The 115,343-nt window shown below is 71.0% G+C and carries 91 protein-coding genes, 2 pseudogenes and 1 riboswitch (2 of these 94 running past the window's edge); of the genes and pseudogenes, 58 read left to right on the top strand and 35 right to left on the bottom strand.

The annotated features are described in order from the left end of the window. Both G4Z16_RS32455 and G4Z16_RS11780 read left to right on the top strand, forming a co-directional pair. Positions 1-30 (top strand): annotated as a pseudogene (locus G4Z16_RS32455) (Uma2 family endonuclease) (its annotated part extends 102 nt beyond the left edge of the window); the annotation flags it as partial. Positions 31-217: 187 nt separating this feature from the next. After that, positions 218-1,360, top strand: a complete 1,143-nt coding sequence (locus tag G4Z16_RS11780) for a hypothetical protein (RefSeq protein WP_197350768.1) — start codon at positions 218-220, stop codon at positions 1,358-1,360. 71 nt (positions 1,361-1,431) lie between these two features. Here the strand turns inward: G4Z16_RS11780 and G4Z16_RS11775 are convergent, their stop codons facing one another. Then, positions 1,432-1,959 carry a DinB family protein gene (locus G4Z16_RS11775; RefSeq protein ID WP_197350767.1) on the bottom strand — a complete coding sequence of 176 codons (528 nt, stop codon included), beginning with the start codon at positions 1,957-1,959 and terminating at the stop codon, positions 1,432-1,434. A 144-nt stretch (positions 1,960-2,103) separates the two neighbouring features. Here G4Z16_RS11775 and G4Z16_RS11770 point away from each other — a divergent pair, with 144 nt between their 5' ends. Further along, the gene (locus G4Z16_RS11770) at positions 2,104-2,448 is read left to right on the top strand and encodes a nuclear transport factor 2 family protein (protein WP_343070801.1); all 345 of its coding nucleotides are present in this window, start codon (positions 2,104-2,106) and stop codon (positions 2,446-2,448) included. A gap of 8 nt (positions 2,449-2,456) precedes the next feature. On the opposite strand, the gene G4Z16_RS11765 is transcribed toward G4Z16_RS11770, so the two are convergent. Continuing rightward, complete coding sequence (locus tag G4Z16_RS11765) at positions 2,457-3,107, bottom strand: hypothetical protein (RefSeq protein WP_197350766.1); 651 nt, start codon at positions 3,105-3,107, stop codon at positions 2,457-2,459. A 187-nt stretch (positions 3,108-3,294) separates the two neighbouring features. Between G4Z16_RS11765 and G4Z16_RS11760 the strand changes: the two genes are divergently transcribed. Further along, positions 3,295-4,305 carry an aldo/keto reductase gene (locus tag G4Z16_RS11760; RefSeq protein ID WP_197350765.1) on the top strand — a complete coding sequence of 337 codons (1,011 nt, stop codon included), beginning with the start codon at positions 3,295-3,297 and terminating at the stop codon, positions 4,303-4,305. Between the two features lie 220 nt (positions 4,306-4,525). Then, positions 4,526-6,460 carry a LamG domain-containing protein gene (locus G4Z16_RS11755; RefSeq protein ID WP_197350764.1) on the top strand — a complete coding sequence of 645 codons (1,935 nt, stop codon included), beginning with the start codon at positions 4,526-4,528 and terminating at the stop codon, positions 6,458-6,460. A 163-nt stretch (positions 6,461-6,623) separates the two neighbouring features. Here G4Z16_RS11755 and G4Z16_RS11750 read toward each other — a convergent pair whose 3' ends face one another. The 3 genes from G4Z16_RS11750 to G4Z16_RS11740 form a co-directional block, all read right to left on the bottom strand. Next, the gene (locus G4Z16_RS11750) at positions 6,624-7,499 is read right to left on the bottom strand and encodes a hypothetical protein (protein WP_197350763.1); all 876 of its coding nucleotides are present in this window, start codon (positions 7,497-7,499) and stop codon (positions 6,624-6,626) included. A gap of 286 nt (positions 7,500-7,785) precedes the next feature. Beyond that, on the bottom strand, positions 7,786-8,496 hold the full coding sequence (locus G4Z16_RS11745) for a LuxR C-terminal-related transcriptional regulator (RefSeq protein WP_197350762.1): 711 nt from the start codon (positions 8,494-8,496) through the stop codon (positions 7,786-7,788). Next, complete coding sequence (locus tag G4Z16_RS11740) at positions 8,493-9,893, bottom strand: PspC domain-containing protein (protein WP_425508070.1); 1,401 nt, start codon at positions 9,891-9,893, stop codon at positions 8,493-8,495. The genes G4Z16_RS11745 and G4Z16_RS11740 overlap by 4 nt, the downstream gene beginning before the upstream one ends. Before the next feature lie 165 nt (positions 9,894-10,058). On the opposite strand from G4Z16_RS11740, the gene G4Z16_RS11735 reads away from it, so the two are divergent. Then, entirely contained in the window at positions 10,059-11,678 is a 1,620-nt protein-coding gene (locus G4Z16_RS11735; RefSeq protein WP_197350760.1) for a PspC domain-containing protein, read from the top strand. Then, the gene (locus G4Z16_RS11730; RefSeq protein WP_197350759.1) at positions 11,675-12,076 is read left to right on the top strand and encodes a hypothetical protein; all 402 of its coding nucleotides are present in this window, start codon (positions 11,675-11,677) and stop codon (positions 12,074-12,076) included. Before G4Z16_RS11735 ends, G4Z16_RS11730 begins: the two co-directional genes overlap by 4 nt. An 82-nt stretch (positions 12,077-12,158) precedes the next feature. Here the strand turns inward: G4Z16_RS11730 and G4Z16_RS11725 are convergent, their stop codons facing one another. After that, a complete protein-coding gene (locus tag G4Z16_RS11725) occupies positions 12,159-12,695 on the bottom strand; it encodes a DoxX family membrane protein (protein WP_197350758.1) in 537 nt (178 codons plus the stop codon). Positions 12,696-13,009: 314 nt separating this feature from the next. Then, the gene (locus G4Z16_RS11720; protein ID WP_197350757.1) at positions 13,010-14,350 is read right to left on the bottom strand and encodes a hypothetical protein; all 1,341 of its coding nucleotides are present in this window, start codon (positions 14,348-14,350) and stop codon (positions 13,010-13,012) included. A 242-nt stretch (positions 14,351-14,592) separates the two neighbouring features. On the opposite strand from G4Z16_RS11720, the gene G4Z16_RS11715 reads away from it, so the two are divergent. Together G4Z16_RS11715 and G4Z16_RS11710 are read left to right on the top strand one after the other, a co-directional pair. Next, on the top strand, positions 14,593-15,798 hold the full coding sequence (locus tag G4Z16_RS11715; protein WP_197350756.1) for a cytochrome P450 family protein: 1,206 nt from the start codon (positions 14,593-14,595) through the stop codon (positions 15,796-15,798). A gap of 66 nt (positions 15,799-15,864) precedes the next feature. Then, positions 15,865-16,218: a hypothetical protein gene (locus tag G4Z16_RS11710; RefSeq protein WP_197350755.1), complete on the top strand. Its 354-nt coding sequence runs from the start codon at positions 15,865-15,867 to the stop codon at positions 16,216-16,218. A 140-nt stretch (positions 16,219-16,358) separates the two neighbouring features. Here G4Z16_RS11710 and G4Z16_RS11705 read toward each other — a convergent pair whose 3' ends face one another. Continuing rightward, a complete protein-coding gene (locus G4Z16_RS11705) occupies positions 16,359-17,441 on the bottom strand; it encodes a C40 family peptidase (RefSeq protein WP_197350754.1) in 1,083 nt (360 codons plus the stop codon). Between the two features lie 7 nt (positions 17,442-17,448). Continuing rightward, a riboswitch (cyclic di-AMP (ydaO/yuaA leader) is annotated at positions 17,449-17,621 on the bottom strand. 207 nt (positions 17,622-17,828) lie between these two features. On the opposite strand from G4Z16_RS11705, the gene pcrA reads away from it, so the two are divergent. Continuing rightward, on the top strand, positions 17,829-20,399 hold the full coding sequence (pcrA, locus tag G4Z16_RS11700; RefSeq protein ID WP_197350753.1) for a DNA helicase PcrA: 2,571 nt from the start codon (positions 17,829-17,831) through the stop codon (positions 20,397-20,399). Positions 20,400-20,601: 202 nt separating this feature from the next. Here pcrA and G4Z16_RS11695 read toward each other — a convergent pair whose 3' ends face one another. Continuing rightward, positions 20,602-22,242 (bottom strand): M23 family metallopeptidase, encoded by a 1,641-nt coding sequence (locus G4Z16_RS11695; RefSeq protein ID WP_425508157.1) that lies wholly within the window; start codon positions 22,240-22,242, stop codon positions 20,602-20,604. A gap of 904 nt (positions 22,243-23,146) precedes the next feature. On the opposite strand from G4Z16_RS11695, the gene icmB reads away from it, so the two are divergent. Beyond that, positions 23,147-23,557: a coenzyme B12-dependent isobutyryl CoA mutase small subunit gene (gene icmB, locus G4Z16_RS11690; protein ID WP_028433932.1), complete on the top strand. Its 411-nt coding sequence runs from the start codon at positions 23,147-23,149 to the stop codon at positions 23,555-23,557. Positions 23,558-23,586: 29 nt separating this feature from the next. Here icmB and G4Z16_RS11685 read toward each other — a convergent pair whose 3' ends face one another. Beyond that, the gene (locus G4Z16_RS11685; protein WP_246530806.1) at positions 23,587-25,338 is read right to left on the bottom strand and encodes a DUF5691 domain-containing protein; all 1,752 of its coding nucleotides are present in this window, start codon (positions 25,336-25,338) and stop codon (positions 23,587-23,589) included. A gap of 73 nt (positions 25,339-25,411) precedes the next feature. Beyond that, positions 25,412-26,974, bottom strand: coding sequence for an SWIM zinc finger family protein (locus G4Z16_RS11680; RefSeq protein ID WP_197350751.1), 1,563 nt, complete (start codon positions 26,972-26,974; stop codon positions 25,412-25,414). Positions 26,975-27,106: 132 nt separating this feature from the next. Between G4Z16_RS11680 and G4Z16_RS11675 the strand changes: the two genes are divergently transcribed. The 8 genes from G4Z16_RS11675 (at position 27,107) to sucD (ending at position 37,916) form a co-directional block, all read left to right on the top strand. After that, a complete protein-coding gene (locus tag G4Z16_RS11675) occupies positions 27,107-28,264 on the top strand; it encodes an ATP-binding protein (RefSeq protein ID WP_197350750.1) in 1,158 nt (385 codons plus the stop codon). Further along, positions 28,261-30,804 carry a DUF5682 family protein gene (locus G4Z16_RS11670; RefSeq protein ID WP_246530805.1) on the top strand — a complete coding sequence of 848 codons (2,544 nt, stop codon included), beginning with the start codon at positions 28,261-28,263 and terminating at the stop codon, positions 30,802-30,804. The genes G4Z16_RS11675 and G4Z16_RS11670 overlap by 4 nt, the downstream gene beginning before the upstream one ends. Further along, positions 30,801-32,141: a vWA domain-containing protein gene (locus G4Z16_RS11665; RefSeq protein WP_246530804.1), complete on the top strand. Its 1,341-nt coding sequence runs from the start codon at positions 30,801-30,803 to the stop codon at positions 32,139-32,141. Before G4Z16_RS11670 ends, G4Z16_RS11665 begins: the two co-directional genes overlap by 4 nt. A gap of 237 nt (positions 32,142-32,378) precedes the next feature. Beyond that, the gene (locus G4Z16_RS11660) at positions 32,379-33,263 is read left to right on the top strand and encodes a hypothetical protein (protein ID WP_197350749.1); all 885 of its coding nucleotides are present in this window, start codon (positions 32,379-32,381) and stop codon (positions 33,261-33,263) included. 172 nt (positions 33,264-33,435) lie between these two features. Next, positions 33,436-34,737 (top strand): hypothetical protein, encoded by a 1,302-nt coding sequence (locus tag G4Z16_RS32195; protein WP_216865963.1) that lies wholly within the window; start codon positions 33,436-33,438, stop codon positions 34,735-34,737. A gap of 114 nt (positions 34,738-34,851) precedes the next feature. Further along, complete coding sequence (locus G4Z16_RS11645) at positions 34,852-35,328, top strand: hypothetical protein (RefSeq protein ID WP_197350746.1); 477 nt, start codon at positions 34,852-34,854, stop codon at positions 35,326-35,328. Positions 35,329-35,820: 492 nt separating this feature from the next. Further along, positions 35,821-36,993, top strand: coding sequence for an ADP-forming succinate--CoA ligase subunit beta (gene sucC, locus G4Z16_RS11640; protein WP_197350745.1), 1,173 nt, complete (start codon positions 35,821-35,823; stop codon positions 36,991-36,993). A gap of 38 nt (positions 36,994-37,031) precedes the next feature. Further along, complete coding sequence (sucD, locus tag G4Z16_RS11635; RefSeq protein ID WP_197350744.1) at positions 37,032-37,916, top strand: succinate--CoA ligase subunit alpha; 885 nt, start codon at positions 37,032-37,034, stop codon at positions 37,914-37,916. Between the two features lie 152 nt (positions 37,917-38,068). Here sucD and G4Z16_RS11630 read toward each other — a convergent pair whose 3' ends face one another. Beyond that, positions 38,069-39,007 (bottom strand): RNA polymerase sigma factor, encoded by a 939-nt coding sequence (locus G4Z16_RS11630; protein WP_197350743.1) that lies wholly within the window; start codon positions 39,005-39,007, stop codon positions 38,069-38,071. Between the two features lie 146 nt (positions 39,008-39,153). Here G4Z16_RS11630 and G4Z16_RS11625 point away from each other — a divergent pair, with 146 nt between their 5' ends. After that, complete coding sequence (locus tag G4Z16_RS11625; protein WP_197350742.1) at positions 39,154-40,647, top strand: cell division protein PerM; 1,494 nt, start codon at positions 39,154-39,156, stop codon at positions 40,645-40,647. A gap of 167 nt (positions 40,648-40,814) precedes the next feature. Here G4Z16_RS11625 and G4Z16_RS11620 read toward each other — a convergent pair whose 3' ends face one another. Then, positions 40,815-41,741: a hypothetical protein gene (locus tag G4Z16_RS11620; protein ID WP_197350741.1), complete on the bottom strand. Its 927-nt coding sequence runs from the start codon at positions 41,739-41,741 to the stop codon at positions 40,815-40,817. A 424-nt stretch (positions 41,742-42,165) separates the two neighbouring features. Between G4Z16_RS11620 and purN the strand changes: the two genes are divergently transcribed. After that, positions 42,166-42,816 carry a phosphoribosylglycinamide formyltransferase gene (gene purN / locus G4Z16_RS11615; RefSeq protein ID WP_197354395.1) on the top strand — a complete coding sequence of 217 codons (651 nt, stop codon included), beginning with the start codon at positions 42,166-42,168 and terminating at the stop codon, positions 42,814-42,816. 7 nt (positions 42,817-42,823) lie between these two features. Further along, positions 42,824-44,455 (top strand): bifunctional phosphoribosylaminoimidazolecarboxamide formyltransferase/IMP cyclohydrolase, encoded by a 1,632-nt coding sequence (purH, locus tag G4Z16_RS11610; protein WP_197350740.1) that lies wholly within the window; start codon positions 42,824-42,826, stop codon positions 44,453-44,455. A 118-nt stretch (positions 44,456-44,573) separates the two neighbouring features. Here purH and G4Z16_RS11605 read toward each other — a convergent pair whose 3' ends face one another. Further along, positions 44,574-45,185 carry a hypothetical protein gene (locus tag G4Z16_RS11605; protein ID WP_197350739.1) on the bottom strand — a complete coding sequence of 204 codons (612 nt, stop codon included), beginning with the start codon at positions 45,183-45,185 and terminating at the stop codon, positions 44,574-44,576. Between the two features lie 291 nt (positions 45,186-45,476). Here G4Z16_RS11605 and G4Z16_RS11600 point away from each other — a divergent pair, with 291 nt between their 5' ends. Further along, positions 45,477-45,986 carry a hypothetical protein gene (locus tag G4Z16_RS11600; protein WP_197350738.1) on the top strand — a complete coding sequence of 170 codons (510 nt, stop codon included), beginning with the start codon at positions 45,477-45,479 and terminating at the stop codon, positions 45,984-45,986. 109 nt (positions 45,987-46,095) lie between these two features. Here G4Z16_RS11600 and G4Z16_RS11595 read toward each other — a convergent pair whose 3' ends face one another. Both G4Z16_RS11595 and G4Z16_RS11590 read right to left on the bottom strand, forming a co-directional pair. After that, a complete protein-coding gene (locus G4Z16_RS11595) occupies positions 46,096-46,836 on the bottom strand; it encodes a hypothetical protein (protein WP_197350737.1) in 741 nt (246 codons plus the stop codon). A 170-nt stretch (positions 46,837-47,006) separates the two neighbouring features. Beyond that, positions 47,007-47,768: an RDD family protein gene (locus tag G4Z16_RS11590; protein WP_246530803.1), complete on the bottom strand. Its 762-nt coding sequence runs from the start codon at positions 47,766-47,768 to the stop codon at positions 47,007-47,009. Between the two features lie 342 nt (positions 47,769-48,110). On the opposite strand from G4Z16_RS11590, the gene G4Z16_RS11585 reads away from it, so the two are divergent. The 12 genes from G4Z16_RS11585 to G4Z16_RS11530 all read left to right on the top strand — a co-directional run bounded on the left by G4Z16_RS11585 (position 48,111) and on the right by G4Z16_RS11530 (position 64,240). Beyond that, positions 48,111-48,968, top strand: a complete 858-nt coding sequence (locus G4Z16_RS11585; protein ID WP_197350735.1) for a bifunctional methylenetetrahydrofolate dehydrogenase/methenyltetrahydrofolate cyclohydrolase — start codon at positions 48,111-48,113, stop codon at positions 48,966-48,968. A 5-nt stretch (positions 48,969-48,973) separates the two neighbouring features. After that, on the top strand, positions 48,974-49,381 hold the full coding sequence (locus G4Z16_RS11580) for a DUF3017 domain-containing protein (RefSeq protein ID WP_197350734.1): 408 nt from the start codon (positions 48,974-48,976) through the stop codon (positions 49,379-49,381). Between the two features lie 329 nt (positions 49,382-49,710). Next, a complete protein-coding gene (locus tag G4Z16_RS11575; RefSeq protein WP_246530802.1) occupies positions 49,711-51,288 on the top strand; it encodes a DUF2690 domain-containing protein in 1,578 nt (525 codons plus the stop codon). A gap of 526 nt (positions 51,289-51,814) precedes the next feature. After that, positions 51,815-52,804 carry a malate dehydrogenase gene (locus G4Z16_RS11570; RefSeq protein WP_197350733.1) on the top strand — a complete coding sequence of 330 codons (990 nt, stop codon included), beginning with the start codon at positions 51,815-51,817 and terminating at the stop codon, positions 52,802-52,804. A gap of 440 nt (positions 52,805-53,244) precedes the next feature. Next, positions 53,245-55,098 carry a hypothetical protein gene (locus tag G4Z16_RS11565; protein WP_197350732.1) on the top strand — a complete coding sequence of 618 codons (1,854 nt, stop codon included), beginning with the start codon at positions 53,245-53,247 and terminating at the stop codon, positions 55,096-55,098. Continuing rightward, positions 55,098-55,538 carry a hypothetical protein gene (locus G4Z16_RS11560; RefSeq protein ID WP_197350731.1) on the top strand — a complete coding sequence of 147 codons (441 nt, stop codon included), beginning with the start codon at positions 55,098-55,100 and terminating at the stop codon, positions 55,536-55,538. The genes G4Z16_RS11565 and G4Z16_RS11560 overlap by 1 nt, the downstream gene beginning before the upstream one ends. Before the next feature lie 22 nt (positions 55,539-55,560). Then, positions 55,561-56,379 (top strand): hypothetical protein, encoded by an 819-nt coding sequence (locus G4Z16_RS11555; RefSeq protein ID WP_197350730.1) that lies wholly within the window; start codon positions 55,561-55,563, stop codon positions 56,377-56,379. A 462-nt stretch (positions 56,380-56,841) separates the two neighbouring features. Beyond that, positions 56,842-58,344 carry an aldehyde dehydrogenase family protein gene (locus tag G4Z16_RS11550; RefSeq protein ID WP_197350729.1) on the top strand — a complete coding sequence of 501 codons (1,503 nt, stop codon included), beginning with the start codon at positions 56,842-56,844 and terminating at the stop codon, positions 58,342-58,344. 72 nt (positions 58,345-58,416) lie between these two features. Next, positions 58,417-59,988, top strand: a complete 1,572-nt coding sequence (locus G4Z16_RS11545; RefSeq protein ID WP_197350728.1) for a GMC family oxidoreductase — start codon at positions 58,417-58,419, stop codon at positions 59,986-59,988. Further along, entirely contained in the window at positions 59,988-61,094 is a 1,107-nt protein-coding gene (locus tag G4Z16_RS11540) for a quaternary amine ABC transporter ATP-binding protein (protein ID WP_197350727.1), read from the top strand. The genes G4Z16_RS11545 and G4Z16_RS11540 overlap by 1 nt, the downstream gene beginning before the upstream one ends. A gap of 70 nt (positions 61,095-61,164) precedes the next feature. Next, positions 61,165-63,207, top strand: coding sequence for an ABC transporter permease (locus G4Z16_RS11535; protein WP_197350726.1), 2,043 nt, complete (start codon positions 61,165-61,167; stop codon positions 63,205-63,207). 70 nt (positions 63,208-63,277) lie between these two features. Continuing rightward, the gene (locus G4Z16_RS11530; RefSeq protein ID WP_197350725.1) at positions 63,278-64,240 is read left to right on the top strand and encodes an ABC transporter substrate-binding protein; all 963 of its coding nucleotides are present in this window, start codon (positions 63,278-63,280) and stop codon (positions 64,238-64,240) included. A 157-nt stretch (positions 64,241-64,397) separates the two neighbouring features. On the opposite strand, the gene G4Z16_RS11525 is transcribed toward G4Z16_RS11530, so the two are convergent. From G4Z16_RS11525 to G4Z16_RS11515, 3 genes are all read right to left on the bottom strand, one after another. Then, positions 64,398-65,144 carry an isocitrate lyase/PEP mutase family protein gene (locus tag G4Z16_RS11525; RefSeq protein ID WP_197350724.1) on the bottom strand — a complete coding sequence of 249 codons (747 nt, stop codon included), beginning with the start codon at positions 65,142-65,144 and terminating at the stop codon, positions 64,398-64,400. 251 nt (positions 65,145-65,395) lie between these two features. Continuing rightward, on the bottom strand, positions 65,396-66,754 hold the full coding sequence (locus G4Z16_RS11520) for a metallophosphoesterase (RefSeq protein ID WP_197350723.1): 1,359 nt from the start codon (positions 66,752-66,754) through the stop codon (positions 65,396-65,398). 14 nt (positions 66,755-66,768) lie between these two features. Further along, the gene (locus G4Z16_RS11515; RefSeq protein WP_197350722.1) at positions 66,769-67,065 is read right to left on the bottom strand and encodes an SCO4848 family membrane protein; all 297 of its coding nucleotides are present in this window, start codon (positions 67,063-67,065) and stop codon (positions 66,769-66,771) included. Between the two features lie 141 nt (positions 67,066-67,206). Between G4Z16_RS11515 and G4Z16_RS11510 the strand changes: the two genes are divergently transcribed. Continuing rightward, positions 67,207-68,640, top strand: a complete 1,434-nt coding sequence (locus G4Z16_RS11510; RefSeq protein WP_197354392.1) for a D-alanyl-D-alanine carboxypeptidase family protein — start codon at positions 67,207-67,209, stop codon at positions 68,638-68,640. A gap of 169 nt (positions 68,641-68,809) precedes the next feature. Here the strand turns inward: G4Z16_RS11510 and G4Z16_RS11505 are convergent. The 3 genes and pseudogenes from G4Z16_RS11505 to trpS form a co-directional block, all read right to left on the bottom strand. Further along, positions 68,810-69,589: pseudogene (locus tag G4Z16_RS11505) on the bottom strand (YihY/virulence factor BrkB family protein); the annotation flags it as partial. Between the two features lie 68 nt (positions 69,590-69,657). After that, positions 69,658-70,281 carry a 2'-5' RNA ligase family protein gene (locus G4Z16_RS11500; RefSeq protein WP_197350721.1) on the bottom strand — a complete coding sequence of 208 codons (624 nt, stop codon included), beginning with the start codon at positions 70,279-70,281 and terminating at the stop codon, positions 69,658-69,660. Positions 70,282-70,398: 117 nt separating this feature from the next. Continuing rightward, complete coding sequence (gene trpS / locus G4Z16_RS11495) at positions 70,399-71,412, bottom strand: tryptophan--tRNA ligase (RefSeq protein WP_197350720.1); 1,014 nt, start codon at positions 71,410-71,412, stop codon at positions 70,399-70,401. 335 nt (positions 71,413-71,747) lie between these two features. On the opposite strand from trpS, the gene rocD reads away from it, so the two are divergent. Beyond that, on the top strand, positions 71,748-72,953 hold the full coding sequence (gene rocD, locus G4Z16_RS11490) for an ornithine--oxo-acid transaminase (protein ID WP_197350719.1): 1,206 nt from the start codon (positions 71,748-71,750) through the stop codon (positions 72,951-72,953). Between the two features lie 97 nt (positions 72,954-73,050). Here the strand turns inward: rocD and G4Z16_RS11485 are convergent, their stop codons facing one another. Then, positions 73,051-74,349 (bottom strand): acyl-CoA thioesterase/bile acid-CoA:amino acid N-acyltransferase family protein, encoded by a 1,299-nt coding sequence (locus G4Z16_RS11485; protein WP_246530801.1) that lies wholly within the window; start codon positions 74,347-74,349, stop codon positions 73,051-73,053. Positions 74,350-74,561: 212 nt separating this feature from the next. Here G4Z16_RS11485 and G4Z16_RS11480 point away from each other — a divergent pair, with 212 nt between their 5' ends. Then, positions 74,562-75,359 carry a transglutaminase domain-containing protein gene (locus G4Z16_RS11480; RefSeq protein ID WP_246530800.1) on the top strand — a complete coding sequence of 266 codons (798 nt, stop codon included), beginning with the start codon at positions 74,562-74,564 and terminating at the stop codon, positions 75,357-75,359. 77 nt (positions 75,360-75,436) lie between these two features. Here the strand turns inward: G4Z16_RS11480 and G4Z16_RS11475 are convergent, their stop codons facing one another. The 6 genes from G4Z16_RS11475 to G4Z16_RS11450 all read right to left on the bottom strand — a co-directional run bounded on the left by G4Z16_RS11475 (position 75,437) and on the right by G4Z16_RS11450 (position 80,962). Further along, complete coding sequence (locus G4Z16_RS11475; protein ID WP_197354388.1) at positions 75,437-76,408, bottom strand: trypsin-like serine peptidase; 972 nt, start codon at positions 76,406-76,408, stop codon at positions 75,437-75,439. A 246-nt stretch (positions 76,409-76,654) separates the two neighbouring features. Further along, positions 76,655-77,446: a succinate dehydrogenase iron-sulfur subunit gene (locus G4Z16_RS11470; RefSeq protein WP_197350717.1), complete on the bottom strand. Its 792-nt coding sequence runs from the start codon at positions 77,444-77,446 to the stop codon at positions 76,655-76,657. Then, positions 77,446-79,200, bottom strand: coding sequence for a succinate dehydrogenase flavoprotein subunit (sdhA, locus tag G4Z16_RS11465; protein ID WP_197350716.1), 1,755 nt, complete (start codon positions 79,198-79,200; stop codon positions 77,446-77,448). Before sdhA ends, G4Z16_RS11470 begins: the two co-directional genes overlap by 1 nt. A 26-nt stretch (positions 79,201-79,226) precedes the next feature. After that, the gene (locus G4Z16_RS11460; RefSeq protein WP_197350715.1) at positions 79,227-79,709 is read right to left on the bottom strand and encodes a succinate dehydrogenase hydrophobic membrane anchor subunit; all 483 of its coding nucleotides are present in this window, start codon (positions 79,707-79,709) and stop codon (positions 79,227-79,229) included. 6 nt (positions 79,710-79,715) lie between these two features. Beyond that, positions 79,716-80,096, bottom strand: a complete 381-nt coding sequence (gene sdhC, locus G4Z16_RS11455) for a succinate dehydrogenase, cytochrome b556 subunit (protein ID WP_197350714.1) — start codon at positions 80,094-80,096, stop codon at positions 79,716-79,718. Positions 80,097-80,437: 341 nt separating this feature from the next. Further along, positions 80,438-80,962, bottom strand: coding sequence for a 2-oxo-4-hydroxy-4-carboxy-5-ureidoimidazoline decarboxylase (locus tag G4Z16_RS11450; RefSeq protein WP_246531272.1), 525 nt, complete (start codon positions 80,960-80,962; stop codon positions 80,438-80,440). 469 nt (positions 80,963-81,431) lie between these two features. Between G4Z16_RS11450 and G4Z16_RS11445 the strand changes: the two genes are divergently transcribed. The 3 genes from G4Z16_RS11445 (at position 81,432) to G4Z16_RS11435 (ending at position 85,366) form a co-directional block, all read left to right on the top strand. Beyond that, a complete protein-coding gene (locus G4Z16_RS11445) occupies positions 81,432-83,045 on the top strand; it encodes a beta-N-acetylhexosaminidase (protein WP_197350713.1) in 1,614 nt (537 codons plus the stop codon). A gap of 339 nt (positions 83,046-83,384) precedes the next feature. Next, positions 83,385-84,038: an RNA polymerase sigma factor gene (locus tag G4Z16_RS11440; RefSeq protein WP_197354385.1), complete on the top strand. Its 654-nt coding sequence runs from the start codon at positions 83,385-83,387 to the stop codon at positions 84,036-84,038. After that, positions 84,038-85,366, top strand: coding sequence for a hypothetical protein (locus tag G4Z16_RS11435; RefSeq protein WP_197350712.1), 1,329 nt, complete (start codon positions 84,038-84,040; stop codon positions 85,364-85,366). The genes G4Z16_RS11440 and G4Z16_RS11435 overlap by 1 nt, the downstream gene beginning before the upstream one ends. Before the next feature lie 525 nt (positions 85,367-85,891). On the opposite strand, the gene G4Z16_RS11430 is transcribed toward G4Z16_RS11435, so the two are convergent. Continuing rightward, on the bottom strand, positions 85,892-86,791 hold the full coding sequence (locus G4Z16_RS11430; protein ID WP_197350711.1) for a L,D-transpeptidase family protein: 900 nt from the start codon (positions 86,789-86,791) through the stop codon (positions 85,892-85,894). A 296-nt stretch (positions 86,792-87,087) separates the two neighbouring features. Here G4Z16_RS11430 and G4Z16_RS11425 point away from each other — a divergent pair, with 296 nt between their 5' ends. Next, positions 87,088-88,686, top strand: coding sequence for an acyl-CoA mutase large subunit family protein (locus tag G4Z16_RS11425; protein WP_197350710.1), 1,599 nt, complete (start codon positions 87,088-87,090; stop codon positions 88,684-88,686). A 779-nt stretch (positions 88,687-89,465) separates the two neighbouring features. Here the strand turns inward: G4Z16_RS11425 and G4Z16_RS11420 are convergent. Then, complete coding sequence (locus G4Z16_RS11420) at positions 89,466-90,179, bottom strand: HAD family hydrolase (RefSeq protein ID WP_197350709.1); 714 nt, start codon at positions 90,177-90,179, stop codon at positions 89,466-89,468. A 90-nt stretch (positions 90,180-90,269) separates the two neighbouring features. Between G4Z16_RS11420 and G4Z16_RS11415 the strand changes: the two genes are divergently transcribed. Beyond that, positions 90,270-91,709: an amidase gene (locus tag G4Z16_RS11415; RefSeq protein ID WP_197350708.1), complete on the top strand. Its 1,440-nt coding sequence runs from the start codon at positions 90,270-90,272 to the stop codon at positions 91,707-91,709. 28 nt (positions 91,710-91,737) lie between these two features. On the opposite strand, the gene G4Z16_RS11410 is transcribed toward G4Z16_RS11415, so the two are convergent. Then, positions 91,738-93,225 (bottom strand): FAD-dependent monooxygenase, encoded by a 1,488-nt coding sequence (locus G4Z16_RS11410; protein WP_197350707.1) that lies wholly within the window; start codon positions 93,223-93,225, stop codon positions 91,738-91,740. A 40-nt stretch (positions 93,226-93,265) separates the two neighbouring features. Between G4Z16_RS11410 and G4Z16_RS11405 the strand changes: the two genes are divergently transcribed. Continuing rightward, positions 93,266-93,952 carry a TetR/AcrR family transcriptional regulator C-terminal domain-containing protein gene (locus G4Z16_RS11405; RefSeq protein WP_197354384.1) on the top strand — a complete coding sequence of 229 codons (687 nt, stop codon included), beginning with the start codon at positions 93,266-93,268 and terminating at the stop codon, positions 93,950-93,952. A gap of 158 nt (positions 93,953-94,110) precedes the next feature. Continuing rightward, a complete protein-coding gene (locus tag G4Z16_RS11400; protein ID WP_197350706.1) occupies positions 94,111-96,108 on the top strand; it encodes an elongation factor G in 1,998 nt (665 codons plus the stop codon). 63 nt (positions 96,109-96,171) lie between these two features. On the opposite strand, the gene G4Z16_RS11395 is transcribed toward G4Z16_RS11400, so the two are convergent. Next, positions 96,172-96,888 carry a FadR/GntR family transcriptional regulator gene (locus tag G4Z16_RS11395; protein WP_197350705.1) on the bottom strand — a complete coding sequence of 239 codons (717 nt, stop codon included), beginning with the start codon at positions 96,886-96,888 and terminating at the stop codon, positions 96,172-96,174. Between the two features lie 329 nt (positions 96,889-97,217). Between G4Z16_RS11395 and G4Z16_RS11390 the strand changes: the two genes are divergently transcribed. Continuing rightward, positions 97,218-97,730, top strand: coding sequence for a gluconokinase (locus tag G4Z16_RS11390; RefSeq protein ID WP_197354382.1), 513 nt, complete (start codon positions 97,218-97,220; stop codon positions 97,728-97,730). Between the two features lie 142 nt (positions 97,731-97,872). Further along, entirely contained in the window at positions 97,873-99,276 is a 1,404-nt protein-coding gene (locus G4Z16_RS11385) for a GntP family permease (protein WP_197350704.1), read from the top strand. A 68-nt stretch (positions 99,277-99,344) separates the two neighbouring features. Here G4Z16_RS11385 and G4Z16_RS11380 read toward each other — a convergent pair whose 3' ends face one another. Both G4Z16_RS11380 and G4Z16_RS11375 read right to left on the bottom strand, forming a co-directional pair. Next, positions 99,345-100,742, bottom strand: coding sequence for a polysialyltransferase family glycosyltransferase (locus G4Z16_RS11380; protein ID WP_197354380.1), 1,398 nt, complete (start codon positions 100,740-100,742; stop codon positions 99,345-99,347). Positions 100,743-100,774: 32 nt separating this feature from the next. Next, positions 100,775-101,761, bottom strand: a complete 987-nt coding sequence (locus G4Z16_RS11375) for a glycosyltransferase family 2 protein (protein WP_197350703.1) — start codon at positions 101,759-101,761, stop codon at positions 100,775-100,777. 255 nt (positions 101,762-102,016) lie between these two features. Between G4Z16_RS11375 and G4Z16_RS11370 the strand changes: the two genes are divergently transcribed. The 11 genes from G4Z16_RS11370 to G4Z16_RS11320 form a co-directional block, all read left to right on the top strand. Further along, entirely contained in the window at positions 102,017-103,396 is a 1,380-nt protein-coding gene (locus G4Z16_RS11370; RefSeq protein ID WP_197354378.1) for a DUF6716 putative glycosyltransferase, read from the top strand. A 78-nt stretch (positions 103,397-103,474) separates the two neighbouring features. Then, positions 103,475-104,767 carry an acylneuraminate cytidylyltransferase gene (locus G4Z16_RS11365; protein ID WP_197350702.1) on the top strand — a complete coding sequence of 431 codons (1,293 nt, stop codon included), beginning with the start codon at positions 103,475-103,477 and terminating at the stop codon, positions 104,765-104,767. Between the two features lie 40 nt (positions 104,768-104,807). Then, complete coding sequence (locus G4Z16_RS11360; RefSeq protein WP_197350701.1) at positions 104,808-105,752, top strand: N-acetylneuraminate synthase family protein; 945 nt, start codon at positions 104,808-104,810, stop codon at positions 105,750-105,752. Between the two features lie 20 nt (positions 105,753-105,772). Beyond that, entirely contained in the window at positions 105,773-107,137 is a 1,365-nt protein-coding gene (locus G4Z16_RS11355) for a hypothetical protein (protein ID WP_246530797.1), read from the top strand. A 116-nt stretch (positions 107,138-107,253) separates the two neighbouring features. After that, a complete protein-coding gene (locus G4Z16_RS11350) occupies positions 107,254-108,537 on the top strand; it encodes an amidohydrolase (RefSeq protein WP_197350700.1) in 1,284 nt (427 codons plus the stop codon). A 917-nt stretch (positions 108,538-109,454) separates the two neighbouring features. After that, positions 109,455-110,486, top strand: coding sequence for a BMP family lipoprotein (locus G4Z16_RS11345; RefSeq protein WP_197350699.1), 1,032 nt, complete (start codon positions 109,455-109,457; stop codon positions 110,484-110,486). A gap of 278 nt (positions 110,487-110,764) precedes the next feature. Next, the gene (locus G4Z16_RS11340) at positions 110,765-112,345 is read left to right on the top strand and encodes an ABC transporter ATP-binding protein (RefSeq protein WP_246531271.1); all 1,581 of its coding nucleotides are present in this window, start codon (positions 110,765-110,767) and stop codon (positions 112,343-112,345) included. Beyond that, positions 112,342-113,454: an ABC transporter permease gene (locus tag G4Z16_RS11335; protein WP_197350698.1), complete on the top strand. Its 1,113-nt coding sequence runs from the start codon at positions 112,342-112,344 to the stop codon at positions 113,452-113,454. Before G4Z16_RS11340 ends, G4Z16_RS11335 begins: the two co-directional genes overlap by 4 nt. Continuing rightward, entirely contained in the window at positions 113,451-114,821 is a 1,371-nt protein-coding gene (locus tag G4Z16_RS11330; RefSeq protein ID WP_246530796.1) for an ABC transporter permease, read from the top strand. The genes G4Z16_RS11335 and G4Z16_RS11330 overlap by 4 nt, the downstream gene beginning before the upstream one ends. Next, positions 114,818-115,231, top strand: coding sequence for a cytidine deaminase (locus tag G4Z16_RS11325; RefSeq protein ID WP_197350697.1), 414 nt, complete (start codon positions 114,818-114,820; stop codon positions 115,229-115,231). Before G4Z16_RS11330 ends, G4Z16_RS11325 begins: the two co-directional genes overlap by 4 nt. A gap of 93 nt (positions 115,232-115,324) precedes the next feature. After that, positions 115,325-115,343 carry the start of a thymidine phosphorylase gene (locus G4Z16_RS11320; RefSeq protein ID WP_197354372.1) on the top strand. 1,262 nt of this gene lie beyond the right edge of the window, so only the first 19 of its 1,281 coding nucleotides appear in the window; the start codon lies at positions 115,325-115,327; its stop codon lies beyond the right edge, outside the window.

Here is a 115,343-nt window from a genome sequence, read left to right as displayed (position 1 = left end):
GACCTGTTCACTCTGCCGAACCTCCCGCCGGTGCCGGGGCTGAGCACCACCGCCATCTCTCGCCGCACGCGCAAGTTCTCAGGACCACCTGTAGGCGGCAGGACGCACGGGGCTCGATGAGTTCCCGGAGGCGGGCCCGCAGGGGCACGGGGCGACTCCGGCCCGGCCGGGCCCGGCGATCTCGGATGTCCGGCGCCCACGGCGGTAGTTTGCCGGGGTGACCGATATCGGGGGCCGGACCCGCCGACTGAACCGGCGGAAGCGGATCGTTGGGGCCGCTGCCGCGGGAGTGGTGCTGCTCGGGGTGGTCGCCGCGGTCGTCGAGCCGTACGTGAACGACTGGTGGGTCACCCGAAACGCCTGCAGCGGAGCGCTGCCCAAGGGTGTCCTCGACGACATGGGCACGAAGCCGATGGACGACGACAGGCATCTCTACGGACACGAGGAGACCGTCGACGCTCCCCTCGGCAGATACCGCTGCGAGGTGAACGACGGCGAGAGCGGCCGCGGCTACCGCTTCCGCGCCTCGGCCTACACCGCCCGCGACGACATCGACGGCCACCTCTCCGAGGACTTCTCCGGCCATGAGCCGGCCCGGCTGGCGCTCCCGGCGGGGCTGCCGGGCTACGAGACGCCGCGCGGCGATCTCGTCATGACGGTCGTCTGCCCACGGCTCGGCAGGGACGGCTCGGGGAAGCCGCGGCAGCTGCACACCAGGGCTCAGATCCCCGGCTACTTCGGTGACGGCGAGTCGGGGGACGAGCCCGCTGCCGGAGTCTCGTACGACGCCGGTGCGCGTGCCACCGTCTCCTTCGCCAACAAGGCGTCGGAGAAGCTGCGTTGCGGAGCGAAGCCGTTGGCCGTCCCGGAGAAGGTTCCCCGGCCGGAGCCGGTGCCGCTGGGACGGACGGACGGGACGCCGTGCTCGGTGCTCGCCCACGCGCCCCTCGGCCCGACGAAGGCCTGGAGCGTGGAGGTGCGGATGTCGCGGCGCGCCCCGGTCGGCAGCTGCCTGCTGGAACGCAACGGCGACGGCACCGGATCAGGTCAGGCGGCCCAGGGCAAGGAGGCACTCGACCTGACGGCCTTCCACGGCGACTTCTCCCGCCATCTGTGGAAGGCCCTCGGCCGGAGGAAGCCGTGGGTGAGCGCCACGCAGGGCTGGGCGACCGCGCGGTGCGAGGGGACGGACGCCGTCTTCCGGATCCGCGCGCTCGGCGGGGACGGGGAGACCCCGGTGCTGAGCGCGGAGGAGATGCGCTCGATCCTGACTGCCTTCGCCGAGCGGCAGGCCGACCGCCGTGGCTGCACGAAGCCGCGCGTACCGTCCCGGGTCTCGGCCGACCCGCCCCGGGCCTGACGGAGTGCGAGCGAGCGGGCCGGCGCCGGGTGTCCGGGCGGTACCGGCCGTCGGCGCCCTGCCGCCGCGGCTCACGTGCCCGACGTGCCGTCGATGCGCTCGCGGAGCAGATCCGCGTGCCCGTTGTGCCGCGCGTACTCCTCGACCATGTGGATCAGGATCCAGCGAAGGGACACGCTGTCGTCGCCCATGATCGCTGCCGATTCCTCCGGGAGGCGGCCGGAGTCGTCGAGGGACGCGGTGGCGGTCAGTTCGCGGCCACGCTCGACCTCGCGCTGCCACACGGCCATCGCCTCGTCCATGCCGCGCCCGGGAACGAGCGTGAACCCGTCCTCCCCCTCCTCGTACAGCCTCGGGACGTCCTGACCGGCGAACACCCGCTGGAACCAGTTGCGTTCGACTTCTGCCAGGTGCTGCACGAGCCCGAGCAGCGTCATCGAGGACGGCTCCGCCGACTGCTCGCGCACCTGACTGTCGTCGAGATCCGCGCACTTGAGGGTCAGGGTGGCCCGGTGGAAGTCCAACCAGCCCTCCAGCATGGTGCGTTCGTCCGCGTGCGGGGCGGGGACGGGGCGTCCGTCCGGTGTCGTCCTGGTCATGGAGCCAGCCTTCCACGGCCCGGCCGCCGGTGCGTCCCGGTCGCCGTCAGGCAGTGGCGGCGGCCTTTGCCCGCTCCGATGAGTCCGGGCGCCGGCGGTGGTCTGCACTGCGGCAGGGACATCACGCACGGAGGGAGAGCCGCTGTGGCCGGCACCGATGGGACCGAGGTCGTCAGGGCCTGCATGGAGAGCTACGTCGCGCAGGACCGCGAGCGAGCGGAAGCGCTGATCGCCGACGACTACAGCTTCACCAGCCCGCAGGACGACCACATCGACAGGGCCGCGTTCTTCGAGCGCTGCTTCCCCACGGCTGAACGCCTCAGGTCGCAGAAGATCCTGTCGGTCGTGCCGGCCGGGGGCGACGACGTCTTCCTGCTCTACGAGTACGAACTGCAGACGGGCGAGCGCCACCGCAACGTCGAGGTCGCGACGGTCCGCGACGGGCGCCTCACCGAGACCCAGGTCTTCTTCGGGGGTCGCGTCCGCTAGGCCCTGGCTCAGGTCCGGTGGCTCGGTCCGGTGGTCGCCCGGTGGGACGTACCGTCCCTCGCCGGCCCTGCCGCCGCCCATACGAGCAGGGCGAAGCCGAGCGCGAAGCCCAGCATCGTCACCACTCCTCGCGGGTTGAAGATGTGGCTGTCGAAGAAGGACCCGCAGCACGCCAGCAGCACCACCGTGCCGGGCAGCACGCGCGCCCCGTACCTCAGACACAGCGCGACCGACACCGCGACCACCGCGACGGTCAGGCACCACACGCCCGCCTGCCCGAGCGCGTCACCGGTGTGGAAGAGCGGGTTGACGACCCGGCGGCGCTGCTCGCCGCCGTGCTCCTCGGCGATGCCCGCCCCGATGCCGGCGACGGCGTCCAGGCCCGTGTAGAAGCAGGCGTACCCGAAGGCGCCCACCCACGCGACGACGGTGGCCACGCCGGGCACGTCACGCCGCGGCCTGCCCCACAGGGGCACGATCAGGCCCAGCGCCAGCAGCGGCCAGACGGGCAGCAGCCAGATGTGCATCTCGGCCCACATCGCGGCGTTGTGCGGCCGCAGCCCGCCGGGATGCCCGAGCCCGAATCCGGCCAGCACGAGGGGCGCCGCGACGACGAGGACGATGTCGCGGACGAGGCTCTTCCATCGGGGTGCGGGCATGTCCGTGATGGTAGGGGCGCGGCGGGCCGGTGCGAGGGGTGCCGGCGACACCGTCACAGAAGCGAAAGATCCGGCGGCCCCCGCCCGGTGGAACGGGGTCCGTTTCGCCGCCCCGCACCTAGAATGCGCCGACCGCGGACGGGACGCAGTCCTGCCCCCCGATCACCGGCCGGAGGTCGAGAAACACATGCGTATCAAGCTGCTGGGCGGCTCCGGGCTTCGCGTCAGCGAGCTGTGCCTGGGCACCATGACCTTCGGCCGCGAGACCGACGAGGAGACGAGCGGCGCCATCCTGGACGCCTTCGTCGAGGCGGGCGGCAACTTCATCGACACCGCCGACGTGTACTCGCGGGGCGGGTCGGAGGAGATCCTCGGGCGCTGGCTGAGCAGGCAGCGGCGTGACGATCTCGTCGTCGCGACGAAGGTCAGGTTCCCGATGGGCGACAGCCCCAACGACCAGGGGCTGGGCCGCAAGCACATCGTCCAGGGCGTGGAGGCGAGCCTGCGGCGGCTCCGCACCGACCACATCGACCTGTACCAGGTGCACGCCTGGGATCCGCACACGCCGCTGGAGCAGACGCTCTCCACCCTCGACTCGCTCGTACGGGCCGGAAAGGTCCGGGCGGTGGGCGCGAGCAACTTCACCGGATGGCAGCTGCAGAAGGCCGTGGACATCGCCCGCGCCCGCGGCTGGGAGCCCTTCTCCTCCCTCCAGCCGCTGTACAACCTGCTCGACCGCGAAGCCGAGTGGGAGCTCCTCCCCGTCTGCCGCAACGAGGGCCTCGGCGTGATCCCGTGGAGCCCGCTGCGCGGTGGCTGGCTCAGCGGTGCGATCCGCCGGGGAATGCAGGAGCCGCCGAGCGGAAGCCGCGTGAGGACCGCGGAGAGTCAGGGCTGGAGCGAGTCGTGGAGCGCCTACGCGGAGGACGAGCGGACATGGCGCGTACTCGACGAACTCTTCGCCGTCGCCGAGGAGTCGGGACGGCCTCCGGCCCAGGTCGCGGTCAACTGGCTGCTCCGGCAGGACGGTGTCACGTCCCCGATCGTCGGCGCGCGCACGATGGAGCAGTTCGCCTCCCATCTGGCCGTCGTGGACTGGGAGTTGGAGTCTTCGCAGGTGAAGCGGCTCACGGCCGCCGCGAGCCGGCGGCTGCCCTACCCGTACGGCTTCCAGAAGGGCAGTGACAGCGACGACTGACGGGTGCGCTCCGGGCGCCGGTCGCCGACTTGTCCCGTCCTGTTCGGTTGGATCCGTAAATCCGTTATGCCTGCGGCCTTTTCGGGCGTCTTCCCCGGACCCTCGCGATGGAGCCGATTCGGCCGCCGGTACGTCGTATCCTCGTACTGTTATCGGCTATGCACTCTGAGCATTCGTCCTGTGATCGGGACGCCGTCAACTATGGGGATTGAACGAACGGATGGAATGCGCGCGACTGTCTGACGCGGAACTCCTCCCGCTGGTGCGGGAGGAGGGCGAGTCGTTCCGCGACGCGCTCCGTGAGCTGGAGCGGCGCCACTTTCATGCCGTGAGGGCCTTCGCCGCCGTGTGCACCGTCAGTTCGTCGGCGGCCGAGGAACTGGCCGACAACGCATGGCGCCGCGCGACGGCGTTACGGACGGAGATACCCGTCGGCGCCGTACGTCCGTATGCGCTGTGCTCGGTGCTGCGTACGACGGCCGACTGGGCCGGCACCGCCAAACGCGGGGAACTGCACGAAGAGTTGGTCAGCTGGATCCAGAGCTACGTCACCGAGGGCCGCGGGGACTCCTCGGCGGACGACTTCCCCTGCACATCCATGGCGGCCCGCGCCTTCGCATCCCTTCCCGGCCACACCCAGACGGTGCTGTGGCACTACGCGGTCGAGTACGACGGCGTCGCGAGGATCGACCAGCTCCTCGGCGGCGGTACCGACGAGGTATCGGTGCTGGGCAGGCGTGCGCGCAGGGACTTCTACAACGCCTACGTGCGCATACACCAGGACGAGATACGTGAGGACGAGTGCGCCCGCCTCCAGCGGACGGTGCTCGCCTACGCGGACCAGAAGTCGATCGAGACCGCTGCCGATCTGATGCCGCACCTGGAGCGGTGCGCACACTGCTCGCAGGCGGTCGACGACCTCGGGCTGATGCACGTCCACTGCGGCGCGCTGCTCGCGGAGGCACTGCTCCCCTGGGGCGGCCCGGAGTACGCCGCCTCCAGCCTTCCCTCGTCATCGGGCGGAGTCCGCGCCGCGCACGGGACGGAGGACGACACCGCTGACAGGGCCGCCGGGGCCGGTGCGGGCGGCGGGGAGCGCTCGTACGAGGGGCGGCTGGCGGGCTTACTCCGTGGCCTGGTCTCCCGCTGGTCCGGCCGGTTCGCCGGGGGCCGGTTACTGGGAGGAATCCTCGGCCGCAACGGCGCGGATCCGCGTCCCGGCGACGGCAGGAGACGGCACCAGAGGAAGCGCGCGCTCCAGAGCGCGGCACTGGTCGGCCTGTGTTCGCTCGTCGTCGCGGTCGCCTACACCGGGGTGTTCGGTCCCGGCTCTCCGCAGAGCACCGAATCGCCTCCCGCCCAGGGCGCTTCGCAGGTGCCGGCCCAGCCGCCGCGGTCCTCCCCGACCACGGCGACGGCCACCGCCACCTCGACCGTCACGGCGACGGAGACCGCACCGCCCCGTGGGAACGGCGGCGGACGCGCCGGCGGCAGCGCCGGCGAACCGGCCGGAGGTCTGCCGGCCGTCGACACGGCGCTGGAGTGGCTCTTCGACACGGTCCAGGGTGCGACGACGTCGGACACCTCGGCCAACGGCATCCTCGGAACACTCTTCGGTGACCCGCTGCCGGCGCTGGTGAACGGCGCCCTGCAGTTCAACGGGACGCAGGACGTCTCCTCCGAAGGTGCCGTGCTCGACACCGAGTCCAGCTTCTCCGTCACCGCCCGCGTGAAGCTGCAGGACAAGGGCGGCACCCAGACCGTGGTCAGCCAGGACGGCTACGACGTGAGCGGGTTCTCGCTCCAGTACGACGCGGCGAAGGACAGGTGGTCGATGGCCCTGCGCCGTGACGACTCCTCGGACGTCGTGGCGGACGTGGCCCTGTCCGACTCGATTCCGAGGGCGGGCAGATGGACCCGGCTCACCGGTGTCTACGACGACCCTGGCAACGAGGTCCGGCTCTACGTCGACGGCAGGCTCGAGGACACGGCCAGGCATGACGGGGACTGGCCGGCTGACGGCGACTTCACGGTCGGCAGGGGGCTGCTCGACGGCGCACCCTTCCAAGGTCTCAGGGGGACCGTCGACGAGGTGCGTGCCTTCGACTCGGCGCTCTCGGGGCAGCAGGCGCTCGCCCTGGCCGGCCGCTCCTGACCAGTCCTGGCTGAACCGGCCGCTTGAGACCAGTCCTGGCTGAACCGGCCGCTCCTGACGGGCCGCGTCCCGGCGGCTCGCGGCGAGCCCGGTCCCGCGGCACCGGACTGTCCTGACTGCCGCGTCCGCGGGCAGCGCCGGCCGGTGCCGGCGCGCCCCTCCCTCATCCGCTGTTGCGCCCGCTGCGCCGCTGGAAGGTGTCCTTGCTGCCGCCGTCCCATTCGACGGTGAGCTTGTCACCGGACCGGACGGCGTCGCCCGTGAGGGCGCTCTTCACATTGCCGTTGACGCACTTGAGTGCCAGCCGGAACGCCGCGCCGGACTTGCGCGCCTCGCCGACGCCGGGGCAGGTGGACAGGCGGCCGGGACGGTTGTAGGCCACGGCGTTCTTTCCGGCGGACCTGCCCGACTCCGCCTCACGGCCCACCGTCAGCGTCGCCCCGCCGCGCGACTGCCATGTGCCGGTGAAGCCCTTCGCCCCACCGTTCTTCCCGCCGCTTCCGGCGTCCTCGTCCTGAGCCCCGCCCTGGTTCCCGCCGTCGGGCCGCTCGCCGGCAGATCCCGAGTCGGGCTGTTCGCCGCTCTCCGAGCTCGCGCCGGTGCCCCCTCCGCCTCCGCTGTCCGTCATGTAGTACACGCCGCCGCCCGCGAGCAGCACCGCGATGATGGTGCCCGCGAAAAGGGCCACGAGCTTCCTCTTCGAATGGGCGGCCCACCGCGGCCCCGCCGGAGGGTAGCCGTAGTCGGGCGGCGGCTCCTCGTACCTCTCGTCGAAGAGGTACTCGTAGTCGTACGGCGGCGGCGGTGGTGGCGGCGACTCCCACTGCGGCTGCGGAGGCAGCGCCGGCTGCGGCGGGGGCTGGGGCGGGAGTTGCTGCGCCGGTGAATCCCAGTATCCGAACCCGGCGGTCGGGGGCTGCGGCGGAGGCTGGCGCGGCTGAAGTTGCTGCGGCGGAGGCTGCCGAGGGACGGGCGGCGGGGGAGGCCGCTGCCTCCTGTACCGCGGACCGCCGTAACCGTCCTGCGGTGGCTGAGTCATAGCGAACACCTCTGCACACGTGCCCGCAGCCGCCAAGACCCCCAGCTCACCCAGGTGGCCCGAGATTCCCCGGGGTCGGCCTCGGCCGGTTACGAGCCCGCCGCTGCTACACGACAAATGAGCGGGCCACGCGACCATCCTGCGTCATGGTGACGACGGGCCGCAGCCGAAACCAGAGCATGTGTGCGGTACATGAGCACGGATCCGGACCCGGGCCCCTCCGGGGAGCGCGGCGTGTGCCGTGCGAAGGCGCGCACGGCCTCCGCACCCCGGGCGCCGGAGCGCCTCAGACCAGGCGGCGCGCGGCTGCCCAGCGGGTCAGTTCGTGGCGGTTGGACAGCTGGAGCTTGCGCAGGACCGCCGAGACATGGGACTCGACCGTCTTCACAGAGATGAAGAGCTGCTTGGCCACTTCCTTGTACGCGTAGCCGCGCGCGATCAGGCGTAGGACCTCGCGTTCGCGCTGCGTGAGCCGGTCGAGATCCTCGTCGGCGGGCGGGGCGTCCGTGGATGCGAAGGCGTCCAGGACGAAGCCCGCCAGGCGCGGCGAGAAGACGGCATCCCCGTCGGCGACGCGGAAGATCGCGTCGACGAGGTCGCTACCGGTGATGGTCTTGGTGACGTAGCCGCGCGCACCGCCACGGATGACGCCGATGACGTCCTCGGCCGCGTCGGACACGGAAAGGGCGAGGAAACGCACCGGGGATTCGGCGGCGCCCATCATCGAGGCGCTGCGGCGCAGGACTTCGACGCCGCCTCCGCCGGGGAGATGGACGTCCAGCAGTACGACGTCGGGGCGGGTGGCGGTGATGACGGAGACGGCCTGTTCCACGTCGCCGGCCTCCCCGACGACGTCGACGCCCGTGTCGTCGGTGCGGCCGATCTCCGCCTGCACGCCCGCGCGGAACATGCGGTGGTCGTCGACGAGGACCACGCTGACCTGGCGGGACGTGCCCGAGCCGGTGCCTTCCGCGGTGCCTGGTGTCTCGTTGGTCACGACTGGGCCGCCCTCTCCATTTCGAGCTCCACCTCTGTCCCCTCGCCGGACGCCGACCGCAGCCGTGCCGTGCCGCCGTGGCGTCGCATGCGGCCGATGATGGACTCGCGCACACCCATCCTGTCCTCCGGCACGGCGTCCGGGTCGAAACCGGGTCCGCGGTCGCGTACGGAGATGAAGACCGTGCGTCCCTCCACCTCCGTGAAGACCTGGACCGCCCCTGCCCCATGGCCTCCGGCAGGGGTGGCTCCCCCAGGGACACCGTACTTGGCGGCGTTCACCATCGCCTCGCGCGCGGCCTGGATCTGTGCGTCCAGCCCTTCGTCGAGCGGGCAGTCGCCGACGCAGACGACCTCGATCGGCACCCCGTGATGGTCCTCGACCTCGGCCGCCGTGGCCTTGACGGACTCGGAGACCGTCTGCGGTTTCTCGTCCTCGTCCTTGGCCCTGCCGCGGGGCTTGTACAGCCAGTTGCGCAGCTCGCGCTCCTGGGCGCGGGCGAGGCGGGCCACTTCGCGGGGATCGTCGGCACTGCGCTGGATCAGGGTGAGGGTGTGCAGCACGGAGTCGTGGACGTGCGCGGCGACCTCGGCCCGCTCCTGCGCGCGGATGCGCATCAGCCGCTCCTCTGACAGGTCCTGCATCATCCGCACCAGATACGGACCGGCGAGCAGCGCGACGCCGACGAGGACGGCGAGGGCGGCCTGCAGGACCGGGCCGAGATGCCTGGCCGACCCCTGCACGACGACGATTCCGCTCACTCCCACGGCCACCAGCACCACACCCGCGGCGCTGCGCGCGAGCGGCACCAGCCCGCGGCGGCGGCTGACTTCGGCCCAGTGTGCGCGGCGGGCGTCGTCGGCCTGGCGCCAGACCAGGACGACGCCGAGGCCTATCAGAAGCACCGGCCACAGATAGGTGTTGACCCGTCCGAACTGCCAGTTGTCGGCGATCACGACAGCGCCGACGAGCAGTGCCAGTACGGCGAAGAGCTGACCCTTGTCGGGCTTGCGCAGGCGCAGTCGCGGCCAGGTGCTCTCGCCCTGCCGGCGGCTCCGCGGGGCGGAACCCACGTCGGCGGCCGGTCCGGCGGCCGTCACCTGGCGGCCCGAGCCGACGCCTCCCGTGCCGAGCGGCACGACGAACCAGAAGGCGGCGTAGAGCAGCACGCCGAGCCCCTGGGTCACGGTCAGGGCGATGAAGACGATGCGGACCCAGGAGACCGGCAGCCCCAAGTGACCGGCCAGGCCCCGGGCGACGCCGCCGAGCATGCGGCCCTCGGCGCTGCGGTAGAGCTTGCGCAGCGGGGGCGGCGGGGCGGCGTCGTCGGCGGGCGGCCCGCTGCCGGCCGCTCCGGCGGAGCCGACGCCGCCGGCGGTCGACGAGGCGGGGGTCATGCACCGATCGTCACACGTTTGTGCGGTGTGAGGCATCAGGGTGGTCCCTGATCCCTGCCCGTACGTGGCCTTCCGGGGCGGCGGTGAATGCGGCGCCGGAATCAGGGTCGCGTGGGGGACGGGCCCCGATGTGCCGGGCGGGAGGCAGGGGACACCATTGGGCTCATGACGGAGGACGACGAGCACTCGCCGCGGCAGCACCCGCCGGCGGCCGGGCCGGTGCGCGGCGACGGTGGCGGTGGCGGTGGCGGTGGCGGCGAGGCCGACCGGGGCGGCGATGCCGGCCGGGGCGGCGACCACGGCGACGGGCGGGGTGGCGGCGGAAGTCCCGGCAGCGACGCCGGTACGGACGCGGCCGCAGGCGCCGCTCGAACCACAGCCGCCGCCGATGGGGGAGCAGGCGACGGCCAGGACGGCACGGGCCCTCCCGCGCGCAGGCTCACGCGGAGCCGCCGCCCCAAGGCGGTCGCCGGGGTGTGCTCCGGTCTCGGCCGCTACTTCGACCTCGACCCCGTCATCTTCCGCGTGCCGCTCGTCGTGCTCTCCGTCATCGGCGGGCTCGGCCTCGTCTTCTACGGGGCCGCATGGCTGCTGATCCCCGCGGAGGACGAGCAGCAGAACGAGGCACGGTGGCTGCTCTCCGGTCGCGTGGAAGGAACCACGCTCTCCGCCATCCTCGTCGCGCTCGTCGGATGCGGGCTCTTCCTCGCGTCGCTGGGCAGTCTCAGCACGCCCTTCTCCGTGCTGCTCGCGGGTGCGGTAGCCGGTGCCGCGTACTGGTCGCAGCACCGGCGGGAGGCCGAGGCCGCGGAGGCCGTCGGCGCCCCCATCGATCCGACGACGGCGCACGCGGTCGCAGACGCGCCTCCGGAAGCGCAGGCTCCGCCGGTGCCGGGGATGCCGTCGTGGTGGCGTGAGCCACTGACCAAGGACGGCGCCGGCGACACCGGGTACCTGTGGGGCCCCGAGGAGGCGGAGACGCAAGCGGGCCGGGGGCACCTCCCGCACGGGCGTCCCTGGGGGCGCGGTGGCGGTGGCCCACGCCCGGGCCGTCGCCGCGAGGGCGCCTTTGGCGGGCTGCTGGCGATGCTGGCCGCGGCCGCGGCGGTCGCGGGGACCGCCGCCGGCTGGGATCCGCAGGCGCTCGGCACGGGCCTCACGATCGGACTGGCCTGCGCGCTCGCGGTGTACGGAATCGGGTTCGCCGTCAGCGCGTTCGCGGGCCGGGTGGGCCTGGGAACCCTGTTCCTGGCGGTCGTCACGGCCGTGATGCTGGCGGGCGTCTCCCTGATCCCGAAGAGCATCGGCACGGACTGGCGCGAGGTCACCTGGGCCCCGGCCTCCGCCTCCGACATCGCGGGCACCTACGAACTCGACGGCGGCGCGGGCGAACTCGACCTGGGCGACATCCGGTTCACCGGTGACCACAAGACCGTACGGACGCATGCCCGGCTCGGTGCCGGAGCGCTGAAGGTGATCGTGCCCAGCGGCACACGCGTGGAACTCGACGCGAAGGTCGGCGCGGGGGAGATCCGCCTGCCCTCGCGGACCGAGCGCGAGGGGGAGCACTTCGTGGTGGAGAGCATCGGCGGCGTCGACAGGCACGAGCGGCTGACGCTGTCGCCCGGCGGCAGCGGAAAGGACGAGGAGGGGACGCTGAAGCTGTCGGTGGACCTCACGGTCGGGCAGCTGGAGATCGTGCGGGTGCTCTCCTCCGGTGCACGGACCGACCACCTGCCCGCGCGCAGCGTGCCCGGGGACGGGCGGAGCGAGGAGCGCCGATGAACCGGCACCGTTTCGAACCGGCGCGGCTGCTGCTCGGTCTGATGCTGATGGGCGCCGCGGTGGTCTACGCGCTGGACGCGCTCGGGCAGTGGCGGGTCCCGGTGTGGGCGCTGCTGGTGCTGGTACCGGCGTCGCTGGTGGCGGCGGCGTTCACGGCGGTGGCGACCTTCGCGGTGCGGCGCCTTCTGCGACGGCGGAGGACGCAGGGGCCGGGCGTGCCGGGCCGGATGCCGATGGACGAACTGCGCGGCGGGTACGGGGCGTCGGCGACCGGCGGGCTTCAGCGGGACGACGGGCAGAAGGACGACCGGGAGCACGGCGGCGAGCAGCACGGTGGCCAGCAGCACGGCGGCACCCGGCCGTTCGGCGGCAGCGGCGGAGGAACCGGAACGGACTGAGGCGGGAGCCGAGCCCCCGAGGCTGTGCCTCCGGAGCGGGGCCCCCGCCTCGTCCCACATCTGCCGTGCCCGGTCCTCGGCCCTAGCCGAAGATGTGCCTGCCTTTTCGGCGTCGTCGCCGCGAGAAGGCCATGTCGAGCGACCACACCGAAGCTCCGGCGAAGATCAGCGGCACCCAGGCCATCATGTACGGGAGGTCGTTGCCGTAGTAGTACGGGTCGCTCTGCCAGCTGACCGTCAGCCACAAGCTGAGCGATATGAGCATGCCGCCGAAGGCGGCCAGGCGGGTCCACAGTCCCACCAACGCGCCCAGCCCGGCGGCGATTTCGCCAGCGGCGATGGCGATGCCGAATGCCTTGGGGTCGTTCTGCGCGAGGTCGATCATTGCGGGGATCGCAGCGGCGTCGTGCGAGGACTCCAGAACCTGGGCCAGCGAGTCGCCGCCCTTGCCGTTGAGGAACTCCTTGTTGATGACGAGCTTGTCCAGTCCCGCGTAGATGAAGGTGGCTCCGAGGAAGAGACGGAGCGGGACCAGTGCGTACTTGGACGCTCTTGCCCGCACACTGCCCGGGGAGCCGCTGACAGGCGCATCAGTCCTGGTTTGATCCGCCAGAGACATGACAGTCCCACCTTCCGTAGTCGCCCCTGTGCCGCATGCGTGTTCGGCTCGGGCTGAAGTCGAGTCGCTACGGTACGCGGCTGTGGCCCGCGTTACACCCTCTCTGAACGATCTCAGTCAGCTACCGCGGCCGAAGACCTCGCGGGTGCGGGTGCATTCGCGACAAACCGGCCAATCGGATGCGGTTCAGTGCGCCGGGCCACCGCTCCCTCGCGGTGCATGTCCTCGGGACAATGACCGGTCATCGCCGGTTTGCCGGCGGTCGCACCCGGCATAGCGCGGACGCCCGGACCGCGCGCCAGGGGCGCTCCGCCTCAGTCGGCGACGTCGATGGGGTAGCGGTTGGTCTCCACGCCCGCCGCGGTGACGACCTGGATCTCGACCCGGCCCGGTTCGACCTCCACGGGCACAGGGACGGTGAGCGTCGCATCGGCCGGGTTGGAGAATCCGTTGCCGGACGGGATCAGCGGGACCGGCACATGCACCGCCCCGACACGGACCACCATCCGCGACAGCCGGTCCGGCTCACCCGCACCCGGCGGGACGAAGCCCGCGCCGCGGATCTCGATGTCGTCGCCCGTACGGATGGGCGCGTGCAGGTCCCCGACCTCGCGGGCCCGTACGACGGAGAGCACCACGGGACGGCCGCCCTCGGCGTACTTGCCCGTCAGATACGTCGCCGCCGAGACCACGACCAGCAGGGCCAGGCTCCAGGGCAGGTCCGGCAGCTGGTCCGGCTGCCGCGCGAGGCGGACGCCGGCGAACACCACGGCGACGCCGCTGATCAGGACGTACTGCACGTCGCAGAAGGAGCCCCGGCCTGCATCGTCGGTGAGAAGGTCACCGGCGCGGGGCCGGTCGGCACGCACCTTCTGGAGCCGCTGGTGCTGCACGCGGACCGAGACGGTGCGGCGGACGAAGACCGCGACGGCGCAGCTCAGCGCGAGCACTGTCAACAGCCCCGCGCCACGGGAGAGTTCGAGTCCCTCGATGAGGGCGCGACGCTCGGACTTCCCGGAGCGGCCCGCCAGTTCGAGCGCCAGGACGAGGACGGTGTACACGGCGAGGAGCACCCACGCCGCCGCCACCGTGCGCGAGGTGGACAGCCTGTTGTCCTCGCCGATGAGCGGGGCCAGCGCCCCGCCGCGCGCCCGGTGCAGGTACGCGGCGAGCGAGACGACGCCGGCGGCGATCACCGCGGCGATCAGGGACGCGGTGCGCCCGGCGGTCCAGCCGGCGGACAGTGCGGTGAGCAACTGCCCGATCAGCAGCACACCGACGGCTGCCCAGATGGCGATGACGGTCTGCCGCCACAGCGACTCCAGCCGCATCGCACCCTCTTCGCGTGCGCGCTCGGCGACCGTACGGGCGGACCGCGTCAACTCGTCGGAGACCCACTGACGGGAGGCTCCCGGGGAGTGCGCGAGAGCGGCCGGAAGGCCCTTGCCGGCGGCGAGTTCGTCGCGGCGGCGGCGGAAGTCCTCACGTGCGTGCCGGTGGCCCTCGCGGGCACCGTGCGGGCAGTCGCCGCAGGTGCAGGAGGTGGAGTGGGCCCCCGAAGGGGCGCCCGACGGGGCGGACTTCTGAAGCGGGACGGACTCTTCGCGTGCGCCGCTGCCGCCGCCCGTCCCGTCGCGTGCCGTGTCCACGGCCACTGTGCAACCCCGCCTCTCAAACACGTTCGTGAAAGGCGCATTGTGCCCTACGAATCACAGGCCCCTGTCGGCAGGGCGCGCTTCATCACCCGGCTGTGTGAGAGGAGAAGCCGGACGGTGGACACATGATGTCCTCGCCCGGCCCACAAGGCGTAGCCTGTGGATAATTGTCCGAAATTCACGTTCTTACGCAGGAGTTGTCGCCGTTAGCGTGCCCCTCGACTCGTCAACAGGGGGAACACATGACGGCCGACGCCATCGTCGAACTGGCGCGACTCAGCCCGGACTTCAACCGCGACCCTTACCCCGTCTACGCTGCGCTCCGCGCGAAGGCCCCGGTGCACCACGTACGCACCCCGGACGGTGCCGAGTTCTGGCTCGTCGTCGGGCACGAAGCCTCGCGCAGGGCCTTCACCGACCCGCGGCTGAGCCGGGACTGGATCAACCACGGCAGCATCGAGCAGATCCACAACACCGACAGCTCCCAGCCCGCCCTCGCGCACATGCTGATGAAGGACCCGCCCGACCACACACGCCTGCGCAGGCTGGTGGCGGGGGAGTTCACACCGCGCCGCATGGCCCTGCTGGCGCCGCGCATCCAGGAGATCACCGACGAACTGCTCGACGCGATGGTGGCGGGTGAGGAGCGGCGCGCGGATCTGATCGCGTGCCTCGCGTTCCCGCTGCCGATGACCGTCATCTGCGAACTGCTCGGGGTGCCCGAACTCGACCGCGCCGCCTTCCGCGTCTGGTCCAACGAGATGGTCGCGCGCACCAGCAACGAGGCGGAGCGGCGTGCCTACGAGGAGATGCCCCCATATCTGGCGGGGCTGATCGAGGCCAAGCGTGCCGACCCGGGCGACGACGTGCTCAGCAGGATGATCCACGCCGTGGACGACGGCGGTGACCGGCTGTCGTCCGACGAACTCATCGGGATGTCCGTGCTGTTGCTCATCGCCGGCCACGAGACCACGGTCAATCTCATCGGCAACGGCATGCGCGCCCTCTTTGCGCACCCGGACCAACTCGCCGCGCTGCGTGCCGACTTCGGCCTGCTGGACGGCGCCGTCGAGGAGATGCTCCGCTACGACGGCCCGGTGGAGACGTGCACGGAGCGGCTCTCGCTGGAGGACGTGGAGATGGGCGGGGTGACCATTCCCGCAGGCTCGACCGTCCTGATCGCCATGGCCGACGCGGACCGCGACCCGGAACGCTTCAAGGACCCGGACCGCTTCGACATCCGCCGCGACGCCCGCGGCCACATCGCCTTCGGCCACGGCCTGCACTACTGCCTGGGGGCTCCGCTGGCCCGCCTCGAGGGCCGGATCGCCATCCGCTCGCTGCTGGAGCGCTGCCCGGAGATCGCGGCGGACGCGGACGAGTCGACCCTGCCGTGGCTGCCGGGGATGCTGATGAGGGGAGTGCGGCGGCTGCCCGTCCGCTGGTGACGGGTGCGGCGGCGGAGCCCGGCCCGGGGCGCGGGTGTGAGCGGCGCCTCGCTAGGCTCCCAGGCCATGGACGTACTCATACATGTCTTCGTCGGCCTCCACATCATCGGAATCGCGGCCCTGCTGGGCGGCTTCTTCTTCCAGATGAAGGCGATGCGTGCGGACGAGGCCCGCTTCGTGCCCGGCATGCTGCACGGCGCGCTCACCATGCTGGTGACCGGGATGGTCCTCGTGGGCCTCAACCAGGCGGGCGACGACCCCGTGAACAACGTCAAGATCGGCATCAAGCTCGCGCTGCTCGTGGTGATCCTGGGCCTGGTGTATGTGAAGAGGGACGAGGAGAAGGTGCCCTCGTCCCTCTTCGGCACGGTCGGCGCGCTGACTGTGGCGAACATCTTCATCGCCGTCCTGTGGACCTGACGGACGAGACGAAGGCCCTGAAGTCGCCTTCATCGGCGGAGGGTTGAGCCGCCGCACCTCCCCGTGCGCTCCCCGGTGTCCCGAGGGGTGCGCCCGGTCGCGTTGCCGCGGACCGGGCGCACGGACGGGGTGGCCCGCCGTCAGCCGGGGCGTACCGCCGAGTGGAACGGCATGTAGCTGACGTCCTCGTAGGTCACGTCCGCGCCGGGCTTCGGTGCGTGGATCATCTGACCGCCGCCGACGTAGATGCCGACGTGGCTGATGTCGTCGTAGAAGAAGACCAGGTCGCCCGCCTTCATCTCGGACTTGGCGACCTTCGTGCCGACCTTGACCTGGTCCCACGTCGTGCGGGGCAGCGAGATGCCGGCGGCCTTCCACGCTCCCTGTGTGAGACCGGAGCAGTCGAAGGAGGCGGGGCCCGTCGCGCCCCACACGTACGGCTTGCCCAGCTGCGCCTTGGCGTAGGCGAGGACCTTCTCGGTCTGCGACGACTGCGAGCCGCCGCCGCTTCCCGCATCCTGGCGCGCCTCCTCGGCGCGCTCCGCCGCCTTGCGGGCCGCTTCCTGCTTCTTCTTCTCGATCGCGGCCAGGCGTGCCTTCTCCTCGGCCGTCAGTTTCGACAGCAGCTTCCGTGCCTCGGAGAGCTTGTCCTGCACTTCCTGCTTGTTCTCCTTGAGCGCCTTCTGAGAAGCGTTGAGGGCGGCAAGTTCCTCGGTGGCGTGCTCCCGCTTGCTCTGCGCCGCCTTCTGCTGCTTCTCGAAGTCGGCGACGGCTTCCTTCTGACGGCCGCTCATCCGGTCCAGCACGTGCGTCTGCTGGAAGAACTGCTGCGGGTCCTCGGTGAGCAGGAGGGTCGCGGTCTGGGACATGCCGCCGGAACGGTACTGCGCCGTCGCGTAGTTGCCGAGGGTGCGGCGCGCGTCGTTGAGCTTCGCGGTGCGCTCGGCCGCCTCGTCGAGGGATCTGTCGGCCTTCTTGCGCTGGGCGTCCGTCTTCTCCTTGGCCTCGTTGTACTTCTGCGTCGAGGTCTCGGCCTGCTGGTAGAGCTTGTCGACCTTCTTCTTGACCTCGGAGATCGACGGCTTGCCGTCGTCCGGTGCGGCCTGCGCGCTCTGGGAGAGCAGGGAGACGGAGGCGAGTGCCGCCGTGGTGATGCCGAGGACTCCGCGCTTCGTCGAGGCGGTCTTCAGTATTCGGGTGCGCGGCTTGCGATGTGACGCCAAGACCGGCAGCTCCTTCCGTGAACCGCCTACCGGGTTAGCTGACGGGTTCGGGCTTTCGGAAGGCTGCCCTACGGGTCGTGCGCGGTGCTTCCGCGGTGCGCGCTTCCCGATTCACCCCGGGTGCGTACGCCGGACTGCGCGTACGCGGTGGGTCCCCGGCTCCGTGGGCATTGCTCGTCGGTTGCCCTTCGGATGACCGTCGGATTCGGCGGAGGCGGCCCGTGCCGACGCTTTCGCCGGCGATTGGTGCGGACCGCCTGGCACGGCACGGTAGCGAGATGTGGGGCGTCTGTGAAGGCCGTTAGGTGATACGTCCGATATCTGTTCGTTATCCCGTGAGGGGAGTGGCGGTGCGGTGTCGGCGCGGCAATCTAGACTTCTACGACGATGAGCAGCCTCTTCGACGACAGCTTTCTGGCGGACCTCGCACCCGTGCGCGCGCAGGACAGTGCCTCTCCCGGGCAGGACGGCCCGAGCAGTTCCGACGGGCCTTCGGGCGGCCCCGGAAACGGCTCCGGCGAAGGGCCCGGCGGCCGTTACGGAGGCGGCACGGGAGGCTCGTCCTCGTACCACAGGGGCGGCTCACCCCGTACGGTCGTCGACCCGGAAGCGCTGCTGGCGGAGCTGAACGAGTCGCAGCGCGCGGCCGTCGTGCACTCCGGTACGCCGCTGCTGATCGTCGCGGGCGCCGGCTCCGGCAAGACCCGTGTGCTCACGCACCGCATCGCGCACCTCCTCTCGGCACGCCATGTCCATCCCGGGCAGATTCTCGCCATCACCTTCACCAACAAGGCGGCAGGCGAGATGAAGGAGCGCGTCGAGGAACTCATCGGCCCCCGCGCCCAGTCGATGTGGGTGTCCACCTTCCACAGCGCGTGCGTACGCATCCTGCGCCGTGAGAGCAAGAAGCTCGGCTTCACCTCGTCCTTCTCGATCTACGACGCGGCCGACTCCAAGCGGCTGATGGCGCTGGTGTGCCGGGACCTCGACCTGGACCCGAAGCGGTATCCGCCGAAGGCGTTCAGCGCGAAGATCTCCAACCTCAAGAACGAGCTGATCGACGACGAGGAGTTCTCCGGGCAGGCGTCCGACAACTATGAGAAAACTCTCGCCGAGGCGTACACGATGTACCAGGCGCGGCTGCGCGAGGCCAACGCGCTGGACTTCGACGACATCATCATGACGACCGTCCATCTGCTCCAGGCGTTCCCGGACGTCGCCGAGCACTACCGGCGCCGCTTCCGCCACGTCCTCGTCGACGAGTACCAGGACACCAACCACGCCCAGTACATGCTGGTGCGCGAGCTCGTCGGCACCGGCGAACCGGCCGAACAGCAGCCCCGCGCCGGGGACGAGGAAGGCGGCGAGGAGCAGGAGGAGCGGCCGGCGCCTCCGATGGCCGAGCTGTGCGTGGTCGGCGACGCCGACCAGTCCATCTACGCCTTCCGCGGTGCCACGATCCGCAACATCCTCCAATTCGAGGAGGACTATCCGGACGCCACGACGATCCTCCTCGAGCAGAACTACCGCTCCACGCAGACGATCCTCAGCGCCGCAAACGCCGTGATCGAGCGGAACGAGAACCGCCGCCCCAAGAACCTGTGGACGGAGTCCGGCGCGGGTGCCCGCATCACCGGCTACGTGTCGGACACGGAGCACGACGAGGCGCAGTTCGTCGCCGACGAGATCGACAGGCTCACCGACGCGGGCGAGGCCAGGGCCGGCGACGTGGCGGTCTTCTACCGCACGAACGCACAGTCGCGTGTCTTCGAAGAGGTCTTCATCCGCGTCGGGCTGCCGTACAAGGTCGTCGGCGGTGTCCGCTTCTACGAGCGCCGTGAGGTCCGGGACGTGCTGGCCTATCTGCGGGTGCTGGCCAACCCGGAGGACACGGTGCCGCTGCGCCGCATCCTGAACGTGCCCAAGCGCGGCATCGGCGACCGCGCCGAGGCAATGATCGAAGCGCTCGCGCTCCGCGAGAAGATCACCTTCCCGCAGGCGCTCGCCCGCGTCGACGAGGCCTACGGGATGGCCGCCCGTTCGGCCAACGCCGTGCGCCGCTTCAACGTACTGATGGAGGAGCTGCGCACGGTCGTCGAGTCCGGAGCGGGGCCCGCCACCGTGCTCGAGGCGGTTCTGGAGCAGACCGGCTATCTCGCCGAGTTGCAGTCCTCCACCGATCCGCAGGACGAGACGCGCATCGAGAACCTCCAGGAACTGGCCGCCGTGGCCCTGGAATTCGAGCAGGAGCGGGGCGAGGACGAGCCGGGCACGCTCGCCGACTTCCTGGAACAGGTGGCCCTCGTCGCGGACTCCGACCAGATCCCGGACGAGGAGGCAGGGGAGGAGAGCGGCGTCATCACCCTCATGACGCTGCACACGGCCAAGGGGCTGGAGTTCCCCGTGGTCTTCCTCACGGGCATGGAGGACGGCGTCTTCCCGCACATGCGGGCCCTGGGGCAGACGAAGGAACTGGAGGAGGAGCGGCGGCTGGCGTACGTGGGCATCACGCGTGCGCGCAAGCGGCTCTATCTGACGCGGTCGGTGCTGCGGAGCGTGTGGGGGCAGCCCTCGTACAACCCGCCGTCGCGCTTCCTGGAGGAGATCCCGGACCACTACGTGGACTGGAAGCGCACGGGAGCCGCGGCCGGAGGCGGCGCGAGCGGTGGCGGCGGCATCGGCTCGGGGCTGGGCGCCGGGGCGTCCCTGGCCGCCCGCGCGGGCGCCTTGGGTGGCGGGGAGCGGCGTGGCGGGCCCAGCGGCTTCGCGACGCGGCGCACGTCGGACCGTCCCGTCGTCTCGCTGGCGGTCGGCGACAGGGTCACGCACGACACCTTCGGGCTCGGCAGGGTCGTCGCGGTGAAGGGCAGCGGCGACAACGCGGAAGCGACGATCGACTTCGGCGGCGAGAAGCCCAAGCGGCTGCTGCTGCGTTACGCGCCGGTGCAGAAGCTGTAGGGGGCGCGGGCGCTCACGACGAGTGCCGGCGCGCACGAGAACCGCAGCCGTCACGAGGAGCGCGGGTTCGCACGGGGACGACGGTACTCACGGACGGGCCGGTGCGCACACAGCGCCCGCACCGGGAGCCTGCTCGGCGGCCGCGCGGGACCGGCTCACGGCTCAGAGGCCGGAAGGATCGCGTCAGGCTTGCCCAGGGCCCCTACTGGGGGTCCAGGCCCTTGCCGCGCAGCCACGGGAGCGGGTCTATGGCGTCGCCGCCGCCGGGGTGGACCTCGAAGTGCAGGTGCGGTCCGGTGGAGTTGCCCGAGGTGCCCGAGTAGCCGATGGTGTCGCCGGCCTTGACCTGACCGCCACGGATCTTGGTGCTGCTGAGGTGGCAGTACCAGGTCTCGGTGCCGTCGGGCGCCGTCACGACGGCCATGTTGCCGAAGGACACGTCGTACTTGGTGGTGACGGTGCCGTCGGTCGCCGCCATGACCGGGGTGCCCTCGCTGACAGGGAAGTCGATTCCCGAGTGCACGGACATCCAGTTGAGACCGGCCTGCCCGTAAGTGGCGCTCAGGCCGTGCTCCTTGACGGGAAGCGCGAACTTGGGACGCAGCGCCTCCTTGCGGGCGGCCTCCCTGGCCTTGCGCTTGCGCTCCGCCTCCTGGCGGGCCTGGAGGTCCAGACGCTCCTGCGTGCGGCTGGCCCGGTCCGCGAAGTCGTCGGCGTCGGCAGAGAGTCCGGCGAGCTGGGTGTCGAGCTTCTTGTTGACCGGCTGGACGGGGGCGGATGCCTGCGTCGTCGTGTCGTCCTGCGGGGCGTTGCCCGCGACGGACGCCGCCGCGGCAGCGGCCACGCCCATCACAGCGACGGACGGGACGGCGACAGTGAGGAGTGCGGAGCGCCTGGGCCTGGGAGAGCGGCGCCTGCCAGGCAGGTTCGCGACCCTCAAGTCCCGCTCAGGGCGGACGTCGGGAGTCCCGAGGTCTCCGTGACCCTCCGATGCGTGGCCGTGTACGTCGTCGTGCTGCCCGCCGGACTCAGCGAACTGCGCCGGGGAGTCCGTGCCGTAGGCGTCGTAGCCGTCGTAGTTCTCGTAGCCGCCGTCGAAGGCGGGGAAGGCGGTGGTGGCGTCGGGTTCCCCGTCATGGGCGAACGCCGCGTCGTCGTACGACGGTTGCTGCTGCTCCTGGACGGCGTAGCTCTCGGCCGCTCCGGGCTCGTACGCGTCGTAGGACTCGTAGGCGTCGAAGGAGTCGTACGCCTCGAAGGCCTCTCCCGTCGCGCCCTCGGGGCTCTGGGCGGCCGTCTGGTCGTAAGCGTGGGCGTCCCAGCCGCCGTTGGCGTCGGCGGAACCCCACTCGCTGCCCGTCTCCCACTGGCCGTTCCACTGCGAGGCGTCCCACTGGCCGCCGCTCCAGCCGGAGTCGAAGTCCATCTGGCCCGGGCCGGGTTGGACGGGGACGTCGGCGGTGTGCGGGAATCCGGCGTCCGCCCAGGCCCCGTTGGCGTCGTACGTGCCGGTGTCGTAGCTCCCGGCGTCGTACATGCCGTGGCCCGGATAGGCGTCGTGGCCCGAGTAGGCGTCGTAGGTGCCCGACATCCATGCGCCGCCGTCGTTGCCCGTGCCGGAGCCGGACATCGAACCGTAGAGCGGATCCTCGTCGTAGAAGGCGCCGTGGTTGTCGAAACCGCCCGAAGGGTAGGCATCGTACGAAGCCGGCTGGCCGTGGCCCTGCTGTGCGTAGGTGCCGAAGGCCGCCTGCTCGTACTGGCCTGTGCCGGAGGCCGCGTACGAGAAGCCGTGAGAGGTATCGGCCGGGAATGAGCTTCCCGACGGGTGACTGTCGTTCACCACCAACTTCTCTTTCGCCTCGACAGCAGGGGCGGAGCAGTGCGGTGACTGTACCCGGCGGTACGTGAGGACGACAATCTTCAACAGGTTTTAGAGCCCGGAGAAACGGGCATTCGGTGGCCTTTCGGCGCTCTACGCACGGGTATTTGGCGTTGCGTTCGATGAATGTTCGACGAAATGGCCCGGCTGCCGGGGGCCGGGAGATCGCCTGGACGGGGGCCCGAGGGCGAGCTGAAGCCTCTCAACTCCGGTGTGATGCAAGCAGATACGCCGAGACCTCGCCACGGACGGACATGGTGGGGCGCAACGGGCCCACGCGCGGGTGGTGTTGGAGCGCCGGGCTTCCCGTGCGCCCCGCTGCCGGGAGTTCGGGCTCTTCCCGCGCGCCATCGCGAACATGGTGAACAGCCGGGCGCGGCTGGCCAGTTCGGCCCGTTCCGCTTCGGTCGGCTTCCTGCGAGCGGGAGTACGTCCGGAGCGCGTGGAGGGGAGCGGGTGAGCCCGCCGCCGGGGGGCGGCCCGGCGGCCGGTGCGGGTCGCCGGGGACGGTTGCCGGATGGGTGGGGAGAAATCGTGGAGAAGTGCCCGGGAGAACGTGATGAAGGGGCAAACCGGGGCAGGTGTACTCCCTCCGCCGGTGTGCCGCTCGTGACCGCGCGCGTCCGTCGCGGGTGTGCGGACGCGCGGAGCGGACGTCCGTCCTGGGAGCCGCCGTCGTGTGATTTCCCCCTCGCTTGCCGACCGGAAGCGCCAGGGTGCGGGATGCTGGGGATAACGTTCGTTCACTCGGGCAGTCGCGAACGGCCTCCGCGGTCCGCCGCGGACGGATGACGAAGCGCCGTCGTGGAACCAACCCCCGGGTCGTAGAACCAACCCCCGGAGAGCCGTCGAGATGGAGGCAGTGATGAGTGTGTCGGGTCCGATCCGCGTGGTGGTCGCCAAGCCAGGGCTCGACGGTCATGACCGCGGGGCGAAGGTCATCGCACGCGCGCTGCGTGACGCGGGCATGGAGGTCATCTACACCGGGCTGCACCAGACGCCGGAGCAGATCGTGGACACCGCGATCCAGGAGGACGCCGAGGCGATCGGGATGTCCATCCTCTCCGGCGCCCACAACACGCTCTTCGCGAAGGTGCTGGAGCTGCTGCGAGAGCGGGACGCGGAGGACATCAAGGTCTTCGGCGGCGGCATCATCCCCGAGGACGACATCGCCCCGCTGAAGGAGAGCGGTGTCGCGGAGATCTTCACTCCGGGCGCGACGACCAATGAGGTCGTCGAGTGGATCCGCGCCAACGTCGGGCGGCTCGCTGCCTGACCGCTGACCGCTGACCGCTCACGCTCCGGTCACCGCTGCCCGCCGGTTTCCACGCCGCTCCGCTGCCCGAGCTCGCCTTCGCCTCGCCCCTCTTCGCCGTGTTCCCCGCGTCCGCCCTGCCCTTCCGCTGCCCCTCGCAGCTCGGCGTGCATCGCCGCGCGCAGATGAAGCGTGGCCACGAGCCGCTGGAAGGCCTCCGCCCAGTAGGCGCCCGCTCCCGGTGAACCGCCCTCCGGCTCGTCCGGCACCGCGGCCAGCGGTTCCAGCCTTCTCGCGTCCGCCGGCGAGAGGCAGCGTTCGGCCAGCCCCAGCACGCCGCTGAAGCTCCAGGGATAGCTGCCCGCGTCCCGTGCGATCTCCAGGGCGTCCACCACGGCCCGCCCCAGCGGCTCCGCCCACGGCACCGCACACACGCCGAGCATGCGGAACGCCTCCGACAGTCCGTGCGACTCGATGAATCCCGCCGCCCACACGGCGCGCTCCGTCTCGGGAAGCACCGCAAGGAGTTTCGCCGCGTCGCCCGGGCCCTCGGCCGGCGGTGCTGTCGGCGACCCGATCAGTGCCCGTGACCACTCGACGTCGCGCTGCCGCGCAGCGGCACGGCACCAGGCCGCGTGCAGATCCTGCTTCCACTCGTCCGCCACCGGCAGGTCCACGATCTCCCGCGCGCCGCGCCCGCCGAACTGCTCGCTCCACGCCGAAAGCGGCGCCGCCTCCACCAACTGACCGAGCCACCAGGCACGTTCACCGCGGCCCGAGGGGGGCTTGGGCGCCACGCCGTCGCGCTGCATGTCCGCGTCGCACTCGTGCGGAGCCTCGACCGCTATCTGCGGTTCCGTCGCGAGAGGGTCCTGCGTGACGTACGCGCGGGCCCGTACCGCCATGCGGGCGGCGAGCGCGGAACCTGGCAGCGTGCTGAGAAGTTCGGCCGCGGTGGCTCGCACCGTACGGGAACGGTCGCTGAGCGCCTGCTCGAGAAAGGACTCGTCGGAGGGGCCGAGACCCTCGCGGAGCGAGTCGAGGAACATCAGCCGGTCCTCGGCTCGCTCCGTTGCCCAGGTACCGGCGAGCAGGGCGAGCCCCGCTGCCGGATCGCTGCGGCGAAGCGAGTCCAGCAGGGCGACGCGCTCCGCGAACAGCCCCTCGTCCCACAGCTGTCGGGCCGCTTCGGTGTCCGGCCGGCTCCGCGCCGACGCGGCCTGGGCCGTCGCGCCGGGGGAGGCCCGGTGCTGCGGCACGCTGTTGCGCAGCGCGAACTTCCAGTCCGGATTGAGGCGCGCCAGCCACAACGCGCGCGGACCCGCGAACGCCAGCGTCTCCGCGCGGAGATCGGTACGGGCGCGGGCCGTGTCCAGCAAGGCGGGCAGCTGAGCGTCCGGCGCGCGGTACCCGTGCTCGTTGGCTGCCGACAACCACTGCGGAAGCAGCTCAGTCAGGTCGGGGGACGCGCCCCGCCGTCCGCCTCCGGGGCCGCTCGCCCCCGGACGTCCGGCGAGCAGCATCGTCAGCCGGTCGGCGGCCGGGGCCGGCAGTGCGGGCCGCCGGTCCTCGGGCGCCGGTTCGGGCCGGGCACGCGCGGGCGCGGGAAGCAGCCCCGCACGGTGCCGGACGGTCGCCACCGCGGCCGCGTCGAGCAGAGCCGCCGGGCTGCCGCCCGGTGGTGTGCGCCGCTCGCTGCCGAGCAGCGCAGCCGTGACGAGCTCGCCCCACGCCTCGTCCGGAGTGCCCCGGGCGCCGTCCGTGGTGTCCGGGCCGTCCTTGGTCAGCGGTACCGCGTTCATCGCGCTCCCCTCCACCGGGCCGTGGGCGGCTCGCCACGGCGACGCGCCCGCCGGGCAGCGCCCGTCGCTCCGTTCACAGCGGCACCGCCTTTCCCTCGCTCCAGGCCGTGTACGGGGCGAAGCCCTTGTGGCCGCATTCGCCGAAGACGGTGACGGGGCGGCCGCCCGATACAGCCATGAGCCTCCACAGGGCCGCGGGCGAAGTGCCTGGGGCTATCGGGAGCGCGAACTGGCCGTCCGCGTCCGCGAGTTGCCGAACACCGCCGCCGCTGCGGCCGTCGCCTCCGCCGACGGGTGTCCCGTCCCCGCCGCGGTCGTCGAGCGTCGGGACGACGCTGCCCAGCACCGCCGGCCAGGCCTCCAGCCAGGGGTCGTCGCACAGGGCCCGCCCGTACGAGGCCAGCGCATCGGTCACCGTGCCCCCTTCCGGAACGGGGCCGGACTCCGGAGCCGCGTATCTCTCGCCCAGTGCTGCGCGCAGCGGGCGGGCCCCCGGGTAGTAGGCCAGCTCCGCGTCGATCACCGAGCCGACGCGCAGGGTCTGTTCGGGCGCGCGGTCACCCGCCGAGTACGAGAGCAGCAGCGCGGGACGCCCCGACTCCCGGCCGTGGAGCCATATGCGCCTCGCCGTCAGCCGTCCCTCCTCCGTGTCCCGCTGAGCGAGCACCAGCCACCGGTCGCGGACCTTGCGGCCGGAGCCGTCCCGACCGGGGTCGCCGCCGGTCTCGCCCGCCAGCACGTCCGCGGAGTCGACGGTGAGCCCGACCCTGGTGCGCACCGTCGCGGCGAGGGGCTCCGGGAGATCGTCAAGAGACAGGACGGCCCGGTTCAGCAGATGGAGAAGAGCACACTCCGACAGCAGCCGCGCCGGCCAGCTCCCGTGGGCACCCTCGGCCTCCGACGACGTGCGGCCGGATACGGGGATGGCGCTCAACTCCCGTATGCGTGCGGCCAGTCCGGGAGCCTGGGCGTCGACCATGCGGGAAGCCGTCTCCTCCCACTGGGTGTAGCCGCCCTGTTCCGCACCTGCCAGACCGCCGTGCAGCATGTCGGCGAGGCGTTCCTCGAGCTCCGTGGCGCCCGCGGTGATGCGCCGCAACCGTCGCTCGGCGCGGCGCCGGGCGGCCTCCGGGTCGGACTGGCGTCCGGCGCCGCTGCCCGCGCCACCGGTGGCACCCCCGGAGTTCGCCCGCCCCGCTTCCCCTCCCGCGGCCTTGCGGGCAGCCCGTTCGCGGCGGCCGCTGAGCCACTCGCCCGCCCACTCCGGAGGTTCCTCCTGAGCCTGTGCCTGGTCACCGGCCCAGAGCAGCAGCAGCCCGAGCGCGTGCTTGCAGGGGAACTTCCGGCTGGGACAACTGCAGCTGTATCCCGGCCCGTTCAGCGCGCTCCCGCCCGCGCTGCCCCTTTCGGTCGCCCCGTCCGAACCGCCGTCGCCCCCGTACCCGCCGAGATCGACCACCGTCCTGTACGGCTTGCTGCCGCTCCCCTTGCACAGGCCCCATACGGCACCGGCGCCCGACGCCGCTTCCGACCACGGGCCCGGCGAGGAGAGCTTGCTCCCTGCCCTGCGTGACGCGTCGTCAGGAGCGAGCGCCAGCACCTCTTCCGCGCTCCAGCGGACCCCCTGTCCAGTCATGGTCCCGACCGTACGGCGGGCCACTGACAATCCGTCGCCGCCGAGGCCCCGGCAGGACGTCGTCGCAGCTCAGGGGCGGTGCAAGGGGTGACTGTCAGTGGTGGGGTGCACGCTGAAGGCACATCGACCGCCATGTGTGGAGGGGGACTCGTGACCGATTCCAGTGCCGTGGACGCCGCGAAGCAGCCCGCGCTGCGGCCGCACGCCGAGGACGCCTTCGCCGGCGAGCTGAAGGCGCTCGCCGCGGCGGACGACAGGCCGCGTCCGGAGCGCTGGCGCCTCTCGCCGTGGGCGGTCTCCACGTATCTGCTCGGCGGCGTGCTGCCTGGGGGCACCTCCCGGACGAAGTCTGGGGGAGGAACGGTGATCACGCCGAAGTACGTGGGCCCGCGCCGGCTCGTCGAGGTGGCCGTCAGCACGCTGGCGACGGACCGTGCGCTGCTGCTCCTCGGTGTTCCCGGCACCGCCAAGACCTGGGTGTCGGAACATCTCGCGGCCGCCGTCAGCGGTGATTCGACCCTGCTGGTGCAGGGCACCGCGGGCACCGCCGAGGAGGCCGTCCGGTACGGGTGGAACTACGCCCAGCTGCTCGCCCACGGCCCGAGCCGCGACGCCCTGGTGCCCAGCCCCGTGATGCGTGCGATGGCGGAGGGCATGACGGCGCGCGTCGAGGAGCTGACGCGCATTCCGGCCGACGTGCAGGACAGCCTGATCACCGTGCTGTCCGAGAAGACCCTGCCGATACCGGAACTGGGCGGGGAGGTGCAGGCCGTGCGCGGCTTCAACCTCATCGCGACGGCGAACGACCGCGACCGCGGGGTGAACGAGCTGTCCAGCGCTCTGCGCCGCCGGTTCAACACGGTGGTCCTTCCACTGCCCGAGACGGCGGAGGCCGAGGTCGACATCGTCGCCCGCCGCGTCGACCAGCTCGGCCGCTCCCTCGACCTGCCGGCAGCTGCCGACGGCACGGCGGAGATACGGCGCGTGGTCACGGTCTTCCGGGAGCTGCGCGAGGGCGTGACGGCCGACGGGCGCACGAAGATCAAGTCCCCGTCCGGGACGCTCTCCACGGCGGAGGCGATCTCCGTCGTCACCGGCGGGATGGCGCTGGCGGCCCACTTCGGCGACGGCGTGCTCAGGGCGGGCGACGTGGCCGCCGGTGTGCTCGGCGCCGTGGTGCGTGACCCGTCCTCCGACCGCGTCGTGTGGCAGGAGTACCTGGAGGCGGTCGTACGGGAACGTGACGGCTGGAAGGACTTCTACCGCGCCTGCCGAGAGGTCTCCCCGTGACCGTTGCGGACGTCCTCACCGGCGGGCCCGCGGGCGAACGGGGCGACGTGCCACTGCTGTTGGGCATACGGCACCACGGGCCCGGCTCGGCACGCGCCGTGCGGGCCGCCCTGGAGGCACGGCAGCCGCGAGCGCTTCTCGTCGAGGGACCGCCGGAGGCGGACGGCATCGTCGCGCTGGCGGGGGACGAGGCCATGCGTCCGCCCGTGGCGCTCCTCGCCCACGCCCTGGACGAGCCGGGGAGGGCGGCCTTCTGGCCGCTCGCCGCGTTCTCCCCGGAGTGGGTCGCGATCAGATGGGCGCTGGCCTACGGGGTCCCGGTCCGCTTCATCGACCTTCCCGCTGCGCACGCGCTCGCGCTCGCCGGCGAAGGGGGCGACGCGAGGACAAGCGAGGACGACGGGAAGCCCGGCCGGGAGGATCCGGAGGACGGGGCGGCGCAGGGCGACGGCGAAGCGCTGCGCGTCGATCCGCTCGCCGCTCTGGCCGAGGCCGCGGGCTACGACGACGCCGAGCGGTGGTGGGAGGACGTGATCGAACACCGGGAGGCGCGGGCCGGTTCCGACCCGTACGCCCCCTTCGCGGTGCTCGGTGAGGCCATGGCTGCGCTCCGCGAGAAGCACGGCAGCGAAGGGATCCAGCCGGCCGACGAGGCCGGCGGCGGCCACCGCCGCGACCGCGACCAGGTGCGCGAGGCTCACATGCGGCTGCGTCTGCGCGACGCCGTCCGGGAGTTCGGGCCGGGTGACGTCGCCGTCGTGTGCGGAGCGTGGCATGTGCCGGCGCTGGCGGCGAAGGCCAAGGTCGCCGACGACAGGCAGTCCCTCAGGGGCCTGCCGAAGGTGAAGGCGGAGATCACCTGGGTGCCGTGGACGCACCGGCGGCTCGCACGCCGCAGCGGCTACGGCGCGGGCATCACCTCTCCCGGCTGGTACGAGCACCTCTTCGCCTCGCCCGACCGGGTCGTCGAGCGGTGGATGACGAAGGTGGCCAGGCTGCTGCGCGCCGAGGACTACGGAATCTCCTCGGCCCACGTCATCGAGGCGGTCCGGCTGGCCGATTCGCTCGCCGCCATGCGCGGCAGACCCCTGGCGGGCCTGACCGAAACGGTCGACGCCACGCGGGCCGTGATGTGCGAGGGCTCCGACGTGCCGCTCGCTCTCGTGCGGGACAAACTCGTCGTCGGAGAGGTGCTGGGGGAGGTGCCGGAGGGAGCGCCCGCCGTGCCGCTCCAGCGGGACCTGGCCAGGCAGCAGCGCACGCTGCGGCTCAAACCGGAGGCCTCCGAGCGGGAGTTGGAGCTCGACCTGCGCAAGGAGACGGACTCGGCGCGCAGCAGGCTCCTGCACCGGCTGCGCCTGCTGGACATCGACTGGGCGGTGCCCGCGCGGGCCCGTACCGGCAGCACCGGCACGTTCCGCGAGAGCTGGCGGCTGTGCTGGGAACCGGAGTTGTCGGTGCGTACGGCGGAAGCGGGCGTGTGGGGCACGACGGTGGAGGGCGCGGCGACGGCCAAGGCGGTGTCCCGAGCCACCGAGGCCACCGTCCTGGCGGAAGTCACGGCCCTGGCCGAGAGCTGCCTGCTGGCGGAGCTGCCCGATGCGCTGAGGGTCGTCATGAGGGCGCTCGCCGACCGTGCCGCGCTGGACGCCGATGTCGGCAGGCTCGCCGAGGCGCTGCCCGCGCTGGTGCGTTCGCTGAGGTACGGCAACGTGCGCGGCACCGACTCGGCGGCCCTCACGGAGGTCGCCCTCGGGCTGGCGGAACGCGTGTGCGTGGGGCTGCCGCCCGCGTGTTCGGGACTGGACGCGGACGGTGCGGCCCGGATGCGTGACCGCATCGACGCCGTCCATCAGTCCATGGCGCTCCTGGCGCAGGCGTGCGCCGAACCCTCCGGCGTCCCGGCCGGGACGTCCACGGTGCCGGGCCGGCGGGCTGCCGGGGATGCGGCGGGCGGAGTGCAGTCGCGCTGGCGTGGAGTCCTGCGCAAGCTCGCCTCGCGCGACCGGATACCGGGCCTGGTCCGCGGCCGGTGTGTGCGCCTGCTGCTGGACGATGCCCAGTTGGCGCAGGCGGAAGCCGGCCGGCTGATGGGTCTCGCCCTCTCGCCGGGCACGTCACCGCCCGAGGCCGCGGCTTGGATCGAGGGCTTCCTGGCCGGAGGCGGGATGCTGCTCGTGCACGACGAACGGCTGCTCGCCCTCGTCGACGGCTGGCTGTCGTCCGTGCCCGGTGAGGCCTTCACCGACGTGCTGCCCCTGCTGCGCAGGACGTTCGCCGGATTCGACTCCGGCGTACGGCGCACCGTCGGCGAACTCGTGCGGCGTGGCGGCCTCTCGACGGCGGCGGACGCCGGCGGAGCACACAACGGCCCCGGAGGCGCGGGCAGTTCGCTGCCACCGCTCCGCCCGGTCCGGCCCGGCTTCGGGTACGGGCTGGACGAGGCGCGCGCGGACGCGGTTCTGCCGACTCTCCGCCTGCTGCTCGGACAGGCCGTGCGAGCCGACCACACGACGGAGCAGGAGGAGGCGCCCCTATGACCGGCAGCCCCGGCACAGACAGCATGCCCGGCAACCCCGGCCCCGGGACGCCCCGCCCCGGGACGCCCGGCAACCCCGGCCCGTACGGCAACGTCCCCGCGACACCGGCGCCGTACGGCACACACGGCGGCGACGGCCACGGCTCACCCACCGACACCGGCGGACTCACGCCCGCGGACGAACGGCTGCGCCGCTGGCGGCTGGTGCTCGGCGGCTCCGGTGGTTCGGACGGCACCGGCCGCGAGTTGAGCGGCGCCGACGCGGCGATGGACCGCACGCTCCAGGCGCTCTACGGCAGCGGACCGGCGGGCGGTCCCGGTGCCGGCTCCGGGCAGGGGCGGCGCGGCGAGCGCACCGGTGGCCTCGGCGGATCGGCGCCCCAAGTGGCGCGCTGGCTCGGTGACATCAGGACGTACTTCCCCAGTTCCGTCGTGCAGGTGATGCAGCGCGACGCCATCGAGCGGCTCAATCTGTCCGCGCTGATGCTGGAGCCGGAGATGCTGGAGGCGGTGGAGCCGGATGTGCACCTCGTCGGCACGCTCCTGTCGCTGAAGGCGGCCATGCCGGAGACCAGCAAGGAGACGGCACGCGCGGTGGTGCGCAAGGTCGTCGCCGAACTGGAGAAGAAGCTCGCCGCACGCACACGCTCCACCCTCACCGGCGCGCTCGACCGCTCCGCCAAGGTGCACCGCCCACGTCACCGGGACATCGACTGGGACCGCACCATCCGCGCCAACCTCAAGAACTATCTGCCCGAGCACCGCACCATCGTCCCGGAACGGCTCATCGGTCACGGGCGGGCGTCGCGGGGGGTCAAGAAGGACGTCGTCCTCTGCATCGACCAGTCGGGGTCCATGGCGGCGTCGGTCGTCCATGCGTCCGTCTTCGGCGCGGTGCTCGCCTCGATGCGCTCCCTGAACACGCGGCTCGTCGCCTTCGACACCAGCGTCGTCGACCTCACGGAGGAGCTGGACGATCCGGTGGACGTGCTCTTCGGCACACAACTCGGCGGCGGCACGGACATCAACAGGGCGCTGGCGTACTGCCAGTCGCAGATCACCCGCCCCGCCGAGACCGTCGTGGTCCTCATCAGCGACCTCTACGAGGGCGGCATACGTGACGAGATGCTCAAGCGGGTGACGCAGATGAAGGCGGCCGGTGTGCAGTTCGTCGCCCTTCTCGCCCTGTCTGACGAGGGCGCACCGGCGTACGACCGCTCCCACGCGAGTGCCCTCGCCGCACTTGGAGCTCCCGCGTTCGCCTGCACGCCCGACCACTTCCCGGAGGTGATGGCGGCGGCCATCGAGAAGCGGCCCCTCCCCGTCCCGGATGAATGACCCGAGAGCCGGGGGGGGCGAAACGGCGGTGCGGGAGGCGTCATGGCCGGGCCCTGCGGAGCGCTGTGGCCAGGACGTGAACAAGTTGTGATGGCAGTTGCGTTGGGGACCGGCATCCGTGCAAGGATCTCCGTTGTCCGGAACGCAGGGTTCCCGGCGGGCAGTTGTGCCCCCTGAGCAGCCTGCGGCCGCATTCCCTCCGCCTGGAAGGCCCCTGCCTTGTCAGCAGCCTCAGCTGTGCCTGCCGCCGTGCGCCTGCCGCGCCCGGCCGCCGCGCGGCGGGCCCTGCTGACGTTCCTCTTCCTCGGGGGTTTCCTCGCTCTCGCCTTCGTCTTCGGTGGCAGCGCGCAGGCCGCTTCCGGGTCCGGTCACGATGTACGGGACGCCGGCGGAGCATCGTCCCCACTGGTGAAGTCCGGGACACCGTCCGGCCCGGACGCGGGTTCCACGGCGAGCAAGGCCGGCAAGGAAAAGGCCGGGCACGCACTCACCAAGGCCGAACTCGCGGCGAAGCACAGGCGCGAGGTACGGGACGCGACAGGGCGCACGGCCTCGGACGTCGTGAGCCCGGTCGCGGAAGGAGCCTCCCGCACCGGCGAGGTCACACGCCCGGTCGGCGAAGCCGTCGAGAGCGCGTCCGGCCCGTCGGGCCTGGGCGGACTGCCCGGGCGCCTCGGTCTCGGAGTCGGCGAAGCCATCGCCGGCGACGGTTCGGGCGGCGCCGACGGCTGCGCCGGTGACGTCGGTACGGACGGCGCGTCGGGTGCCACGGCCGACGGCGCGGGCGACCGCACCGACGGTCAGGGAACGCACGGCAGCCGGGCATTGGCGTTCTCGGCGTCATATCCCGGAGCCGCCGCCGCGACGGCCGAAGACGGCATCTCCCAGAACGACGGAGACCCCGCCGACAGGCTTCCCTTCCACCGCACGCCCGCCGTGCCCGCGCCCAGCGCGTCGCAGTACACCGGCGACGGCCAGGGCCAGCGCGGAGGCCCGCACCAGCACGACGCGGTCGTGCCAGGCACCGAGCACCTCGGGCCGCTTCAGTCCGGCGCCGTGCGCGCCGCGGACGGTACGCCGACGCGTGACAGTGCCGGCGACGTCCTCGAATTCCCCGGCTAGGGCAGACCTTCCACCCGTCTGCGCAGCGCGTGACGCGCGCTCGCGACCTGCCACGCGGGGGTGGACAGGTCTGCCCGCCCGAATCCCCGGAGCAGCGGCACGGATCCCGATCGGATCCCGCCGTCCGGCATCCGGGGCTCAAGATCCCCTGAATTCGAAGGACTTCCGTCTCATGCGCAAGAACATCCGACGTTCACTGATGGTCGCCGCCGCCGCTTCCGGCATATGGGCGCTGAGCACGGCCGGTGCGTCCGCGGCTGAGCTGCCCGTGCCGTCCGGCGCAGGCAGCGCCGTGGGCGGCACCGTCGAGAAGACCGAGAAGGCCGGTGAGGACGGCAAGGGCACCGTGGCCGACACGGTGCGGCGCGCGACGGACACCGTGAAGGAGACGACCGGAACGGTCGAGGACGTCACCGGCGAGGTCCGCGAAGAGCTGCCGAGCAAGGGCATCCCCGAGAACGGCCTGCCCACCAACACCCTGCCCACCGGGGGCCTGCCCGCGGGTGCCGCCGACGGCGTGACCGGGAAGCTTCGCGGCACGGACGCCACCGGCGCCGTCGAGGGTGCCAGGGGCGCCGCGGGCCAGGTGTTCGACAGGACCGGGCACGCCAGCAAGGCCATCAAGGAAGCCCAGAAGGACATCCGTCCGGCCACGGACGCGCTGCCCGTCGCACCCGGCGTTCCCTCGGTCCAGGCACTTCCCGGCGTGCCCGCCGCCCCCGTTCTCCCCGCCGCACCCGCACTGCCCGCGGTTCCTGCGGTTCCTGCCGTCCCCGCCGTTCCTGCGGTTCCGGCCGTTCCCGGCGTGGACGACGTCTCCGGCCGCCTGCCGGCTCCCGCTGTGCCGTCTCTGCCCGCAGCGCCCGCGGTTCCGGCCGTTCCCGGCGTCCCCACCGTTCCGGGTGTGCCGACTGCGGACGTCCCGGCGGTGCCCTCTGCCCCGTCCGCAGGTGATCTGGCCGGCGCCCTCCCCGCGGCACCTCTGCGTCCCGAGCAGCTGACCGCCGTGCTCGAGGGCCGTCACGCCGAGGAGACGGTGGGCACCGTCCGCAACACCGTCGCCACCGCCCACCCGCTCATCGACAACGTCACCGGCAACGTCACCGCGGTCCGTCCCGTCGCGCTCCACGCGCGGGCCACCGGCTACCAGTTCGCCGTGGACGCGGCCAGGACGGTCGACTGCGCCCTCTCCACGACCGCTCCCTTCGTGGAGAGCACCTACTACCGCACCACGGCCCTCACCCAGGACGCGAGCGGTGACCTGGGCACCTTCGCCGAGGGCGTCGCCGCCGACTCCGCCGTGTACGCACACGAGTTGGCCGGCACCGGTGTCCACGGAAACGTGGACAAGCTGGCCGCCCACACCGTCACGAACGTGGGAAGCCTCGTCACCGCACCGACCAAGCGCGACCTGACCGACCCGGCCAACATCCCGGGTCTGCCCGTCGCGTCCCAGGCGCCGGCCGGCCTCTGAGCCGCCGGTGAGGGGATGCGGGGTGGCCGGCTAAGGGGGTCGGGCCACCCCGCATCTCCACCCATCGCTCATCGCTTCACCACCACCGACCACGCAATCGAGGTAACCATGCACATGAGCAGCAGTGTTCGCCGCGGATTCGTTGTCGCGGCAGCCGCCGCCGGGCTGTTGGCAGGCGCTGCCGGCAGCGCGTCGGCGAACGAGGCACCGGCCGGCGCGGCCGTCGTCGGCGGCACGGATGCCGTCACGGAGATCACGCACGGGGCACAGCACACTCTCGAGAAGACCGGACGCATCGCGCAGCACGAGGAGGAGACGGGGGACGCGGCGAGGCGGAGTTCAGGGAAGGCGATCAGGGATGTCACGCAGAAGGCCGGTGCGGCCGTGTCCGAGAAGCCGGCGGCTCCCTCGAATAAGGACCTGGGCACTGTGTCCCGCATCCCGGCTCAGGCAGCCCCATCGTCCGCGCCGGGGCTGCCGGAGGACCTCGTGATCGAGGTACCCGAGTTGATCCCCGGCGTCCCGAGCATCGGCATCATCCCCGCCTCGATCCCCGCCCTGCCCGTCACGCCGACGATCCCGGCCCTCTGACCGAACGGCTGCCGGTGAACCGGGTTGCGTCCGCGGCCTCGTGACGGCTCCGTACGCCACGAGCGCGGCGGGGCAACCCGGTTCGGGTGGCCGGACGGAGCGCTGACTGCGTGGGCGGGCCGAGCTCCCTCCCACGTGAAGCAGGCCGTGCCCACCCGTGAACTGTCCCCGCCAGGGCGGCACTTGGCGGTGAGGCTTTCCGGCCATACCGCTCGTGGCGGACGAACGCGCCGGAAGGGCCCTGACTTTCCGGACCGTGGAGTGCGGAAGCGGCCGCGTGGCGCGTAGATTCCGTCCGCACAACATGTACGTGCCGCTGTGACCGTTGTCACCGCACAGGTGTGAGCTGGAATTTATGCACCGCTCAGGTGCGGGGCTAACCTGCAAGGCGGACATGCCGCGCCTCGTCGTGACGCCGCGGCCACGCGGCACGCCCATGATCACGCTGACACGCTGACAACCGCGAACCACTGATTAAGGGGACGTACGCGCGTGGACCTGTTCGAGTACCAGGCGAGGGACCTCTTCGCCAAGCATGACGTACCGGTGCTGGCCGGCGAAGTCATCGATACGCCCGAGGCGGCGCGCGAGGTGACCGAGCGACTCGGTGGTCGCGCGGTCGTCAAGGCGCAGGTGAAGACCGGCGGCCGTGGCAAGGCCGGCGGTGTGAAGCTCGCGGCCGACCCCGCGGAGGCCGTCGAGAAGGCCAGGGCCATCCTGGGCATGGACATCAAGGGCCACACGGTCCAGAAGGTCATGCTGGCCGAGACCGCGGACATCGCGGAGGAGTACTACGTCTCCTTCCTGCTGGACCGCACCAACCGGACGTTCCTCGCCATGGCCTCCGTCGAGGGCGGTGTCGAGATCGAGGAGGTCGCCGCGACCAAGCCTGAGGCGCTCGCGAAGATCCCCGTCGACGCCATCGAGGGCGTCACCGACACCAAGGCGCGCGAGATCGCCGAGGCCGCGAAGTTCCCGGCCGAGCTGATCGACCAGGTCGCCGAGGTCCTGAAGAAGCTGTGGGACGTCTTCATCCGCGAGGACGCGCTGCTCGTCGAGGTCAACCCGCTCGTCAAGACGGGCGAGGGCAAGGTCATCGCGCTGGACGGAAAGGTCTCGCTCGACGCCAACGCCGAGTTCCGGCAGCCGGACCACGCGGCGCTGGAGGACAAGGCCGCGGCCGACCCGCTGGAGGCCGCCGCCAAGGCGAAGGACCTCAACTACGTCAAGCTCGACGGCCAGGTCGGCATCATCGGCAACGGCGCGGGTCTGGTCATGTCGACTCTCGACGTCGTCGCGTACGCGGGTGAGGCGCACGACAACGTCAAGCCGGCCAACTTCCTGGACATCGGGGGCGGCGCCTCCGCCGAAGTGATGGCGAACGGCCTGGAGATCATTCTCGGGGACCCGGACGTGAAGTCGGTCTTCGTCAACGTCTTCGGCGGGATCACCGCTTGCGACGCCGTCGCGAACGGCATCGTCCAGGCGCTCGAACTGCTCAAGAGCAAGGGCGAGGACGTCACCAAGCCGCTGGTCGTGCGCCTCGACGGCAACAACGCCGAGCTGGGCCGCAAGATCCTCACGGATGCGGACCACCCGCTCGTGCAGCAGGTGGACACCATGGACGGTGCGGCCGACCGCGCTGCCGAGCTGGCCGCAAAGTAAGCGGACGAGACCGAGATCTGCGAGGACATCGACACACCATGGCTATCTTCCTCAACAAGGAGAGCAAGGTCATCGTCCAGGGGATGACCGGCTCCGAGGGCCAGAAGCACACGAAGCGGATGCTGGCCTCCGGCACGAACATCGTCGGCGGCGTCAACCCGCGCAAGGCGGGCACGAACGTCGACTTCGACGGTGCACAGGTGCCGGTCTTCGGCGGCGTGAAGGAGGCCATCGAGGCCACCGGCGCCGACACCACGGTCATCTTCGTACCGCCGAAGTTCGCCAAGGACGCGGTCGTCGAGGCCGTCGACGCCGGGATCGGCCTGGCCGTCGTCATCACCGAGGGCATCGCGGTGCACGACACGGCCTACTTCTGGGACTACGCCTCCCAGAAGGGCAACAGGACCCGCATCGTCGGCCCCAACTGCCCCGGCCTGATCACGCCCGGCCAGTCCAACGCCGGCATCATCCCGTCGGACATCACCAAGCCGGGCCGCATCGGCCTGGTCTCGAAGTCCGGCACGCTGACGTACCAGATGATGTACGAGCTGCGTGACATCGGCTTCTCGACCTGCGTCGGCATCGGCGGCGACCCCGTCATCGGCACGACGCACATCGACGCCCTCAAGGCGTTCGAGGCCGACCCCGACACCGACCTGATCGTGATGATCGGCGAGATCGGCGGCGACGCCGAGGAGCGTGCCGCGGACTTCATCAAGGCGAACGTCTCGAAGCCGGTCGTCGGCTACGTCGCGGGCTTCACGGCTCCCGAGGGCAAGACGATGGGGCACGCGGGCGCCATCGTCTCCGGTTCGTCGGGCACCGCCCAGGCGAAGAAGGAGGCCCTGGAGGCCGCGGGCGTCCAGGTCGGCAAGACGCCGTCCGAGACGGCACGGCTGGCACGCGGACTGCTGGCCGGCTGAATCCCCCGCCCCGGCGCCGGCCGGGTGAGGGCGTGACGCCGTGAACGCCGCTCACGCCCCGGGCTCTTGAGCTCGAACGACGAACGGGCCCGCTCCCACGCGGCAGACGCAGGGAGCGGGCCCGCTCGTCTCTCCGGGCCCGCGCGCACTGCTCACTTGCGGACCATCGGCTGCAGGCGGCCCGGTTGCTGGTCCGCCTCGAGCGTCGAGGACGGCGGTTTGGGCACGGGCACCCTGGGCGGGTTCCGTTCGTCGTCGGACACGGCGAGCGCGAAACCGGTCGCCGCAACCGCGACGGTGAGCCCCAGCGCGGCAGTCGTTCCGCACCAGCCTCGGACCTCGCTGCTTCCGCGTACACGCTCCGCGGGCGGCAACGTCGCGGGCTGCGGGGCCGCCAGCTGACGTAGGAGAAGCGCCGTCACGTCCGGCAGTTCCTCCGGCGAGGCGTCGCCCAGCGCCGGCACCCTTCCGGCCAGCGCCGCACGTGCGTGGCGCAGCCGCCCCGAGGTCGCCGCTGTGCTTGCCTCCACTTCCGCGGCGGTGTCGCCGAGGCTCAGGCCCAGCCCGTCGTGCAGCAGCAGCGCCGCACGGTAGGAGGGCGGCAGGCGCAGCAGCGCGTCGAGCAAGGTCCGGTCGCCGGGCGGGACATGACGCATCGCCCGCACGCGGCGGACGAATCGGACGGGCCGGGCCTGGCGCCAGGGAGCAAGTGCGGACCGGTGTGCGACGGCCCGTACCCAGCCCGCCGGATCGGGGTCGACGGCGACCTGCGGCCAGCGGCGCCACGCGAGCCGGAAGGCGTGGGCGACGACGCGGCGGGCGAGGGCGTGGCCGCCGCACAGCAGGAAGGACTGACGGGCGAGGGCGGGCGCGCTGCTCTCGTAGAGCAGGTCGAAGGCGTCCGACGCGGCGGTGGGGGAACGGTCGGGGGGAGGCCCGTCCCCGGCCGGGTGGGCTTGGTCCTGGACCGAGGAGGGTCCGTCCTGACCCGGGTGTTCTTCGTCCCGCGCGCAGGGGACCGCGTCCTGCTGCGCCGAGGTGCCGGCGCTGTCCGCTCCCGCGGCGGCCGGCTCCTGCTGCTGTCCGCTCATGTGCTCCCCAGTTCATCCGGCCCGGGAGGCAGCCCCGGCCACGTGTGAGCGTCTTGTCCGACTAGGTGTATGTGGACATATTGGGCGACACATCGACAACAGGCGTGTTACCAGGGCAGAACGTGTGTTGTTGACAGCATGTCGATGTGAGCCAAGTGACGCATCGCAGCTCGACGTTGTCCCCGTACGGCCGCAGCACGTCACGACCGCTGCCGTCGAAGGCCTCGTGGTTCTTCGAGGGGGTGCTCGCCGCGGGACTGGGGCTCGGAGCACTCACCGTCCTCGTGCTGCTGCTGTGGATCATCTCGCCGTACCCGGAGAGCGGCGCAGGCGCCGCCCTGCACCTCGCCGCCGATCTGTGGCTGCTCGGGCACGGCAGTGCCCTCGTCCGCACCGAGACGCTCTCCGGTGTCCCGGCGCCCGTCGCGCTGACGCCGCTGCTGCTGGTGATTCCGCCCGTGTGGCTGCTGTACCGGGCGTGTGCGCAGGCGCTCTCCGCGGGCGGGGACGCGGGGAGCGAGGGCGGGTCCGGCGAGGACGGCGGGTCGCCGGGTGCGCTGTCGCCCCTCGGCTGCGTGGCCGGCGGATATCTGGTGACGGGGGCGGTCACCGTGCTCTTCGCATCCGCCGGGCCCGTGCGGGCAGATGCGCTGAGCGCTTCGGTGCGGCTGCCGCTCTTCGTCCTGTGCGTCGCGGTGGCGGCGTTGTGGCCGGGGTGGGGGAGCACGCCGCCGATGGCGCCCAACGAGCCCGGCACGCCTGCCCGTTCACCGTCCGGCGAGAGCGCGCGGTGGCCCGACGTGCCGGCGTTGCGCGAGCGGGACTCCGCGGCACCCGTGCTGTCCGAGGCACGCGCGCTCGCCCGGCGCGTCGGCTCACTGCACACCGCGCTGACGGCGATGGCGGTGCTGTGCGCCGGCGGCCTCGTCGTCACGCTCGGCGTGCTGCTGTGGCACGTGGACGATGTCCAGTCCGCGTTTCCGCGCCTCGCGGGCGGCTCCTGGACGGGGCAGTTCGCGGTGCTCCTTCTCGTGGTCGCTCTGCTTCCGAACGCCGCGGTGTGGGCGGCCGCGTACGGACTCGGCCCCGGCTTCGCGCTCGGCACCGGCGCCGTGGTCGGCCCGCTCACGCAGACGGGCAGCGCACCGCTGCCGCCGTTCCCGCTGCTGGAGGCGTTGCCCGCGTCTGACAGCGGCTACGGACTCGTCGGCGGCGTCGCGGCCGCAACCGTGCCGCTGGCCGCGGGCGCGACCATCGGCTGGTACGTGGCGCGCGCCGCCGCGCCCGACCCGGGCCGGCGCGAGGCGCCGGTGAGCTGGAGAGCGACGGCGTCCGTCGTCGTCCTCGTGGCGTGCGAATGCGCCGTCGGCGTCGCCGTCCTCGCGGCGTTCTCGGGTGGTGCGCTCGGCACCGAGGCCATGGCGTTCCTCGGGCCGAGCTGGCAGCTGACGGGTGCGGCCACGTTCGTGTGGGCGGTGCTGGTCGGAGCGCCGGTGGCGCTCATGCTGCGGGCGTGGCGGCTGCGGGGGCGCGGAGGCGAGGGCGGCCCCGACGCGGCAGCCGCGCGCCTGGCCCGCTGGAGGGAGCTGAAGGCGGCGTCGGGCGGGCTGATGCCGGACTTCGAACCGCGCCGGGACTGACGGCCTTCGGCCGGCCAGGGAGCGCGCGGCCGGCAGGGGAGCGGGTCCGGCGCAACGCGGGGCGGCGTCGACGGGCTCCGACCGCCTTGCCGCTCAGGCCGGTCGGAGAGGTACGCGCTCGCGGACGGCCCGCCGCGGCCCCGCGGACTCCTGCCGGGAGCCCGGCCTCAGCGCATCTGCAGACCGCTGGCCGACGACGAGCGGTTCTCGAGCAGCGGCCGCAGTTCGCTCGGCAGCAGGTCCTTGCAGTCCTCACGGGAGGACTGCGTCAGCGCGTCCTCCGTGCACGTGAAGTACTCGCTGTAGACCTGCTGGAAAGTGAACGTCGCCACGACCACCGCGAGCGCGAGCGACGCGGCGATCAGGCCGCTGATGGCCGCCGTCGTACGGGACTTGGCCGCCTGCGCGGGACTGACCACGACCGGAACCTGCGGCATCTGCTTCGGTGCGTCCTCCGTGGCCGTGCGGTCCGTGCCCGCCACGTCCTCCGCGGTCGCCCCGGTGCCGGAGCCGCCGCGCTTGCCCGAAGTACCGGACCTGGACGAGGACTTGCCGCCGCGCAGCGCGCTGATGCCCCAGTAGAGGGACAGCGCCCCGAGGAGCAGCGCGACCTCAGGAAGGCTGAAGAGGGAGAAGAACAGCGCCCAGACGCCGGTGTGGAGGGAGTAGCGCGCGTGCCGCTGCGTCGGGTCCGTCGGGTCCCAGCGCATACCGCGGGCGAGGCCGCCGCCCTGGCCACCCGTGCCGTCGCCGTTGCCGCCCTCCTGGCCGCCGCCACCGCCTCCACCGGGACCGCCGAAGCCGCCGCTCTGCCGACCCGGCTGCTTGCTGCTCCAATGGCTGCCCCACCCCGAGCGGTCACGGCCCGGGTCGGAGTCGGAACCGGACCCGCCGTTCCCGTTCCCGTTGCCGGAACCGTTCCCGGAGTCCGGCCCGCCCTGTCCCTGGTCCGTCCCCGGCCCGCCCTCGGAGCCCGCTGAGCGGCGCGGCTGCCACGGCTGGTCGGCCTGCCCCTCCGGTGGTGCCGCGAAGGGGTTGTCCGCGCGCGAAGCGTCGTCCGAGGGGGCCGCACGGCGGCGGCGTCGGTCGGCCATGTGGAGTGAGTCTTCCCCTTGTCCTGTCGTCTCGTCTGCGTGCTCTCGTGCTGTCGCTTCTCGATCGTCCCGGCCGTGCCTCGTGGCCGTCGTACTGTCCGGTCCGTCGTCGTGCGGCCCTTCACGGTCGGCGACCCGCGGATGCCGGATGCGCCCGATCCATGACAGCCCGTACCTCCCTGACGCTACCTGGCACATCCGCCCCCGTCCCGAGGGGGCAGCGTGAGGGGCCGGTATCGTTGCCGACGGTCGAACGCTTCGTAGAGTTCCCCGGAAGCCGCCGCTCCATGAGTTCGTACGACCACACAAATCCGCTGCTCCCCTTGTCCGGCGCCCTTCGTGCCGGGCGAATCCCGTGAGAGAGAGCTTCGCCGTGGCTGCGCACCAGAGCCCGAGCCGCCCCGACACCGGCAGCGGCCAGGGCATCGGCCCCCGCTCCCGTACGCACCCCGCCCGTCTCGTCGTCCTCGTCTCCGGCTCCGGCACGAACCTCCAGGCCCTGCTCGACGCCATCGAGGCCGAGGGGCCGGAGACGTACGGCGCCCGGATCGTGGCGGTCGGCGCCGACCGCCGCGGGATCGAGGGACTGGAGCGGGCCGAGCGAGCGGGCATCCCCACGTACGTGTGCCGGGTGAGGGACCACGCGACGCGCGACGAGTGGGACGAGGCACTGACGGCGGCCACCGCCGAGTACGAGCCGGACCTCGTCGTCTCCGCGGGCTTCATGAAACTCGTGGGCAAGGAATTCCTCGCCCGCTTCGGAGGCCGGGTGGTCAACACCCACCCGGCGCTCCTTCCCAGTTTTCCCGGCACCCACGGTGTCCGTGACGCTCTGGCGTACGGGGCCAAGGTCACCGGGTGCACCGTCCACTTCGTCGACGACGGTGTCGACACGGGGCCGATCATCGCGCAGGGCGTGGTGGAGGTCCTGGACGAGGACCACGCCGACGAGGGTGCCGCTCTGCACGAGCGGATCAAGGAGGTCGAGCGACGTCTGCTGGTCGACGTCGTGGGACGCCTCTCCCGCGCCGGCTATCGCATCGAGGGACGAAAGGTACGGCTGCAGGATGGGTGAGGGTGGCATGAGCCAGGGCCGGAGTCAGGACACCGAGCAGCGGCTCCCGATCCGCAGGGCGCTGGTGAGCGTCTACGACAAGACGGGCCTGGACGAGCTGGCGCAGGGTCTGCACGCGGCGGGTGTGCAGCTCGTCTCGACGGGATCGACCGCGAAGCGGATCGCCGCGGCGGGTGTCCCGGTGACGCCGGTCGAGGAACTGACCGGATTCCCGGAGTGCCTGGACGGGCGGGTCAAGACGCTGCACCCCCGCGTGCACGCGGGCATCCTCGCCGACCGCCGTCTGGCCTCGCACCGGGAGCAGCTGGACGAGCTGGGCATCGAGCCCTTCGACCTCGTCGTCGTCAACCTCTACCCCTTCCGGGAGACCGTCGCCTCCGGTGCGACACCGGACGAGTGCGTCGAGCAGATCGACATCGGCGGGCCGTCCATGGTGCGCGCGGCGGCGAAGAACCACCCGTCGGTCGCCGTCGTCGTCAACCCGGAGCGCTACGGCGACGTGCTGAACGCCGTCGGCGGCACCGGAGGCTTCGAACTGGCCGAGCGCAAGCGGCTCGCGGGCGAGGCCTTCCAGCACACGGCGGCCTACGACGTGGCCGTGGCGAGCTGGTTCGCCGACGGCTACGCACCGGACGGCACGGGCACGGGCACGGAGGCCGAGGCAGGCGCCGACTCCGGCGCCGCGAACCCGCTTCCCGTGTTCGCCGGTGCGGCCTGGACCCGCGGCAGCGTGCTGCGTTACGGCGAGAACCCGCACCAGCCGGCCGCCCTCTACACCGACGGCAGCGGCACGGGCCTCCCGGGCGCCGAGCAGTTGCACGGCAAGGAGATGTCGTACAACAACTACGTCGACACGGAAGCCGCGCGCCGCGCCGCCTACGAGCACGGGGACCGGCCGTGCGTGGCGATCATCAAGCACGCCAACCCGTGCGGGATCGCGGTCGGTTCGGACGTCGCCGAGGCCCACCGCAAGGCGCACGCCTGCGACTCGCTCTCCGCGTTCGGCGGCGTCATCGCCGTCAACCGCCCGGTCTCGCTCGCGATGGCCGAGCAGGTCGCGGAGATCTTCACCGAGGTCGTCGTGGCACCCGGCTACGAGGAGGGCGCCGTCGAGGTGCTCTCCCGCAAGAAGAACATCCGGGTGCTGCGCTGCGCCGAAGAGCCCTCCGCGTCGGTCGAGTTCAGGCCCATCGAGGGTGGCGCGCTGCTCCAGGTCAAGGACCGTCTGCAGGCAGCGGGCGACGACCCGGCCAACTGGACGCTGGCGACCGGCGAGGCGCTCTCACCTGCCGGGCTGGAGGAACTGGCCTTCGCCTGGCGCGCCTGCCGTGCCGTGAAGTCCAACGCGATCCTGCTCGCCAAGGACGGCGCCACGGTCGGTGTCGGGATGGGCCAGGTCAACCGGGTGGATGCGGCGAAGCTCGCGGTTCAGCGCGCGGGCGAGGAGCGTGCGCGGGACTCCTACGCCGCTTCCGACGCCTTCTTCCCCTTCCCGGACGGGCTCGAGGTGCTGACGCGCGCGGGCGTCAAGGCAGTGGCGCAGCCCGGTGGTTCGGTGCGCGACGAGGCCGTGACGGAGGCCGCGAAGGAGGCCGGCATCACGATGTACCTGACCGGCACGCGGCACTTCTTCCACTGACGTACGCGGGCGGCGGCCGGATCCCGGCCCCCTCAGGGGGCGGAGCGTTCCCGGCGTGCCGGCGGCCTGCCCCCGAGGCAGGCCGCCGGGCGTCCCGGGTGACCGGCACGGCCGCCGGTCAGTACGGCTGCCTGTTGAACCAGGCGCCGGCCTGTGCCAGCAGCACGATGCATGTGATGCCGATTCCCATCCAGATGAGGCCGAAAGGAAGCGCGGGGAGGCCGAAGAGCGTGAGGAACGAGGCCCAGACGATTCCTCCGACCCGCACCCCGTTGCCGCCCTTGGGGGTCGAGATGCCCAGCACGATGCCGATGATGGCGTGCGCGAGAAAGACCCCGAAGATCGCGTAGGCGACGCCGAGTCCGATCCGGGCGTCGGTGACGCTCTCCATCTCGTTGAGGCTGTTCGTGGCGAACCCGAGCCCGATGAGCGCGAATATCGACAGGGCGCCCTGAAGTCCGCCGGCGATGAACATCATCACGCGGACGGCGTTCACCTTGCTCTGGAGGGCGGCCGGAGCCGTCCCCGGTCCGCCCGGCGGCGGTGCCTGCGGGTATCCGTAGCCGGGTTGGCCGGGCTGTTGCGGGTAGCCGTAGCCGGGCTGGCCGCCCTGCTGCTGCGGGTAGCCGTAACCCTGCTGGGGCTGCTGCGGCGGCTGCTGGGAGTACGGATTGTCGGCGTACGGATTGTTCGCGTACGGGTTGTTGGGCGGCTCCGGCGGATAACTCATCGCGGTTTTCCTTTATTTCGGTACATTCCGGGCGTGCGGCTCCGTGATGTACGGAGGTCGCGTCGATTCTCTCGTGGTGTGGCCGCGGCGGTGACACCGCACCCGCTCGGGAGCTCTGCCGACGTTCGTGTCAGCGGGGTGCGGGGCCGGGGGCGGCGCATTGGATCCGTCGTTCCGCACGCGGGACGACGTGGTGGCGTGATGACCGTGGCAGCAGCGCGTGCCGCCCGGATGCCGCGGGGGAGCGGTGGCCACTGACGTGAGGTCGGCCGTACGACATACTCGGTTGTCATGAAAGATGGATCGACGCCGGAGCAGGGCGGGTTCGGACCCGCGGGGGAGCCCACGCCACCTCAGGGTGGAGGCGCGGCTTACGGATATCCCGGTCCTCAGGGGGCTTACGGATATCCGTCCGGCGCGGGTGCCGCCGAGCCGTACGGGCAGGCCGGGGCGTACGCGCAGCCCCTGGTCGTCATCGGGGACATCACCGTGACACCCGACGGCATCATCACGCCGGCGGGCACGATGCCGCTGAAGGGCGCCGTCTGGACGGTGACGGACATGTCCCGCACCGAGGAGAAGATACCCACGCATGCGATCGTCCTCGCTGTGGTCTTCCTGGTCATCTGCTTCCTGGGCCTGCTGTTCCTGCTGATGAAGGAGCGGACCACGGCAGGCCATGTGCAGGTGACCGTGAACAGCGGCGGGAAGTTCCACTCGACGATGATCCCCGTGTACGACCCGACGGCCGTGCACTTCATCATGCAGCAGGTCAACTACGCCCGTTCCGTGAGCGTCTGAGACCCGCCCGGGCGGCCGGGAGCCGCCGGACCCGGAGCCTGCGGGGGCTGTGCGCCGCGATGTGCCCGGGGTCCGCACGGCTCTCGTCCTCAGCGTGATGAGCGCGCCCTCAGGAGTACTTCCGCTTGAACCAGTCCGAACCCTCCTGCTTCACCATGAAGATGATGATCAGGAGACCGATGCCGAGCGGGACGATGCCGACAACGACGATGACGGTGAGCAGCCCGAGTATCGCGATCACCGCCCCGAAGGCGATGGCGCCGATGCGGACGCCGTTGCCGCCGCGGTTGAAGCGTGAGGCCAGGAGGATCGCCGTCGCGGCGAGGACCAGTGAGGCGACTCCGGCCGCGGCCATGATCGCGGGGTCGATGGCGGCCGGTCCGGAGGCGCCGTCCTTCCCGCCGCCCCCCTGTGAGGCCTGGTAGAAGGTGCCGATCGCGCCGAGCACCCCGAAGCCGCCGAAGACGAACATGATCACGCGGGCGGCGTGCACCGAGCCAGGCATCGACCTCGGTGCGTTCGGGTAGTTGAAGCCGCGCTGGCGCGGGTAGCCGCTCTGCACCGGCAGTTGCCAGCCGCCCGTGGGCTGCTCCGGCAACTCGTAGACCGGCTCCAAGGCCTGGGGCGCCTGGGGTGCCTGGGGGGATGCGTAGACGGGCCGCTGGGGGACCTGGGGAGATCCGTAGACGGGCCGCTGAGGCGGCGGGGGCGAGTCGTAGCCGGGCTGTTGCGGTGCCTGCGGGAAGCCGTAGCCGGGCTGCTGCGGTGCCTGAGGGCCGTACGGCTGCTGCGGCTGCCGCGGCCGCCGGCCGTACGGGTAGCCGGGCGGTGGCTCTGGTGGATAGCTCATCGCGTTTCCCTCACTTCGGCGTTCCGGTGCTGCACGGCCCGGACATACGAAGGGCCGCGTCGATTGTCACCCGGCGCGGCCTTCGTGATGGTGCTGCTGAGCAATGCCGCGCAGAGCTGCACCGGACACTCACTGTGGGGCATCGCAGCGCGGTTGCGAAGCCCCCGAACTCACTTCTTGATGACCACTGTTCCAGCCCCGCGGTCGTGCCAGCCCTGAAGTTTGCCGGTGTTGTCGAAGAACGGCGACAGGTAGACCAGAAGCGTGCCGACACCGCAGACGATGGAGCCCGCCACGGGGATGATGTAGCGGATGAACCCGCTGCCGGCGCCCGGCAGTTGGCCGTCGGACTCCTTGATGACCCGCAGACCCATGGCCATCTTGCCGAGCGTCGCGCCCTTGAAGGCGATCATCATCCACTCGTAGAACAGCATGAGGAACGCGAGCACCATGATCACCATGAACATGGTGCCGAGGATGCCCGCCGTCTGCTCCTGCGCCTCCTGGATGCACTCGCTGTAACCGGGGTCGGTGTACGTCCCGCAGTCCTCGGCCTTGGACGCGATACCGAGGGCGCTGCCCACGCCGAGAAGCATGATGAGGGTGTAGATCGTGCCGATGATCAGGCCGTCGATGAGCCTGGCGAGGAAGCGCTGGCCCATCGTCGCCAGCTGCACCGGGCCGAGGTGGCCGACGTTTATGTAGCCGTTGTTGGCCTGCACGGTTCCGGCCTGCTGCGGGTAGCCGTACCCGGGCTGTCCGGGGATTCCGCCGGGCTGCGGCTGCTGTCCGTACTGCGGCTGCTGCGGGTAGCCGTAGCCGGGCTGGCCGCCCTGCTGCTGCGGATAGCCGTAACCCTGCTGGGGCTGCTGCGGCGGCTGCTGGGCGTACGGGTTGTTCGGGTCCTGGCCAGGCGGCGGTGGGTAGCTCACGAGTGCCTTCCTCCGAGCGGTCGAAAGGGGACGGAATGGGTCGAAGTTCTCGGGGGAACGACCGGTCCGCCCCCGCAGATGCCATGAGTGGACTGCGTGAGCTGTGCGGCTTGCACGTTGTGCCTCCCCCGATTTGCGGCGCCGGGCCGTCGACACTTGTCGACGAGCACGGCGCCAGCGCTTCATGTTGGTGGCCGAATGGCGGTGCTGTCCACCTGGATCCGGGAATGTGGCGAATCCGAAACGTGACGCAGACACCCGCGTTGTGCTGCGAAGCGGCACGTGTGTCTGCGGACCGGTACCGATTTCGGCAGCGGCCCCCGCATCCGCGAGAATGGACGCATGACGGCCCAGATTCTCGATGGCAAGGCCACGGCAGCAGCGATCAAGACCGGACTGAAGGAACGCGTCGACGCCCTGCGCGCGCGAGGCATCACGCCCGGTCTGGGCACCCTGCTCGTCGGTGACGACGTCGGCAGCCAGAAATACGTCGCCGGCAAGCACCGCGACAGCGAACAGATCGGCGTCCGCTCGATCCGGCGTGAACTGCCCGCCACCGCCACGCAGGAGGAGATCGAGGCGGTCGTCCGCGAGCTGAACGAGGACCCGGCCTGCACCGGCTACATCGTCCAGCTGCCGCTGCCCAAGGGCATCGACACCAACCGCGTGCTGGGGCTGATGGACCCTGACAAGGATGCGGACGGGCTGCACCCCACCAGCCTGGGCCGCCTCGTGCTCAACGAGCCCGGCCCCCTTCCCTGCACGCCGCAGGGCATCATCCAGCTGCTGCGCAAGCACGACGTGGAACTCGCCGGGGCACATGTGGTCGTCGTCGGCCGCGGCATCACCGTCGGCCGTTCCATCCCGCTGCTGCTGACGCGGCGCAGCGAGAACGCCACGGTGACGCAGTGCCACACCGGCACGCGCGACCTGCCCGCGCTGCTGAGGCAGGCCGACGTGATCGTGGCCGCGGCCGGGGTGCCGCATCTGATCAAGCCCGAGGACGTACGCTCCGGGGCGGCCGTCCTCGACGTGGGCGTGAGCCGCGACGAGCACGGCAAGATCGTCGGGGATGTGCACCCCGGTGTCGCCGAGGTCGCGGCCTGGATCTCGCCGAACCCGGGAGGTGTGGGGCCGATGACCCGCGCACAGCTCCTCGTCAACGTCGTCGAGGCCGCCGAGCGCACCGCGGGGGAGTGACGAAGATGCGGGTGGGAGGGACCTCGCGCCGCTTTCCGTCGGTGACGCGCGACACGGCGCGGCCGGAGGGCGGACAACGTGCGATGGGCGCCGGTCACGCGGCGCCGTACCGGCAGTGGCCGCTGCTGGCGGTCTGCTGCGGAGTGCTGACAGGGCTGCTGGTGACTGTCGGGGAATTCCGCGCCGGGGCACTGATCATAGGTCTGTCGCTGGTCGCAGGCGCGGTCATGCGATGGGTGATGCCGTCCGTGGGGATGCTGGCCGTGCGGTCCGGCTACACGGACATCGTCACCTACGGGGCCCTCGGCCTCTCGATAATCTTTCTGGCGATGATGGCGCAGCCGGAGCCGTGGCTGAACGTCCCGGTGCTGGAGAAGATCCTTCACTTCGTGGTCGGCAGGGACGGCGGGTGACGTCGGCCCTCGTGCCGTAGAAGCCCCGCTCCGGGAGACCGTCCGAGCGGGGTGATGAAGCGCGACGCGGCGGCCTGTCCCTTCCTTCGGGAGGGACGGGCCGCTTATTGGTTCCCATGGGCCGCGTCCGAGAAGTGATGTGGAAGCGAACGCCGATGCGGTAGCAGTCGCCGGGGCGGGTGGCAGACTAGGGGAACGCGTGAAGGAACTCGGCATATTCGGGGGACGAGGGGGAGGAAATGCCTCGGTGGAGGCCGCTACCGGAGGAACTGGACCCACAGATCCGGGAGTTCACCAGCCAGCTGCGGCGGCTGGTAGACCGAAGCGGAATGAGCGTCGCGACCATCGCTGACCGCACGGGCTACAGCAAGTCCTCGTGGGAGAGGTACTTGGGCGGACGGCTGCTGCCGCCGCGCGGAGCCACGCATGCGCTCGGCGACGTCACGGGCACCGACATCCGTCACCTCGAGACGATGTGGGAGCTGGCCGAACGGGCCTGGAGCCGCGACGAGATGCGGCACGACGTGACGATGGAGGCCATCCGCGTCGCGCAGGCACGTGAAGCCCTAGGCGAGTTCTGGGACGACGAGCCCGCCAAGGGCCGCAAGTGGGGCCGCAACAAGGACAAGTCTCGGGAGAAGGACAAGAACCGCGACAAGGAGCGGAGCAAGGGGCGGGACGCCGAGAGCGTCGGTCCCGAAGCCGCTCCCAAGGAAGAGGAGTGGAAGGAGAAGACGGGGGAGAACTCCATCGTCGTTCTCGAGGGTTCGCAACAGGACTCCTGGGACTTCTTCGCTCCGCCCTCCACCTCCAGGATCCGAGCCGCTGGCAACAGCTCCGCGGCAGCTCCCGCCGCTCATGCCTCTCCCGCCGCTCCTGCCGCGAATCGTCCGCCCATGGACGACGAGACAGCCGTGCTGCGCCCCCGTCCGCTTCCCGGCCAGGGTGGTCACGGTGGCCAGGGCGGTCGCGGCGATCAGGCCGGCCGCGGCCACGGGAGTCACGGAGGCCGCGGCGCGGTGACGGCCGGGGTGCCGTCGCAGCGGGTCGACGTCGCGTCATGGGGCACGCCGAGCGAGCACCGCAGCTCCGGCGTGCGAGGCGGCGAGGGCGGCAAGACCGGGCCCGGGCTCACGGAACCGCCCCGGCCGGGCCAGGGTCCGCCGGCGTACCCCGGCCACGGGGCAGTTGCCACGCCCGATTCGGACGGGGACGGCGTACCGGATGGCCCGCACGGTCCCGAGGGCGGCCGCTCCTCACGCGGGCGCCGCGTCGCGGCGCTTCTCGGGGGCGCGGCGGGCGTGTTCGCGGTCCTGGGCGCCGGCGTGCTGGTTTTCGGCCTTCCCGGCGGGTCCCCCAACTCATCGGCCGCGCCTACGCCTTCGCCGACGGCCTCGGCCCCTGACCTGCCCGCGGGTGTGAAGTGCCAAGGTGACAGCTGCAACGGCAAGGACCCGGAAAAGATGGGCTGCGGCGGTCAGAACGTGAAGAGCAGCAACTCCGCGTTCGTCGGACCGAGCATGGTCGAGGTGCGGTACAGCAAGGTCTGCAAGGCCGCATGGGGCCGCATAACGGGTGCGGCGCAGGGAGACAACCTCAAGATCAGCGCGGGCGGCGAGGCCGCGAGCGACAAGGTCGGCACGACGAACGACGCCTACACCGAGATGGTCGCCGTGACCTCCGCGACCGAGGCGCGCGCCTGCGCCACCCTCGTGGCGGGCACCACGGGTTGTACGAAGCTGGACGCGACCGGGCAGGCCGGTGCCGAGGAGACGGCGGGAACGGCGAGTTCGGAGGATCCCGGCGACGCAGTTGACCCCGCGGCGACGGACGGCACGGGCACGGGCACGTCGGGCGACACGGGGAATGCCGAGGCAACTGCCGGGACCGGCGAAGCCGTGCGCTGACTCACCGGTCACCGCTGATAGATGACCGCCCACCGATGGCCGTGCATCCGATTGCCACTCGCGGCTGACGGCTCACCGCGGACCCCGGCAGGCCAGCGGAGCTCCACGCACCCCTCGCCCCGCCCGTCGGCCCGTCCGTCGACTCACGCCTCAACTCGGTGTCGTTCAGGCGGTGTTGAAGCTGTCCGAATCTCGTTGGTGCTCGGATGAATGCGCATGCATGGCTCGTCCGATCCCGGGAAAGCGCCCTTTCAGCACCCCCCCACGGGCTGGCCGTACCGGCAGCCGTCCGCGTTGTCCCTCCTTCCGCGGGCGGCTGCCGGTACGTATGTGACGTCGGATAGCCTGGCGCGGGGTCTCTTGATGTAGAGAGACATCCTGAGAGACTTCCGCACACGGCAGGGCGCGTTCCCTCGGGTTGCTCCCCCTGGTCGTCCCCCACGCTTCGGCGGGAGGGACCTCAGGGAGGTACCCCGGGAAAGAACCGCCTTCGAAACTGCCACCGCCAGGTATTACGGAGACCGCCATGACCCGCACCCCCGTCAACGTCACCGTCACCGGAGCGGCCGGCCAGATCGGCTACGCGCTGCTCTTCCGTATCGCCTCCGGTCAGCTGCTGGGCTCCGACGTGCCCGTCAAGCTGCGGCTGCTGGAGATCACCCCGGCCCTGAAGGCAGCCGAGGGCACCGCCATGGAGCTCGACGACTGCGCCTTCCCCCTGCTGCAGGGCATCGACATCACCGACGACCCCCAGGTCGCCTTCGACGGCACCAACGTCGGGCTCCTCGTCGGCGCGCGTCCGCGTACCAAGGGCATGGAGCGCGGCGACCTGCTCGAGGCCAACGGGGGCATCTTCAAGCCGCAGGGCAAGGCCATCAACGACCACGCGGCGGACGACGTGAGGGTTCTCGTCGTCGGCAACCCCGCGAACACCAATGCCCTCATCGCCCAGGCCGCGGCCCCGGACGTGCCGGCCGAGCGCTTCACCGCGATGACGCGCCTCGACCACAACCGCGCGCTCACGCAGCTCGCCAAGAAGACCGGTTCCCAGGTCTCCGACATCAAGAAGCTGACGATCTGGGGCAACCACTCCGCCACGCAGTACCCGGACATCTTCAACGCCGAGGTCGGCGGCAAGAACGCGGCCGAGACCGTGAACGACGAGAAGTGGCTGGCCGAGGAGTTCATCCCGACCGTCGCCAAGCGCGGCGCCGCCATCATCGAGGCGCGTGGCGCCTCCTCGGCGGCATCTGCCGCCAACGCGGCGATCGACCACGTCAACACCTGGGTCAACGGCACACCGGCCGGCGACTGGACGTCGATGGGCATCCCCTCCGACGGTTCGTACGGTGTCCCGGAGGGCCTGATCTCCTCCTTCCCGGTGACCTGCTCGGGAGGCTCGTACGAGATCGTCCAGGGCCTGGACATCAACGAGTTCTCGCGTCCCCGCATCGACGCGTCCGTGCAGGAGCTGGCGGAGGAGCGCGAAGCGGTCCGCGGTCTCGGTCTGCTCTGAGGCACAGGCCGGCGCGACGCGGTGCGCGTTCCGTGGCCTGAGAAGCAAGGCACTTCACGGTGAACCGCGTGAATGCACGGACGCAACGGGCCCGTGCGGCAAGGGAGTACACATCCCGCCGCCCGGGCCCGTTCCGTTTCCCGGCCGCTGCCGCTGCCGCTGCCGTTGACGCTGCCCCTGCCGTTGACGACGCACGGGTGCGCCGCGCCTCCGCGAGTGCCGGCTCTCTCCCGGCACGCGGCAGTCGCGCCGTCCAACTCCCCGCTCCACAGGGGTAGTTCTCGCATTTCCGTGCTTTCGCGCCGTCGATTCCCCAGCGTTCCCGAAGCGTTATCCACAGGGATTTCGCTGCCGTGGTCGAGGAGGCGGTCCTCGGGTATGTTCATGGCCAATCCCTGGAACAGACCTTGGGGAAATCGGGGCTACTCATGAGTTACTCAATGCGCACGCATGCTCACAGTGAGGCGACGCGTCTGCTGTGCGCCGGTGCGCGGTTGAACGCCGGATTCCGTGAGCGCGTCATCGACGAGCTGGTCGGGCATGCCGAGCGTCCCGTTCCGCCGTCGCTGGGCGTGGACTTGCGTCCTGTACTTGCCCACGCCTTGCAGGCGCGGCGGCAGGAGGTGAGGACGGCGCTCGCGTTGCTGGCCGTGTGGATCGGATTCTTCCTCGTCTCCGTACTGCTGACGTGGGACTCCCTGGACGACCAGTTCGGCGGGAACTTCGACCTGCCTCTCGACGAATTCCTTTCCCTCGCCCTGTTCCTGGGTGACGACCAGCTCTCGTCGATGGCGGAACGGCCCACCAGCTGGGTGCTCTTCTACGCCGGCGTCGTCCTCGCCCTGTGGGCGGGCCGTGCGATCTCGGGCCGGGAGACGCTGCTGTACGCGGGGACGAGGACGCCGCGCAAGTCCTTCCGGTCCGCGATACGGCGCCGGCTGGGCATGGCGGTCACGTACGCCGCCCGTGCCTTCGCCGCGGGCTACTGGATCACCGCCGTCGCCGGCATCACTGACAACCCCTATCCGGTGATCTTTCCGCTGTTGATGGTCGCGGTGGTCTGGCTGCACCGGATCAGGGTGACGTCGGCTCTGCGGGAGCAGCTCAGCCGCGAGACCTTCGCCACGGCGCAGCAGCCCGAACTGCCTCACGCCGAGCGCTACCGGCGCATCGGTGACGCGATCGACCTCGAACAGCACGCATCGGCGACCCTGTACGACGCGAACCGTCCGTTCGTCGGCGCCGGCGTCCCGCACAAGCCGTGGTCCTTCGCGCTGGAACTGCGGCCCAAGAAGGACACGCCCGTCATCGAACCGGCCGTCCCGCCCCAGGCCCCGCACGGTGCTTCGGGGAAGCACAAGGTGCACAAGACCCTCGCGGCGCAGGCACAGGCGCAGGGGTACGCGGTGGAGCCGGCGCCCGCCGGGCAGCCGCTCGACACGCAACTGCAGGACGGCGCGGTCCCGGAGGCGCAGGCACACCTGACACCGTCGCACCACCTCTCCAGCCGCCACGTCATCGACATGATCATTCCCCGGCTCGTGGCGCTGCGCGAAGCGACGGCCCGCACCAGCAGGGACAGCCTGCGCGCCCTGGAGATCGAGGAGTTCGTCTACCTGCCGTCCGGCGTCCGCCGCGACAGCGGTGTCTACGTGGACGACAACGTCCAGCAGCACCTCGATGAGGCCGCTGACGACGGCGGTGAGGCACGCCGGCACTTTCTCCGCATCCGCGTCGGCTCCTGGCAGGAGCAAGTGGTCGTCTCGCTGCTCGTGCGCGTCCACACGCAGGGCGGGATGCTCGTGCTGGAGGTCGTCCCTCACGTACTGGGGCCGGTCGCCGAGGAGTTCAGGGAGGTCGACGCCATCGTCGATCGCCGTGCGGGCGGCTCGATGCGCGAAGGTCTGCTCGCGTTTCTCACGGCGCCCGCGGCCACCGCGGCGGCGGGGATCGCCGCCGCCCGCACGATGCTGTCGGTCTTCCGCGTCTGGCTCAGCTCGCCGGAGTACGCGGCGCCCGACGCCCCTCTCATCTCCGTAAGGGAGTTGGCGAGCACCAACGACCTGTCGCTGTTCCAGGAGATGGACGTCAGCCGGTACATCAAGACCGTCCAGGACAGGATCGCCAGCGGCGTGCGCGACGCGCTCGAGCAGCGCGGCTTCCGTACGGACCGCTTCGAGCAGCAGATCGTGAACGTGCGTGACGGCGGCGTCTACATCGAGGACATGAGCGGCGGGGCCGTGGCCACGGGCGCGCACGGCAACGCGCAGCACGTGGAGAGGAGCCCGGTGTGATGCGGCACGGCGACGAACGTGAGCAGGGAGCCCGGCAGGAACCGGAGTCCGAGCCGGCCCAGGAGCACACGACCGGGGGCGGCGGCGGAGCGGTGCACATCGGGAACATGTCGGGCGGAGCCATCGCCACTGGTGCGCACGGCCGGGCGACTTCGTACGGCAGTCCCGTTCCGCCAGCGGGGACTGACGAGGCGACGCTCGCGCTCCTGGAGGCGGTGCGGGCGCTGCGTGCGGACATGCGGGTCCTTGCGGCCACCGCCGAGACCGCCGCGGTCGACGGCGAACTGGTCGAGATCGAGGGCGAGATCACTCGTACGGGCAGTGCCGGGCCCGGCCGCGTCGCCCGGCTGCGCGACCGGCTGGAGGCGGGTGCGAGCGCCGTCGGCATGCTCGCGTCCGCGGCCGCGGTCGTGCAGGCCGCCGCGCAGGTGCTGGGGTGAGCGACGTGAGAGGTGAGGTCCGGTGATCCGTTTCGACGCCGACCAGCAGCGCTGGGTGGACCGCGACGCGGAAACTCTGCGGGCGCGGCAGCACACGGAGTCCGCGCGGCAGCAACGGCGTTCGGCCAAAAGCGTGTTGGCGGTGCTCGCGGTGTGCGGGCTCGCCTTCGGCGCGTGGACGCTCGGCTGGAAGGACGAGCCGGGCCCGCCGGACAACCGGTCGCAGGTGGTCGTCCCCGACCCGGCCGGCACATCGCAACAGGACGGCGACCAGGCGGGCGCCGGGGAGGAGCCGGCCGACACGGCCGGTCCCAGCGGGCCGGCCGAGTCCAGCCCGCCCGACGGCTTCGAGATCGCGAACGACCCGGAGGGCTTCAGCCTCGCCGTTCCGCGGGGGTGGGAACGCCGCACCGAGGGCCGGGAAGGCGGCGCCCAGGCCGTCTTCTACGAGGAGCCGGGCCGCTCCAGCCAGCTCCAGGTCTTCTGGGTGCAGGACTCGGACCCGTACGAGTCCCTGCAGCTGGCGGAGACGAACGCCGAGAAGAACGAGAACTACGACCGCGAGTCCCTCGACCGCATCGACGGCGGCGACGGTCCGGCAGCCCGCCTCGAGTACACCTATGACTCGGATGACCACGGCGGAACGCGCCGCGTCATCGACCACCGCTTCGAGGCCCAGGACGGCGAGCTGTACGCGCTCGTGGCATACGGGCCGGACACGGATGACGCGTCGCGGGAGGAGAAGGCGCGCCTGGACACCGCGCTGGCCTTCTTCTGCCCGGCCGGTATGGACTGCGGCGCGGGCGGGGACGACGGACTCGGCGGGTCAGCCGGTCCGTGACGGCTGAGGGGCGCCGGCCCCTCCGCTTTGTAGTCGTCGCTTCGAACTCGTCGCTGCCTCCGGCCGCCCTTCGCTGACGCCTGCCGGTCGTCGCTGTCGCGCCGGTTCGTCCCGCGGCCGCACGGCCCACCGGTATGCCCGCAGAACCGGACAAGGCCTTGATCACTGCGGTCGGAGCCGTCAATAGCGCCCGCCACGGAAGGCGAAAGAATCGGCCAGGCTCGCAATCGAAATCGTTATAAACGCTCTCAGAGGGCGTCAACCGGGCCCTTCGTCCTCCACCGCCGCACATCGACTGGTGAGGAACCCCACTTATCTGCCACGGACGGACATGCAAACGCCGAGACGGGGCAGGGTTCGCTCTTGTCATGTGACCAGCGCATGGCCTTATTTCACCGTGATCGCGATGTGATTTTTTCGTGACACGATGCGTCATTTAGAGCTTGGAAGGCAGTACAGAAGGTGTCCGAAATCGAAAGCATTCATATCGACGGCGACTGGCGCTCCGCGCAAGCCGGCGGGACACGGGAGATCCTCGACCCCGCCGACGCCACCACGCTCGCCGTCGTGGCCGAGGGCGGTGCTCCGGACACCGACGCCGCCGTCGCCGCCGCCCGCCGTGCCTTCGACGAGGGCGACTGGCCCCGTACACCGGTCGCCGAGCGGGCCGCGCTTCTCCGCCGGGTCGCGGACCTCCTCCAGCGCGACCGCGAGGAGATAGGCCTCACGGAGTCGCGGGACGCTGGCAAGACATGGGAAGAGGGCCGGATCGACGTCGACGACGTCACCGCGGCCTTCCGCTACTTCGCCGACCTCGTCACCGGCGAGTCCGGCGGCCGTGTCGTCGACGCGGGTGACCCGGACGTGCACAGCGTCGTCGTGCACGAGCCCGTCGGCGTCTGCGCCATGATCACGCCGTGGAACTACCCGCTGCTCCAGGCCAGTTGGAAGATCGCCCCGGCGCTGGCTGCCGGGAACACCTTCGTGATCAAGCCCAGCGAGATCACCCCCATGACCACGATCCACCTGGTGAAGCTGCTCGCCGAGGCCGGTCTTCCCGCGGGTGTTGCGAACCTGGTGACCGGGCCCGGCGACCCCGTCGGCGCGCGCCTGTCCGAGCACCCCGACGTGGATCTCGTCTCCTTCACCGGCGGCCTCGTCTCCGGTACGAAGGTCGCCCAGGCCGCCGCCCCCAGCGTGAAGAAGGTGGCCCTGGAGCTGGGCGGCAAGAACCCCAACGTCGTCTTCGCCGACGCCTGCGCCACCGACGAGGGCTTCGACACCGCCGTCGACCAGGCCCTGAACGCGGCCTTCATCCACAGCGGCCAGGTCTGCTCCGCCGGTGCACGCCTCATCATCGAGGAGTCGGTGCGTGAGCGATTCGTCTCCGAGCTGGCCGGCCGCGCCCAGCGCATCCGCCTGGGCCGCGGCACCGAGAAGGGCGTCGAGTGCGGACCGCTGGTCTCCGCGCAGCAGCTGGCCAAGACCGAGGCGTACGTGGCGTCGGCGCTGGACGAGGGCGCTGTGCTGCGCAGCGGCGGGGAGCGCCCCGAGCCGTCCGACGTGCGGCCGGCCGACGGCTACTTCTACTCGCCGACGGTCCTCGACAACTGTCACCGGCGCATGAAGGTGATCCGGGAGGAGACCTTCGGGCCTATCCTCACCGTCGAGACCTTCCGGACCGAGGACGAAGCGGTGGCGCTGGCGAACGACACCGAGTACGGCCTCGCAGGCGGCGTGTTCTCCGCGGACACCGCGCGAGCCCGCCGCGTCGCGGCCCGTCTGCGCCACGGGACCGTGTGGATCAATGACTTCCACCCCTATCTGCCGCAGGCCGAGTGGGGTGGATTCGGCAAGTCCGGCGTGGGCCGTGAGCTGGGCCCGCACGGACTCGCCGAGTACCGCGAGACCAAGCACGTGTACGAGAACCTGCGTCCCGAACCGGTCCGCTGGTTCTCCGGCTGACGGAGCAGCCGCACCATGCCAGCCTCGTCCTCTCCGTCCCTACGCGTGAACCCCAAGGAGCACAACGCGGAAATGTCCAGAGAAGACATATCCACCTACGACTACGTCATAGTCGGCGGCGGTACGGCCGGGTCGGTGATCGCCTCACGGCTCACCGAGGACCCGGACGTCACCGTCGCACTCATCGAGGGCGGTCCGTCCGACATCGACCGACCCGAGGTGCTCACACTGCGCCGCTGGCTCGGCCTGCTCGGCGGCGAGCTCGACTACGACTACCCCACCACCGAACAGCCACGCGGCAACTCGCACATCCGGCACAGCCGGGCGAAGGTGCTCGGCGGCTGTTCGTCGCACAACACCCTGATCTCCTTCAAGCCGCTGCCGTCCGACTGGGACGAGTGGGAGGCCGGCGGCGCCAAGGGCTGGGGTTCCGCCGCCATGGACCCCTACTTCGCCAAGCTGCGCAACAACGTCGTGCCCGTCGGTGAGCAGGACCGCAACGCGATCGCCCGCGACTTCATCGCCGCCGCCAAGGACGCGCTGGACGTTCCCGAGGTCGATGGTTTCAACAAGCAGCCCTTCCACGAGGGCGTCGGCTTCTTCGACCTCTCGTACCACCCGGAGACCAACAAGCGCTCCTCGGCGTCCGTCGCCTACCTGCACCCCCACATCGAGGCCGGTGACCGCCCGAACCTCGACATCCTCCTGGAGACCTGGGCGTACCGGCTCCAGCTCGAAGGCAACAAGGCGACCGGCGTGCACGTCCGCGGCAAGGACGGCACGGAACGGCTGATCTCCGCGGCGAGCGAGGTGCTGGTGTGCGCGGGCGCCGTGGACACCCCGAGGCTGCTGATGCACTCGGGCATCGGCCCGAAGGCGGATCTGGAGGCGCTCGGCCTCCCCGTCGCGCACGACCTGCCCGGTGTCGGGGAGAACCTGCTGGACCACCCCGAGTCCGTGATCGTCTGGGAGACGGACGGGCCCATCCCCGACAACTCCGCGATGGACTCCGACGCCGGGCTCTTCCTGCGCCGGGACCCGGAGTCGGCCGGACCCGACCTGATGTTCCACTTCTACCAGATCCCCTTCACCGACAATCCCGAGCGGCTGGGCTACGAACGGCCCCCGCACGGCGTGTCGTTGACGCCCAACATCCCCAAGCCGCGCAGCCGCGGGCGCCTTTACCTCACCTCGGCGGACCCGTCCGTCAAACCGGCCCTGGACTTCCGGTACTTCACGGACGAGGACGACTACGACGGCCGCACACTCGTCGACGGCATCAAGGCCGCCCGGCAGGTCGCGAACACCGAGCCGTTCGCCGGCTGGCTCAAGCGCGAGGTGTGCCCCGGCCCCGACGTCACCTCCGACGCGGACATCAGCGAGTACGCGCGCAAGGTGGCCCACACCGTCTACCACCCCGCCGGCACCTGCCGGATGGGCGCCCACGACGACGCCCTCGCCGTCGTGGACCCCCAGCTGAGGATCCGCGGACTGGAGGGCATCCGCGTCGCGGACGCCTCCGTCTTCCCCACCATGCCCGCGGTCAACCCGATGATCGGTGTGCTGATGGTCGGGGAGAAGGCCGCTGATCTCATCCGATCCGATCGACCCACTACGACTACGGCACCGGGAGGTGTTGCGTGATGTCCGAGACCCACGAGTCCGCCCCGGTCAACCCGGTGTTCTCCGTCCGCAATCTGTGGAAGGTGTTCGGCCCCAAGGCACATCGGGTGCCCGGCGACAAGGAACTCGCCGGGCTCTCCGCCGCCGAACTGACGAAGCGCACCGGCTGCACCGCTGCCGTCCGCGACGTCTCCTTCGACGTACGCAAGGGCGAGGTCTTCGTCGTCATGGGCCTCTCGGGCTCCGGCAAGTCCACGCTCGTGCGCTGCCTCACCCGCCTCATCGAGCCGACCGCCGGCGTGCTGGAGATGGACGGCGAGGACGTGCGCGCCATGGACAAGCAGCGCCTGCGCGAGCTGCGCCGCCACCGCACCGCCATGGTCTTCCAGAACTTCGGCCTGCTGCCGCACCGCACGGTGACCGACAACGTCGCCTACGGCCTGGAGATCCAGGGCATGTCGAAGCACGAGCGCCGCGCCAAGGGCAACGAGATGGTCGAGAAGGTCGGCCTCCAGGGCCTCGGCGACCGCCGCCCCGTACAGCTCTCCGGTGGTCAGCAGCAGCGCGTCGGGCTGGCCCGCGCGCTCGCCGTCGACCCCGAAGTGCTGCTGTTCGACGAGCCGTTCAGCGCCCTCGACCCGCTGATCCGCCGGGACATGCAGGAGGAGGTCATCCGGCTGCACCGCGAGGAGGGCCGGACGATGATCTTCATCACGCACGACCTGTCCGAGGCGCTGCGCCTGGGCGACCGGATTCTGCTGATGCGGGACGGCGAGATCGTGCAGCTCGGCACGCCCGAGGAGATCGTCGCCAACCCCGCGGACGACTACGTCCGCGACTTCGTCCGCGACGTCCCCCGCGAGCAGGTCATTTCCGTGCGCCGCGCCATGCGCCCCGCGGAGAAGGCCGAGGCCGACCGCGGTGCCGACGTCTCGCCGGACACGCTGGTCTCCGACGCGATCGAGGCCGTCGCCCGCAGCGGCGAGAACCTCCGCGTCGTCGACGACGGACGGACGATAGGCGTCATCGACCACGCCTGCCTGCTCAACGTCGTCGCGGGCCTCGACGGCGACAACGGTGACGGAGAAGCCGACTCGGGCAAGGACAAGGAGGTGGCCGCCGTATGAGCACCCGCTTCACAGCGCCCGCCGCACGGCGGGCCTGCTCCGGCGACGAGACCGGGACGGTGAGGCCGGCATGAGCACCCCCACCATCTCCGAGAAGGGCGAGCGGGCACCCGGCGCATCCACGCCGCAGCAGCCCGACAACCGGCCGGAGAAGCAGGTACCCCCGAGCCGGCTGGCGGTTCTCGCACGCGACCCCAGGGTGCTGGCGCTCGTCTTCGCGGTCCTGGTCGTACTCGTCAGCGCCGCGGTCGGCGGCTCCGGTGTCTGGCCCAGCGGCTGGACCGTCGACATCAAGACGCCGCTCAACGACCTGGACAACTGGCTCGTCGACAACCGCGAGAAGAGCCCGATCTTCCTCTACTTCCTGCTGCACATCAGCAACGCCGCCGAGTCCTCGGTGGACGGCATCGTCAGCCTCTTCGACGCGATGGGCTGGGTCGGCGTCACCCTCGTCGGCACGCTGGTCGGCTGGGCGGCCGGAGGTTCCGACATCTCCCGCCGCGCGCTGCGCACCGGCGGCACCACGCTGGGCGTCTTCATCGCCTGCGGCGTGCTGAACATGTGGGCGGCCACGATGGAGACGCTGGCCCTGATGACGGTGGCCGTCTTCGCCTCCGCCGTGCTGGGTCTGCTGCTCGGGCTCGGAGCCGGACTCTCGGACCGCTTCGAGCGGATGCTGCGTCCGGTCTTCGACACCATGCAGGTCATGCCGGCCTTCGCATATCTGCTGCCGCTGCTGCTGATGTTCGGTGTCGGCGTGCCGTCCGCTCTGATCGCGACCGTCATCTACGCGGCTCCGCCGATGGCGCGGCTCACCTCGCTCGGGCTGCGCAGCGCCGATCCCGCGGCTCTGGAGGCCTCCGCATCCCTGGGCGCGAGTTCATGGCAGCGGCTGTGGACGGCGCGGTTGCCGCTGGCGCGCAAGCAGATGATGCTCGGCCTCAATCAGGCGATCATGATGTGCCTGTCCATGGTCGTTCTCGCCTCCCTCATCGGCTCGGAGGGTCTGGGTGACGAGATCTACCAGGCGCTCGGAAGCCTCGACGTCGGCACGGCGCTCACCGCAGGCGTCGCCGTCGTGCTGATCGCCGTGCTGCTGGACCGTACGACGGCGGCGGCGGGGGAGCGCCTGGACGCCACCGTGACCGTCGGCGCGACGCGTCTCATGACGCGGGTGCGGCGGGCCGTGTGGGGCCTGGTCGTCGTACTGATCGGCCTCTTCGCCGCGATCGGCTCCGCGATCGCCGAGCGTGAGTGGCCCGACGCATGGACCGTGGACCTCACCCGTCCCCTGCAGGACGCCGTCGACTGGCTCACCGCCACGATCGGCCATGGAGTTCCTCTGGTGGGCGGAACGGAGGTCTGGGCGAAGGGCTTCACGGTCTACGTGCTCAACCCCCTGCGCTCCGGCCTGGAGACGACCCCGTGGTGGGCGCTGGCGCTGCTGGTCGGTGTCATCGGATGGATCGTCGGCACCTGGCGTGCCGCGCTGACCGCCGTCATCTGCCTGTGCCTGATCGGCGTGATGGGCCTGTGGGAGCTGTCCATGGACACGTTCTCGCAGGTGATCGCGGGCCTGGTGGTGACCGTGGCGATCGGCATCGTGCTGGGCATCCTCGCCGCGCGGATCGAGCGGGTGGAGCGGATGCTGCGTCCGGTGCTCGACACGATGCAGACGATGCCGCAGTTCGTGTACCTGATCCCGGTGATCGCCCTCGTCGGCCTGAGCCGCAGCGCGGGCATCATCGCGGCCGTCATCTACGCCTGCCCGGCGGTCATCCGCATCACAGCGCAGGGCCTGCGCTACGTCGACCCCGCGGCGATGGAGGCTGCCCGTTCGCTCGGCGCGACCAGCAAGCAGCAGCTCTTCGGCGTACAGCTGCCGCTGGCACGCAAGTCGCTGCTGGTCGGCGTCAACCAGGGCGTCGTGCTGGTGCTGTCGATGGTCGTCATCGCCGGCCTCATCGGCGGCGGCGCGCTCGGCTACGACGTCGTGCGTGGCCTGTCCAAGGGCGACCTCTCACTGGGCCTGCCCGCAGGTATCGCCATCGTCTGCCTCGGCATCATGCTCGACCGGATCTCACAGCCGGCCGGAGGGCGCCCCCGTGAGTAGGCGCCCACACAAACGCCACCCCCACCCCCGTCGGAACCTTCTACCCCGAGAAGAGAAAACAGGTCAGAACATGAAGAACAAGCAGATACGCAACACGGCCATCGCCGGAATCGGCATCCTGGGCGCGCTCACCCTCACCGCCGGGTGCGGCAAGGCCGACACCAGCAGCGGCGGAGGGAGCGGTGACAAAGTCGTCCTCGCTGAACCGTCCTGGGTCGGCGCGCAGGCGAACGCCGCGGTCGTGAAGAAGCTCCTGGAGGACGAGCTCGACGTGAAGGTCGAGGCCAAGCAGATGGACGAGCCCGTCGCCTTCGACGCGCTCAACAGCGGCAAGGCCTCCGCCATCCTCGAGGACTGGCACGGCGTACCGAAGAAGGAGAAGAAGTACGTCGACGAGAAGAAGACCGTCGTCTCCGGCGGCGACCTCGGTGTCGTCGGGCACATCGGCTGGTTCGTGCCGAAGTACTACGCGGACAAGCACCCCGACATCAAGAACTGGAAGAACCTCAACAAGTACGCCAAGGACTTCCGTACCTCCGAGAGCGGCGACAAGGGCCACTTCATCGGTGCCGCCCCTTCGTACTCGCAGCACGACAAGGAACTGATCAAGAACCTCAAGCTCGACTACAAGCACATCCCCAGCGGTGCCGAGGCGGCGCAGCTGAAGGAGATCCAGCGGCTCTACGACGCCAAGAAGCCGTTCCTCACCTACTGGTGGGAGCCGCAGTGGATGAACAACAAGATCGACATGGTCGAGATCGAGCTGCCGAAGTACACGCCGGGCTGTGAGGAGCCGGCGGCGAAGGCGAAGTGCGGCTACGAGACCAACCAGCTCGAGAAGTTCCTGAACGCGGACTTCGCGAAGGAGAACAGCGACGCCGCGAAGTTCATCAAGAAGTTCAAGTGGACCACCAAGGACCAGAACGAGGTCGCGGGCAACATCGCCGGCAAGAAGATGAAGCCGGAGGACGCGGCCGAGAAGTGGATCAAGGCGAACAAGTCCACGTGGGAGAAGTGGATGCCGAAGAAGTGACGCCGTCGCGTCACCGCTGAGGCACACGCTCTCGCGACGGGGCCGGGACACCGCTCAGGGGTCCCGGCCCCGTCGCGTTCGCGCCGTGCGTGTCAACCGCGTTGCCTCGACGGCCGGCGCCCGGCGCCCGGCGTGGAGCCGGCCCTCCGGCCGGGCGTCAGGCGTCGCGCAGCCGCTCGGCCAGTTCCTTCACCGCCGCCCTCGCAAGGTGAGCGAGCCCGCCGCCGAAGGTGATGCGGGAGGCGCCCGCCGCGCCGAGTTCGCGCGGCGACGGGCTGTCGCCCGCCGGGGACCACGCGTTGATCGGGACCTTCAACTCCCCTGCCAGAACGCCGATGTCGCCGAGCGGCGCCCTCATCGGATAGACGCACTCGGCGCCCGCCTCCACATAGAGACGTCCGCGCTCCAGCGCGTCGGCCAGGGGAGCCTCCGAGCCGCGCAGATAGCTGTCGACGCGGGCGTTGATGAGCAGTCGCCCTTCCGCGGCCTCGTGCACCTGCGACAGGAAGTCGGCCTGCCGCCGAGGATCGACCAGCTCGCCGCCCTCGGAGTCCTCCAGATTGCAGCCGACGGCGCCGCTCTCCAGCAGCCGCTCCACGATCTGCCCCGGTGGCAGCCCGTAGCCCCGCTCGATGTCCGCCGTCACCGGCACGTCCACCGCTCGCACGATCCTGGCGACCGCGGCGAACATCTCATCGGCCGGGGTCTCGCCGTCCGCGTACCCCAGCGAGAGCGAGACCCCGTGACTGGGCGTGGCCAGGGCCTCGAAACCGGCGTCCGCGAAGATGCGTGCGCTCGCCGCGTCCCACGGGCCGGGCAGAACGAGCGGATCACCGGGGGCGCGGCCCTGGTGCAGCGACCGCAGGCGTGCGACGCCGGCGTCCCCGCCGGTGCTCGCACTCATCGCGCGCCCCACTCCGCGGCGAACCCCGCCGGGACCGCTCGGGTCGTCACCGGGAGGCGCTCAGTTGTCGTCGTCATGGTGGCGACTCTACGAGCCGCCACCGACAGCAGCCGCCGAATCTCCCGAGCCGCTTGGTCAGCCGCCGGTCCGGACGATGTGCTCGATGTGGATCGTGCGCGAGCCGGTGCCGGTCCGGTGAGCCCGCGCCAGGAACCGTGCCGCAGGCGGCGGTCGCCGCCGCGCGGCAGGCTTCACGCCTGCTTCGAGGCGAGCTGTACGACGGTGACGTCCGGGTCGGCGCCCACCCGTACCGGCGGACCCCACGAACCCGCTCCGCGCGTGACGTACAGCTGCGTGTCGCCGTAGCGCTCCAGCCCCGCCACCGTCGGGTTGGCGAGGGCCACCACCAGGTGGAAGGGGAAGATCTGCCCGCCGTGGGTGTGTCCCGACAGCTGGAGGTCCACGCCGTACTCGACCGATTCGTGGATCTGCACGGGCTGGTGCGCGAGGAGCACCGAGGCGCGTGCTCTGTCGCGGTCGCCCAGCGCCTTCTCGAAGTCCGGGCCCTCGCCGCTGTCCTCACCGCGTACGTCGTTGACCCCCGCCAGGTCGAAGCCCGGCATCTCCACACGCGCGTTCTCCAGCGGGCGCACGCCCAGTTCGCGCAGGTGGTCCACCCACGCCCCGGCGTCGCCGAAGTACTCGTGGTTGCCGGTGACGAAGAACGAGCCGTTCCTCGAACGCAGTTGACGCAGCGGGGCTGCCGCAGGGCCCAGGTCCTCGACCGTCCCGTCGACGAGGTCGCCGACGATCGCGACCAGATCGGGCTGGGCGCTGTTGATGGTGCGGACGACCCGCTCGGCGTGGGAACGCCCCAGCACGGTGCCCAGATGGATGTCGCTGACGACCGCGATGCGGTAACCGTGCGCGGCGCGCGGCAACTTGGCGAGCGGCACGGTGACGCGCTTGAGCGTCGGCCCGTTGAGCAGGTTGTACGCGCCCGCACTCACGGTCCCGGCCGCGGCCAGGGTGGCGCCCGCCGCGACCGCGCGGGCCACGAAAAGCCTCCGCGAGGTCGCCCCGGCGTCCTCGGCACTGCCGGAGCCGTTCGAGCCCTCGTCTTCCGCGACGGCGCCTTCGGTCCCCGCCTTCCCGCCCGGCGCTCTCGTGGCCGTCGCGGTCACCGCACCGCCCGCACCCTCGTCCTCCGCGGCTGCCTGCGACGTCGCGCCCCGCGGCGTCTCCGGGGCCGGACCGGGTCCCGCCCCGGCAGCGGCGGCGGCAGCCGCCCGGCGCGCCAGTACGCGACGGAGCAGCGGCCGCACGGCCTCTCCGACGGCGAGGGCCATCAGCAGATACAGCAGCAGAGCCAGCCACATGTAGCCGGGCCATGCGAGCACACGCTGGAGCACGAAGGGCGCACCGCTGCGGCCCACCACGACGGTGGTGATCACCAGCACAGGCAGTACGAACGCCAGCACCGTCCCCGTACGACGCCACAGGGTGCCGGGCGCGGACACGTCACGTACGAGCCGCCGCCACAGGTACCAGTGGGCGCACCCCATCAGCACGAACACCGTCACTGCGATGACCACGAAGACCACGGCCACGGCCCGTCACCCCCTCATTCCGCGGGTCTTGCCCGCAGAGCCCGCAGCCCCCGGAGACCGATGACGCCGATCGCCGTGCCCAGCAGGAACGACACGATCGCGAGCAGCAGATGAACCCAAAAGTAACCGGTCGGCTCGCCGGCGTCGTCGAAGGCCAGTCCGCTGCCGTCCTTCCAGAGGTTCTTCACGAAGGTGATCCAGACGAACCAGGACCAGACCCCGAAGGCGAGCAGGAACCAGGACACGCGACGGCTGAGACCGAGAGGGCGAGGAGAAGGCGGTGAGGACCGTGCGTCCGCAGACTGACTCATGGGTCAAGTATGGCTATCGGCCTAACCGAGTACGCCGGGAGGGGCCAACTGACGGGCCCTACGGGGGACTGCGATGTCCACAAGTGTTCGAGGGGGATGTAATTTCGCCCTGTGCCGACTTCCTCACTTCGCGCCGTGCGCATGCCCGCGACAGCCGCAGCCGCCTTGTCCCTCGCGCTTCTCGTCCCCGCATCGCTCAGCGGCACCGCTCACGCGGCGTCCCCGGGGGCTCCGCCCGCCCGTGCAGTGACCGACGACGGCAAGGACCCGCAGCCGCCGGCCCGCATGTCGCAGGTCGGCGGGAAGCTGCTCGGCTCGCCCGGTACGCAGATGAAGCCCAAGCAGGGCCAGAAGCCGCCGGAACTCCCCGAGGGCATCACGGCACGTTCCTGGATCGTCTCCGACGCCGAATCAGGGAAGGTGCTCGCCGCCAACAACGCGCACTGGAAGCTGCCGCCCGCCAGCACCCTGAAGATGCTCTTCGCCGACACCGTGCTGCCGAAGTTCCCGAAGACGAAGACGCACAAGGTCGAGGCGTCCGACTTGGAGGGGATGGGCGAGGGCAGCAGCCTCGTCGGCGTGAAGGAGGATCAGACCTACTCCGTGCGGGATCTGTGGCGCGGTGTCTTCCTGCGTTCGGGCAACGACGCGGTCCACGTCCTCGCCTCGATGAACGGCGGCAAGGACAAGACGGTCCGTGAAATGAACGACCAGGCAAAGAAGTTGCGTGCCGACGACACCAACGTCGTCAGCCCGGACGGCTACGACAAGAAGGGCCAGGTCTCCTCCGCGTACGACCTGACGCTCTTCGCGCGCAACGGAATGCAGAAGGCCGACTTCCGCGAATACGCCTCGACGGCGCGCGCACAGTTCCCCGGCGAGGAGAAAAAGGGGAAGAAGAAGCGCGAGACGTACGAGATCCAGAACACCAACCGCCTGCTGACCGGCGACATCGGCCTGGACCCCTACCCGGGCATCGCCGGCGTGAAGAACGGCTCGACCTCGAAGGCAGGGGCGACGTTCACCGGCGTCGCACAGCACGGCGACCGGGTGCTGCTGGTGACCTGCATGCACCCGGACGACCGGCAGGGCGGCCTGGAGGTCTACAAGGAGACCGCCAAGCTCTTCGACTGGGGCTTCAAGGCCGCCGACAAGGTCGAACCGGTGGGTGAACTCGTCGCCCCCGTCGGCATCAGCTCCTCCGGGAAGTCCGGTGACAGCAAGGACCGCGGCAAGGCCGGCGGGAAGGCCACTGCGGGCAGCGGTGAGGACGGCGAGAACTCGGGCGGCGCGGGCGTCGCCCTGGGCATCACCGCCGCCTGTCTGGTCGTGGTGGCGGCGGTCGCCTACGCGGTCCACCGTCGCTGGCCGATCCCGGATCTGGCGAAGCTGCGCCGCCTTCCGTTCGTTCAGGCTTCCCCTCCGGAGGGTTCCGCTTCCCGGACGGACTCCGCCTCCGAGTCCGCCTCCGACGCGGACCCGAAAGCCTCCGCCGGCGCGGCGGATCCTCCGGACTCTTCCGGTCAGGACCCCGCGTCGGGCTCGGATCCGGTGTCGGTCCGGAAGCCCGACTGACGCCGCCCCGGTTCTCCTCGTCGCGTACGTGAGCCGCGCGTTCGGACTCCACGGGTTCGGGCGCGCCGCTACCCAGCGCGTCGATGTCCTCGATGGGCTTGCGGGTGCGTTCCGTCGCCGTCCACGAGGCGCAGAAGAGCATCAGCTTCGCCATGAAGCTGATCCACAGCAGCAGCGCGATGGGCGTACCGAAGGCACCGTAGAGACTCTTCGTCGCGACGCCCCGCAGATAGCCGCCCAGCAGCAGCTTCAGCAGCTCGAAACCGACCGCGCCCATCGTGCAGGCGAGGACGGTCGCACGGCGGGGCGGACGTACCCCGGGCAGAACCGTCAGCGCATACCACAGCAGCGCGAAGTCGGCGGCCAGCGCCGCCGCGTAACCCGCGGCGCTCAGCAGGAACGTACCGACGCCTTCCTCGCGGATCCCCACTTGCCCGGCCGCCCAGCCGACCGCGGAGACGGCGAACGCGGACCCAGCGAGCGAGAAGAGCCCGACGAGTCCGAGCCCGGCCAGTGCGCCCAGGTCCTTGAGCCTCAGCACGACCGGGTTGCCCGGGTCCTCCTCCAGGTCCCACAGGGCACGCAGGCTTTCCCGGAGCGTGCCCACCCAGTTGACGCCGGTGACGACGAGCAGCGCACCCGCGACGAGCCCGATCGTGCCGGCGTTGTCGGCCAGGGACTGCAGATCCAGTTCCCCGGAGATGCCCGGTACTTGACGGTCGATCGTGCGTTGCACGGCCCGCATCCGCTCCGGGTCCAGCAGCGATGCCCCGACGGCTGCGAAGACCGCGAGCATGGGGAAGAGGGAGATGAAGCTGGTGAACGTGACGGACGCGGCGTGCCGGTTCCACTTGTGCTCGTCCAGATGCTGGTAGACCCGCCAGACGCGGGTCCGGAAGAACCACGCCGCCACGGGGCCGATCACTGGCAGCTTTGTCAGCCACTCCATGATCAGCGATTACCCGCTGAGCAGGCTCTAATCCAGCAGGGAGTGGGGCCGCACCCGCACCGGTGCGGTCAGCGCAGCGGGGCGAAGGAGTCCGCGCCGTCCCCGCAGACGGGGAAGGGCTGCGGCACCTGCCGCGGAACGCCGGAGACGGACAACGCTGTCTCCTCGCCCGAGCCGAAGGTGAACTTCCGCTGGAGCCGCCACACCAGGTCTGAGCCCTGCTCGTACAGCGCGAAGCCCGTGGCCGTCCAGGACGCCTCGAAGCCGGCCAGCTCCTCGTACGCCCGGTCCATCGACTCCTCGGAGATTCCGTGCGCGACGGTGACGTGCGGGTGGTACGGGAAGGCCAGCTCCCGCGCCACAGGGCCCTCCGGAGAGCGCACCTGCTCCTGGAGCCAGGAGCAGGCCGACGCACCCTCGACGAGCCGCACGAAGACGACGGGGGAGAGCGGACGGAAGGTGTCGGTGCCCGACAGGCGCAGCGTGAACGGGCGCCCGGCCGCGGCTACCCGCGCCAGGTGCGCCTCGATCACCGGACGGTCGGCCGGGTCGGCCTCCGTCGGCGGGAGCAGCGTGATGTGGGTGGGGATGCCGTGGGCCGCCGGGTCGCCGAAGCTCGCACGCCGCTGCTGGAGCAGGCTGCCGTGCGGCTCGGGGACGGCGATCGAAACGCCGATTGTGACGGTCCCCACCTCGTGCTCCTCCCTGCTCGATGGCCGGTCCCCGGCCCGCTGTCTGGGTCTGTGTCCTGTGAGCTGCATCTGCCGTATGGGTCGTCGGGTGTCGTTGCCGGAATGTGCCGCGCGATCTCAGTACTTGCCGGGCAGCAGGCCCACCTTGTCGTAGGCCTGCGAGAGCGTCTCCGCCGCGACGGCCCTCGCCTTCTCCGCGCCCTTGGCCAGGAGCGAGTCGAGCGTCTCCGGGTCGTCCAGGTACTCGCGCGTGCGGGCGCGGAACGGGGCGGCCCAGTCACTCACGATCTCCGCGAGATCGGTCTTGAGCGCACCGTAACCCTTGCCTTCGTACCTCGGCTCCACTTCCGCGATTGTGGAGTCCGTCAGCGTGGCGAGGATCGTGAGCAGGTTGCTGATGCCGGGCTTGTTCTCCGGATCGAAGCGGATCTCGCTGCCCGTGTCCGTCACCGCGCTCTTGATCTTCTTCGCGGACGCCTTCGGGTCGTCCAGGAGGTCGATGATGCCCTTCGGTGACGACGCCGACTTGCTCATCTTGATCGACGGGTCCTGGAGGTCGAAGATCTTCGCCGTCTCGCGCAGGATGTACGGCTCCGGCACGGTGAAGGTCTGTCCGTAGCGGCCGTTGAACCGCTCGGCCAGGTTCCGCGTGAGCTCGATGTGCTGCCGCTGGTCCTCGCCGACGGGGACCTGGTTGGCCTGGTAGATCAGGATGTCGGCGACCTGAAGGATCGGGTACGTGAAGAGCCCCACCGACGTCCGGTCGGCCCCGTGCCGCGAGGACTTGTCCTTGAACTGCGTCATCCGGGACGCCTCACCGAAGCCCGTCAGACACTCCATCAGCCAGTTCAGCTGGGTGTGTTCGGGCACGTGGCTCTGCACGAAGAGCGTGCAGCGCTCCGGGTCGAGGCCCGTGGCCAGCAGCTGTGCGGCGGCGAGGCGGGTGTTGTCCCGGAGCTCCGCCGGATCCTGCGGGAGCGTCAGCGCGTGCAGGTCGACGACCATGTAGAAGGCATCGTGTGTCTCCTGCAGCGCCACCCACTGGCGAACGGCGCCCAGGTAGTTGCCGATGTGGAACGAACCCGAGGTGGGCTGGATGCCGGAGAGTACACGCGGACGGTCATTGGCCATGCGCCCATTGTCTCAGGTCCGCCCTGCCGGGCGTGCACAGTTGTGCCGTGAGCTGAGGCACCGTGTCGCCCGTGCGCGCCGCCTCAGCGCGGTTCCCGCGTCCGCGTGCGCCGGATCCGCGCCCCGTCCATGACGCGGTCGGCACCGCACCACTGCGCCCCTCTCCGGCCCGCCCGCCCCCCGGGCGTCCCGTGAGAACCCCGCACGGGCAGCAAAGTTTCTTCTCAGCCCGCCGGGTGGACGATAGAAATAGGCAGCCCTCCGCGCCGCCACGGGAAGACGTGAGACGCAGCGGGAGGCGCCGCGGGACCATACGAGACGAACGGAGACCCCGGATGTCCACCTCGGAAAGGCTGATCGCCGCCTCCGAAGCGCGCAGCGCCCACAACTACCACCCCCTGCCCGTCGTGGTCGCCTCCGCCGAAGGCGCCTGGGTGACCGATGCCGACGGGCGGCGCTACCTCGACATGCTCGCCGGTTACTCGGCGCTCAACTTCGGGCACCGCAACCAGCGGCTCATCGACGCTGCCAAGGCCCAGCTGGACCGGGTGACGCTCACCTCCCGCGCCTTCCACCACGACCGCTTCGGCGAGTTCTGCGAGCAGCTCGCCGAGCTGTGCGGCATGGAGATGGTCCTGCCCATGAACACGGGCGCGGAGGCCGTCGAGACGGCCGTGAAGACGGCTCGCAAGTGGGGTTACCAGGTCAAGGGCGTGCCCGACGGCCGGGCGAAGATCATCGTCGCCGACAACAACTTCCACGGGCGTACGACGACGATCGTCTCCTTCTCCACCGACCCTGAGGCACGTGCCGACTTCGGTCCGTACACCCCGGGATTCGAGGTCGTCCCTTACGGCGACCTCGCCGCCCTGGAGGCAGCCGTCGACGACGACACCGTCGCCGTCCTCATGGAGCCCATCCAGGGCGAGGCGGGCGTCCTGGTGCCGCCCGCCGGCTACCTGCCGGGCGTGCGCGAGCTGACGCGCAGCCGCAACGTGCTCATGATCGCGGACGAGATCCAGTCCGGGCTGGGCCGCACCGGCGCGACCTTCGCGCTGGAGCACGAGGGCGTGCACCCCGACATGTACGTGCTGGGCAAGGCGCTCGGCGGCGGCGTCGTGCCCGTCTCCGCGGTGGTCTCCTCGCGGGAGGTGCTGGGCGTCTACAGGCCCGGCGAGCACGGGTCGACGTTCGGCGGCAACCCGCTCGCGTGCGCCGTCGCCCTCGAGGTGATCGCCATGCTGCGCACCGGCGAGTACCAGCAGCGCGCGAAGGAGCTGGGCGAGCACCTCCACCACGAACTGGGCGTGCTCGTCGGGGGCGGAGCCGTACGCGAGGTGCGCGGGCGCGGCCTGTGGGCCGGCGTGGACATCGACCCGGCGCACGGCAGCGGACGGGAGCTGTCGGAGAAGCTGATGGGCCGCGGCGTCCTGGTCAAGGACACGCACGGCTCGACGATCCGCATCGCGCCACCGCTGGTCGTCACGAAGGAGGACCTCGACTGGGGTCTGGAGCAGCTCGGCGACGTCCTGGGCGGCTGACGGCGGGGCGCGTCCGCGTCGTCCCGAGGACCCGCGCACGGCCGGGCGGGACCGGGTGAGCAGTGCTCGCCAGGTCCCGCCCGTCGCGTTTCCCGTGCTACCTCTCCAGCAGCTTAAGCACCCGCGCCCAGCCGTCCTCGCGGGCGGCCTGGTCGGAGCCGGAGGTGCTGACGACCTGGCCGTCGGCGCCGCCCTCCTGGCCGGGCTGACCGTAGGGGAACCAGTTCACGTGGTGGCCCGCCTTCGGGTACGTGACCTGGCGGTGGCTCGCACCGGACGCGTTCTTCTGTGAGGCGATGACGCGGGCGGCCTCCGCTGAGCCCCACATCTTGTCGTTGCCTCCGGCGATCGCCAGCACGGTGCCGCGTACGTTGTCCAGCCGGATCGGGCCCGCCGGGATCGGCCTGCCGCCCTCGGCCCAGGCGGCGCGGCCCGAAGCACCCGCCAGATAGGGGCCGTTGATCCTTGCGGAGGGCGCGTAGGCGATGACGTCGCGGAACAGGCGCGGGTGGCGCTGGCCGAGCAGCTGGGCGATCTCGCTGCCGCGTGAATTGCCCATCACCGCAAGGCGCTTGGCGTCGGCGCCCGGCTCGTCGCCCAGTACGCGGGCGGCGCGGACGAAGTAGGCCGTGTCGATCATGTTGATGGCGTCCGGACGCCCGGAGCCCTTGCCGCAGCGGAAGTAGCAAAGGCTCAGCGCGGGATGGCCGCGCGCGGCGAGCAACGCGGCAGCGTACTCACCGGAGTTGCCGCCCTCCGAACCGCCGAAGACCAGGACGGGGGCCTTGCGCCGCTCGCCCTTCGGCGGCGTGTACATCTCGCCGTCGATGCGGTTCTTCGCGACGGTGAGCTTGCGGTGGCGCACCTTGGACGTCAGCCACTGGCGGGTGACCGTACGGTCCGCGAGACGCTTGCCGTGCTTGCTGACGGTCAGGCGCACCTCGAACGAGCGCTTCTCGGCCGGTGACGGCGGGTGGTAGGAGAAGGCGTCGCCGCTGCCGATCATCTTCACGCCGCTGCCGGCCGTGGGCAGCATCGAACTGATCAGGCCCGTGCTGTCGGCCTTCGCGTACGGGCGCCCGCCGCGCGGTGCCTGCTCGTCCAGGTCGATGCGGCCGTGCGCGTCGGCGCTGAAGTCGCCGTGCGCGCTCCACGGTTGACTGCGCTGGTCCACGGCGTGCACGGCGACACGCACACGGTCCCGCGCACGGAGGCCGCCGATGCGCACCTTCATGTCCTGGTCGGCGAGTGCCACGGGGCGGTCGACGTGGATCGCCGCGTGGTCCTCGTCCGGCTTGGCCGCGTCGTCCGTGCCGCCGCCGCCCGAGCAGGCCGCCGTCGCGGCCAGCATCAGCAGTGCGGCGAAGCCCGCTCGTGCCTTCGGTATGCGTCCCACCCGGGGCACCCTACGCACCCCCGCACCGCTCCGCGGAACCTGGCATTCCTCCCGGGTGGAAATCCGAGAGGAAATCCGCCACTCTTTCGCGCATGCTGCCCGCAGAGCGTGACTTCTATTTAACGCAGAGCGTCCACAGTGATCCCGGTAGGGCGGACAGACTCGCGGGACTTCCCAGTGGTCCCGCCGAACTGGCCCTGCTCGTACGGCACTTGCTCATCCACCGAGAGGAGGCCGGCCGTTACGGGTGTGCCCTGCCGGAATCCCGCTACCGCACCGAGGCGGAGACCCGCTACATAGCCGACATCCTGGACATGGTCCTGGAGCTCGACGACGCTCCGCTCTCCGCCCCACGCCGTCCCCTCGACCGGTTCGCCGGCACCTGCCGCGACTTCGCGCTGCTGCACTGCGCACTCCTGCGCCACACCGGAACCCCGGCCCGTATCCGCTGCGGTTACGCCACCTACTTCGCCGAGGGCTTCCACGACGACCACTGGGTCACGGAATACGCCCACCCCGAGCACGGCTGGACGCTCGGCGACCCGCAGATGGTGCCGGACGTTCGCATCGAGTCCCCGTACGAGCTGGACTTCGACCCCCTCGACGTGCCCCGCGACCGCTTCCTCGTCGCCGGGGAGAGCTGGCGCCGCTGCCGCACCGGCGAAGCCGACCCGAAGACCTTCGGCGTCAGCGTGCTGGGCCTCATGGGCCTGTGGATGGTGCGCGCCAACGTCGTACGCGACCTGGCGGCGCTCAACAGGGCCGAGGTGCTGCCCTGGGACGCCTGGGGGGTCGGCGACGCCGGACGGGACGGCCAGGACGAGGCAGGGGAGGCGACCTTGGCGGTGCTCGACGAGGCGGCGCGCGCGACCGTCACCGCCGACTTCGAGGAGGTGCGCGCCCTGTACCGCGACAGCCCGGGCCTGCGGGTGCCGGAGACCATCACCTCGTACCAGTCGTTCGACGGTGAGTGCGAGGTGCGTCTGCGCGGCGGCCCGCAGGACCGGTAGCCGCGTCGGGGCCGGCGGTTGACGCCGGCCCCGACGGAGCGACGGTGGCGATGACTGTGCGGGGTTCTCCCCGGAGGTCAGCCGGCCTGTGCCGTCTCGTACAGGTTCTTCGCGTCCTCCCCGAAGTACGGTCCGAACATCGTGTTCGGCAGGAAGGTGTAGCCGAAGCTGTTCACCGAGGACTGCAGGCCCTTGCCCGACGCCTCGTCGAATTCCGTGAACCACGGGCCGCCGCTGGAGCCGCCCGTCATGTTGCACGAGAGGCCGTGGTCCTTGGTGAGCAGGAAGTCCTGGAAGGACGTACCGCTGCAGTAGATCAGCTTCTCGCCGTCGTACGGGTCGGCGGCGGGGAAGCCGAAGGCGTACATGGTGGTGTTGTAGGCGGCGTTGAAGGAGAGCCCCTGACCGCCGACGACGTCCGTGAGCTTCTTGCCGTCGAGGGGGTTCACCACGGCGGCGCCGACGTCGAAGTTCATGTCCTCGCTGGCCTCCCACTGCGGGGTGGTCAGCGTCTTGGAGGCGGTCCACTTGCCGTGGGGTGCCTCGCCGTCGTGATAACCGGGCACGAACACCCAGTCGGTGTGCCAGGCGCCCTGGTACTTCACGCAGTGCCCGGCCGTGATGACCGTGCTGCCGTTGTCGCTGGTGACCGCGTCGCCGGAGCAGGAGGCGTCACGGCCGCCCATCTTGAAGAACACACGGCCCGTGGTCTTCACCACGTCGCCGCCGCCGGACCAGGGACCACCCGGTTCGGGCAGCGCCTTGGTGATGGTGTCCGTGTCGAGCGGGGGTATCTTCAGCTCCTCGCCGCGGGGCACGGCCTTGCCGGCCCGCTCGACGGCGCGGGCGCCGATGTCGAGGAGGTCTTCGACGGGCGTGGCCTCACGCATCCGTTCGGCGGTCCACGCCCCGGCGGCACGTTCCTGAGCGGCCTTGGGCACCGCCGAAGCGGGCGTGCTGCCACCGGAGTCGGCGCTCGCGGGGGTGGCCTGAAGCGCGAGGCCGAGGAGGGCACCTACGGCCACCAGGGCGCTGGCGCCCCGGCGCATACGTCGTGTGCGTCTCACGCGTACTCCTTCTGCTGGGATGGGGCAGATGAGTGGTGCGGACAGACGTGCGTTTGCAGGGATCCGAGATCCCCGTGGTGCGGTGGTGCGTCGATAGCGTGCCCCGAAATCGGCCCCGATGAACGGAAGTCGTGGCACTGGCACGACAAAGCGCCCGGGGCGGTGCTCCGGGCGCTGTCGGGTGCGCGGACGAGCGGGCGCGTGGCGTGCGCCCGCTCGCGTCGAGGGTCAGAAGCGGCGCGTGATCAGCGCCCGCTTGACCTCCTGGATCGCCTTCGTCACCTCGATGCCGCGAGGGCAGGCGTCCGTGCAGTTGAACGTGGTGCGGCAACGCCACACGCCGTCCTTGTCGTTGAGGATCTCCAGCCGCTGCTCTCCGGCCTCGTCGCGGCTGTCGAAGATGAAGCGGTGCGCGTTGACGATGGCCGCCGGGCCGAAGTACTGCCCGTCGTTCCAGAAGACCGGGCACGAACTCGTGCAGGCCGCGCACAGGATGCACTTCGTGGTGTCGTCGAAGCGCTGCCGGTCCTCGGCGGACTGCAGCCGCTCACGCGTCGGCTCGTTGCCGCTCGTGACCAGGAACGGCATGACGTCCCGGTACGCCTGGAAGAACGGGTCCATGTCGACGACGAGGTCCTTGAGAACCGTCAGGCCCTTTATCGCCTCGACCAGGATCGGCTTGGAGCCCTTGCCGTCCTTGATCGCCGCTATGTCCTTGATCAGCGTCTTGCACGCCAGCCGGTTGCGGCCGTTGATGCGCATCGCGTCCGAGCCGCAGATGCCGTGCGCGCAGGAGCGCCGGAAGGTCAGCGTCCCGTCCAGTTCCCACTTGATCCTGTGGAGCGCGTCCAGGACACGGTCCTTGGGATCGATGTCGAGGGTGAAGTCCTCCCAGTTCGCGTCCGCCGAGACCTCCGGGTTGAAGCGGCGGATCCGGAAGGTGACGGTGACCAGGTGCGAGGCCTTCGGCTCGGTACCGGGCGCGGACCGGCCGGACTTGTCCATGACTGCGGTGCTCATCAGTACTTACGCTCCATCGGCTGGTAGCGGGTCTGCACGACCGGCTTGTAGTCCAGCCGGATCGACTCTGTCCCGTCGTCGCCCACCTCGCGGTACGCCATGGTGTGCCGCATGAAGTTGACGTCGTCACGGTTGGGGTAGTCCTCGCGGTAGTGGCCGCCGCGGGACTCCTTGCGGGCGAGCGCGGAGACGGCCGTCACCTCGGCCAGATCCAGCAGGTTGCCCAGCTCGATGGCCTCCAGCAGATCGGTGTTGAAGCGCCTGCCCTTGTCCTGGACGCTGATGTTCCGGTAGCGCTTGCGCAGTTCGCCGATCTCCTCGACGGCCTCCTTCAGCGTCTGCTCGCTGCGGAAGACCATGACGTTCTTGTCCATGCACTCCTGGAGTGCCTTGCGGATCTCCACGACCCGCTCGTTGCCGGTGGCGTCGCGCAGGTTCTCCACCTCGCCCTCGACGAACGCGGCCGGGTTCTCCGGCAGTTCGGTGAAGTCGGCGGTGGCGGCGTAGGCGGCGGCCGCGATGCCGGCCCGCCGTCCGAAGACGTTGATGTCCAGCAGCGAGTTGGTGCCGAGCCGGTTCGCGCCGTGCACGGACACGCAGGCGACCTCCCCGGCCGCGTACAGGCCGGGCACCGGCGTGCTGTTGTCCGCGAGCACCTGGCCCTGCACGTTGGTCGGCATGCCGCCCATCGCGTAGTGCGCGGTCGGCTGGATCGGCACCGGGTCGGTGTACGGCTCGATGCCGAGGTAGGTACGGGCGAACTCGGTGATGTCCGGGAGCTTCGCGTCCAGCTGCTCGGGCGGCAGGTGCGTCAGGTCGAGGAAGACGTGGTCCTTGTCGGCGCCGCAGCCGCGTCCCTCGCGGATCTCGGTGTAGATCGCGCGGGATACGACGTCACGGGAGGCGAGGTCCTTCATCACCGGCGCGTACTTCTCCATGAAGCGCTCGCCGTCGCGGTTGCGCAGGATGCCGCCCTCACCGCGGGCACCCTCGGTGAGCAGGATGCCCATCTTCCAGATGCCCGTCGGGTGGAACTGGAAGAACTCCATGTCCTCCAGCGGCAGTCCGCGACGGAAGGCCGCGGCCTGGCCGTCGCCCGTGAGGGTGTGCGCGTTCGAAGTGACCTTGAAGAACTTGCCGTTGCCGCCGGAGGCGAACACGACCGCCTTGGCCTGGAAGACGTGGATCTCACCGGTGGCCAGCTCGTAGGCGACGACGCCGGCGGTCTTGCGCACGCCGTCGACCTCGCCCAGCAGCAGGTCCAGGACGTAGAACTCGTTGAAGAACTCCACGCCCTCCTTCACGCAGTTCTGGTACAGCGTCTGAAGGATCATGTGGCCGGTACGGTCCGCCGCGTAGCAGGACCGGCGCACCGGTGCCTCGCCGTGGTTGCGGCTGTGACCGCCGAAGCGGCGCTGGTCGATGGTGCCGTTCGGGGTGCGGTTGAACGGCAGGCCCATCTTCTCCAGGTCGAGGACCGAGTCGATGGCCTCCTTCGCCAGGATCTCGGCGGCGTCCTGGTCGACCAGGTAGTCGCCGCCCTTGATCGTGTCGAAGGTGTGCCACTCCCAGTTGTCCTCCTCGACGTTGGCGAGGGCCGCGGCCATTCCGCCCTGGGCGGCGCCGGTGTGGGAGCGGGTCGGGTAGAGCTTCGTCAGCACGGCGGTGCGGCTGCGCTTCGTGGACTCGATGGCCGCGCGCATGCCGGCGCCGCCGGCCCCGACGATCACGGTGTCGTACTTGTGGATCTTCATTGGGTTACCTCAGCCCCGTACGTGCGTCAGCGGATGTTCGGGTCGAAGGTGAAGATCACCAGCGTGCCCAGCAGGACGGTGAAGACGGTGGCCGTGTACAGCAGCATCTTCAGCCACAGGCGGGTGCCGTCCCGCTCCGCGTAGTCGTTGATGACGGTCCGCAGGCCGTTCGCGCCGTGCAGCATCGCGAGCCACAGCATCATCAGGTCCCAGACCTGCCAGAACGGCGAGGCCCAGCGGCCGGCCACGAAGGCGAAGCTGATCTTGCTCACGCCGCCGTCCAGCACGAGCTGGATCAGCAGGTGGCCGATGACCAGCACGACGAGGACGATGCCGGACAGCCGCATGAACAGCCATCCGTACAGCTCGAAGTTGGTGCGGGTCGTCTTCGGGGTGCGCGAGGTGCGGGCGCGCGGCGGGGAGATCACCGGAGCCGGGTTGTCGGCGCTGTAGCGTGTGCCGCCGTCGCCGGGGCCCTCGGAGGTCGCGTTCGCGGTGTCGGTCGACATGGTGCATCAGCTCCCGAACAGCGAGTGCAGAGTGTGCTGAAGGACGGGGTAGAAGGCGCCGATCATCAGGACGCCCCAGACGCCCATCACGGTCCAGAGCATCTGCTTCTGGTACCTCGGCCCCTTCGACCAGAAGTCGACGGCCACGACGCGGAGGCCGTTCAGCGCGTGGAAGAGGACCGCGGCCACGAGGCCGTACTCCATGACATTCACGAGGGGCGTCTTGTAGATCGCCACGGTCTCGTCGTAGGTCTCGGGCGAGACGCGGACGAGCGCGGTGTCCAGCACGTGCACGAACAGGAAGAAGAAGATGAGGACACCGGTGACTCGATGAGCCACCCAGGACCACATGCCTTCCCGGCCGCGGTAGAGCGTTCCAGCCGGCACGGAAAAAAACTCCTCCGGAGCGAAGTCAGAGCCGGCCGCCATCTTCGGCTGAGAGTGCAGCGGTGTCGGTCGGGCTCGGCCGGGTACGGACCACCGGCCTGAGCCATCGTAGCGACGCTTTGTCGGTACATCGGTCCCGGGAGGGCCGGATGTGATCAATCAGGCAGTGACGGGCGGCACATGAGAGACGCAGGTCACAGCTTCGTCGGCCTTCGTCGCAGGGTCGGCACATCTGCGCGCCACGCCCGGCCGGAGGCGGGGGCAACTCGCCACCCGGGCGGCGGAGAAGGGTCCACTGCCGGGCTTCGTCACAGGTGCCGGCCCGACCTCGCGGGCACCCTTCAGTGCGCCTCCGGAAGCACCCTCACCAGGCGGCGGAGCCTGGCACGGGCGAGGCGCCGCAGTTCCTCCGCCACCACCGGACGTTCCTCCTCGGGGTCGTTTCCGAGGCGGGTCCGCACGGCGGCGAGTGCCTGGTCGAGCCACTCGTCCGGACCCCACTCCTCGAGGCATACGAGGAAGGCGTGCCCGAAGCGGTTCTCGTAGGCGGCATGGGCGGCACGCAGCGCGGTGTGCGCCGCGAGGAGGCCGGGCCGGTCATGGCCTCGCGGACCGCGCCCCGGCCCGGAGCGCGCCACACCGTCGTCCGGTGCGGGCAGTTGGGGCGCCTCCGAGGCCAGGGCCTCGGCGATGTCCGCGGGCGTCATGTCGTAGCTCGCCTCGTCCAGGGCCGCCAGCAGCGAGCCCGGCTCCGGGTAGGGGCGGCACGCGGCGATGCGGGCCGCCCACCGGGTGCTGCCGCAGCAGCGCAGCAGCATGGCGGTGGCCATCTCGTCGGGCGCGGCGTTGAAGCGGGACAGAGGCATCGGCGGGGGCGCCGTCACCGGGTCGCGCCACTGCGGTTGCCGGGCGGCCACGACGGGCATGCCCTCGGCCGGCCCGGGACCCGGGGGGCCTGCCTCCAGGTTCAGGCCGGAGGCACCATCGGGTGCGCCGACGACGTGCACGGCCGGGGCCTTCTCGTCGCTTCGCGGGCTTGGCGGCGGCATGGGCTCCTCGGGCGGCCGGCTGACATGGGATTCCGATCCGGCATACGGGCCAATGCTCGCTGCGGCGGACCGGTGAGGGAGTCCGGCCCTGAACGGCCGGACGCGCTCCGCGGCTCGCCCAACTGCCGCTGTGTGACATCCGATACAGCTGCGCGGGGCTTGCCTCGGACACCGTAACGACGCAGAGCCGAACGATACGACGACTATGGGAATTTCACCCGTACGGGAACGATCCTGGTCGGATACCTGGCGAGTGAGAGTCGAAAAGGGGCAATAACGTATCCGTATGGGACCTAAGAGGCCAAAGAAACTGTCGGTTTCGACGGCCGTGCTCGCGGCCGGCGCGGTGAGCCTTCTCACCCTCGGCGGCTGCTCGAGCGAGGACGCCGGTGACCGCGCCGCGGGCGAGCGCGCGAGCGGGAGCGCCGCAGGGGGCCGCTCGCCCGCGGTGCCGAAGCCGACCGAGCCGGCCCGAACCGGCCCCGCACCCGCCTCCGTTCCCTCGGTGAGGGAGTGGAAGCCGGTGCGAGGACCGGCGTGGAAGCCGTCGAAGTTCACCCGGGTCGTCGCCGATCCGGCGGGGCCGCTCGCCGACGAGGCCAGACTGCTCGCGAAGGAACTCGACGTCCCCTTCGCCAAGGGCCCGGCCCGCACCGGGGACGTCCGGCTGAGCCTGGACCGGGGCCTGAAGACCGGCCGCGAGGGTTACGTGATGGACAGCCGCGGGGGTCAGGTGAAGATCGCGGGCACCGACCACGCGGGCGTCTTCTACGGCACCCGCACGCTGCTGCAGTCCGTGCGCGCCCGTGGGGGAGTCGCCGACGGCGTGGTCCACGACAAGCCGGACCGCCCGCAGCGGGGCCTCATGCTCGACATCGCGCGCAAGCACTTCGGTGCCGGGTGGATCGAGGACCGCATCCGTGAGATGGGCGATCTCAAGCTCAATCAGCTCCAGTTGCACATCTCGGACGACCAGGCCTTCCGGGTCGAGAGCAGCTCGCACCCCGAGGTCGTCTCCGATCCGCATCTGACCAAGGCGCAGGTGCGCCGCATCGTGCGCCTCGCCGAGTCCCGGCACATCGACGTCATTCCGGAGATCGATTCGCCCGGTCACCTCGGCGCCGTCATCAAGGCACACCCGGAGATCCAGCTGAGGAACGCCGCGGGACGGCCGACCGAGGGCGCCGTGGACATCTCCGATCCGCGTGCGGCGAAGATCGTCGACGATCTGCTGCGCGAGTACGCCGACCTCTTTCCCGGCAAGTACGCGCACCTGGGCGGTGACGAGTACCTCGCCCTGGCGCAGCGGGATCCCGAGGCCTCGTACCCGGGACTGGCCGCCAAGGCGCGAGAGGAGTTCGGCCGCGACGCCCGCGTCCAGGACCTGGCGACCGACTGGCTCAACGACAGGGCCGCCGCCGTACGGGAGAAGGGCAAGACCCCGCAGGCGTGGAACGACGGCATTCATGCGGGCGGAGTGGTCCGCGCCCAGCATGACCGGCAGGTCGCCTACTGGACGGGCAGGGAGCCCGGCGAGCGCAGCCCCGAGTCGTATCTGAGGGAGGGCTGGAAGTTGATCAACCTCAACGACGAGTTCCTCTATTACGTGCTCGGCGAGCCCAACAACTTCACATATCCGACGGGTCGCCGCATCTACGACGAATGGACTCCGGCAGTGCTCCGCGGAACCAAACCGGTTCCGAAATCCCTCTCGGGTCCCGAGCACATCCCCGGCGGTCGCTTCGCCGTGTGGTGCGACCGCTCCGGAGCACAGACACAGGAACAGGTCGCCGCCGGGATCAGGCCGCCGCTCCGCGCGACGGCGCAGAAGTTGTGGGACCCCGGAAAACCGGCCATGAGCTGGGAAGACTTCAAGCGGCTGGGTGAGCGGGCGAGCTGAATCCGCCCGGCGGGCCTGCCGGAAAATGCGAGAGCGACCGGGGTCGCCACCCCCCACAGGAGAGACCCCGATCGCCCTCGAGAACGGGCGCACCACGCCAGGGGCAGGCCCGTACTCTCTTCAGCGTTCGCGATCCGCATTCTGTTACCTGGTCAACTTGCGTGGACTATGACGCACACTTGGCCTTAGCGTGCTCTCGCATCGATGCTGGTCTGTGCGTGAGGCATACGCAGTTCTGTGCGTGAGGCGAACGCAGGTATCAGCGAGACGACGACAGACGCCCGACCAGGGGCGTGACCAGATCCGTTGGGACATCGCGGAGTGGGGCGAGAGACGGCCGTGCAGGGGGACGACGCGGAGTTGACAGCCGCGGTGCGTGCGGCACAGGGCGGGGACGAGGTCGCTTTCCGCATTGTGTACCGCACTGTGCACCCGCGGCTGCTCGGCTATGTCCGCACCCTGGTCAGTGACGCCGACGCCGAGGACGTCACATCCGAGGCCTGGCTGCAGATAGCCCGCGACATCAGCCGGTTCAGCGGCGACGCGGACCGCTTCCGCGGCTGGGCCGCGCGAATAGCCCGCAACCGGGCGCTCGATCATCTGCGTACAAGAGGCCGCCGCCCCGTCATCGGCGGGGACGAGAGCGACCTGGCCGTTCTGCCGGCCGGCGCCGACACGGCCGCCGAGGCACTCGAAGCACTCGGCACCGGCCGCACGATGGCCCTGATATCCAGACTTCCGCAGGACCAGGCCGAGGCCGTGGTGCTGCGCGTGGTCGTCGGACTCGACGCCCAGAGCGCCGCTGACGTGCTGGGCAAGCGGGCCGGCGCCGTACGGACGGCTGCGCACCGGGGCCTGCGCAAGCTCGCGCAGCTTCTGGACGAATCCGCCGAAGATCTTCCGGATGCGGGAGAACCGCCACCCGGTCCGGAAGCGTCTCCTACGGCACGCGGTGTGACGCATAAGGCCACACGAACGCTGAGGGAAACGTGATGGCGGACGACGACCGGTACAGGTGGCTGGACGACGAGGCGGCGGAGCGCTTGCTCCACGGCCAGGTGGTCAATGCGCGTAGCACCCGGCGCGGTGGACGTCACGCGGCCGATCACGACAATGCTGAAGGCGCTCCCACCAGCGGCTACGGCCGTACCGCGCCCGGTCCCTCCTGGGCACGCGCTCATGGCTCGGTGCCGGAGCAGCGCACCGGTGAGGAGACCCTCGACTTCTTCCTCGACTCGCTCGTGGCCGAGCAGACGGCGACGTTGCACGCACTGGGCCTGGCCCGCACCGGAAGGGTCCCGGCCGAGGCGGGCGGGGAACTGCCCGGGGAGGCCGCCGCCGTCGAGGCGTTCCGCGAGGCGAATCTGGTGACGAACGCCGGGCACAGCGGAACCGTCGACATCTCGGCGGGTCCGACCGAGGCCGAAACCGTCGTCGGCAGGCGCGCCGCGCGTGAGAACCAGAAGCGCCGCTCCCGCGACCGCCGTCCCGGAGCCACGCGGCGCACCCCCCTCATGGGACGTCCGCTGCGTGCCGGCTTCGCCATGGCTGTCGCCGGATGCGCGCTCGGCGGTGCGGCGGTCGCGGCCGGAACAGGCGTGCTGCCCACGCCGTTCGGCGGCGGCGGTTCTCCCGCGGCGAGCGTGTCCCCGCTGGCCAGTCCCGATGAACGCGAGGACTCGGCGGGCGCGGGCGGCAGTCCGTACGACGGCAACGGTCCAAGACGCGGCACCCGCGGGGGTGACCCGTCCGACTCGCCCAGTGGCGAGGACCTCGCGGGCAAGGAGCGCGGACGGGACGGGAAGTCCAAGGGCCCCGCCGGCGACGAGGACTGGTGGAACGGCAACGGCAAGGGCCTCACGGAGTCGGACAAGAAGGCGATGGCCCGTGCGCTGTGCAACGCGTACGAGGACGACAAGCTCTCCACTCACGACAGGTTCCGCCTCGAGTTGGTGGCCGGCGGCCCCGAGGGCGTGAAGAAGTGGTGCGACAGGCACGACGGCGGCCGCGACGATGACGACTCCGACGGCGTGGGCAGTTCGGGAGGCGTAGGCGCACCCGGCGGTCCTGATGGTCCCGGCGGCCCGGGAGGGGACGACGGCGGCAACGACGATCCCGACGGCGGCGACGACGGGAGCGGATACAGCGGCGGCGAGTCGGGCGGCGACGAGCCCGACGGTGGCGGTGACGGCGGCAGCAGGCCCGACGACAGTGGCGGCACCGACGGCACCGACAGTCAGAGCGGCGATTCGGACGGCCTCTCCTCACCGGACGCTTCACCGACTGCGGACGAGACGGCCCCGGCCGGCGCCGGGTCGTAGGAGGTCGCGAACTGGCCCGCGCCCGGGACTTGTTCGCTTCCGTGCAAGCACAGCCCCCGGCTTCCGCCGGGGGCTTCGTCATGGGGTCGGTCCGTACGCGCTGTCGTGGGGTCCGTCAGCCCGCGTTCTCAGGGTCGCTCCGGGGCCGGTTCATGGCCTTCTCACCTGCCGGTATGCGCCCGTTCACGAAGCGTCCGAACAGGCGGGGAGCAACTGTGATGCAGGTCACACAATTTAGTTGAATGCTGGTGTGACACTTTCGGCTTGGACGACGCAGTAACAAGTGAGCCGACTGGTCATCGGCTGCGCGACAAGTCCGAGGTTCCCCCCGTACCTTCGGGCTCGCGCATATGGCGCGGGCGGGACACGTTCCCCCGGTCCCGCCCGCGCCCCATCTTCATCGGGGATCCGGCGCCACAGCCGGCGAAGCCGCCCTCAGGGGCGGCTTTCTCGCTTCCCACCCTCGTTCAAGCTTCTTGCCACGCCCCCGCCCGCGCCTCTCGCGGCAGGCGGCCGGCGGGGGGCTCACTTGTAGACGACGACCTTGTCGCCCTTCCGTACCTGTGCGAAGAGCGCCGCGATCTTCTTCTTGTCCCGCACGTTGACGCAGCCGTGCGACGCGCCCGAGTACCCGCGGGCCGCGAAGTCCGAGGAGTAGTGGATCGCTTGGCCGCCGCTGAAGAACAGCGCGTAGGGCATCGGGGTGTCGTAGATCGTCGAGACGTGGTCACGGCTCTTGAAGCCGACGCTGAACTTCCCCTCCCGCGTGGGCGTGTAGGCCGAGCCGAAGCGCACGTCCATCGCCGCGAGCATCCGCCCGTTCACGTACCAGGCCAGCGTGCGGCTCTTCTTGCTCACGCACAGGGCGCGCCCCGTGAGGCAGCGCGGATCCGGGGTGTCCAGCGGAAGAGTCGTCGGCGGGTACAACTCGGCGTGGGACGGGGGAGTTGTGCGGGCGCGCAGCGCGGCCCACACGCTCGACGTGACGGCACCGCCGGTGCTCATGCCCTGCTGCCGCTGGAAGGAGCGGACCGAAGCCGCGGTGACGGAGCCGTAGTAGCCCGTCGGATTGCGGTCGAAGAGCTGCAACTTGCGCAACCGCGCCTGGAGTTCGCGCACCTGGGCGCCCTCCGCACCCGTCGCGAAGAGTATGGGGTCGGCAGGCGCGGCCCGCTTCACCGGCCGCGCCTCAGCGGGCTTGCCGGGGTTCTTGTCCTGTGTGCTGTTGCTCACGGAGGAGCGCGCGGGCCTCTCGGTCGGCGCTGGCGCGACCGAAGTCTTCGTCACATGGATCGGCGCACTCCCGTTCGTCTGCGCCTTGCAGCCCGCTGCTGCGCCCCCGCCGACGACGAGCGCCGCCGTCACCGCCCACACGCTGCTGCGCCTTACAACTACCGGCCTTCTCGGCCGTCCCGCCCCCGCCATGCAAACCCCCGGAACCTGATCGGACAACACGGAATTCCCGACATCGATCGCCCATTCTCTTCCCTCGTGGTCCGCGTGTGAACCTCGGTGCATCGCGGCATCCTGTGAGGGCGGGACGCCATGCTGTGAGCAAGGTCCCAGCTTGCGGACCTGCAACGGACAGACCCGGATCGCTACAGTCCGTGGCAATCGAAGACGACAGCCCGAGCGGCAGCAGGCTCACCCGAGCGGCGCCGCATCGGGACTGCGGCCGGAGAAGCACCGGCGCGACCCCAGACCGTACGGAGGCAGAATCCATGGCACGCCAGTCGGGCAACCAGCGGTTCAACGAGAGCGGTCTGCCCATCGAGCCTGTCTACGGTCCGGACGCGCTGCGTGACTGGGACGCCCCGGAGAAGCTGGGCGAGCCCGGCGCCTACCCGTACACGCGCGGCGTCTACCCGACCATGTACACCGGCCGGCCCTGGACGATGCGGCAGTACGCGGGCTTCGGGACGGCCACCGAGTCCAACGCTCGCTACAAGCAGCTCATCGAGAACGGCACGATGGGCCTGTCCGTCGCCTTCGACCTGCCCACCCAGATGGGCCACGACTCCGACGCGCAGCTCGCACACGGCGAGGTCGGCAAGGTGGGCGTCGCGATCGACTCCATCGATGACATGCGGGTGCTCTTCGGCGGGATTCCGCTGGAGGAAGTCTCCACCTCGATGACGATCAACGCGCCCGCCGCGCTGCTGCTGTTGCTCTACCAACTCGTCGCCGAGGAGCAGGGCGCGGACCCGGCGAAGCTCACGGGCACCATCCAGAACGACGTGCTCAAGGAGTACATCGCGCGCGGCACGTACATCTTCCCGCCCAAGCCGTCGCTGCGGCTGATCGCGGACATCTTCAAGTACTGCCGCGCCGAGATCCCCAAGTGGAACACCATCTCCATCTCCGGCTACCACATGGCCGAGGCGGGAGCCACGCCCGCGCAGGAGATCGCCTTCACGCTCGCCGACGGCATCGAGTACGTCCGTACGGCCGTCGCGGCCGGGATGAGCGTCGACGACTTCGCGCCGCGCCTCTCGTTCTTCTTCGTGGCGCGCACGACGCTGCTGGAGGAGGTCGCCAAGTTCCGTGCGGCGCGGCGCATCTGGGCGCGGGTGATGCGGGAGGAGTTCGGGGCGGAGAACCCCAAGTCGCTGATGCTGCGCTTCCACACGCAGACGGCCGGTGTGCAGCTCACCGCCCAGCAGCCCGAGGTCAACCTGGCCAGGGTGACGGTGCAGGCGCTGGGAGCCGTCCTCGGCGGCACGCAGTCGCTGCACACCAACTCCTACGACGAGGCCATCGCGCTGCCCACGGACAAGTCGGCGCGGCTGGCCCTGCGCACGCAGCAGGTCCTCGCCTACGAGACGGACGTGACGGCGACGGTCGACCCGTTCGCCGGCTCGTACGTCGTGGAGTCGATGACCGACGACGTGGAGGCGGCGGCCGTCGCCCTCATGGAACAGGTCGAGGACAGGGGCGGCGCGGTCAACGCGATCGAACAGGGCTTCCAGAAGGAAGAGATCGAGCGCAGCGCGTATGCGATCGCGCGCGAGACCGACAGCGGTGAGCGGGTCGTCGTCGGCGTGAACCGCTTCCAGCGCGACGAGGAGGACCCGTACGAGCCGCTGCGCGTCGACCCGGCGATCGAGCAGCAGCAGTGCGAGCGGCTCGCGCGGCTGCGGGCGGAGCGCGACCAGGCGGCCGTGGACGGAGCGCTGGCGGAGCTGCGCAAGGCGGCGGAGGGCACGGACAACGTCCTCTACCCGATGAAGGAGGCGCTGCGGGCGCGGGCCACGGTCGGGGAGGTCTGCAACACGCTGCGGGAGATCTGGGGCGCGTACGTGCCGACGGACTCGTTCTGACGGTTTCGGCCGGCGCCTGGCGTGGCCCTGCCGGGGGTTGCCGGATTCGCCTCGGGTTCGTTGTATGTGCCAGGGCGGGCGTCTCTTCGGGGGTTGCCGGTGTGCGCCTCGGGTTTGTGCGTGGTGGCTGGTGCGGGTTTCTTCGGGGGTTGCCGGTGTGCGCCGTCGGTTCGTGCGTGGTGCCGGGTGCGGGCCGTTCCGGGGGCGGCCCCGGGGCGGCATGATTTACGGCCGACCAACGGAACCAGTTCCGTGAGCTCTGTGTCGGCCACAAATCACGTTTAAGCCCCGGAACCATCCCCCTTCACGTCCCGCCCCCTCCCGCCGTCCCGCGTCCGCTCCTCTCGTACAGGTACGCCGTCGTCCGGTGGGCCGGACTGCCCACCGCGGCTTCCAGCCGGTGGCCTCCTCCAGCCGCTCCCCGAGTCGCGATGGTGCAACTCGTCTGCCATGGGGGCTGGTTCGCCGATAACGACGTTGGCCGGGCCCGGGCCGGAGGGGAGGCTACGGATCTCCTGGTCCCACCGGGGGAGAGTCGCTGAACGACGCGGAGGGGGCGGGGCGCGCAGGGGGGCCGTGTCCGGGCTTAAACGTGATTTGTGGCCGATGCGAACCTGGCGATCTGGTTCCCAGTGGTCGGCCGTAAATCATGCCGCCCGGACATGCCCCCCGGAGCGGCACGCCCCCGCCACCACGCACCCACCGATGGCGAACCCCGGCAAGCCCCACGCACCACGCACGGACCGATCGCGAAACCCCGGCCACCCCCCCGGGAGGGGTCACGCCGGAACCAACCGCAGGACCGCCGCCAGTCCCCGTTCCGACCCGGGCGACGCCCCCGCCGGGAGGACGTAGGAACGGAGGCCCGCCGAGGCCGCGCCGCCGTCCTTCGAGGGATGGTCGCCGACCATCAGCGTTTCGCCGGGCTCGACGCCCAACTCCCCGCACGCGTGCTGGAAGAGCCGCGGATCGGGCTTCTCCGAGTCGTGCTCGAACGAGTGGACCCACGAGGAGAAGTGGTCCGCGAGCCCGTGGTGGGCGAACGTCGCGCGCAGGTCCCAGCCCACGTCGCTGACCACCCCCAGCGCGATGCCCCGCGCGCCCAGCCGCGCGAGGACCGCTTCGGAGTCGGCGTACGGACGCCAGTGCTCCGGGGCCCGCAGCTGCTCGTACAGCGCATCGGCGTACGGCGCGAGGGCGGGGGCCGAGGCGTACCACGTGGTGAAGGCGTGCCGGTGCGCCTTCGCCGAGACGTCCCGGCCGCGCTGGGCCTCGATCACGCCGGGGTCCTGGAGGCCCGTCTCCAGGCTGGTGAGGATCTCCTCCATCTCCGCCTCTCCCACGGGATCCGGCAGTAGCGCGCGGACACGGTCGGCGTAGGTGCCGATCTGGAAGAGCGTGCCGGAGAAGTCGAAGAGCACAGCGCGGATCGGCGGCGGCGCAGGGGAACGGCGGGCGCGGATGGGGCCTTCGGGGCCGCAGACGACGGTCATGTGACTTTCCTAGCTCATTCGCGGCGTTGCCGAGCGGGCAACGGGGGAGCAGGATGTGGGTTGTATTACCGGCGAGTATGGGGAGTGCTGGTGACGGCAGAAGTCGGGACGCAGGTCGCGCCTCGGGAGTCGCGCGGGCTGGCCGAGCAGGCCGCGGCCCTGGCCGCGGGCGAGGTGACGGCACGTGAGCTGACCGAGCGTGCCCTGACCCGCATCGCGGCTACGCAGCCGACGCTCAACGCGTTCCGCCGCGTGCGCGGTGACGCCGCGCTCGTCGAAGCGGACGCGGCCGACCGGCAGTTGGCGCGTGGCGAGCGCCTGCCCCTGCTGGGCGTGCCCGTCGCGGTGAAGGACGACGTGGATGTGACGGGAGAGCCCACGGCATTCGGCTGCCCCGGCGACTTCCCCCGCAAGGAGGCGGACAGCGAGGCCGTGCGCCGGCTTCGCGCTGCGGGTGCCGTCATCGTGGGCAAGACCAACGCCCCCGAGCTCGGCCAGTGGCCCTTCACCGAGGGGCAGGCGTTCGGCGACACCCGCAACCCGTGGAGCCTGGAGCACACGCCGGGCGGGTCCTCAGGTGGATCGGCAGCCGCGGTCGCTGCGGGGCTGGTCCCGGCCGCGCTCGGATCGGACGGTGCCGGCTCGATCCGGATCCCCGCGGCCTGGAGTCATCTGGTCGGCATCAAGCCGCAGCGCGGCAGGATCTCGACGATGCCCGAGCCCGAGGCGTTCAAGGGGATCACGGTTTTCGGGCCGCTGGCTCGCACCGTGCGGGACGCGGCGCTGCTGCTGGACGTGGCGTCCGGAAGCACGGACGGGGACCTGCACCGCCCCGCGCCGGTCGAGGTTCTGCCCGCGGTCGGCCGGGACCCGGGGCGCCTGCGCATCGCGCTTTCGCTGCGCCCCCCGTGGACGGCGACGCGGAAGTCACTCGATCCGGTGGTGCGCGCCGCGGTCACGGATCTCGCGGAGCGGCTCTCGGCACTCGGTCACGAGGTCGAGGAGGCCGATCCGGACTACGGGCCGATCGGGCTGGCGTTCGTGCCCCGCGCCACCGCGGGCATCCGCGAATGGACCGGTCGCGTCCCCGAGTTCGAGCTGCTGGACCCGCGGACGCGCGGCGCCGCCCGCACGGGAAAGCTGCTGGGCGGATCGGTGCTGCGAGCGGCGCGCGCCGCGGAGGCGCCGTTGCAGCGGCGCGTGGGGCGGATCTTCAGCCGGTACGACGTCGTGCTGGCCCCCACGACGGCGACGCCGCCGATGCGGATCGGCGACCTGGCGGAACTCTCGGGTCTGCAGACCGACCGCACGATGATCGCCCACTGCCCGTACGCCTGGCCGTGGAACGCGCTGGGCTGGCCCGGTGTCAACGTCCCCGCCGGATTCACCACTTCGGGGCTGCCGCTGGGCGCGCAGCTGCTCGGGCCTGCGAGCAGCGAGCCGCTGCTCGTCCAGCTCGCCGCGCAGCTGGAGGCGGACCGGCGGTGGTTCGAGCAGTGGCCGCCGGAGGCGTCGGCGGAGAAGGGCTGAGCCACCTTCGCGGGCCGGTCGCCGGCGGTCAGCGCAGGCCGAGCCCGGGCAGGAGCCCGGTGAGCCGGTCCGTCCACGCGTCGGCCGCGATGCCGGTGTATCCGTCGGGACGGATGAGGAACAGGCCGGTGCCGTATGCCTTTTGGGCGTGCTCCTCGGCGTCGCGGATCTCGTACGGGTGGACGCCCGCCGGTACGGAGTCCGGCAGCGGTGCGCCTCCGAAGGCGAGCAGCGTCCAGTGCGGGCCCCGGAAGGCATCGAAGAGCCGGAGCCGTTCGCCTCGCGCGGTGACGGCCTCGGCATCGGGCGCGCGGTCGCCCGCGCGCAGCTCGCCGTCCGGTGCGGGGCGCAGCTCGTGGGCGAGGGAGCTGTCGCGGTAGCCGATGTCGAGCTGATGCGTCTCGCGGCCGCGCTTCTGGCGGCCGCGGTGGATGCGGGTGCTGAGCCCGAGCACGTCGGCGGCGAGGGGGAGCCTCTCCTCCTCGTACGAGTCGAGGAGCGCGTCGTCCGCGCCGTGCCGCAGCACCTGCCCGAGCTTCCAGCCGAGGTTGAAGGCGTCCTGGATCCCGGTGTTGAGGCCCTGACCGCCGGCGGGGGAGTGCACGTGAGCGGCGTCGCCGGCGAGGAGGACGCGATCCTGCCGGAAGCGGTCCGCGAGTGCCGCCCTCGGGCGGAAGACGGATGCCCAGCGCACCTCGCGCACGTCGTCCTCGGAGAGGTGGCTGCGCTCGGCGACGAGCGCGCGGATGTCGCCCGGGGAGGTCCCCGGGCGTGCGAGTTCGTCGGTGAACTGGGCCGCCAGCTGGAAGAGTTCACTGCCGTGCAGGGGGCACAGCGCCAGGGCGCCGCCCTCGGCGTGCGGCCACACGTGCCAGTGGCCGCGGTCGAGGCCGGTCAGCCGCACGTCGGCGACGAGCGTGGGATGCGGGTCGATGTTCTCGCCGGTCATCGCGATGCCGAGCGACGTCCGTACGGTGCTGCGGCCGCCGTCCGCGGCGACGAGGAACGCCGCTCGTGCCGTGCCGAGGCTGCCCCCGTCGGGTGCGGCCAGGTGCGCCGTCACGCCGTCACCGTCCTGCTGGAGTCCGGCCAGCCGGGTGCCGAACTCCACCTCGCCGCCCAGCTCCCGCAGCCTTTCGTGCAGCAACTCCTGCGTGCGCCACTGGGGGAGCATCCGGATCTCGCCGTAGGGCTCACCGGGGCGTGCCTCGGAGGGCCCCGCGAAGTCGAAGGCCTTGCCGGGTCTGTCCCCCTCCCAGGGCAGCATCCGGGGATACGGGCCGCTCTCGCGCCGCAGGGCCTCGCCGAGGCCGAGGTCGTCCAGGACCTCCAGGCTGCGCGGCTGGAGTCCCTTGCCGCGTGACCCCGGGAAGAGCGTGCCGCCCTTTTCGATCAGCCGGGCCCGTACGCCCCTGCGCGTCAGGTCGCACGCGAGGGCCAGACCCACGGGTCCGGCCCCGACCACGAGCACGGTGGAGGCCCCTTTGGCTTCCTTAACGCTGTTAAGTGATCCCATGGCAGGAGGATGCGCTTAACGGTGTTAAGTTGTCAACGTGGTGAAGGCGAAAGGGCAGCCGGGTCTGGACCGGTCGCGGGTCGTGGGCACGGCGCTGCGGCTGCTGAACGAGGTGGGACTCGACGGCCTGACCCTGCGCCGCCTGGCCAAGGAGCTGAACGTCCAGGCGCCGGCCCTGTACTGGCACGTGCGGAACAAGCAGGAACTGCTCGACGAGATGGCCACGGCGATGCTGCGCGACATGAGTGCGGCGGACGACGGGGAGGGCGTCCGGGCCGACGGCGCGCCCGCCGACGCCGACTGGCAGGAGCTGCTGGCCGGGACCGGCCGTGGCCTGCGCCGTGCGCTGCTGCGCTACCGGGACGGCGCGAAGGTCTTCGCCGGCACCCGGCTCACCGACACCGGGCACGCCGCGCAGCAGGAGGAGCATCTGCGGCGGCTGGTGGCTGCCGGCTTCTCGCCGGGTGCCGCGGCCCGCGCCTCGTTCATCGTCTTCGTCTTCACCGAGGGCTTCGTGATCGAGCAGCAAGCCGTGCAACCGATGCCGGGCGAACGCGCCCCCGGATACGACGCGGCGGAGCGGGCCCACTCGATCGGTGGTGAATTCCCCCTGGCCGCGCAGGCGGGCGCGGACCTCTTCGACGACTACGACTCCCGGTTCGAGGAGGGGCTGGCCGCCGTCATCGCCGGGATCGGCGCGACTCTCGGACCGGGCTCGGCCGGCTGACGGCGGCGGCCGGGCGAGCCGAAAACCGGTTGCCCTGCGTGGGACGGCTCTGTTGTGCTCCCCGCGTCAGCACCGGCTCACCCGAGGAGAGGCAATGAGGCAGACGTTCATGTCCAACCAGAAGGGAACATTCATTCACCTAAGGGACATGACGCTCTGTGAAAACACTCAACCTTGGAATCCTGGCGCATGTAGACGCCGGTAAGACGAGCCTGACCGAGCGGCTGCTGCACGCCGCCGGCGTCATCGACGAAGTCGGCAGTGTCGACGAGGGCAGCACCCTGACCGACTCCCTGGCGCTGGAGAGGCAGCGGGGGATCACCATCAAGTCCGCCGTCGTCTCGTTCGCCGTCGACGACGTCACGGTCAATCTGATCGACACCCCCGGCCACCCGGACTTCATCGCCGAGGTGGAACGGGTCCTCAGCGTGCTCGACGGCGCGGTGCTGGTGATCTCAGCCGTGGAGGGCGTCCAGGCGCAGACCCGGGTGCTCATGCGCACCCTGCAGCGGCTGGGCATTCCCACCCTCCTCTTCGTCAACAAGATCGACCGCGCCGGGGCGCAGTACGAGCCCGTCCTGCGAAGGATCGCCGAGAAGCTGACGCCTGCGGCCGTCGCGATGGGACGGGTGCGCGGACTCGGCACCCGCACCGCGGAGTTCACGACCCACGGCGCATCCGATGAGAGCTTCACGGCACGGCTCGCCGAGGTCCTCGCCGAACACGACGACGCTGTGCTGGCGGCGTACGTCGAGGACGAGAGCGCCCTCTCCCATGAGCGGCTGCGTGGGGAGCTGGCGGCCCAGTCGAAGCGGGGGTCCGTCCACCCCGTCTTCTTCGGCTCGGCCATCACCGGCGCCGGTGTCGAAGCGCTGACCGCAGGGCTCAAGGAGCTGCTGCCCGCGGCTGAGGGCGATCCCGACGCACCCGCACACGGCATCGTCTTCAAGGTCGAACGAGCGGCGGGCGGGCAGAAGACGGCCTACGTCCGCATGTTCTCGGGAACCGTGCGCGTAAGGGACCGGCTGCTCCACGGTGACGAGGGCGAGGGCAAGGTCACCGGCATCGACGTGTTCGACAACGGGTCGGACGCTCCGCGACCGTGCGTCGAGGCCGGACGGATCGGCAAGCTGCGCGGGCTCGCCGGTGTCCGTATCGGCGACGCCGTCGGATCGGTCCGGAAGCTGACGCGGGAGGAGCACCACTTCGCGCCGCCCACGCTGGAGACCGTCGTCCTGCCGTGCAGGCCCGAGGAGTCGGGCGCGCTGCACACGGCGCTCACCCAACTCGCCGAACAGGACCCGCTGATCGGCCTGCGGCAGGACGAACTCCGCGGCGAGATCCACGTGTCGCTCTACGGCGAGGTCCAGAAGGAGGTCGTACAGGCCACGCTCGCCGACGAGTTCGGGCTGCACGTCGCCTTCCGCGAGTCGACGACCATCTGCGTCGAACGGCTCGACGGGCCCGGTTCGGCCGCGGAGATCATGAACAAGGAGCCCAACCCGTTCCTCGCCACCGTCGGTCTGCGCATCGAACCCGCCCCGCCCGGCAGCGGCGTGCGGTACGGACTGGAGGTCGAACTCGGCTCCATGCCCTACGCGTTCATGAGGGCAGTCGAGGACACCGTGCGCGAGACGCTGCGCGAGGGGATCCACGGCTGGGAGATCCCCGACTGCACGGTCACCATGACGCACTCCGGTTACGCACCGCGCCAGAGCCATGCCCACGCGATCTTCGACAAGAGCATGTCCAGCACGGGTGCCGACTTCCGCCAGCTCACACCCCTGGTCGTGATGGACGCCCTCAGGGATGCCGGGACGACGGTCCACGAGCCGATGCACCGGTTCCGGCTGGAGATCCCGGCGGAGACGTTCGGCGCCGTGCTGCCCGTGCTCTCACGCCTGCGCGGGGTGCCGCAGGCGCCGGTGACGAAGGGCGACGCATATCTCCTGGAGGGAGAGATCCCGGCGGCGCGCGTGCACGAGCTGGAGCAGCAACTGCCCACGCTGACAAGCGGGGAGGGGGTGCTGGAGTGCGCCTTCGCCCGCTACCGGCCGGTGGTGGGGGAGATCCCGTCGCGTCCGCGCACCGACCACGACCCGCTCAACAGGAAGGAGTACCTGCTGCGCGTCGTGCGGAGGGTGGCAGGAGCCTGACCGCGTCCTTGCCCGTTCGCCTTCCGGTGCCCTGCCCGTTCGCGGGCGGGGCCGGGCGGCGATTCACGGTGCGAGGACGTCCAGTTCGGCCAGGGCGTCCTCCGTGATGGTGCGCATCAAGCGCTCCGCGGCCGCACCGTCGCCTTCCCGCACGGCCTCCGCGACCTGGACGTGCATGGTGACGGCCTCCTGGCGGGGATCGCTGAACATCACCTCGTGCTCCGTGCGTCCGGTCAGGACGGCGGCGACGACATCGCCGAGCCGGGCGAACATCTCGTTCCGCGACGCCCGCAGTATCACGCGGTGGAACGCGACGTCGTGCACGAGGTAGTTCGCCAGCTGCTCCCCCCGGGAGGTGCGCACCATGCCCAGAGTGTGCTCGGTCAGCTCGGCGCACTCGTCCGGCGTGGCCAGCTCCGCCGCGAGACGGGCCGCCATGGGCTCGACCGCCGAGCGCAGCCTCGTCAGGGAACGCAGCTGCCGCGGCCGGTCCGCGCCCGCGAGGCGCCAGGTGATCACCTGCGGATCGAAGACGTTCCACTGCTCGGTCGGCAGCACGGTCACGCCGACCCGGCGGCGCGACTCCACGAGATGCATGGACTCCAGCACCCGCACCGCCTCGCGCACGACCGTGCGTGAGACCTCGTACCGCTCGGCCAGTTCGTCAGTGAGCAGCACGGTCCCGGGCGGGTAGTCCCCCGCGGTGATCGCGGGCCCGAGCCGGCCGAGCAGCCGTCCGTGCAGCCCCCGCCCTCGGCCGTCCGCAGCCTGGCTGGTCATGAGTCTCCTGACTTCTCTCCGGCCCGTGGAGTCAGCGTACGGGGTGGCCGTCACGGCAAATTAAGTATGACGAATCAATGTCTGGCTATTGAATAAGTGTGACGTAATGAGGTTGAGTGTGCGGCGCCCAGACGAAAGACGACAGCGAGGTGCGCATGGGGTCTCCTCACGAAAGGCATGGCGCCTCCCCGCCGAAGGCTCGGGGTCTCCCCACCGAAGGCCGGGGACTCGGCGCGGCGCGTCCGGCGGGCGGCGGCCGTGACCAGGGACGCGAGCGCCGCGACGCCCGCCCGGCCGAGGTCCTCACCGCGGGCGGCGTCGTGATCGTCATGGGGGTCGCCGGAACGGGCAAGACCACCGTGGGGGCGCTGCTCGCCGACGCGTTGGCAGTGCCCTACGCCGAAGCCGATTCCTTCCATCCGCCGGAGAACGTCGCCAAGATGACCGCGGGTGAACCCCTCGACGACACCGACCGTGAGCCATGGCTCGACGCCATCGGCCGATGGGCCGGCGAGCGGCGGGAGTCCGGAGGGGTCGTCAGCTGCTCAGCGCTCAAGCGCGCCTACCGCGACCGGCTGCGCGCCGCCGCCCCCGAGGTCTTCTTCGTCCACCTCACCGGCGACCGGGCGCTCATCGCCCGCCGCATGGAGCAGCGCCGCGACCACTTCATGCCGCTCACGCTGCTGGATTCGCAGTTCGCGACGCTCCAGCCGCTGCAGCAGGACGAAGCCGGTGCCGCCGTCCCCGTCTGTGCCGATCCCGGCACCGTGACCCGGCGGGCCCTGGCGGCCGTGCGTGAGTGGTCCGCCGTCCTGGAGGCGCCTCCGGCGGTCCGCCCGTAGGCGTCGTCCCCACGCCGTCCGGGTCGCCCTCCGGCCCGGCCGCCTCGTCACTGCCGGGACCGCCCGCTCGCGCGGTCCCGGCGGTCACCGAACTCAACCCCCCGTCCCCGTAACCCCGTTCATACGTCGACAAGGAAGAGCCGTGCGCCATCTCAGTGCCGAGATACTTGCGGCCGGACCGGAGCCGATAGATCCGATCAGCTCCGCCGGCAACCTTCAGCTGGGGCTCGCAGCCCTGGCAGGCATCGCCGTCATCGTTCTGCTCATCACGCGCTTCAAGGTCCACGCGTTCCTCGCGCTCACCCTCGGCACCCTCGCTCTCGGTGCCGCGGCGGCAGCCCCGCTGGACAAGACCATCGAGAGCTTCTCCACGGGACTCGGCGACACGGTCTCCGGGGTCGGCGTCCTCATCGCGCTGGGCGCCATGCTCGGGAAGCTGCTGGCGGACTCCGGCGGCGCCGACGAGATCGTCGACACGATCCTCGCCAGGACGGGCGAGCGCTCGATGCCGTGGGCGATGGCCCTGATCGCGGGCATCATCGGGCTTCCCCTCTTCTTCGAGGTCGGCCTCGTGCTGATGATCCCCGTGCTGCTGCTCGTCGCACGGCGCGGCAACTACTCCCTCATCCGCATCGGCATCCCCGCGCTGGCAGGCCTGTCGGTGATGCACGGCCTGGTGCCTCCGCACCCCGGGCCGCTCGCCGCGATCGACTCGGTGCACGCGGACCTCGGTGTGACCCTCGCCTTCGGCGTGCTCGTGGGCATCCCGACCCTGGTCGTCTCCGGTCCCCTCTTCGCGCGCTTCGCGGCGAAGTGGGTCGACGTGCAGCCGCCCGAGGGGATCGTGCCGCAGCGTCCGTCGGAGGACCTGGAGCGGCGCCCGAAGTTCGCCGTCACCGTCGGGACGGTGCTGCTGCCCGTCGTGCTCATGCTCGCGAAGGCGCTGACGGACATCGTCGTCGGCGACCCGGAGAACACGGTGCAGCGGGTCATGGACGTGGCAGGCTCGCCGCTGATCGCACTGCTCGCGGCGGTGATCGTCGCGATGTTCACGCTGGGCAGGGCCGCGGGCTTCACCAAGGGGCGGATCACCTCGACCGTCGAGTCGTCGCTGCTGCCCATCGCCGGGATCCTGCTGATCGTCGCCGCGGGCGGCGGTTTCAAGCAGACGCTGGTCGACGTCGGCATCGGCGAGATGATCATGGACTTCTCGAAGAGCTGGTCCGTGCCCGCGCTGCTGCTGGGCTGGCTGATCGCCGTCTGCATCCGGCTGGCGACCGGCTCGGCGACCGTTGCGACCATCTCGGCCGCCGGACTCGTCGCCCCGCTCGCCGCCGACATGAGCACCGCACAGTCGGCGCTGCTCGTGCTGGCCGTCGGTGCCGGCTCCCTCTTCTTCAGCCACGTCAACGACGCCGGCTTCTGGATGGTGAAGGAGTACTTCGGCATGAGCGTCGGCCAGACGATCAAGACCTGGTCGGTGATGGAGACGCTGATCTCCGTCGTCGCCCTGATCTTCCTGCTGCTTCTCTGGCTCGTGGTCTAGCCTCCCGCGTGGAGCAGCCGGGGCCGGTGGGTCCGCGTCGAACGCGCGGATCCACCGGCCCTTCGCCGTCAGCCGAGAGCCGCGCGCTTGAGTGCCCGTACGCGCCGGGCCGCCCTGCGTACCGTCGGCCTGCGCCGCAGGAACGCGAACTGCCGCGTCCAGCCGCCCGGAAGAACGAGCGCCGTGAGGCGGCGCCGCTTGAAGTAGCGCAGAGTACGGGAGTTGAGGTTCGCGGAGAGATACCGCTCGGCCTCGCCACGCACACCCGGCAGGATCTCGGGCTGCATGCAGAAGCCCACCGTCCGTAGCAGACCGGTCAGTTGACGCTCTATCTCCGCCGCCTCCGGGATGCGCCAGGAACCGGGACCGGTCTCCGGTCCCTCGCCGTCGCCCCTCTCCTCGGCGACGTCGGGCAACAGCGCGTCGACGAGCGTGACCGGCACCCGGTTGCTGTTCTGGTACGGCGTCAGGCGCTCCAGCAGCAGACCCGTGCCCGTACGGGCGACGGGCAGCCCGTAGAAGGAGGCGGCCGTCAGCAGAGCGGTCGAGAAGCAGCCCACGACGAGGTCCGGGCGCATCTGCTCGTAGAGCACCTCGGCCAGCACCGGAGTGTTCAGCACCCGCAGTTCGACGCCGAGTTCACCTGCCTCCTTCTCCAGAGCGCGTGAGAAGCGCGCCGGGGCGACGGGGTGCGGCTTGAACACCACACTGGTGTGGCCGAGCCGGGCAGCGCCGCGCAGCATCCGCACATGAAGCTGCTCCTCCTCCTCGTGCGTGAGGATCTCCAGCGCCGACATGTACTGCCCCAGCAGCAGCGCGCCGCCCTTGGGTACGGACGTCACGCTCGGCGGTACGTCCTGAGCCAGCTCCGCCAGTACGGAGGTGAACGCGTCGGTCGGTACGACCTCGCTCTGCACGCCGAACTCCGTGAGCAGCAGCGGCTCCAGGCCGGGCAGCAGGTCGAGGTGGAGCAGCCGCCGCACGCGGGAGCCGACCAGCGGGTCGAGCTTGTTGCGGGTGGGGCCGTAGCTCATCAGGCCGTCCGCGTACACCTCGAGGGGGGAGTCGGGGAACAACCGGGCGACGGCCAGGGCCGGTTCGACCTGTATGGACTCCACGACGAGCTCCACCTCGTCGTCGCCGAGACCCCACAGCAGCCGCAGATACTTCTCCAGCATGGGCACGTCGTCCGCGCGCGGCGACCAACCCCCGGGATGGAACGGGTCGATGGCCTCGTTCCACGACAGCACCCGGTCGAAGCGGTCCCGCAGCCGCTCGAATCCCGGCATGGTGTCCAGCGAAGGAGTCGTCTCCGGGTTCGCGGCGTTGTTGCTGACCAGCAGCAGCCGGCGGTCGCTCCGAGGCGTCCCGTCCGGCAGGCCGGAGGTGAACTTCCCGGCGTCGATGGCGGCGGCCAGCGTCGCGGCGCCGTAGAGGGTCGAGGCGAAGAAGATCTGCGTACGCATGCGGGGGGTCCGTCCTGAGAGGTCTGTGTCGCTCACGCCGCCTCTCCCGGCGCCTGGCGGAAGAGGGCGGGACGGCGGCGCAGCCTGCGCAGCCGCGAGGCGCGCTCGACGTCCATGGAGTCCAGCGCTTCGGAGAGCAGGCCGGCGGGAAGCCGCCGGAGCGCGGCGGCGCTGCGGGTGCGCAGTTCGCGCTCCACGCGGGGCTGGAACCGCCCGCTGGTCAGATGGTGGGAGATGATCGCGCAGTACGTGCGCACGGCCTTCGGCAGCAGCTGGTCGGCGTCGCGGTCGCGTGACGTCTCGTCGATGACCTGGTCGAAGGCGCGGATGAAGTCCAGCTGGCGCACGTCGCCGATCTGCGTGAGGGACGAGGCGACGCCGCGCCTGTAGTAGACGCCCATCATTCCGATCGTGGCGAACGACTTCGCCTCGCGGTGCAGCCGCCAGATCCACGGGCGGTCCTCGGCGGTCCGCAGCCCGTGCGTGAAGTGCAGCAGCCCGTCGTCCAGCAGCCGGCGGTGGTAGATGCCGGCCCAGGCGTAGGCGTAGTCGACGGACGTGGTGCGGTCGGCCGGCAGGATCGCGTCCCGCGGGTCCATGACGACGCCGCGGCGGCCGTGCGGGACGCGGGCGATCGTACGGGCACGCGCTGTGCAGCTGACGTGGTCGGTACGTACGAAGTCGCAGCCCAGTTCCTCGATGGCGGCCAGCAGCCGGGGGTAGTAGCCCGGCGCGAGCCAGTCGTCGCCGTCGAGGAAGGCGAGATATCTGCCGCGGGAAGCGTCCAGGCCCGTGTTGCGTGCGGTCGCGAGACCGCCGTTGCGTTCGTGCCGCACGAGGACGGCCCCGCTCAGTTCCCGCTCGGCTTCCGCGAGAATCTCCGGGGTGTCATCCGTCGAACAGTCGTCGACGAGAATGAATTCGATGTCCTCGCGCGCATTCGCGCGTAGGCTTCTGATTGCTTCTTGGGCGTAGGACTGCACGTTGTAGAACGGCACGATGACGGAAAGATTGACCACCCGGCCGACGATAGAGCCGCCGGCGGCCCTGTTTGTGGCGTGCTCCGCAAGCGCCGGTGAACGGCGCATGGCGGGACGGTGAATCCGTTCACCCGTGGGCTCGTTGGCCAGTCAGCGGTGCGCTGTTAACCAGTTGTTGTATTTCCGTTGGGCCGGGCTCCGGAATTGCTTTCTAGCGTCGAGGACGTGCAAGCAAACATTCCTCCCGTGGTCGCCGACCATTCCGCGGATTCCGCCTCCCCGCTCCGTGCGGCGGTGCTGGCGGATTCCGACACGCGCTGGAAATGGGGAGCGCTCACCGCGCGACGCATCGCCCCCGGCGCCCGTGTCGACGGTCTGCTGCTGCGCGGACGTGCCACACCGACGCCCCGGCAGCTCGCCGAGGTCGGCGTCGACGTGGACTCGCTGCGGGAGACGAGCGGCGCGGCCTTCGTGGGGGAGACCGCGGACCGGAGCAAGTACGACGTCGTCGTCCTCTCCTGTGTCGGCGGAGCGGTGCAGGCGATGCTGCACGGAATGGCGCACGCGTCGCTGACCGCCTCCGAGGAGCACGGCGCAGCCGGTTCCGCTGCCGCCGAAGCCGTCAGCGCCGAAGCCGTCAGCGGCGAGGCAGACCAAGGGGTGCGGCGCCCGGTCACCGTCACCGGATACGTCGGCGTCGTCTACGAGAAGCTCGCCGACGGGCTGCTGCTGCGCCACGGCGCCGACGTCGTCCTCGCCAACTCCCGCTACGACGCCGAGCGTTTCCGCGAGGTCTACGAGGGCGCCGGTGCCGACGCCTCCTCCGTCACCGAGGGCGCGCTCCCGTTCCTCGGTGGCGCACCCTACGAAGGCCCGGGCGCGGAGCGGCCGTTCACCGTCGTCTTCGCCGCGCAGCCGTCCGTGCCCGCAGGCCGTGACGACCGCGCCTACCTGCTGCGCCGCGCCGCCGAGCACGCCCGCAGCCACCCGGGGCGCGAGGTGCTCATCAAGCTCCGCAGCCGCCCGGGCGAGCACACCACGCACATCGAGGAGCAGCCCTACCAGCGGCTCTCCGAACGGCTGAGCGGCGGCCTGCCGCCCAACTGCCGCCTCGTGTACGGGCACATGAGCGACGTCCTGGACCGCACCGACCTGCTCGTGACCGTGAGCTCCACCGCCGCGCTGGAGTCGCTGCACCGGGGGATCCCCACCGCCGTCCTCACCGATCTCGGCGTGCGGGAAGCACTCGGCAACCATCACTTCCTGGGCTCCGGCTGCCTCGCCTCGTGGGACGAGCTCGACGCCGGGCACCTGCCGTCCGCCGACGCCGAATGGACGGCGCGGCAGGGCGTGCTGGCCGGCGGCACGTACGAGCGTGCCTTCGACCGTGCGCGGGACCGGGTGGCGCGGCTCGCCGAGCGCGAGCGGCTGCCCGCGATCGCGCCGTACTACACGCCCGTGACCGCACCCGGATATCTCCCGGGCGTCCTTGCCCGCTACGGCTTCGGCACCGACGGCTCGGTGCTGCCCGGCGCCGCGAAGGCCGCTGCCGCCGGCGCCTCCTCCGGGGTGCGCGCCGCCGTGCGGGGTGCCGTGCGGGACGCGGCACGCGGGGCGTACCGGCACGGCGTGCAGCGCGTGGCGCCCGTCATTCGCCGCATGGGGGAGCTGTGACGGGCCGTGGCGCCGCGCGCCTGTCCGCGCCGCGCCCGCCCGCGCCCCACCCCCCATCCACCGCCGAGGAGTGTTGACATGACCGAGCTGTCCGCGACAGGACCCGGGACGAACGCCGCCACGGCACGCGCCCGCCGCGTCCTCGCAGTGATCCCCGCACGCGGCGGGTCGAAGGGCGTGCCCGCGAAGAACCTCGCCACCGTGGGCGGCGAGCCGCTGGTGGCCAGGGCCGTACGGGCGTGCCTCGCAGCGGACCTGGTGACGGACGTGGCCGTGTCCACCGACGACTCGGACATCGCCGCCGCCGCACGCTCGGCCGGCGCCCAGGTGGTGGAGCGGCCCGGTGAGATAGCGGGAGACACCGCGACCAGCGAGGCCGCGGTCCTGCACGCCGTCGACATCTGCGAGTCCCGCTCCGGAGTCCCCGTCGACGCGGTGCTGCTCGTGCAGTGCACGAGCCCGTTCATCACCCGTGACGACATCGACGCGGTGGCCGGAGCGGTCGTCGAGGGCGGCGCGGACAGCGCCCTGACCGTCGCCCCCTTCCACGGCTTCATCTGGCGCGACGGCCCGGACGCGGGGGGCACCGCCGGCAGCGCGGACGCCGCGGACGCGGCTTCCGGCGGCAGCTCCGCCGAGGCCACCGGCGGCTTCGGCGTCAACCACGACAAGGCCTTCCGGCCGCGCCGCCAGGACCGCCCGCAGGACCTGCTGGAGACCGGCGCCGCGTACGCCATGGACGCCGCCGGCTTCCGCAAGGCCGGACACCGCTTCTTCGGACGCACCGAGCCGGTCCGTACGGACCCCGCCCGCGTCCTGGAGATCGACGACCCGCACGACCTCGCCCGCGCCCGCGCGCTCGCGCCGCTGCTCGACGCGGCGCGCCCCCGCGTGCTGCCGGCCCGCGAGGACGTGGACGCGGTCGTGCTCGACTTCGACGGCACCCAGACGGACGACAGGGTGCTGATCGACTCCGAGGGACGGGAACTGGTCGCCGTGCACCGCGGCGACGGCCTCGGCATCGCCGCGCTCCGACGCGACGGTCTGGAGCTGCTGATCCTCTCCACGGAGGAGAACCCGGTCGTCGCCGCACGGGCCCGCAAGCTGCGGATCCCCGTACTCCACGGCATCGACCGCAAGGACCTCGCACTCAAGCAGTGGTGCGAGGAGAAGGGCATCGGCCCTGAGCGCGTGCTCTACGTCGGCAACGACGTCAACGACCTTCCCTGCTTCAACCTCGTGGGCTGGCCCGTGGCCGTCGCGGGCGCGCACGAGGTCGTACGCGAGGCAGCACGCGCGATCACTTCGACGCCGGGGGGCGAGGGCGCGATCCGCGAGATCGCCTCATGGCTCCTCGGGCCGTCCCTGTAACTGACCTCAGCAACAAGTGAGATGGAGGAGAACCGTCCTCATGAGCACCAACCGTCTGCGCAGCCTCGGTGACAAGACCGTCGGCCCCGGACAGCCCGTATACGTCACCGGCGAGATCGGCATCAACCACAACGGCGAGCTCGAGAACGCATTCGCGCTCATCGACGCCGCCGCCGAGGCCGGCTGCGACGCCGTGAAGTTCCAGAAGCGCACCCCCGAGGTGTGCACCCCGCGCGACCAGTGGGACGTCGAGCGCGACACCCCCTGGGGCCGCATGACCTACATCGACTACCGGCACCGCGTCGAGTTCGACGAGGACGGCTACCGGGCCATCGACGAGCACTGCAAGAAGCGCGGCATCGACTGGTTCGCCTCGCCGTGGGACGTGGAGTCCGTCGCCTTCCTCGAGAAGTTCGGCGTGCCCTGCTACAAGGTGGCCTCCGCGTCGCTCACCGACGACGAGCTGCTGCGCGCGATGCGCGCCACCGGCCGCACCGTGATCCTCTCCACGGGGATGTCCACCCCGAAGCAGATCCGGCACGCGGTGGAGGTGCTCGGCAGCGCCAACATCGTGCTCTGCCACGCCACTTCGACGTACCCCGCACAGGCGGGCGAGCTGAACCTGCGCATGATCCACACCCTGGAGCGCGAGTTCCCGAACGTGCCCATCGGCTACAGCGGCCACGAGACCGGTCTGCAGACCACTCTCGCCGCGGTGGCCCTCGGCGCCGCTTTCGTGGAGCGGCACATCACCCTCGACCGCGCCATGTGGGGCTCCGACCAGGCCGCGTCGGTCGAGCCGGGCGGCCTCCAGCGGCTGGTGCGCGACATCCGCACCATCGAGGACTCGCTGGGAGACGGCGTGAAGAAGGTCTACGAGAGCGAGCTGAAGCCCATGGAGAAGCTGCGCCGGGTCAAGGGCGTCGTCGCCGAGGCCGAGGAGGCTGGAGCCGACGGTGCCGAGCGTGAGCCGGCAGCAGTCTGACGGGCCGACGGAGCCGCGACGTGAGCCGAAGCGGACGGGACGGGGCCCGCGCCCGGGGAAGAAGGCCGGGCGCCACGCTTGCCTTCGTGGAGAGCCCCGTACAGCTCCTCAACGTCCTGGAGTGGGCGCACTCCGCGGCGGTGATCCCCGCTGCGCCCGGCTCCGTTGAAGCCGGCCCGGCGGAAGCCGCCGCGGAGGTGCCCGGCCTCACCGTGATCGTCCTCTCCCCCCACGACCCCATGACGCGCGGCCAGTTGCGCCGTGTCGCGGAACTGGCGCGTGACGAGGGCGTCTCCGTGCGGTGGGAGGAGGCGCGCGGCGGACCCACCGCGCCGATCAAGACGATCGGTTCGCTCGTGCGTGAGCTGCGGCGTGCGCGCCGGGTCGTCATCGGCGACCCCTTCTCGCGGTACGTGCAGCTGCTGCTCACGCTCACGTCCGCGCGCAGCGTCGTCGTGGTCGACGACGGCACCGCGACGATGGAGTTCGTCTCCCAACTCGCGGGCGGGGAACGCCTGGTGCGCTGGCACCGCAAGGGCTCGGCACCGGCCGGGCCGCAGGCGGCAGCGCAGGCCGTTCTCTTCGCGCCCTTCGCACGGCGGGCCCGCGCGCGGCTCACCCCGGGGGGCCCGCAGCCGGAGGCACCACGGGTCTCTCCGTCGGACGCGGGGGAGGGACCGGGCCGCCGTCACAGCGAGCGCGCCCGCCGGGTGGAGATCTTCAGCTCGATGCCCGTGGACGCCTCCGACGGGCGTCTGCGGGAGCTCGGCGTCACCGTCGCCGCCAACGACTTCGCCTGGACCCGCTCGCGCTTCGGTCCGCCACGGCTGACCCGCGGCACCGACCTGGTGGGCACCTCCCTGGTGGAAACCGGGGTCGTGGATCTGGAGCGCTATCTCGAAGGGGTGGCGGACCTGGCGCGTACGCACGGAGCCACCCGCTACTTCGCCCACCGCCGCGAGAGCAACGAGAAGCTCCAGCGCGTGCAGTCGGCGACGGGACTCGAGATCGTCCGGCCCGACCTGCCGCTGGAACTCGTCGCCAGGCGCGGGCCCATCGGCCGGACGGTTGTGAGTTTCCCCTCCACCGTCGTGCACACCCTGCCACTGGCCCTGGCCGGGACGCCCGTCTCGGTGGCGGTCTGCGAGGTGGACCGCACGTGGTTCACGGCGGGCGCTTCACCCCGCGCCGAGGGCTTCCTCTCGGGGGTCACGGACAGTGCACGCCGGGTGCGCAAACTCGGCGGTCCGGAGGGCCAGGGGGCGGCGGGCCGTACAGTGGTCGGACCCGCGTCCGGCCGCACCGGGCCTGCGGAGACCGCGACCCCGCCGCAGCAGCCGTCACGCACGTCGGTCTCCAGGGAGGCGGGCCAGGCGAGCGCGTAGGTATACCCACCTCCATCAGGACATAATCGCCATCCTCAAAAATTTTTGTCCCCTGAGGGGCTGAACTTTCCGACATCGGCTGCATGCGGTGGCCTGAAAACGCCTACCCTGCGGATATGAACAGAGTCCTGTCCCCCGAGCCGGAGGTGGACCCGACCGGCGAAGCAGCAGTCGAAGCAGCCCTGCTGGGCGTGGTGCCCGAGCTGCCCGGCAGACTTTCCGACGAGCTTCGCGAGGAACTCGTCGCGTTCCGGCGCGACCTGCACATGCACCCGGAACTCGGCAACCAGGAGTTCCGCACGACGGCCGCGATCAAGGCCCGCCTGGAGCAGGCCGGTCTGCGGCCCCGGACCCTGCCGATGGGCACCGGCCTCATCTGCGACATCCACCCCGGCCTCGCCGAGCGATGGGACGGCGTCCGCCCGATGCTGGCGCTGCGCGCGGACATCGACGCGCTCCCGATCCCGGACACCAAGTCCGTCCCGTACCGGTCGACAGTCCCCGACCGCGCGCACGCCTGCGGCCACGACGTGCACACCACCGTCGTGCTCGGCGCGGGGTTCGTCCTCGCGGAACTGGCCCGCGCGGGCCACCTGACGCGTTCCGTACGGCTCCTGTTCCAGCCCGCCGAGGAAGTCCTGCCGGGCGGGGCCACCGACGCGATCGACGGCGGGGCGCTCGACGGCGTCGGCCGGATCCTCGCCGTCCACTGCGACCCGCGCGTCGACGCCGGCCGTATCGGGCTGCGCCCCGGCCCCATCACCTCCGCGTGCGACCGCGTCGAGGTGAGCCTCAGCGGGCCCGGCGGCCACACCGCGCGGCCACATCTGACCACCGACCTGGTCACGGCGGCCGCGAAGCTCGTCACCGAGGTGCCCGCGCTGCTCTCCCGCCGCGTGGATGCCCGCGCCGGCATGGCCCTCACGTGGGGACGGATCGAATCCGGCCACGCCTGCAACGTCGTGCCGCAGCGGGCGGAGCTCTCCGGCACCCTGCGCTGCCTGGACCTCGCAGCCTGGCGGGACGCGCCCGACCTCGTGCACGCCGCCATCGACGAGACGGCCACGCTGCACCGCGCCAAGTCGGAGATCACGTACGTGCGGGGTGTGCCACCGGTCGTCAACGAGGCAGGCACGACTGAGCTGTTGCGTACGGCGATGACGGCGCGGCGCGGCTCGCCCACGGTCGAGGACACCGAACAGAGCCTGGGCGGCGAGGACTTCTCCTGGTACCTGGAGCATGTCCCCGGCGCGATGGCCCGCCTCGGCGTCCGGCCCCCCGGGGACCGGCACCCGCGGGACCTTCACCAGGGCGACTTCGACGTGGACGAGGCGGCGATCACGGTCGGCGTCGAACTCTTCACGGCGGCAGCCCTCCTGGACACCCCACCCCCGGCGTAAGCGGCTCGCGCCTGGTGCTTGCCGCCACACGGTTCGCCTCCGGTCCGTTGTGCGGACCGGAGGCGAACCTTCGTTGTGGGTGCCGGGTGCGGGTCCCTGCGGGGGCTTGCCGGTGTGCGCCTCGGGTTTGTGCGTGGTGGCGGGTGCGGGCCGTTCCGGGGGTGGCCCCGGGGCGGCATGATTTACGGCCGACCAACGGAACCAGTTCGTGAGCTCTGCATCGGCACAAATCACTTCCCCACGCTTCGCTGGGGAGACCCCAATGGCCCCGGAACCATCCCCCTCCACGACCCACACCCTCCTGCCGTCTCGCGGCTGCTCCTCTCGTACCGGTACGCCGTCGTCCGATGGGCCGACCGCCCACCGCGGCTTCCGGCCGGTGGCCTCCTCCAGCCGCTCGCCGAGTCGCGATGGTGCAACTCGTCTGCCATGGGGGCTGGTTCGCCGATAACGACGTTGGCCGGGCCCGGGCCGGAGGGGAGGCTACGGATCTGGTCCCACCGGGGGAGAGTCGCTGAACGACGCGGAGGGGGCGGGACGCGCAGGGGGGCTTGGGCCGGGCTTAAACGTGATTTGTGGCCGATGCGAACCTCGCAATCTGGTTCCCAGTGGTCGGCCGTAAATCATGCCGCCCGGACATGCCCCCCGGAGCGGCACGCCCCCGCCACCCAAGACGAACCGACAGTGCACACCGGGAAGCCCCAGCGACGCGGCACGCCCCCGCCACCACGCACGGACCGATGGCGAGCCCCGGCCAGCCCCACGCACCGCACCGTTGCTGACCGGGGGCGCAGCCCCCTTGGCACCGATCCGATAACAGCATTCCGGCAGGTCTTTACGTGAAATCTACGCGCGTTAATCTGTGCCGGAAGCCAGCGCCGGAAGAGGCGCTTCCAAGAGCCGAAGGGGACGTCCTCTTGCGCAGGGTAACCAAGCTTGCAGCCGCGGTCACCGCTACCGCGGCCCTCGCCCTGACCGCCACCGCGTGCGGTGAGAGTTCTACAGATTCCGCCGGCAAGAAGGACAAGGGAGTCGGCCTGGCCTTCGACGTCGGCGGCCGTGACGACCACTCCTTCAACCAGGCGGCGGCGCGTGGCGTCGACAAGGCCAAGAAGGACTTGGGCGTCAAGTTCAAGGAGATGACTGCCAGCAACGACGAGACCGAGGCGGACCGCGAGCAGCGCATAACCTCGCTCGCGGAGGCCGGGTTCAACCCGGTCATCGGCGTCGGCTTCGACTACGGCAAGTCGATCAACAAGGTCGCCAAGAAGTTCCCGAAGACCACCTTCGGTGTCGTCGACTCCCCGTCGGAGGGGAAGAACGTCGCCGGTCTCGTCTTCGCCGAGCACGAGGCGTCCTACCTCGCGGGCGTCGCCGCGGCGAAGAAGACCAAGACCAAGGAGGTCGGCTTCATCGGCGGCGTCAACAACGCGCTGATCCAGAAGTTCCAGGCGGGCTTCGAGCAGGGCGTGAAGGAGACCGACCCGAAGGTCAAGGTCACTTCGCAGTACCTGTACCCGACGAACACCAAGGGCTTCAACGACCCGGCGGCCGCCAAGGACAAGGCCAAGGGCATGCTCGAGTCCGGCAACGACGTGATCTACTCCGCCGCGGGCCAGTCCGGTGTCGGCTCGATCGAGGAGATCAGCAAGCAGAAGGGTGCCTGGGCGATCGGAGTGGACTCCGACCAGTACACCCAGCCCGGTCTGTCGAAGTACAAGGACGCGATCCTCACCTCCGCCGTCAAGAACGTGGACGTCGCCGTCTACGACCTGATCAAGAGCGTCGAGGACAAGAAGCCCATGAAGGGCACCACCGCCTTCGACCTGAAGGAGGACGGCGTCTCGCTGGCCACCTCCGGGGGCTTCATCGATGACATCCAGAGCGACATCGACAAGGCCAAGAAGGAAATCATCGACGGCAAGATCAAGGTCAAGGACACCCCGTGACCCTGCTGCCGGTCCGCTGCGAGTGACGGCGGGCCGGCCGCAACTCCCGTGCACGGAACGGGAGGCGGTACGGATTCCGGGATCGGGCGTATCCACAGGCAGCGGCTGCCTGTGGATGCGCCCGTGACCGTCCCGCCCCTGCCCGTACGGGCTCGAACCCTCCACTGAACTGCAGCGTTTCAGGAGAGTGCGTCATCTCAACGTCCAGCAGCAGCCCCCCGGCGGCCGCAGACGCGGCGGGCACAGAGAACGGCTCGGCCTCCCGGCCCGCCGTCGAACTGCGCGGCATCACCAAGCGGTTCCCGGGCGTCGTGGCCAATCACGACATCGACTTCACCGTCCGCCGTGGCACGGTGCATGCCCTCGTCGGTGAGAACGGCGCCGGCAAGTCGACCCTGATGAAGATCCTCTACGGCATGCAGAAGCCGGACGAGGGCACCATCGCCGTCGACGGCGAACAGGTCTCGTTCGCGACCCCCGGCGACGCCATCGAGCGCGGAATCGGCATGGTGCACCAGCACTTCATGCTGGCCGACAACCTCACGGTGCTCGAGAACACCGTGCTGGGCGCCGAGGGCCTGCACGGGATCGGCACCCGCGCCCGTCAGAAGATCAAGGAGCTGTCGGACGCGTACCGGCTGGGCATCCGCCCCGACGTGCTCGTCGAGGACCTGGGCGTCGCCGACCGGCAGCGCGTGGAGATCCTCAAGGTCCTCTACCGCGGTGCGCGGACCCTGATCCTCGACGAGCCCACGGCGGTGCTCGTCCCGCAGGAGGTCGACGCTCTCTTCGAGAACCTGCGGGAGCTGAAGGCCGAGGGCCTCACGGTGCTGTTCATCTCGCACAAGCTGGGAGAGGTGCTCTCCGTCGCCGACGACATCACGGTCGTCAGGCGCGGCACGACCGTCGCGTCCGTGAAGCCGGAGCAGACAACGCCGAAGCAGCTCGCCGAGCTGATGGTGGGCAGCGAACTGCCCTCGCCCGAGACCCGCGAGTCGACGGTGACGACCGCGTCGATGCTGACGGTCGACGGGCTGCGGCTGTGCGCTGACGACGCCGACGGTCCGGTGCGTGAGGTGCTGGACGACATCACGTTCACCATCCACAAGGGCGAAGTCCTGGGCGTCGCGGGCGTCGAGGGCAACGGCCAGGCCGAACTCGTCGAAGCCGTCATGGGCATGCGCGCGCTCGACGCCGGCACCGTCACCCTCGACGGCAAGGACGTCACGGCGCGCTCCACGCGTGAGCGGCGCGAGGGCGGCATCGGCTACATCCCCGAGGACCGGCACCGGCACGGACTGCTCCTGGAGGGCACCCTCTGGGAGAACCGCATGCTCGGGCACGTCACCGAAGCGCCCAACAGCAAGGGCCAGTTGCTCGACATCGCGGGGGCGAGGGCGGACACCGCCCGCATCGTCGCCGACTACGACGTCCGCACGCCGGGCATCGAGGTCACCGCGGCCTCGCTCTCCGGCGGCAACCAGCAGAAGCTGATCGTCGGGCGGGAGATGAGCCACCATCCCAAGCTGCTCATCGCCGCACACCCCACGCGGGGTGTCGACGTCGGCGCACAGGCGCAGATCTGGGACCAGATACGTGAGGCACGACGCGAGGGCCTGGCCGTGCTGCTGATCTCCGCCGACCTGGACGAGCTGATCGGGCTCTCCGACACTTTGCGCGTGATGTACCGCGGCCGCCTCGTCGCGGACGCCGACCCCGCCACCATCACTCCGGAGGAGTTGGGCTCCGCCATGACCGGCGCCGCCAGCGGCCATCTCGAAGGCTCCGACGACGGGGACGTTCAGGACTCGGTGCAGGACGCCGTTCCGGGACAGCGGGAAGGGGGTGCTGAGCGGTGAAGAAGCTCGACAAGGAGCGGCTGATCCTGGCGCTCGCCGCCCCGCTGCTCGCCATCGTCGCGGCGCTCGTGATCACTTCCGGCGTCATCCTGACGACCGGCAAGGACCCGTTCTACGCGTTCTACGTGATGATCGACTTCGGCTCGAAGAGCGACAGCCAGGTCTGGATCATCAACAAGGCGATCCCGTACTACCTTTCAGCCGTAGCCGTCGCGATCGGCTTCCGGATGAACCTCTTCAACATCGGCGTCGACGGCCAGTACCGCATCGCGGCCTTCTTCGCCGCGGTCGTCGGCGGCTCGCTGACGCTCCCCGGAATCCTCCAGATCCCGATCGTCATCATCGTCGCGATGGTGGTCGGCGGGCTCTGGTCCAGCATCGCGGGGCTGTTGAAGATCACTCGGGGTATCCACGAGGTCGTCACCACGATCATGCTGAACTTCATCGCCGCCTCCACCATCGGCTTCTTCCTCCAGGACGGCAGGCTCGCGGAGAAGGACGGCAACCTCTTCCACACCCCTGACATCCCGGCATCCAGCCACTTCTTTACCATCCCGACCGACCCGGACCCGATCTACGGCACGGTCGTCGTCGCCGTACTCGTCGGCCTCGCTTACTGGTTCGTTCTCGGCCGCACACGGTTCGGCTTCGACCTGCGCGCGGTGGGCCGTTCCGAATCCGCGGCCTCCGCGAGCGGCGTGAGCGTCAAGCGGATGGTGGTCACCTCGATGGTGCTCTCGGGCATCGTCGCCGGCCTGGTCGGCATGCCGACGCTGCTCAACGCCTCGTACAACTACGGCACCGACTTCCCCGCGGGCATCGGGTTCACGGGCATCGCGATCGCCCTGCTGGGACGCAACCACCCGGTGGGCATGGCGCTCGGCGCCCTGCTGTGGGGCTTCCTCGAACGCACGGGCACGCAGCTGGAGTTCGAGGAGTACGCCCAGGAGATCGTCGGCGTGATGCAGGGCGTCATCGTCCTGTGCGTCGTCATCGCCTACGAGGTCGTACGCCGCTACGGGCTCAGCAGGCAGCAACGTCAGGTCGGCGAGCAGCTGGCCGCCCAGGCCCGTAAGAGCGAGAAGAAGAAGGCGGAGGTGTCCGCGTGAGCACGAACATCACTGCCAAGGCCGGCGGGAACGGCACCGGAACCCACGGTGAGAGCGGCGCGAACGGCAAGGGCAACGGCAACGGGAAGAGGCCCGGTGGCGGCAACGGCACCTCCGCCGCCCGCAGGCCGGACGGCGCACGCCGCAAGCTCTCGTACCCCGTCGTCCTGCTGATCATCGCCGGGGCACTCGTCGCCCTCTCGCTGCTGCGCATCATCACCGGCTCGGACCAGGTCACCTCCAGCGGCCAGTACTCCAGTGCGCTCGCCGCGGCCGTCCCCATCGGCCTCGCGGGGCTGGGCGGTCTGTGGTCGGAGCGTGCGGGCGTCATCAACATCGGCCTCGAAGGCATGATGATGCTCGGGACCTTCGCCGCCGGCTGGATCGGCTGGCAGCAGGGGCCCTGGATGGCGGCGCTGGCCGGCATCGTGGGCGGCGCGCTCGGCGGCCTGGTCCATGCGATCGCCACCGTCACCTTCGGCGTCGACCACATCGTCTCCGGTGTCGCCGTGAACATCCTGGCGCTCGGCGTCGTGCAGTTCCTCGCCAAGCTGTGGTTCGGCGCGGAGGGCAGCGCCGCCGCCGACGCGGGCGGCAACGACAAGCAGTCGCCGCCGATGGAGGACATGCCGACGTTCACGGTGCCGGGACTCGCCGACGGCTTGCAGGCCGTCGAGAAACACCACTGGTTCCTCGTCTCCGACCTCGCGGGCATCCTCGGCTCGTTCGTCAGCAACGTCTCCTGGCTGACCGTGCTCGCCGTCGCGCTCTTCGCCGGGAGCTTCTTCGCGCTGTGGCGCTCCTCGTTCGGGCTGCGGCTGCGCTCGTGCGGTGAGAGCCCCATCGCCGCCGAGACCCTCGGTGTCAACGTGCTCAGGTACAAGTACGCGGCGGTCACCGTCTCCGGCGCGCTCGCCGGGCTCGGCGGTGCGTTCCTCGCGATCGGCGTGCACATCTACCAGGACCAGCAGACCGGCGGCCGCGGCTACATCGGCCTCGCCACCATGATCTTCGGCAACTGGCGTCCGGGAGGCGTCGCCATGGGCGCCGGCCTCTTCGGCTTCATGGACGCGCTCCAGCTGCGCGCCGGCGGCCCGACGGTGCATGCGCTGCTGCTCCTCGTCGCCGTGATGCTCGCGGCGCTCGCGCTGTGGAAGCTGCGCAAGGGAGGCATGGTGCAGGCCGCGATCAGTGGCGTGATCGCTGTGGGTCTGCTGGTGTGGTATCTGATGACGGACACCGTCCCCCTGGAGTTCGTCGAGATGAGCCCGTACATCACCACCCTTCTGGTGCTCTCGCTCGCCGCGCAGCGGCTGCGTCCACCCAAGGCCATCGGCAAGTCCTACCGCCGGGGGCAAGGCACATGACGACCGCCCCGGTCGGCTCCGCGGATGTCGACTGGGCGGGGCTGCGGGAAACGGCCCGGGAGGCGATGACCCGGGCCTACGCCCCCTATTCGGGGTTCCCCGTCGGCGCGGCGGCACTGGCCGACGACGGCCGCACCGTGTCCGGCTGCAACGTGGAGAACGCGGCCTTCGGCATGGCGCTGTGCGCCGAGTGCGGCCTGGTCTCCTCGCTGATCGCCTCGGGCGGGGGTCGGCTCACCGCGTTCACCTGCGTCGACAAGCACGGTGATCTGCTGATGCCGTGCGGGCGCTGCCGTCAGCTGCTGTGGGAACACGGGGGACCGCAGCTGCTGATGGAGACCGCGGGCGGCATCCGCACACTGGCCGACCTGCTGCCGGACGCGTTCGGTCCGGCGGATCTGAAACGCTGACCGGGCCGGCCGCGCGCCCGCTCTGCGGCCTTTTCTCCTCTGTTTCCTCTCTGTCCGGTCCCTTTGTGTGAAGGAGACTTCCCCTCAATGTCCATGGACGTCATCTCCGTCA

It is taken from the genome of Streptomyces bathyalis, from assembly GCF_015910445.1.
Taxonomy (GTDB): domain Bacteria; phylum Actinomycetota; class Actinomycetes; order Streptomycetales; family Streptomycetaceae; genus Streptomyces; species Streptomyces bathyalis.
This window is presented reverse-complemented; position numbering and strand designations above follow the sequence as displayed.

What these genes read in the sequence shown, in the direction of transcription:
- G4Z16_RS11775 (WP_197350767.1), bottom strand. Translation starts at nt 1,959, where the DNA reads ATGACCAGGACGACACCGGACGGACGCCCCGTCCCCGCCCCGCACGCG.
- G4Z16_RS11765 (WP_197350766.1), bottom strand. Translation starts at nt 3,107, where the DNA reads ATGCCCGCACCCCGATGGAAGAGCCTCGTCCGCGACATCGTCCTCGTC.
- G4Z16_RS11760 (WP_197350765.1), top strand. Translation starts at nt 3,295, where the DNA reads ATGCGTATCAAGCTGCTGGGCGGCTCCGGGCTTCGCGTCAGCGAGCTG.
- G4Z16_RS11755 (WP_197350764.1), top strand. Translation starts at nt 4,526, where the DNA reads ATGGAATGCGCGCGACTGTCTGACGCGGAACTCCTCCCGCTGGTGCGG.
- G4Z16_RS11750 (WP_197350763.1), bottom strand. Translation starts at nt 7,499, where the DNA reads ATGACTCAGCCACCGCAGGACGGTTACGGCGGTCCGCGGTACAGGAGG.
- G4Z16_RS11740 (WP_425508070.1), bottom strand. Translation starts at nt 9,893, where the DNA reads ATGACCCCCGCCTCGTCGACCGCCGGCGGCGTCGGCTCCGCCGGAGCG.
- G4Z16_RS11735 (WP_197350760.1), top strand. Translation starts at nt 10,059, where the DNA reads ATGACGGAGGACGACGAGCACTCGCCGCGGCAGCACCCGCCGGCGGCC.
- G4Z16_RS11730 (WP_197350759.1), top strand. Translation starts at nt 11,675, where the DNA reads ATGAACCGGCACCGTTTCGAACCGGCGCGGCTGCTGCTCGGTCTGATG.
- G4Z16_RS11725 (WP_197350758.1), bottom strand. Translation starts at nt 12,695, where the DNA reads ATGTCTCTGGCGGATCAAACCAGGACTGATGCGCCTGTCAGCGGCTCC.
- G4Z16_RS11715 (WP_197350756.1), top strand. Translation starts at nt 14,593, where the DNA reads ATGACGGCCGACGCCATCGTCGAACTGGCGCGACTCAGCCCGGACTTC.
- G4Z16_RS11710 (WP_197350755.1), top strand. Translation starts at nt 15,865, where the DNA reads ATGGACGTACTCATACATGTCTTCGTCGGCCTCCACATCATCGGAATC.
- pcrA (WP_197350753.1), top strand. Translation starts at nt 17,829, where the DNA reads ATGAGCAGCCTCTTCGACGACAGCTTTCTGGCGGACCTCGCACCCGTG.
- icmB (WP_028433932.1), top strand. Translation starts at nt 23,147, where the DNA reads ATGAGTGTGTCGGGTCCGATCCGCGTGGTGGTCGCCAAGCCAGGGCTC.
- G4Z16_RS11685 (WP_246530806.1), bottom strand. Translation starts at nt 25,338, where the DNA reads ATGAACGCGGTACCGCTGACCAAGGACGGCCCGGACACCACGGACGGC.
- G4Z16_RS11680 (WP_197350751.1), bottom strand. Translation starts at nt 26,974, where the DNA reads ATGACTGGACAGGGGGTCCGCTGGAGCGCGGAAGAGGTGCTGGCGCTC.
- G4Z16_RS11675 (WP_197350750.1), top strand. Translation starts at nt 27,107, where the DNA reads ATGTGTGGAGGGGGACTCGTGACCGATTCCAGTGCCGTGGACGCCGCG.
- G4Z16_RS11665 (WP_246530804.1), top strand. Translation starts at nt 30,801, where the DNA reads ATGACCGGCAGCCCCGGCACAGACAGCATGCCCGGCAACCCCGGCCCC.
- G4Z16_RS32195 (WP_216865963.1), top strand. Translation starts at nt 33,436, where the DNA reads ATGCGCAAGAACATCCGACGTTCACTGATGGTCGCCGCCGCCGCTTCC.
- G4Z16_RS11645 (WP_197350746.1), top strand. Translation starts at nt 34,852, where the DNA reads ATGAGCAGCAGTGTTCGCCGCGGATTCGTTGTCGCGGCAGCCGCCGCC.
- sucD (WP_197350744.1), top strand. Translation starts at nt 37,032, where the DNA reads ATGGCTATCTTCCTCAACAAGGAGAGCAAGGTCATCGTCCAGGGGATG.
- G4Z16_RS11630 (WP_197350743.1), bottom strand. Translation starts at nt 39,007, where the DNA reads ATGAGCGGACAGCAGCAGGAGCCGGCCGCCGCGGGAGCGGACAGCGCC.
- G4Z16_RS11620 (WP_197350741.1), bottom strand. Translation starts at nt 41,741, where the DNA reads ATGGCCGACCGACGCCGCCGCCGTGCGGCCCCCTCGGACGACGCTTCG.
- purH (WP_197350740.1), top strand. Translation starts at nt 42,824, where the DNA reads ATGAGCCAGGGCCGGAGTCAGGACACCGAGCAGCGGCTCCCGATCCGC.
- G4Z16_RS11605 (WP_197350739.1), bottom strand. Translation starts at nt 45,185, where the DNA reads ATGAGTTATCCGCCGGAGCCGCCCAACAACCCGTACGCGAACAATCCG.
- G4Z16_RS11600 (WP_197350738.1), top strand. Translation starts at nt 45,477, where the DNA reads ATGAAAGATGGATCGACGCCGGAGCAGGGCGGGTTCGGACCCGCGGGG.
- G4Z16_RS11595 (WP_197350737.1), bottom strand. Translation starts at nt 46,836, where the DNA reads ATGAGCTATCCACCAGAGCCACCGCCCGGCTACCCGTACGGCCGGCGG.
- G4Z16_RS11585 (WP_197350735.1), top strand. Translation starts at nt 48,111, where the DNA reads ATGACGGCCCAGATTCTCGATGGCAAGGCCACGGCAGCAGCGATCAAG.
- G4Z16_RS11580 (WP_197350734.1), top strand. Translation starts at nt 48,974, where the DNA reads ATGCGGGTGGGAGGGACCTCGCGCCGCTTTCCGTCGGTGACGCGCGAC.
- G4Z16_RS11575 (WP_246530802.1), top strand. Translation starts at nt 49,711, where the DNA reads ATGAGCGTCGCGACCATCGCTGACCGCACGGGCTACAGCAAGTCCTCG.
- G4Z16_RS11570 (WP_197350733.1), top strand. Translation starts at nt 51,815, where the DNA reads ATGACCCGCACCCCCGTCAACGTCACCGTCACCGGAGCGGCCGGCCAG.
- G4Z16_RS11565 (WP_197350732.1), top strand. Translation starts at nt 53,245, where the DNA reads ATGCGCACGCATGCTCACAGTGAGGCGACGCGTCTGCTGTGCGCCGGT.
- G4Z16_RS11560 (WP_197350731.1), top strand. Translation starts at nt 55,098, where the DNA reads ATGCGGCACGGCGACGAACGTGAGCAGGGAGCCCGGCAGGAACCGGAG.
- G4Z16_RS11545 (WP_197350728.1), top strand. Translation starts at nt 58,417, where the DNA reads ATGTCCAGAGAAGACATATCCACCTACGACTACGTCATAGTCGGCGGC.
- G4Z16_RS11540 (WP_197350727.1), top strand. Translation starts at nt 59,988, where the DNA reads ATGTCCGAGACCCACGAGTCCGCCCCGGTCAACCCGGTGTTCTCCGTC.
- G4Z16_RS11535 (WP_197350726.1), top strand. Translation starts at nt 61,165, where the DNA reads ATGAGCACCCCCACCATCTCCGAGAAGGGCGAGCGGGCACCCGGCGCA.
- G4Z16_RS11530 (WP_197350725.1), top strand. Translation starts at nt 63,278, where the DNA reads ATGAAGAACAAGCAGATACGCAACACGGCCATCGCCGGAATCGGCATC.
- G4Z16_RS11525 (WP_197350724.1), bottom strand. Translation starts at nt 65,144, where the DNA reads ATGAGTGCGAGCACCGGCGGGGACGCCGGCGTCGCACGCCTGCGGTCG.
- G4Z16_RS11515 (WP_197350722.1), bottom strand. Translation starts at nt 67,065, where the DNA reads ATGAGTCAGTCTGCGGACGCACGGTCCTCACCGCCTTCTCCTCGCCCT.
- G4Z16_RS11510 (WP_197354392.1), top strand. Translation starts at nt 67,207, where the DNA reads ATGCCCGCGACAGCCGCAGCCGCCTTGTCCCTCGCGCTTCTCGTCCCC.
- trpS (WP_197350720.1), bottom strand. Translation starts at nt 71,412, where the DNA reads ATGGCCAATGACCGTCCGCGTGTACTCTCCGGCATCCAGCCCACCTCG.
- rocD (WP_197350719.1), top strand. Translation starts at nt 71,748, where the DNA reads ATGTCCACCTCGGAAAGGCTGATCGCCGCCTCCGAAGCGCGCAGCGCC.
- G4Z16_RS11475 (WP_197354388.1), bottom strand. Translation starts at nt 76,408, where the DNA reads ATGCGCCGGGGCGCCAGCGCCCTGGTGGCCGTAGGTGCCCTCCTCGGC.
- G4Z16_RS11470 (WP_197350717.1), bottom strand. Translation starts at nt 77,446, where the DNA reads ATGAGCACCGCAGTCATGGACAAGTCCGGCCGGTCCGCGCCCGGTACC.
- sdhA (WP_197350716.1), bottom strand. Translation starts at nt 79,200, where the DNA reads ATGAAGATCCACAAGTACGACACCGTGATCGTCGGGGCCGGCGGCGCC.
- G4Z16_RS11460 (WP_197350715.1), bottom strand. Translation starts at nt 79,709, where the DNA reads ATGTCGACCGACACCGCGAACGCGACCTCCGAGGGCCCCGGCGACGGC.
- G4Z16_RS11450 (WP_246531272.1), bottom strand. Translation starts at nt 80,962, where the DNA reads ATGCCTCTGTCCCGCTTCAACGCCGCGCCCGACGAGATGGCCACCGCC.
- G4Z16_RS11445 (WP_197350713.1), top strand. Translation starts at nt 81,432, where the DNA reads ATGGGACCTAAGAGGCCAAAGAAACTGTCGGTTTCGACGGCCGTGCTC.
- G4Z16_RS11435 (WP_197350712.1), top strand. Translation starts at nt 84,038, where the DNA reads ATGGCGGACGACGACCGGTACAGGTGGCTGGACGACGAGGCGGCGGAG.
- G4Z16_RS11430 (WP_197350711.1), bottom strand. Translation starts at nt 86,791, where the DNA reads ATGGCGGGGGCGGGACGGCCGAGAAGGCCGGTAGTTGTAAGGCGCAGC.
- G4Z16_RS11425 (WP_197350710.1), top strand. Translation starts at nt 87,088, where the DNA reads ATGGCACGCCAGTCGGGCAACCAGCGGTTCAACGAGAGCGGTCTGCCC.
- G4Z16_RS11420 (WP_197350709.1), bottom strand. Translation starts at nt 90,179, where the DNA reads ATGACCGTCGTCTGCGGCCCCGAAGGCCCCATCCGCGCCCGCCGTTCC.
- G4Z16_RS11410 (WP_197350707.1), bottom strand. Translation starts at nt 93,225, where the DNA reads ATGGGATCACTTAACAGCGTTAAGGAAGCCAAAGGGGCCTCCACCGTG.
- G4Z16_RS11395 (WP_197350705.1), bottom strand. Translation starts at nt 96,888, where the DNA reads ATGACCAGCCAGGCTGCGGACGGCCGAGGGCGGGGGCTGCACGGACGG.
- G4Z16_RS11390 (WP_197354382.1), top strand. Translation starts at nt 97,218, where the DNA reads ATGGGGGTCGCCGGAACGGGCAAGACCACCGTGGGGGCGCTGCTCGCC.
- G4Z16_RS11380 (WP_197354380.1), bottom strand. Translation starts at nt 100,742, where the DNA reads ATGCGTACGCAGATCTTCTTCGCCTCGACCCTCTACGGCGCCGCGACG.
- G4Z16_RS11365 (WP_197350702.1), top strand. Translation starts at nt 103,475, where the DNA reads ATGACCGAGCTGTCCGCGACAGGACCCGGGACGAACGCCGCCACGGCA.
- G4Z16_RS11360 (WP_197350701.1), top strand. Translation starts at nt 104,808, where the DNA reads ATGAGCACCAACCGTCTGCGCAGCCTCGGTGACAAGACCGTCGGCCCC.
- G4Z16_RS11350 (WP_197350700.1), top strand. Translation starts at nt 107,254, where the DNA reads ATGAACAGAGTCCTGTCCCCCGAGCCGGAGGTGGACCCGACCGGCGAA.
- G4Z16_RS11325 (WP_197350697.1), top strand. Translation starts at nt 114,818, where the DNA reads ATGACGACCGCCCCGGTCGGCTCCGCGGATGTCGACTGGGCGGGGCTG.